This window comes from Rhizobium changzhiense (assembly GCF_013087625.1).
In the GTDB taxonomy this organism is placed as follows: Bacteria; Pseudomonadota; Alphaproteobacteria; order Rhizobiales; family Rhizobiaceae; genus Rhizobium; species Rhizobium sophorae.
On record NZ_JABFCQ010000003.1, the window covers coordinates 804,499 to 916,236 of the forward strand.

Annotated in this window: 107 protein-coding genes and 1 pseudogene (1 of these 108 only partly in view); 49 read left to right on the forward strand and 59 right to left on the reverse strand. The window is 61.3% G+C overall.

Annotation, left to right across the window (positions count from 1 at the left end):
• On the forward strand, positions 1-619 hold the 3' portion of the coding sequence (locus tag G9X68_RS18810; RefSeq protein ID WP_171603668.1) for a beta propeller repeat protein. The gene continues 395 nt to the left of window position 1, outside the view; 619 of the gene's 1,014 nt are visible here — the last part of the coding sequence; its start codon lies beyond the left edge, outside the window; the stop codon is at positions 617-619.
• Positions 620-962: 343 nt separating this feature from the next.
• Here the strand turns inward: G9X68_RS18810 and G9X68_RS18815 are convergent, their stop codons facing one another.
• Positions 963-2,369 carry an adenylate/guanylate cyclase domain-containing protein gene (locus G9X68_RS18815; RefSeq protein ID WP_171603669.1) on the reverse strand — a complete coding sequence of 469 codons (1,407 nt, stop codon included), beginning with the start codon at positions 2,367-2,369 and terminating at the stop codon, positions 963-965.
• Between the two features lie 348 nt (positions 2,370-2,717).
• Complete coding sequence (locus G9X68_RS18820; RefSeq protein ID WP_206679765.1) at positions 2,718-3,827, reverse strand: sulfite oxidase; 1,110 nt, start codon at positions 3,825-3,827, stop codon at positions 2,718-2,720.
• Positions 3,828-4,207: 380 nt separating this feature from the next.
• Between G9X68_RS18820 and G9X68_RS32015 the strand changes: the two genes are divergently transcribed.
• The 3 genes from G9X68_RS32015 (at position 4,208) to G9X68_RS18830 (ending at position 5,736) form a co-directional block, all read left to right on the forward strand.
• Entirely contained in the window at positions 4,208-4,708 is a 501-nt protein-coding gene (locus G9X68_RS32015; protein ID WP_244956194.1) for a class I SAM-dependent methyltransferase, read from the forward strand.
• A gap of 3 nt (positions 4,709-4,711) precedes the next feature.
• A complete protein-coding gene (locus G9X68_RS32020) occupies positions 4,712-5,014 on the forward strand; it encodes a hypothetical protein (RefSeq protein ID WP_244956195.1) in 303 nt (100 codons plus the stop codon).
• Positions 5,015-5,259: 245 nt separating this feature from the next.
• A complete protein-coding gene (locus G9X68_RS18830; protein ID WP_171603671.1) occupies positions 5,260-5,736 on the forward strand; it encodes an NUDIX domain-containing protein in 477 nt (158 codons plus the stop codon).
• A gap of 104 nt (positions 5,737-5,840) precedes the next feature.
• On the opposite strand, the pseudogene G9X68_RS32025 reads toward G9X68_RS18830, so the two are convergent.
• Positions 5,841-6,032: pseudogene (locus G9X68_RS32025) on the reverse strand (MarR family winged helix-turn-helix transcriptional regulator); the annotation flags it as partial.
• Between the two features lie 223 nt (positions 6,033-6,255).
• Between G9X68_RS32025 and G9X68_RS18840 the strand changes: the two are divergent.
• The 3 genes from G9X68_RS18840 to G9X68_RS18850 all read left to right on the forward strand — a co-directional run bounded on the left by G9X68_RS18840 (position 6,256) and on the right by G9X68_RS18850 (position 10,837).
• Positions 6,256-8,184, forward strand: a complete 1,929-nt coding sequence (locus tag G9X68_RS18840; RefSeq protein ID WP_171603672.1) for a diguanylate cyclase — start codon at positions 6,256-6,258, stop codon at positions 8,182-8,184.
• A 77-nt stretch (positions 8,185-8,261) separates the two neighbouring features.
• A complete protein-coding gene (locus G9X68_RS18845; RefSeq protein ID WP_171603673.1) occupies positions 8,262-10,556 on the forward strand; it encodes an FdhF/YdeP family oxidoreductase in 2,295 nt (764 codons plus the stop codon).
• The gene (locus G9X68_RS18850; protein ID WP_171603674.1) at positions 10,553-10,837 is read left to right on the forward strand and encodes a hypothetical protein; all 285 of its coding nucleotides are present in this window, start codon (positions 10,553-10,555) and stop codon (positions 10,835-10,837) included. Before G9X68_RS18845 ends, G9X68_RS18850 begins: the two co-directional genes overlap by 4 nt.
• Before the next feature lie 10 nt (positions 10,838-10,847).
• Here the strand turns inward: G9X68_RS18850 and G9X68_RS18855 are convergent, their stop codons facing one another.
• From G9X68_RS18855 to G9X68_RS18880, 6 genes are all read right to left on the reverse strand, one after another.
• A complete protein-coding gene (locus tag G9X68_RS18855; RefSeq protein WP_171603675.1) occupies positions 10,848-11,846 on the reverse strand; it encodes an AraC family transcriptional regulator in 999 nt (332 codons plus the stop codon).
• A 1,218-nt stretch (positions 11,847-13,064) separates the two neighbouring features.
• The gene (locus G9X68_RS18860; RefSeq protein ID WP_171603676.1) at positions 13,065-14,144 is read right to left on the reverse strand and encodes a quaternary amine ABC transporter ATP-binding protein; all 1,080 of its coding nucleotides are present in this window, start codon (positions 14,142-14,144) and stop codon (positions 13,065-13,067) included.
• On the reverse strand, positions 14,137-15,024 hold the full coding sequence (locus G9X68_RS18865) for an ABC transporter permease (protein WP_130705087.1): 888 nt from the start codon (positions 15,022-15,024) through the stop codon (positions 14,137-14,139). The genes G9X68_RS18860 and G9X68_RS18865 overlap by 8 nt, the downstream gene beginning before the upstream one ends.
• Before the next feature lie 209 nt (positions 15,025-15,233).
• Positions 15,234-16,235 (reverse strand): ABC transporter substrate-binding protein, encoded by a 1,002-nt coding sequence (locus G9X68_RS18870; RefSeq protein ID WP_171603677.1) that lies wholly within the window; start codon positions 16,233-16,235, stop codon positions 15,234-15,236.
• Between the two features lie 67 nt (positions 16,236-16,302).
• Positions 16,303-17,097, reverse strand: coding sequence for a pyrroline-5-carboxylate reductase family protein (locus tag G9X68_RS18875; protein WP_171603678.1), 795 nt, complete (start codon positions 17,095-17,097; stop codon positions 16,303-16,305).
• Between the two features lie 11 nt (positions 17,098-17,108).
• A complete protein-coding gene (locus G9X68_RS18880; protein WP_168315892.1) occupies positions 17,109-17,738 on the reverse strand; it encodes a TetR/AcrR family transcriptional regulator in 630 nt (209 codons plus the stop codon).
• Positions 17,739-17,885: 147 nt separating this feature from the next.
• Between G9X68_RS18880 and G9X68_RS18885 the strand changes: the two genes are divergently transcribed.
• From G9X68_RS18885 to G9X68_RS18930, 9 genes are all read left to right on the forward strand, one after another.
• Positions 17,886-19,922, forward strand: a complete 2,037-nt coding sequence (locus G9X68_RS18885; protein ID WP_171603679.1) for an NADH:flavin oxidoreductase — start codon at positions 17,886-17,888, stop codon at positions 19,920-19,922.
• 48 nt (positions 19,923-19,970) lie between these two features.
• On the forward strand, positions 19,971-20,576 hold the full coding sequence (locus G9X68_RS18890) for a dimethylsulfoniopropionate lyase (RefSeq protein WP_171603680.1): 606 nt from the start codon (positions 19,971-19,973) through the stop codon (positions 20,574-20,576).
• Between the two features lie 19 nt (positions 20,577-20,595).
• The gene (locus tag G9X68_RS18895; RefSeq protein ID WP_171603681.1) at positions 20,596-21,345 is read left to right on the forward strand and encodes an electron transfer flavoprotein subunit beta/FixA family protein; all 750 of its coding nucleotides are present in this window, start codon (positions 20,596-20,598) and stop codon (positions 21,343-21,345) included.
• A gap of 27 nt (positions 21,346-21,372) precedes the next feature.
• Positions 21,373-22,314: an electron transfer flavoprotein subunit alpha/FixB family protein gene (locus G9X68_RS18900; protein WP_171603682.1), complete on the forward strand. Its 942-nt coding sequence runs from the start codon at positions 21,373-21,375 to the stop codon at positions 22,312-22,314.
• Positions 22,315-22,329: 15 nt separating this feature from the next.
• Positions 22,330-23,025 (forward strand): dimethylsulfonioproprionate lyase family protein, encoded by a 696-nt coding sequence (locus G9X68_RS18905; RefSeq protein WP_171603683.1) that lies wholly within the window; start codon positions 22,330-22,332, stop codon positions 23,023-23,025.
• 153 nt (positions 23,026-23,178) lie between these two features.
• On the forward strand, positions 23,179-24,306 hold the full coding sequence (locus G9X68_RS18910) for an S-(hydroxymethyl)glutathione dehydrogenase/class III alcohol dehydrogenase (protein WP_171603684.1): 1,128 nt from the start codon (positions 23,179-23,181) through the stop codon (positions 24,304-24,306).
• A 3-nt stretch (positions 24,307-24,309) separates the two neighbouring features.
• The gene (fghA, locus tag G9X68_RS18915; protein ID WP_171603685.1) at positions 24,310-25,146 is read left to right on the forward strand and encodes an S-formylglutathione hydrolase; all 837 of its coding nucleotides are present in this window, start codon (positions 24,310-24,312) and stop codon (positions 25,144-25,146) included.
• Positions 25,147-25,200: 54 nt separating this feature from the next.
• Positions 25,201-25,773, forward strand: coding sequence for an S-(hydroxymethyl)glutathione synthase (gene gfa, locus G9X68_RS18920; RefSeq protein WP_171603686.1), 573 nt, complete (start codon positions 25,201-25,203; stop codon positions 25,771-25,773).
• Positions 25,774-25,945: 172 nt separating this feature from the next.
• A complete protein-coding gene (locus tag G9X68_RS18930; protein WP_171603927.1) occupies positions 25,946-26,959 on the forward strand; it encodes a GlxA family transcriptional regulator in 1,014 nt (337 codons plus the stop codon).
• A 54-nt stretch (positions 26,960-27,013) separates the two neighbouring features.
• Here G9X68_RS18930 and G9X68_RS18935 read toward each other — a convergent pair whose 3' ends face one another.
• On the reverse strand, positions 27,014-28,084 hold the full coding sequence (locus tag G9X68_RS18935) for an FAD-binding oxidoreductase (RefSeq protein ID WP_171603687.1): 1,071 nt from the start codon (positions 28,082-28,084) through the stop codon (positions 27,014-27,016).
• Between the two features lie 10 nt (positions 28,085-28,094).
• Positions 28,095-29,348 (reverse strand): aromatic ring-hydroxylating oxygenase subunit alpha, encoded by a 1,254-nt coding sequence (locus G9X68_RS18940; protein ID WP_171603688.1) that lies wholly within the window; start codon positions 29,346-29,348, stop codon positions 28,095-28,097.
• A 111-nt stretch (positions 29,349-29,459) separates the two neighbouring features.
• Here G9X68_RS18940 and G9X68_RS18945 point away from each other — a divergent pair, with 111 nt between their 5' ends.
• Positions 29,460-30,347, forward strand: coding sequence for a LysR substrate-binding domain-containing protein (locus tag G9X68_RS18945; RefSeq protein ID WP_171603928.1), 888 nt, complete (start codon positions 29,460-29,462; stop codon positions 30,345-30,347).
• A 10-nt stretch (positions 30,348-30,357) separates the two neighbouring features.
• Here the strand turns inward: G9X68_RS18945 and G9X68_RS18950 are convergent, their stop codons facing one another.
• Positions 30,358-32,010 carry an acyltransferase gene (locus G9X68_RS18950; protein ID WP_171603689.1) on the reverse strand — a complete coding sequence of 551 codons (1,653 nt, stop codon included), beginning with the start codon at positions 32,008-32,010 and terminating at the stop codon, positions 30,358-30,360.
• Between the two features lie 180 nt (positions 32,011-32,190).
• The gene (locus tag G9X68_RS18955) at positions 32,191-34,188 is read right to left on the reverse strand and encodes a putative bifunctional diguanylate cyclase/phosphodiesterase (protein ID WP_171603690.1); all 1,998 of its coding nucleotides are present in this window, start codon (positions 34,186-34,188) and stop codon (positions 32,191-32,193) included.
• A 180-nt stretch (positions 34,189-34,368) separates the two neighbouring features.
• On the opposite strand from G9X68_RS18955, the gene G9X68_RS18960 reads away from it, so the two are divergent.
• The gene (locus G9X68_RS18960; protein WP_171603691.1) at positions 34,369-35,406 is read left to right on the forward strand and encodes a class I SAM-dependent methyltransferase; all 1,038 of its coding nucleotides are present in this window, start codon (positions 34,369-34,371) and stop codon (positions 35,404-35,406) included.
• 202 nt (positions 35,407-35,608) lie between these two features.
• Here the strand turns inward: G9X68_RS18960 and G9X68_RS18965 are convergent, their stop codons facing one another.
• Positions 35,609-36,466 carry an NmrA family NAD(P)-binding protein gene (locus G9X68_RS18965; RefSeq protein ID WP_171603692.1) on the reverse strand — a complete coding sequence of 286 codons (858 nt, stop codon included), beginning with the start codon at positions 36,464-36,466 and terminating at the stop codon, positions 35,609-35,611.
• A gap of 129 nt (positions 36,467-36,595) precedes the next feature.
• Between G9X68_RS18965 and G9X68_RS18970 the strand changes: the two genes are divergently transcribed.
• Positions 36,596-37,492: a LysR family transcriptional regulator gene (locus G9X68_RS18970; protein ID WP_171603693.1), complete on the forward strand. Its 897-nt coding sequence runs from the start codon at positions 36,596-36,598 to the stop codon at positions 37,490-37,492.
• 120 nt (positions 37,493-37,612) lie between these two features.
• Here G9X68_RS18970 and G9X68_RS18975 read toward each other — a convergent pair whose 3' ends face one another.
• The 3 genes from G9X68_RS18975 to G9X68_RS18985 are packed head-to-tail and all read right to left on the reverse strand — an operon-like array spanning position 37,613 to position 40,067.
• Positions 37,613-38,092, reverse strand: coding sequence for a cyclophilin-like fold protein (locus tag G9X68_RS18975; RefSeq protein WP_171603929.1), 480 nt, complete (start codon positions 38,090-38,092; stop codon positions 37,613-37,615).
• Between the two features lie 13 nt (positions 38,093-38,105).
• Positions 38,106-38,852 carry an SDR family oxidoreductase gene (locus G9X68_RS18980; protein WP_171603694.1) on the reverse strand — a complete coding sequence of 249 codons (747 nt, stop codon included), beginning with the start codon at positions 38,850-38,852 and terminating at the stop codon, positions 38,106-38,108.
• Positions 38,853-38,879: 27 nt separating this feature from the next.
• Positions 38,880-40,067, reverse strand: coding sequence for an MFS transporter (locus G9X68_RS18985; protein ID WP_171603695.1), 1,188 nt, complete (start codon positions 40,065-40,067; stop codon positions 38,880-38,882).
• Between the two features lie 94 nt (positions 40,068-40,161).
• On the opposite strand from G9X68_RS18985, the gene G9X68_RS18990 reads away from it, so the two are divergent.
• On the forward strand, positions 40,162-41,058 hold the full coding sequence (locus G9X68_RS18990) for a LysR family transcriptional regulator (RefSeq protein ID WP_171603696.1): 897 nt from the start codon (positions 40,162-40,164) through the stop codon (positions 41,056-41,058).
• 43 nt (positions 41,059-41,101) lie between these two features.
• On the opposite strand, the gene G9X68_RS18995 is transcribed toward G9X68_RS18990, so the two are convergent.
• The gene (locus G9X68_RS18995) at positions 41,102-41,848 is read right to left on the reverse strand and encodes an SDR family NAD(P)-dependent oxidoreductase (protein WP_171603697.1); all 747 of its coding nucleotides are present in this window, start codon (positions 41,846-41,848) and stop codon (positions 41,102-41,104) included.
• A 39-nt stretch (positions 41,849-41,887) separates the two neighbouring features.
• Complete coding sequence (locus G9X68_RS19000; RefSeq protein WP_171603698.1) at positions 41,888-42,280, reverse strand: DoxX family protein; 393 nt, start codon at positions 42,278-42,280, stop codon at positions 41,888-41,890.
• Between the two features lie 155 nt (positions 42,281-42,435).
• Here G9X68_RS19000 and G9X68_RS19005 point away from each other — a divergent pair, with 155 nt between their 5' ends.
• Positions 42,436-42,813 carry a winged helix-turn-helix transcriptional regulator gene (locus G9X68_RS19005; RefSeq protein WP_171603699.1) on the forward strand — a complete coding sequence of 126 codons (378 nt, stop codon included), beginning with the start codon at positions 42,436-42,438 and terminating at the stop codon, positions 42,811-42,813.
• A 48-nt stretch (positions 42,814-42,861) separates the two neighbouring features.
• Here the strand turns inward: G9X68_RS19005 and G9X68_RS19010 are convergent, their stop codons facing one another.
• Positions 42,862-43,356, reverse strand: a complete 495-nt coding sequence (locus G9X68_RS19010) for an Lrp/AsnC family transcriptional regulator (protein WP_138332467.1) — start codon at positions 43,354-43,356, stop codon at positions 42,862-42,864.
• Positions 43,357-43,506: 150 nt separating this feature from the next.
• Here G9X68_RS19010 and G9X68_RS19015 point away from each other — a divergent pair, with 150 nt between their 5' ends.
• Positions 43,507-43,713, forward strand: a complete 207-nt coding sequence (locus G9X68_RS19015; protein ID WP_171603700.1) for a hypothetical protein — start codon at positions 43,507-43,509, stop codon at positions 43,711-43,713.
• A 27-nt stretch (positions 43,714-43,740) separates the two neighbouring features.
• A complete protein-coding gene (gene putA, locus G9X68_RS19020; RefSeq protein WP_171603701.1) occupies positions 43,741-47,448 on the forward strand; it encodes a trifunctional transcriptional regulator/proline dehydrogenase/L-glutamate gamma-semialdehyde dehydrogenase in 3,708 nt (1,235 codons plus the stop codon).
• Positions 47,449-47,673: 225 nt separating this feature from the next.
• Here the strand turns inward: putA and G9X68_RS19025 are convergent, their stop codons facing one another.
• Positions 47,674-48,525: a sugar phosphate isomerase/epimerase family protein gene (locus tag G9X68_RS19025; RefSeq protein ID WP_171603702.1), complete on the reverse strand. Its 852-nt coding sequence runs from the start codon at positions 48,523-48,525 to the stop codon at positions 47,674-47,676.
• 345 nt (positions 48,526-48,870) lie between these two features.
• On the opposite strand from G9X68_RS19025, the gene G9X68_RS19030 reads away from it, so the two are divergent.
• From G9X68_RS19030 to G9X68_RS19045, 4 genes are read left to right on the forward strand one after another with little or no spacing between them, the layout of a single operon-like run.
• On the forward strand, positions 48,871-49,758 hold the full coding sequence (locus tag G9X68_RS19030) for a sugar phosphate isomerase/epimerase family protein (protein ID WP_171603703.1): 888 nt from the start codon (positions 48,871-48,873) through the stop codon (positions 49,756-49,758).
• 59 nt (positions 49,759-49,817) lie between these two features.
• Positions 49,818-50,987 (forward strand): mandelate racemase/muconate lactonizing enzyme family protein, encoded by a 1,170-nt coding sequence (locus G9X68_RS19035; protein WP_171603704.1) that lies wholly within the window; start codon positions 49,818-49,820, stop codon positions 50,985-50,987.
• Between the two features lie 2 nt (positions 50,988-50,989).
• Entirely contained in the window at positions 50,990-51,682 is a 693-nt protein-coding gene (locus tag G9X68_RS19040) for a FadR/GntR family transcriptional regulator (protein WP_131627597.1), read from the forward strand.
• A 21-nt stretch (positions 51,683-51,703) separates the two neighbouring features.
• Positions 51,704-52,678: an NAD(P)-dependent oxidoreductase gene (locus G9X68_RS19045; RefSeq protein ID WP_171603705.1), complete on the forward strand. Its 975-nt coding sequence runs from the start codon at positions 51,704-51,706 to the stop codon at positions 52,676-52,678.
• A 74-nt stretch (positions 52,679-52,752) separates the two neighbouring features.
• On the opposite strand, the gene G9X68_RS19050 is transcribed toward G9X68_RS19045, so the two are convergent.
• The 7 genes from G9X68_RS19050 to G9X68_RS19080 form a co-directional block, all read right to left on the reverse strand.
• On the reverse strand, positions 52,753-53,832 hold the full coding sequence (locus tag G9X68_RS19050; RefSeq protein ID WP_171603706.1) for an ABC transporter ATP-binding protein: 1,080 nt from the start codon (positions 53,830-53,832) through the stop codon (positions 52,753-52,755).
• Positions 53,832-54,941 (reverse strand): ABC transporter ATP-binding protein, encoded by a 1,110-nt coding sequence (locus G9X68_RS19055; protein ID WP_168308394.1) that lies wholly within the window; start codon positions 54,939-54,941, stop codon positions 53,832-53,834. Before G9X68_RS19055 ends, G9X68_RS19050 begins: the two co-directional genes overlap by 1 nt.
• Positions 54,938-55,141: a hypothetical protein gene (locus G9X68_RS19060; protein ID WP_168308393.1), complete on the reverse strand. Its 204-nt coding sequence runs from the start codon at positions 55,139-55,141 to the stop codon at positions 54,938-54,940. Before G9X68_RS19060 ends, G9X68_RS19055 begins: the two co-directional genes overlap by 4 nt.
• The gene (locus G9X68_RS19065; RefSeq protein ID WP_003549729.1) at positions 55,138-56,097 is read right to left on the reverse strand and encodes a carbohydrate ABC transporter permease; all 960 of its coding nucleotides are present in this window, start codon (positions 56,095-56,097) and stop codon (positions 55,138-55,140) included. The genes G9X68_RS19060 and G9X68_RS19065 overlap by 4 nt, the downstream gene beginning before the upstream one ends.
• A gap of 1 nt (position 56,098) precedes the next feature.
• Positions 56,099-57,004, reverse strand: a complete 906-nt coding sequence (locus G9X68_RS19070) for a carbohydrate ABC transporter permease (RefSeq protein WP_171603707.1) — start codon at positions 57,002-57,004, stop codon at positions 56,099-56,101.
• Between the two features lie 156 nt (positions 57,005-57,160).
• The gene (locus tag G9X68_RS19075; RefSeq protein ID WP_168308392.1) at positions 57,161-58,471 is read right to left on the reverse strand and encodes an ABC transporter substrate-binding protein; all 1,311 of its coding nucleotides are present in this window, start codon (positions 58,469-58,471) and stop codon (positions 57,161-57,163) included.
• A 354-nt stretch (positions 58,472-58,825) separates the two neighbouring features.
• Entirely contained in the window at positions 58,826-59,464 is a 639-nt protein-coding gene (locus G9X68_RS19080) for a TetR/AcrR family transcriptional regulator (RefSeq protein ID WP_171603708.1), read from the reverse strand.
• Between the two features lie 100 nt (positions 59,465-59,564).
• On the opposite strand from G9X68_RS19080, the gene G9X68_RS19085 reads away from it, so the two are divergent.
• From G9X68_RS19085 to G9X68_RS19100, 4 genes are read left to right on the forward strand one after another with little or no spacing between them, the layout of a single operon-like run.
• Positions 59,565-60,761 carry a Tm-1-like ATP-binding domain-containing protein gene (locus G9X68_RS19085; protein ID WP_171603709.1) on the forward strand — a complete coding sequence of 399 codons (1,197 nt, stop codon included), beginning with the start codon at positions 59,565-59,567 and terminating at the stop codon, positions 60,759-60,761.
• An 11-nt stretch (positions 60,762-60,772) separates the two neighbouring features.
• On the forward strand, positions 60,773-61,615 hold the full coding sequence (locus tag G9X68_RS19090) for a phosphoenolpyruvate hydrolase family protein (RefSeq protein WP_171603710.1): 843 nt from the start codon (positions 60,773-60,775) through the stop codon (positions 61,613-61,615).
• A 23-nt stretch (positions 61,616-61,638) separates the two neighbouring features.
• Positions 61,639-62,052, forward strand: coding sequence for a cupin domain-containing protein (locus G9X68_RS19095; RefSeq protein ID WP_171603711.1), 414 nt, complete (start codon positions 61,639-61,641; stop codon positions 62,050-62,052).
• A gap of 31 nt (positions 62,053-62,083) precedes the next feature.
• Positions 62,084-63,274 carry a M24 family metallopeptidase gene (locus G9X68_RS19100; protein WP_171603712.1) on the forward strand — a complete coding sequence of 397 codons (1,191 nt, stop codon included), beginning with the start codon at positions 62,084-62,086 and terminating at the stop codon, positions 63,272-63,274.
• A 72-nt stretch (positions 63,275-63,346) separates the two neighbouring features.
• On the opposite strand, the gene G9X68_RS19105 is transcribed toward G9X68_RS19100, so the two are convergent.
• Positions 63,347-63,940, reverse strand: coding sequence for a DJ-1/PfpI family protein (locus tag G9X68_RS19105; protein WP_168308387.1), 594 nt, complete (start codon positions 63,938-63,940; stop codon positions 63,347-63,349).
• A 56-nt stretch (positions 63,941-63,996) separates the two neighbouring features.
• On the reverse strand, positions 63,997-64,695 hold the full coding sequence (locus G9X68_RS19110; protein WP_171603713.1) for a GntR family transcriptional regulator: 699 nt from the start codon (positions 64,693-64,695) through the stop codon (positions 63,997-63,999).
• Positions 64,696-64,791: 96 nt separating this feature from the next.
• Between G9X68_RS19110 and G9X68_RS19115 the strand changes: the two genes are divergently transcribed.
• The 4 genes from G9X68_RS19115 to G9X68_RS19130 are packed head-to-tail and all read left to right on the forward strand — an operon-like array spanning position 64,792 to position 69,416.
• A complete protein-coding gene (locus G9X68_RS19115; protein ID WP_171603714.1) occupies positions 64,792-65,826 on the forward strand; it encodes an Ldh family oxidoreductase in 1,035 nt (344 codons plus the stop codon).
• Positions 65,823-67,052 carry an iron-containing alcohol dehydrogenase gene (locus tag G9X68_RS19120; RefSeq protein WP_171603715.1) on the forward strand — a complete coding sequence of 410 codons (1,230 nt, stop codon included), beginning with the start codon at positions 65,823-65,825 and terminating at the stop codon, positions 67,050-67,052. The genes G9X68_RS19115 and G9X68_RS19120 overlap by 4 nt, the downstream gene beginning before the upstream one ends.
• A gap of 13 nt (positions 67,053-67,065) precedes the next feature.
• Entirely contained in the window at positions 67,066-68,553 is a 1,488-nt protein-coding gene (locus G9X68_RS19125; protein ID WP_171603716.1) for an NAD-dependent succinate-semialdehyde dehydrogenase, read from the forward strand.
• An 11-nt stretch (positions 68,554-68,564) separates the two neighbouring features.
• Entirely contained in the window at positions 68,565-69,416 is an 852-nt protein-coding gene (locus G9X68_RS19130) for an alpha/beta hydrolase (protein WP_171603717.1), read from the forward strand.
• A 107-nt stretch (positions 69,417-69,523) separates the two neighbouring features.
• Here the strand turns inward: G9X68_RS19130 and G9X68_RS19135 are convergent, their stop codons facing one another.
• Positions 69,524-70,849 (reverse strand): NAD(P)/FAD-dependent oxidoreductase, encoded by a 1,326-nt coding sequence (locus G9X68_RS19135; RefSeq protein ID WP_171603718.1) that lies wholly within the window; start codon positions 70,847-70,849, stop codon positions 69,524-69,526.
• A 233-nt stretch (positions 70,850-71,082) separates the two neighbouring features.
• On the opposite strand from G9X68_RS19135, the gene G9X68_RS19140 reads away from it, so the two are divergent.
• Positions 71,083-71,559 carry an Lrp/AsnC family transcriptional regulator gene (locus tag G9X68_RS19140; protein ID WP_003549758.1) on the forward strand — a complete coding sequence of 159 codons (477 nt, stop codon included), beginning with the start codon at positions 71,083-71,085 and terminating at the stop codon, positions 71,557-71,559.
• Between the two features lie 381 nt (positions 71,560-71,940).
• Here the strand turns inward: G9X68_RS19140 and G9X68_RS19145 are convergent, their stop codons facing one another.
• The 10 genes from G9X68_RS19145 to ltnD form a co-directional block, all read right to left on the reverse strand.
• Positions 71,941-73,596: an ABC transporter ATP-binding protein gene (locus G9X68_RS19145; RefSeq protein ID WP_168308380.1), complete on the reverse strand. Its 1,656-nt coding sequence runs from the start codon at positions 73,594-73,596 to the stop codon at positions 71,941-71,943.
• Positions 73,593-74,459, reverse strand: a complete 867-nt coding sequence (locus G9X68_RS19150; protein ID WP_065283214.1) for an ABC transporter permease — start codon at positions 74,457-74,459, stop codon at positions 73,593-73,595. Before G9X68_RS19150 ends, G9X68_RS19145 begins: the two co-directional genes overlap by 4 nt.
• Positions 74,456-75,406 (reverse strand): ABC transporter permease, encoded by a 951-nt coding sequence (locus G9X68_RS19155; RefSeq protein ID WP_171603719.1) that lies wholly within the window; start codon positions 75,404-75,406, stop codon positions 74,456-74,458. The genes G9X68_RS19150 and G9X68_RS19155 overlap by 4 nt, the downstream gene beginning before the upstream one ends.
• A gap of 87 nt (positions 75,407-75,493) precedes the next feature.
• Positions 75,494-77,104 (reverse strand): ABC transporter substrate-binding protein, encoded by a 1,611-nt coding sequence (locus G9X68_RS19160; protein WP_171603720.1) that lies wholly within the window; start codon positions 77,102-77,104, stop codon positions 75,494-75,496.
• Between the two features lie 63 nt (positions 77,105-77,167).
• Positions 77,168-77,881, reverse strand: coding sequence for an HAD-IA family hydrolase (locus G9X68_RS19165; protein ID WP_168308378.1), 714 nt, complete (start codon positions 77,879-77,881; stop codon positions 77,168-77,170).
• 222 nt (positions 77,882-78,103) lie between these two features.
• Positions 78,104-79,480, reverse strand: a complete 1,377-nt coding sequence (locus tag G9X68_RS19170; RefSeq protein WP_171603721.1) for an aspartate aminotransferase family protein — start codon at positions 79,478-79,480, stop codon at positions 78,104-78,106.
• A 13-nt stretch (positions 79,481-79,493) separates the two neighbouring features.
• Positions 79,494-80,330, reverse strand: coding sequence for a GNAT family N-acetyltransferase (locus G9X68_RS19175; RefSeq protein WP_171603722.1), 837 nt, complete (start codon positions 80,328-80,330; stop codon positions 79,494-79,496).
• A gap of 155 nt (positions 80,331-80,485) precedes the next feature.
• Positions 80,486-81,766: a 3-oxo-tetronate kinase gene (otnK, locus tag G9X68_RS19180; protein WP_171603723.1), complete on the reverse strand. Its 1,281-nt coding sequence runs from the start codon at positions 81,764-81,766 to the stop codon at positions 80,486-80,488.
• 3 nt (positions 81,767-81,769) lie between these two features.
• Positions 81,770-82,546 (reverse strand): 2-oxo-tetronate isomerase, encoded by a 777-nt coding sequence (gene otnI, locus G9X68_RS19185; protein ID WP_171603724.1) that lies wholly within the window; start codon positions 82,544-82,546, stop codon positions 81,770-81,772.
• A gap of 14 nt (positions 82,547-82,560) precedes the next feature.
• Positions 82,561-83,505, reverse strand: coding sequence for an L-threonate dehydrogenase (gene ltnD, locus G9X68_RS19190; RefSeq protein WP_171603725.1), 945 nt, complete (start codon positions 83,503-83,505; stop codon positions 82,561-82,563).
• Between the two features lie 260 nt (positions 83,506-83,765).
• Between ltnD and G9X68_RS19195 the strand changes: the two genes are divergently transcribed.
• The 4 genes from G9X68_RS19195 (at position 83,766) to G9X68_RS19210 (ending at position 87,583) form a co-directional block, all read left to right on the forward strand.
• Complete coding sequence (locus G9X68_RS19195; RefSeq protein ID WP_171603930.1) at positions 83,766-84,764, forward strand: LacI family DNA-binding transcriptional regulator; 999 nt, start codon at positions 83,766-83,768, stop codon at positions 84,762-84,764.
• 16 nt (positions 84,765-84,780) lie between these two features.
• On the forward strand, positions 84,781-85,455 hold the full coding sequence (gene otnC / locus G9X68_RS19200) for a 3-oxo-tetronate 4-phosphate decarboxylase (protein ID WP_171603726.1): 675 nt from the start codon (positions 84,781-84,783) through the stop codon (positions 85,453-85,455).
• A 171-nt stretch (positions 85,456-85,626) separates the two neighbouring features.
• On the forward strand, positions 85,627-86,295 hold the full coding sequence (locus G9X68_RS19205; RefSeq protein WP_171603727.1) for a haloacid dehalogenase type II: 669 nt from the start codon (positions 85,627-85,629) through the stop codon (positions 86,293-86,295).
• Positions 86,296-86,308: 13 nt separating this feature from the next.
• Positions 86,309-87,583: an NAD(P)/FAD-dependent oxidoreductase gene (locus tag G9X68_RS19210; RefSeq protein ID WP_171603728.1), complete on the forward strand. Its 1,275-nt coding sequence runs from the start codon at positions 86,309-86,311 to the stop codon at positions 87,581-87,583.
• 77 nt (positions 87,584-87,660) lie between these two features.
• Here the strand turns inward: G9X68_RS19210 and G9X68_RS19215 are convergent, their stop codons facing one another.
• The 13 genes from G9X68_RS19215 to argE all read right to left on the reverse strand — a co-directional run bounded on the left by G9X68_RS19215 (position 87,661) and on the right by argE (position 102,491).
• Complete coding sequence (locus G9X68_RS19215; RefSeq protein ID WP_171603729.1) at positions 87,661-87,966, reverse strand: DUF982 domain-containing protein; 306 nt, start codon at positions 87,964-87,966, stop codon at positions 87,661-87,663.
• Positions 87,967-88,077: 111 nt separating this feature from the next.
• Positions 88,078-88,299, reverse strand: coding sequence for a hypothetical protein (locus tag G9X68_RS19220; RefSeq protein ID WP_171603931.1), 222 nt, complete (start codon positions 88,297-88,299; stop codon positions 88,078-88,080).
• Positions 88,300-88,308: 9 nt separating this feature from the next.
• Positions 88,309-89,256, reverse strand: a complete 948-nt coding sequence (locus tag G9X68_RS19225) for a ThiF family adenylyltransferase (protein ID WP_171603730.1) — start codon at positions 89,254-89,256, stop codon at positions 88,309-88,311.
• On the reverse strand, positions 89,253-90,698 hold the full coding sequence (locus G9X68_RS19230) for an aKG-HExxH-type peptide beta-hydroxylase (protein WP_171603731.1): 1,446 nt from the start codon (positions 90,696-90,698) through the stop codon (positions 89,253-89,255). The genes G9X68_RS19225 and G9X68_RS19230 overlap by 4 nt, the downstream gene beginning before the upstream one ends.
• A 241-nt stretch (positions 90,699-90,939) precedes the next feature.
• On the reverse strand, positions 90,940-92,634 hold the full coding sequence (locus G9X68_RS19235) for a S8 family serine peptidase (protein WP_171603732.1): 1,695 nt from the start codon (positions 92,632-92,634) through the stop codon (positions 90,940-90,942).
• Between the two features lie 33 nt (positions 92,635-92,667).
• Positions 92,668-93,699 (reverse strand): phosphatase PAP2 family protein, encoded by a 1,032-nt coding sequence (locus G9X68_RS19240; RefSeq protein WP_171603733.1) that lies wholly within the window; start codon positions 93,697-93,699, stop codon positions 92,668-92,670.
• Between the two features lie 41 nt (positions 93,700-93,740).
• Complete coding sequence (locus G9X68_RS19245) at positions 93,741-95,696, reverse strand: SARP family transcriptional regulator (RefSeq protein WP_171603734.1); 1,956 nt, start codon at positions 95,694-95,696, stop codon at positions 93,741-93,743.
• A gap of 226 nt (positions 95,697-95,922) precedes the next feature.
• The gene (locus G9X68_RS19250; RefSeq protein WP_171603735.1) at positions 95,923-97,380 is read right to left on the reverse strand and encodes an NAD-dependent succinate-semialdehyde dehydrogenase; all 1,458 of its coding nucleotides are present in this window, start codon (positions 97,378-97,380) and stop codon (positions 95,923-95,925) included.
• Positions 97,381-97,395: 15 nt separating this feature from the next.
• The gene (locus G9X68_RS19255) at positions 97,396-98,439 is read right to left on the reverse strand and encodes a tartrate dehydrogenase (RefSeq protein ID WP_171603736.1); all 1,044 of its coding nucleotides are present in this window, start codon (positions 98,437-98,439) and stop codon (positions 97,396-97,398) included.
• 9 nt (positions 98,440-98,448) lie between these two features.
• Positions 98,449-99,912, reverse strand: coding sequence for an aldehyde dehydrogenase family protein (locus G9X68_RS19260; RefSeq protein ID WP_171603737.1), 1,464 nt, complete (start codon positions 99,910-99,912; stop codon positions 98,449-98,451).
• A gap of 129 nt (positions 99,913-100,041) precedes the next feature.
• Positions 100,042-100,395 carry a cupin domain-containing protein gene (locus G9X68_RS19265; protein WP_020047262.1) on the reverse strand — a complete coding sequence of 118 codons (354 nt, stop codon included), beginning with the start codon at positions 100,393-100,395 and terminating at the stop codon, positions 100,042-100,044.
• Positions 100,396-100,419: 24 nt separating this feature from the next.
• Positions 100,420-101,343: a 2-hydroxyacid dehydrogenase gene (locus tag G9X68_RS19270; protein ID WP_171603738.1), complete on the reverse strand. Its 924-nt coding sequence runs from the start codon at positions 101,341-101,343 to the stop codon at positions 100,420-100,422.
• A gap of 26 nt (positions 101,344-101,369) precedes the next feature.
• Positions 101,370-102,491, reverse strand: a complete 1,122-nt coding sequence (argE, locus tag G9X68_RS19275) for an acetylornithine deacetylase (protein WP_171603739.1) — start codon at positions 102,489-102,491, stop codon at positions 101,370-101,372.
• A gap of 318 nt (positions 102,492-102,809) precedes the next feature.
• Between argE and G9X68_RS19280 the strand changes: the two genes are divergently transcribed.
• Positions 102,810-103,730: a GNAT family N-acetyltransferase gene (locus tag G9X68_RS19280; protein ID WP_171603740.1), complete on the forward strand. Its 921-nt coding sequence runs from the start codon at positions 102,810-102,812 to the stop codon at positions 103,728-103,730.
• Between the two features lie 31 nt (positions 103,731-103,761).
• Here the strand turns inward: G9X68_RS19280 and G9X68_RS19285 are convergent, their stop codons facing one another.
• Positions 103,762-103,986, reverse strand: a complete 225-nt coding sequence (locus tag G9X68_RS19285; protein ID WP_171603741.1) for a hypothetical protein — start codon at positions 103,984-103,986, stop codon at positions 103,762-103,764.
• Positions 103,987-104,279: 293 nt separating this feature from the next.
• A complete protein-coding gene (locus G9X68_RS19290; RefSeq protein ID WP_026160252.1) occupies positions 104,280-104,591 on the reverse strand; it encodes a hypothetical protein in 312 nt (103 codons plus the stop codon).
• Here G9X68_RS19290 and G9X68_RS19295 point away from each other — a divergent pair.
• From G9X68_RS19295 to G9X68_RS19310, 4 genes are read left to right on the forward strand one after another with little or no spacing between them, the layout of a single operon-like run.
• Positions 104,536-104,805: a hypothetical protein gene (locus G9X68_RS19295; protein ID WP_171603082.1), complete on the forward strand. Its 270-nt coding sequence runs from the start codon at positions 104,536-104,538 to the stop codon at positions 104,803-104,805. The two genes, G9X68_RS19290 and G9X68_RS19295, sit on opposite strands and share 56 nt — an antisense overlap.
• Before the next feature lie 53 nt (positions 104,806-104,858).
• Positions 104,859-105,764, forward strand: coding sequence for a LysR substrate-binding domain-containing protein (locus G9X68_RS19300; protein ID WP_171603742.1), 906 nt, complete (start codon positions 104,859-104,861; stop codon positions 105,762-105,764).
• A gap of 56 nt (positions 105,765-105,820) precedes the next feature.
• Positions 105,821-106,951 (forward strand): HPP family protein, encoded by a 1,131-nt coding sequence (locus tag G9X68_RS19305; protein WP_171603743.1) that lies wholly within the window; start codon positions 105,821-105,823, stop codon positions 106,949-106,951.
• A gap of 35 nt (positions 106,952-106,986) precedes the next feature.
• Positions 106,987-107,262 carry a DUF6522 family protein gene (locus G9X68_RS19310; RefSeq protein ID WP_171603744.1) on the forward strand — a complete coding sequence of 92 codons (276 nt, stop codon included), beginning with the start codon at positions 106,987-106,989 and terminating at the stop codon, positions 107,260-107,262.
• Between the two features lie 52 nt (positions 107,263-107,314).
• On the opposite strand, the gene G9X68_RS19315 is transcribed toward G9X68_RS19310, so the two are convergent.
• The 3 genes from G9X68_RS19315 to G9X68_RS19325 form a co-directional block, all read right to left on the reverse strand.
• On the reverse strand, positions 107,315-107,551 hold the full coding sequence (locus G9X68_RS19315; RefSeq protein ID WP_171603745.1) for a hypothetical protein: 237 nt from the start codon (positions 107,549-107,551) through the stop codon (positions 107,315-107,317).
• Positions 107,552-107,604: 53 nt separating this feature from the next.
• Positions 107,605-109,233: a chaperonin GroEL gene (gene groL, locus G9X68_RS19320; protein WP_171603746.1), complete on the reverse strand. Its 1,629-nt coding sequence runs from the start codon at positions 109,231-109,233 to the stop codon at positions 107,605-107,607.
• Positions 109,234-109,384: 151 nt separating this feature from the next.
• On the reverse strand, positions 109,385-109,699 hold the full coding sequence (locus tag G9X68_RS19325; protein WP_171603747.1) for a co-chaperone GroES: 315 nt from the start codon (positions 109,697-109,699) through the stop codon (positions 109,385-109,387).
• A 430-nt stretch (positions 109,700-110,129) separates the two neighbouring features.
• On the opposite strand from G9X68_RS19325, the gene G9X68_RS19330 reads away from it, so the two are divergent.
• The 4 genes from G9X68_RS19330 to G9X68_RS19345 all read left to right on the forward strand — a co-directional run bounded on the left by G9X68_RS19330 (position 110,130) and on the right by G9X68_RS19345 (position 111,685).
• A complete protein-coding gene (locus tag G9X68_RS19330; protein WP_171603748.1) occupies positions 110,130-110,420 on the forward strand; it encodes a hypothetical protein in 291 nt (96 codons plus the stop codon).
• Between the two features lie 106 nt (positions 110,421-110,526).
• A complete protein-coding gene (locus G9X68_RS19335; protein WP_171603749.1) occupies positions 110,527-110,880 on the forward strand; it encodes a hypothetical protein in 354 nt (117 codons plus the stop codon).
• A 53-nt stretch (positions 110,881-110,933) separates the two neighbouring features.
• Positions 110,934-111,260, forward strand: a complete 327-nt coding sequence (locus G9X68_RS19340) for a DUF2934 domain-containing protein (RefSeq protein ID WP_171603750.1) — start codon at positions 110,934-110,936, stop codon at positions 111,258-111,260.
• 5 nt (positions 111,261-111,265) lie between these two features.
• Complete coding sequence (locus G9X68_RS19345) at positions 111,266-111,685, forward strand: HD domain-containing protein (protein ID WP_171603932.1); 420 nt, start codon at positions 111,266-111,268, stop codon at positions 111,683-111,685.
• Positions 111,686-111,738 lie beyond the last annotated feature (53 nt).

Here is a 111,738-nt window from a genome sequence, read left to right on the forward strand (position 1 = left end):
CGAGACCAGTTGGACGCCTATCGATGGAGAACTGACGAAACTTGGCAAAAGCGCCCTCAACTTGACGTTCCCAGATGCGGCGTCGGTTTCCGATGACATGCTGCGCCAGTTTACGCAATCGATGCGGCAGGCGCCTAATTTCAACGATATTGGCGGCATAAGCGAAACAGACATTTATGTTTGCGGCAACGGTGGAAATCTCTTCCATTACGACGGCAAGGCCTGGGCGAAGATCGACATCAAAACCGATGCGATCCTGACCGCCATGCATTGCATCTCAGCAGACGAAGTGTTGGTCGTGGGCGAAGACGGCACCGTTTTGACTGGGAACGCCCGGGCTGGCTTCCGCAGCTTGGGCGAATTTTTCCCCGGCGATTACATCTGGTCGGTCCGCAGCTTCCAGGGGAGGACCTATTTAGGAACCTTGCACGGCCTCTACGTGCTCGAAGGTTCTCGTGTGAGACTGCTCACGAGCGGAAAGTTGGACGGCAAGACACAGGTCATCAGTCTCGACAGTGTGTCTGATAACGCTTTGTGGATAGCGTCCAATCGTCATGCGTTCCGTTACGACGGCAACGCATTTACCTTCTATGAGCATGGCGACAACGTTGCGTACTAACGGCTTTCGTATACCGAACCCGCTGCAATCAAGAAACCAGCTGTCAGTGTAATCAATCTCGGTTTCTGGAGTGTGGTGCTTATCTGCCTGCTCAACAAGGCGACCCGCGGCAGCTCAGGGACATTGAGCTTGCGTGCCGCAACGCTACCGAATCCGTCGCCCGCAGCAGCAACATGAGCAGAAGGTGCAAGATTCGGGAATTGCGCCGCTTCCAATTGGCGCACAGAACCATGCTTGGAGATGGGGCGCGAAGCCGCCTTGCAGTGATGGAAGCCCCCATGTCCGCAATAGGCCGTCATCGGAAACCGCTAAAGTTGGCTCGACGTCGAAGCTCAGACGAAACTCACGACAGCGCAAAAATCCTCACCTCGCGCCCGATACCCTGAAGCTCCGCCATCCGAGAAGCGGATGTGATACCGCTGTCGCGGAGGATCTCTGAAACTTGGGCATCTTCGACGATCGCCTCCGTCGTCATGATCACATTGGGATCGGCAAGGCCCTGGACGCGGGAGGCGATGTTGACGGTCTGGCCGAAATAGTCCTGCCGGTCGTTCAGGTTGACTGCGAGGCATGGTCCCTCATGGATGCCGATCTTCAGGAGAAGGTCGTCGCTGCCGTGTTCGGCATTTAACCGAAGCATCGCCTCCCGCATCCTGAGTGCCGCCGCCACTGCGCGGTCCGGGCTCGGAAAGGTGGCCATCACGGCATCGCCTATGGTCTTGACGACCGCTCCGGCCTCGGTGGCGACGATCTCGTGAAGAACCCGGAAATGCGCGCGCACCAGATCGAAAGCGGCAAGATCTCCGACGCGCTCGTAAAGCGCGGTCGAGCCCCTCAAGTCGGTGAAGAGGAAGGTCAGGCTGGTGATCTTGAGGCGCTGGTCGACGTCGAGCGTGTCGGTCCGATAGATGTCCCGAAAACTCTGGTTGGTCAGCAGACGCTTGGCTGTCAGAAAAGGCCGCCTGCGGCCCAAGAGGTCGTGCAGCTCGTCTCCTGCGATGCAGACATTCGGCACCACCCTGCGATCGGTGTGGTTCTCGAGGGTGAGTCGCAGTGAGCCCGGGCGCAGGGTCAGCGTTTCGTTCAGCGCATGCGTCCGACTGATGATCATCGAGAGGTTTTGACGTTCGTCGGTGGGCTCGCCCTGCACGTCGATGAACTGCGCCGAGTGTGTCACCGCATCGAAGATGATCACGAATTGCGCCGGCAGCTGCAGCGAGACGAAGGCCTTCTCACCCGGAGCCAGCTCGATCATCTCCAGCTGGATGCGCGAAAACCTCGCTTCAAGATCGTCAGGCAGGTCGACCCCGGAGCTGAAGAAGATCTGGCGGTAGTACTCGAGCGGCGGCAACCGATCGGGGTCGTGGGCGGCAATCCTGCGCACGCGCGGGCTGACCGTAAACGTCACCTCGACCATCTCGTCGAGGGTTGGTTCGTATCCGGCCGCGCAGAGCGCGCAATGGTACGTCTCGTGGACGACGGTTTTGAGGGTTGCGCCGCTGTCAAGGACACCGCCGCACCCCGGGCAAAGGACATTCCAGGTCATCTCGAACGCGCCTATGCGCGCTGCATGGAGAAATGCGGCGATGGTTTTCTCTTCATCGAGATGGTGCTTATCGGCGAAAGCGAGCGCGTTGATGCGATTGAGCTCGCGATCCGAGCCATGCATGACGACGTTCTCGATGCACTCAACCGTCTGCGGGTCGGCCGCCTGTCGCAGGGAGGCAAAAAGGACGTCCACTTCGCTCATTAGACAAGTCTCCGTGTGCAGAACCCACGGCGGACGACGCCAGGACCGCGATCATACCACGGGAGTTTCCTAATAGAAATCTATAGGCTCGGAGCTGCCTGCTGCCCAAGCGACTTGGACTGTTCATTTGTAGAGCGCCGCAACCAACGATCCCGCCCGCTTCGTCGCAAAATGGTCAATGACAAATCCATGAGTGCTTTCGAGCCAATGACGGCATCAGTGCTTCCGGTTTGCGCCCTCATAATGGTCATCGAGCACCCGTCGCTGTTGCTGCAAAGCGGACATGACGCAGTGACAACCGCGGGGCGCAGTTGCGCCAAAAGCCGCCATTCCGCCCCATGCGGGTGATTAGATCACGAATTCCTCCTCGTACGTCTGTGGCTCGGGAACGACCGTAACCTCCACCGGAACGATCCAATTGGCTGCGTAGCTCTCGCAGTCGGAACGCTGGAGGTCGGGCTGCACGCACCCCGCCCCATCGATCGCGCGACATCGCAGTATATATCGCCCCACTTCTTCAGGGGCCCACATGTACTCCCACAAGCGCCATGCAAAGGGACGTTCTGTTTCGAGGAGCCTTGCCTCGCGCCAGCCCTTGCCATCTCCGGTGCAGACCTGCACCTGCCGGATAGCAGCCTCTCCGCTCCAGGCGGCGCCGAAAATCCGGTACGGTTGGCCGGCGATGAGACGCGCCCCCTGTACGGGACGCGCGATCTGCGCTTTGACCTCCATCTCCGCAAGGGGGACCAGCCTGGGTTCCCCGAGGTTGCGCTCCCAACGGAAATAGTCGCGCGCCTGCCAGTAGCCAAGGAACGGTTGTTCCACAACCGTGATATCAGTGATCCACTTGACCCAGGCCATGCCGAACCAGCCACCCACGACCGCGCGTAGCGGGTAGCCGTGATCGCGCGTCAACGGCTCCTCGTTCATCGAATAGGCAAGGATCGTGCTGTCGGCGATGGCCTTCTCAAGCGGTAAACTGCGCGCAAAAGCGATGGGGCCTGGCGAAGCCGTTTTCTTGTTCGTGTCGACGACGCCGCTGTCGGCGCCTGCGAGCAGAACTTCACATGCGGTTCGCTTGACGCCTGCCGTTTCCAAAATCTCTCGCAGAAGAACACCTGTCCACGCGGCATTGCCGACGGCTCCGTTCTGCCACTGCAACCCCTCCTTCGGCGGCACATAGTAGACGCGCCCGTTGCCTGCACACTCGACGACCGCGCTGAAAGTCTTGCTTCGCATCGCCTTGATGCTGTCGAGGTCAAGTTCGATCGGCCGCTCCACCGCCCCGTCGACGCGCAATCTCCAGTCTCGCGCATTGAGTTCCGGTGACGGGAAGTGGTTTCGCACGAAGAACTGCTCGGTTGGGATCAGCCAATCGGAGAGCGACGCAAACGGAAACTCGATGTTCGGTGGGGATTTCTGTCGAACTATCAGACTGGGTTGCGGTGGTGTCGGCATCGTCCTCGTCTCCCCTTTCAAGAGCACAGCGTCGGCTCTCGGTCGCGCGAATTCCGGTACGATCACACCGCCCCTCGCAGTGCATCTGTCGCATTCCGCCGTCGGGCCGCATTCTAGCACATACCGCACGTTCCTCGGATCGACCTCGAATGGCAGCAAAAGGTCCGACGGCGGTCGCGCCCCTCAGCAGTCATTCAGCAACGGGATTCTCGTGCTAATAGCGGACGTTGTCCAGCGATCCGCAGTTCCTGGCTGCAATTGATCCTGTTGGCCACGGGTCGGGCTGAAGGATTGCAGTGAATGGGCGAAGCGGGCTTCCACCGTGCGCGACCCGAATGGCCGTGTTACGGTCCATTCTTGATCGAGAGAGGATGGCAACCATGGAAGCCGCAGAACTACGATATAATTGGGCTGATCCCGACGTCTACGAGACATTCATAGGGCGCTGGAGCGAACATCTGGCAAGCCCATTTCTCGCCCGTGCTAATATTGCTCCGGGCAGTCGCGTGCTCGATGTAGCATGTGGGACAGGTGTGTTGTCGAAAGCACTGGCCGAGGCGGGAGCGCATGTGATCGGCGTTGACGCATCGGAGGGATACCTGGAAGGAGCCCGCCGTCGACGATCCCACGCCAATATCGCCTATGAACACGGCGATGTCCGGCACATGCGGTTCGACACTAACTTTTTCGATGCGGCCGTTTCCACGCTGGCCCTGGACGTTATCCCGGAAATTGAACAGGTAGTTGCCGAGATGAAGCGCGTCACCCGTCCAGGTGGCGTGGTCGCGTCCGCCGTTACTCAGTTCTTGGGCGGCATGCCCGCCTTCGATCTCGTCATTAACACCGGCGCCGTGCTTGAGACCGACTTCGCCAGGCTGTGATCCATGCGGGCGGGGCGCCAGCTCTTCTGGCCGAATGGTCAGGCGACGTTGTGGCGGAAGATCGGCCTCGTCGACGTGACGGAGATTCCCGTTGTCGTGGATTGCGAGTATGCGTCCTTCGCGGATTATTGGGCTACGTTCACCGACGGCCCAGGCAGCATCACAAGCATATTGATGGCACTTTCGGACGACGCGCGCGGTTCGATCGAACAGCATGTTCGTGCCGGGTATCTGGTCGGCTTGCCCGATGGACCCCGATCATTTCCCATGATGTTCCGTGTGGTGCGTGGCTTGGTCCCAGCCTGATTCTGGAGAGCATGCAATGGGCGAGGGCTCGGTGTGGGCCGTTCTCAGACCTTAAACCCGCGGGTTGATCATCAGTTGTCGTTCCTAGGCAGCCAAAAGCTGCTAGGCCGCTTTCGGCCCCGGAGCAGACTTTCATTGCGCAATCCGTGCTTCCGGTTTGCGCCGGAAGCGGATGTTATGCGCGTTGCGGAATTTCCTGTTATGCCAACCGACGACGCAAAGGATCATTTTGGAGGAGAGGGCGAGTGGCCGATATTCCAATCCGTTGTTTTGGTGTATCGGTCGTCGTCATCCGCAAAAGAACGGCTGGGTATGAGGTGCTGCTTTTACGCCGAAATCACACGCTGGTTGGTGAGTGGTGCCAAGTGGCCGGCGGCATCGAGGACGGCGAGAAGGCCTGGGAAACCGCGTTGCGAGAGGTCCGTGAAGAGACGGGCCTGATCTGCGACTTTCTCTATTCCGCAGATATCTGCGAGCAATTTTATGAGGCTGATCGCAATGCCATCAGCATGCTGCCCGTCTTCGTCGGCGTTGTGGATGCCGAGCAGACAGTTTTTATCAACGATGAACACAGCGAATTTCAGTGGGTGCCATTTGCAGAGGCCATGGAGATGGTGCCGTTCGCTGGGCAGCGCCATGTTCTAAAACACGTCGAGGCGGAATTCGTGAATCGGGAGCCCATTGGGCATCTTCTCATCCATGAGATGTCGCGGAAAATTTAAGTTTCTTCGAAGCCGATAACCGCGTTGAGCCGGGAGCGCTCATGATGCTTCTCTGCGGCAGGTGGGTCCTGAACCCAGACACGCCGAAAGGCGATAACCGGGTTTCAGTTTCGCTTGTATATCCGCTTCAGCGCAGCCAGCAGCGCATCCATCTCATCGCGCGAAAACAGGTCGATGAAACGCTGCTCGTGCGTGTCGATCAGCTTGCGCGCCTGTGCGAGCATGGCGCGTCCCGACTCGGTCAGATGAAGTTCCTGGCGCCGGCGGTCCGCCTGGGAAGGCCGGCGCTCGATCAGGATGATGTCTCCTGCCGTCCTGGAGCATGACTTTTCAATTCCGGTTTCGCGTATTTCTGATGTCGACAAGTCTGGCAGCAGGTCTTTCTGCCCATACCTCATCGTCGCGGCGGACGCCGCTTTCCTGTCGCCGTATTGCTGCAGACCGACCTGCAGACGCAACTGCTGACGAATATAGGCTGATGGGTCTGCGGCTTAACGAAGCTCAAACCAGTGTTGCCCTATGATTGGTTCGGTAGATGTATTGGAAGGTGGATCCAACGCGGTGAATGGCATCTGGACGCAATTCGGTGGCAACCTGTCATTCGTGTGCCTGGCGATTTCGCTCTGGGCGCATTTCTCGATTCAATTTCAGAGTCGTTCGGTCACACAGGAAAAAATCGCCTTCGGACTCATAGCCGGCGGTGCCTCCATCGGATCGATATTGCTGGCCGTCGAATTCAATCCCGGCATTTATATCGACATCCGCTTTTCGCCGCTTGCATTGGCGGGCATGTTTGGCGGACCGATCGCGGCGGCCTTTGCGGCGTCGCTGGCGATGGTCTTCCGCTTCTGTGTCGGCGGCACGGCCATGATCGATGGTCTGATCGCAATTGCTGTCGCGACCGGTATCGGCCTGGCTGCCAATGTTTGGATCCGGAAGAGATCTCCCGAGCTCATGGACGTTGCGCTGCTGAGCCTCGCGCTCGGCGCCGCACTTATCGTTTTGATGGCGGTGCTTCCCACCCTGGTGCACGCCCGCGTATTGGCCATCATCGGTTTTCCTATGACCGTTTTGAATTGCCTGGCGACGGTGCTGTGTGGCTTCGTTCTGCTGAAGACGCAGCAATGGGAGCTGGAGCGAAGCATCTTGGTGACCGCGTTTTCGCAGTCGCCCGACTACCTCTACGTGAAAGACCGCAACAGCCGGTTCATCACCGTCAATGAAAATATGAGCCGCCTTTTTCGTTTCAGAACCACGGCGGAGATGACCGGATTGTCGGATTTCAATCTTATATCGCGGCCGCGCGCCGAAGAATTTTATTATCTCGAACAGCAGGTCATGGACACCGGGGTGCCCCTGATCGACTCCGTCGAGCGTATCGAAGACAGATACCTGCTCGCCTCCAAGGTGCCGCTGAAGGATAGGCAGGGACGGGTGATCGGCCTTGCCGGCGTCACGCGTGACGTGACGGAGCGGACTGCCCTGGAGCGGGAATTGCGCAAGAGCAAGAACCTGCTGTCACATGCGATGGCCGGCATGTCCGATGGCATCGCCATGTACGACAGCAAGGGTTTCCTCGTTTTTTGCAACGACCAGTACCGCACTGCCTTTCCGCTATCCGGGGACGCCCGCGTGGTTGGCGCGCATATCAGTGACATCCTTCGCCGCATTGCAGAAACCGGCGAGCGTACCGGCATTCCGGACAATGACCGCGAAGAGTGGATCAAGGCCGCCAGCGCCACGTTGCATAGCAACAAGGACGAAGAGGTTCAGCTTTATAACGGCGACTGGCGCAGCATCCGGACAAGGCTTGCGGAAGACGGCACGGCAATGGCCGTCGTCTCGGACATCACCGCGACGAAGCAGGCGGAAATCGCGCTGCGGCTGTCGGCGGAGCAGCTGAAGTCCCTTGCCGAGACCGACGGGCTCACCGGCATGGTCAATCGCCGGGCCTTCGACGAAGCTTTCGCGCGCGAGACCGCAGGCAGCGCCAGGAAAAACACGTCGTTCAGCCTTCTGATGGTCGATATCGACCGCTTCAAGGCCTATAACGACACTTATGGTCATCCCGCCGGAGACCAATGCCTGCGGGTCGTCAGCAAGTGTCTGCGCCAGTCCGTAAGCCGTCCGGCAGATATCGTCGCACGCTACGGCGGAGAGGAATTCGTGGTTCTGCTCCCCGCTACCAGTGCGAAAGGGGCAATGATCGTTGCCGAGCAATTCGCCCGTCTCCTAAGCCAGGAGAATATCGTTCATTCCGGCAGCGAATTCGGACGGGTGACCGCCAGCATCGGCATATCCTGCGCGACGGGAGCCACCCTGAGGATCGACCCGAGCCGCCTCCTGACCGAGGCCGATGCCGCGCTCTACGATGCCAAGACCCAAGGCCGGAATCGCATCCTGGCACATTCGCCTGAGGAACGGCATACCATGAAGGACGTCGGCTAGACCTTTGATAGGTTTTTCCTATCGAGCCATCGCCAGCGCGGCCTTGATGTTTTCCTCGCTTCGGCAATACAGGGCGCATGGACACAAAATTCATTGGTAAAAAATCGGCGGCAGCCGGCGGCTGGGGCGCTTTGAAGAGCTGCGGGAAGCGGTTGCTTCAAAGCGGTATGCCGATATCCGGGGCGCGGACGATGCTGAAGGCGAACCAGCCGGATGGTTTCGATTGCCCTGGCTGCGCCTGGGGCGATCCGGAGCACGGATCCTCGTTCGAGTTCTGCGAGAACGGCGTGAAGGCCGTCGCCTGGGAGGCGACGGAGAAGCGGGCAACGCCTGCCTTCTTCGCGGAAAACACGCTGTCGCAGCTTCGCCAGCTGACGGACTACGAACTGGAACTCAATGGCCGCCTCACGCATCCGATGCGCTACGATGCGGCGAGCGACCGTTACCTGCCGGTCGCATGGGAGGATGCTTTTGCCGAGATCGGCAGCATTCTGAGGAGTCTCGATAGTCCCAACCGGGCGGAATTCTACACGTCGGGCCGGGCGAGCAACGAGGCGGCCTTCCTCTACCAGCTGTTCGTGCGCGTCTACGGCACCAACAATTTTCCCGACTGCTCCAACATGTGCCACGAGGCGAGCGGCATTGCCATGCGCCAGGCGGTCGGTGTGGGCAAGGGTACCGTGTTGCTGGAGGATTTCGAAGAGGCCGACGCGATCTTCGTGATCGGGCAGAACCCGGGCACCAACCATCCGAGGATGCTCGGCGACTTGCGCCGGGCGGCGATCCGCGGCGCGCGTGTCGTCGTCTTCAATCCCATCCGCGAACGCGGCCTGGAGCGCTTCTCCGACCCGCAGGACAAGATCGAGATGCTGCGCGGCGGTTCGACTGATATCGCCAGCCTTTATCTGCAGCCGCAGCTCGGGGGCGACATGGCCGCGGTGCGCGGGATGGCGAAGGCCGTGCTGGCTGCGGAAGATGCAGCCGTCGCTGCCGGTCTGCCCTCCGTTCTCGACCATACATTTCTCGCCGAACACTGCGCGGGTTTTGCGGAATACCGGGCAGCGGTCGAGGCGACCAACTGGGCCGAGATCGAGGACCAGTCGGGACTGAGCCGGCAGGAGATCGAACGGGCGGCCGATGTCTATATCAACGCCGAGCGGGTGATCTGCACCTGGGCGATGGGCGTGACCCAGCATCTGCATTCCGTGGCGACGATCCGCGAGATCGCCAATTTCATATTCCTGCGCGGCAATATCGGCAAGCCCGGTGCCGGCCTTTGCCCGGTGCGCGGCCATTCCAACGTGCAGGGTGATCGCACCGTCGGCATCAATGAAAAGCCGTCGGACGATTTCCTCGATGCGCTGGAGAAGCACTTCAACTTCACCGTTCCCCGCGAACATGGCCACAATGTCCTTGCCGCGATCGGAGCGATGCTCGATGGCTCGGCTGAGGCTTTCATCGGGCTTGGCGGCAATTTCGCCCGCGCCACCCCCGACAGCGCACTTGTTGAAAAGGCGCTGCGGCGGCTGAAGCTGACGGTGCACATCGCGACCAAACCCAACCATTCGCATCTCATGCCCGGCGAGACGGCCTTCATCCTGCCGTGCCTCGGGCGCACCGAGATGGATCTGAACACGGCGGGCAACTCCCAGCTCATAAGCGTCGAGGATTCGATGAGCATGGTGCATGGGTCTGCCGGCATCAATCGCCCGGCTTCGCCGCATCTCCTCTCGGAAGTCGCCATCATTGCCGGCATTGCGCAGGCGACGGTCGGCTCCGCCGTGATCGACTGGTCAGGGCTTGCCGACGACCACGACCGAATCCGCGATCATATCGAGGCGACCATTCCAGGCTTCGAAAATTATAACGCGCGCCTGCGCAAGCCGCGCGGTTTCCACCTGCGCAACACAGCCGCCCACAGGCAGTGGGATACGCCGGCAGGCAAAGCGTCATTCTCTTCCGAGCCGCTTCCGGAAGAGACGGTGCATCAGCGGGCGCGAAAGGGTGAGGGGCGCTTTGCCCTGCAGACCTTCCGATCGCACGATCAATACAATACGACGGTCTACGGCCTCGATGACCGATATCGCGGCGTTTACGGTGAGCGCCAGGTCATCTTCATTCATCCAGCCGACCTGAAGGCGATGAATGCCGAAGCCGGTGACCGGGTCGACGTGGTCGGCGAGCATGATGACGGTATCGAGCGCATCGCCGAGAATTTCCGCTTTGTGCCCTATGACATTCCGCGAGGAAGCATCGCGGGCTACTATCCCGAACTGAACGTGCTCGTGCCGCTTGGCAGCGCAGGTAGGGAAAGCGATACGCCCACCTCGAAATCGATCATGGTGTCCTTCCGCCGGCGAAAAGCCGTGTGAGCGAAGAGGCGTCCGACGTCGATCGCTTTCTTGCCCTTGTCGCTGCGGCGCAAGGCAGGGATATCAGGCTGACATCCATACAGGCCGGTCTTCTGGTCGCCGCGGAATTGGGGATTGCGCGTGACAGCCGCACCTTTGCGCGCATGCTCGGGATCGCGCATTCTCTCGTGCTGAGGGAACTCAACGCCCTGGCGGAACGCGAGGGCGTGCTGCAGATCGTCAAGCGGGATTTGAGGACGATGAGAGTGTATTACACATTGCCGCCGGGTGACGAGACCTAAACCCCTTGCATTATCGCCGGATCACGCGCTTCCTGGTGTCGGAAGGGTATTCTCCGTATGTGTTTTTATAGACTGCGGAAAACCGGCCGAAATGAAAGAAGCCCCATTTGAGGCAGATGGCCTTCATGGTCTCCTTGCTCTCGGGATCGAGCAGATCCTGGCGCGCCGCACGCAGACGAAGGGTCAGTAGATAGGCGGCGGGAGAGGTTCCCCTGAAGGCACGAAAACCGGTTTCGAGCGCCCGGCTGGAGACGCCGGCGGCTTCCGCCACCTTCGTCATGGTGATCGGTTGATCGATATGGGCGTGCATGAATTCGATCGCCCTGCGGACATGCCGGGGCGCGATCAGGGCGGGGCCGTTCTCCAGGAAATGCGACAGCCGGTGCGGTACCAGGCGCACGACCAGATCGGCCAACGCCTGCGTCATATGCGCCATGGCGATCGGCGACTGCAGCAAGGGGCCATCGTCGCGCATGCCTGAGATGATTGTCTCTGTAAGATTACTGATCAGCCGGCCTTCCGGCTTGGACAGATCCAGTTCGGGCAACAGGTCGAGGGAGCCGCTGAACGGCATTTCGAACGTCTGGCCGATCGTCTGCAGGATGACGGGCCAGTTGATCAGCAACTCGTCGATGACGTTCGATTGCCCATGCATGATGACGCTGTCGGGCTCGAAATTGTTATAAAGAAGCAATTTTCCTTGCCCGGCCTCGGCGATGCGGGATCCATAGGTGACCCCCATGCCGCCGCTGCGCGGCACGACGATCGACAGATACTCCGACGTATCGACGGTCGGCTCGATATTGAACTGAAACTCCGCCTCATGATAGCCGGTGAGCAGGACGGCCTTGTCACAGACGGAGAAATCCAGCCCCCAATGGAAGTCCTTGGCGCGGCCGACGGGCTCGGCATCAAATGCGCCAAAAGCGCCGCCCAGCGTTTCGACCATGTTGTCGAAGGACGAACCACTAAATCGAAATGAAAATGGGGGAGGGCTATTTTCAGTCATGCTGCTCCCATTGTTCGATCTGGCTGTTTCGGTGTGCTCTTTTCCACTGCTCGCTGGTGCCAGCGCGACGCGCGGCCGACCCGAATGTCGGATTTGTGCGCGTACCTCTGCCAGCCTTGCCGGTCGTCATGGATGGTCGTCCCCTGCCGCGGCGCTTCATCAGAGACCGCAGACGGACTGGATGAGCGGAGCATGCCAGTATATTAGATGATTATAATTTATAGTGAAGCGGCTTGCCGCCGAGCCGGTGGATTTCCGGGCGGCATCGGCATCGACACCAGCGGCTTTCGGCAGCCGATGCAGTCCGAATTCGGGCGTGGCGGGCGTCAAAAAGACCAACCCGTTGAATGCATTATCGATCGTATCCATCCAGCGCAGATTTGTCGCCCAGACGACAGGAGCTGACAGAACCCGCTGGAATAGGCAAGACGTCAAGCTGCCGGTTATGATGACAACCCGCTGATAAAACGATTACGCTAAAGGAATGAATCTACAGCTGTATCCGCCACGACACAGAATTAACGGCGGCGATCTTGCCGAGATGCACTTCATTCTGAAGTCCATGGAGAACGCCCCATTCGAAGCCGCGCAGTCGCCCGCCGAAGGTTCTTAGTGGACCGCTTAAAGAGGGCCTTCGGCAGGCGACAGGCATGCAGGCATACGCACGGGATGGAGCGCGTATGTACGATCCCTTCCATCCTGTTGGGGGGTGATGGGATGGACGGGCTTGGCTTTGGGACCGCAAACCATCATGGCCTTGGTCGAGTTTCATCTTACTGTTCCTTAGCTATGGAGCAATTGTCGGGTCCCGATTTTGTCGGCCAATCGGCTTTTCGTGACGCAGTCTGGACTGATCTTGCGCAAAATGTATATGAACCAGCGCCGCTGAAGCCGCCTGTTCCGCGCAATGAACTGCGCAAAGTGGATAGAGATCTTTAGTTTCTCATTTGGCACGAAAGATGGAACGCCGGCATGATGCCGCCGGGCGCGATGCGTTCGTTTCTTTGAACTGAGCAATGATTTCTCAACACGCCTATGTCGACGTCAAGACTCTCTGTTTCCGCGATGCTCGCCGCGCCCGCGCAGGCCGATCAGCGAAAAACAGACGCGGTAAGAGTTTTGACATCGTGATCCCCGGCGTCGGGCGGCCGACATCCCAGTTCCGGAGATGGCGACGTGCCTCGCCAACGAAACGGAAAGGCGGCCGCATTTGGAGCGTCAAAGTGCGACCGAGAGGGCGCTGTCGCGTCGGGGAGCCACCTCCTGCGAGTTTACCATTGCGCCCGCGAGCTGGCGGAAGGTGACAAGCCCCAAGGCTTCCCCGGATGGTGAAACCACCCTGGCATCGTCGTGCGCCGCCGATGCCAGGATCCGGACGGCGTCTTCGACGGTCGTGCCTGATGCGATCGTCAATCCGCCTGGCACCGCACTGGAATGCAAGGATGTCATGACGGCATCGACCTGGATGACCCGGCCTCGATTGACCTCCTTGACGAAGTTGGCGATGTAGGCGTCGGCCGGACGCAGAACGATGTCCTGGCTGGTGCCTTGCTGGATGACTTCGCCATCGCGCAGGATCGCAATCTGGTCGCCCAGCCGAAGGGCTTCGTCGAGATCGTGGGTGATGAAGACGATGGTCTTCTTGATCTCCTTCTGAATGTCGAGAAGGACCGTCTGCATATCCGTGCGGATCAAAGGGTCGAGCGCCGAATAGGCCTCGTCCATCAGCAGAACGGGCGCATCGTTCGAGAGCGCTCGCGCCAGCCCGACGCGCTGCTGCATGCCGCCCGATAGCTGGTTGGGATATTTGCTCTCGAAGCCCTTCAGGCCGACCCGCTCCAGCCAGCCCATGGCGACGTCGACGGCTTTCGAGCGCTCCATGCCCTGCACTTCGCGGCCGAAGATAGTATTGTCGAGAACGTTCCGGTGCGGCAGAAGCGCAAACTTCTGAAACACCATTGCCGTCTGGTGCCGGCGAAACGTCCGCAATTCGGTCTCGTTCATTTTCACCACATCGACGCCGTCGACAAGCACTTCGCCGGCGGTCGGATCGATCAGACGGTTGATGTGGCGGATGAGCGTCGATTTGCCCGACCCCGAAAGGCCCATGATGACCTGGATGCGGCCCGAGGGTATCTCGACATTGATATCTTTCAGGCCGAGCACGTGGCCGTGCTTTTCGTTGAGCTCGGTCTTCGACAATCCCTTTTTGACGGCATCGACATGAGCGCCAGGATTGGGACCGAAGATCTTGTAGAGGTGGCGGATCTTGATGCCGCCGAAACGTTGATCAGCCATGGACGATCTCCCGATGCTTCTGGAGCCGTTTGCCATACGCCTGGCTGACCCGGTCGAAGATGATGGCGATGCCGACGATGGCAAGGCCGTTGAAAATACCCAGGGTGAAGTACTGGTTGGCGATGGCCTTCAGAACCGGCTGGCCAAGGCCCTGGACGCCGATCATCGAAGCGACGACCACCATGGCGAGCGCCATCATGATGGTCTGGTTGATGCCGGCCATGATGGTGGGAAGCGCCAGCGGCAGCTGGACCTTGAACAGCTTCTGCGAGCTCGACGTGCCGAACGCATCGGCCGCTTCGAGCACGTCCTTGTCGACCAGGCGGATGCCGAGGTCGGTTAGCCTTATCATCGGCGGGATGGCGTAGATGACCACGGCAATCAGTCCCGGCACCTTGCCGATGCCGAGCAGCATGACGACAGGGATCAGATAGACGAAGCTCGGCATGGTCTGCATGACGTCGAGGATCGGATTGATAACACGCTGCAGCCGGTCGGAACGCGCCATCAATATCCCCATCGGAATGCCGATGGCGATGGAGAGCACGGTACAGACGAAGATCATCGAGACCGTCCGCATCGTATCGTCCCACATGTCGAAATAGCCGATCAGCAGCAGTGTGACGAGACAGCCGAAGACGATCTTCAGGCTGCGGCTCGCAAACCATGCGATGACGAGGATGATTGCCGTAATGATCGGCCACGGCGTCTGCGTCATGAAGCGGTCGGCGGCGATCAGGAAATGCTGCAGCGGGGAGAAGAGGCTTTCGATCGCGTCGCCATAGCTGCGGGTAAATGCGCGAAAACCGTCATCGATCGCCTTCTTCAGATTGCGAAGGGCATCGTCATCCATATGCGGGAATTTATAAAACCATTCCATTCGGTTCCCCTTTTTTCTTCAAAGAGCCGTGGCAGTCTTTTTGATTTTATCGGCAGCGAGAGGCGGTGCGCATTAAGCGCACCGCGGTAGTCGGTGTTAGAGCATGATGCCGAAAAGTGTGAGCGGTTTTCGGACGACATCATGCTCCAACTATTTAGCTTAGAACAGGATTCAGATTTTAGGCCGAACAGGCCTAAAATCATCCTGTTCTAGAGAGCAGCTTCGATCTTCGCGGCTGCCTCAGGCGAGACCCATTTGGTCCAGAGGTCCTTGTTTTCTTTGAGGAAGTGCTTGGCACCGTCCTCGCCGGTCGCCTGGTTGTCGGTCATCCACGCCATGAGCTTGTTGACCGTGTCGTTGCTCCAGGAGCGCTTCGTCAGGTAGTCCATGACATCAGGGCCGACCTTTTCCGAGAAAGGCTTTGCAACGAGGGTGACGATCTTGTCGACCGGCCATGCATTCGGCTTCGGGTCGGGGCAATCGGCGACGGTATTGCAGCGCTTCCATTCGGCGGCATCGTTCGGCACGCCGGCTTCGAGCTTGACCATCTCATATTTGCCGAGCAGCGCGGTCGGCGCCCAGTAATAGCCGGCCCAGCCTTCCTTGCGTTCGTAGGCCTTGGAGATCGAACCATCGAGGCCGGCAGCCGAGCCGGTATCGACGAGGGTGAAGCCGGCCTTCTCGGCTTCGAAGGCCTTGTAGAGCTGCGTGGTCACCACGGTGCCGCCCCAGCCTTGCGGCCCGTTGTAGATGGCGCCCTTCTTCGGATCCTCGGGATCAGGGAAGAGTTCCGGATGCTTCAGCACGTCGCCGATGGTCTTGATGTCGGGATGGGCATCGGCCAGATATTTGGGAATCCACCAGCCTTGGACGCCGCCATCTGGCAGCGGAGAGCCGACCTGGACGATCCGGCCTTCTTCCGTTCCTTTCTTGACGACATCGGGCAGCAGGTCGATCCAGGCTTCCGGTGCGATGTCCGGCTGGCCCTTTTCGGCCATCGAGGTAATCGTCGGGACCGTATCGCCGACGGTGATTTCGGCCTCACAGCCATAACCTTCGTTCAGGATGAACTTGTCGAGGTTGGAGAGAACCTCCGCACTCTGCCAGTTCATGCTGGCAATGGTGACAGTGCCGCATTCGGCGGCGCTGGCGAAAGATGCCCCGCCGATCAGGCCGAACGTCAGACATGTCGATGCAAGTAGTTTTTTCATTCTCGTTCCCTCTGTTTAGCGGCCGATTTTGCCGAGCGGGGCGCCGCAGGACCCGCTCCAACGGTTGTCAGGAAACGTCTCCCATACTCACCGATTTCTTGAATGCCGCCGATAGTCCCTCCGCAACCGAAGCGTCGAACCCGGCCGCGCGCATGCCTTCGATGGCCGCCGCAGTGGTTCCGCGATAGCCGACAAAGGTTTGAACAACGTCATCGGGACATTCGTCGCGGCGCTCCAGCAAGCGGCCGGCGCCCGTGATCACCGTGTTGACGGCGCGGCGCGCAATCTCCGCCGGCAGGCCATTTGCGATGGCGTCGCTCATCATGGCGGCCGCGAGCAGTGCCGGCAATGCCGGTCCGGACCCGGAAAGGCCGGTGAGGTAATCGATGTCGCTTTCCCTTGCGACCTCGTCCTCAGATCCACATGCCTGAAAAATCGCGCGGACGAGCGCCCGGTCGTCTTCGGTGACATCGCTCGCGCCAATCCACGGCGTATAGGACCTGGCCACGTCGGCGGCGGCGTTCGGCAAAGCGCGGACGACGCGACCGGTCTTGTGGCGCTCGGAAAGTGCGCCCAGGCGGATGCCCGCCATGACCGAGATGACGAGCTTGCCGCCGGCATCGACATCAAGAGCATGCCAGTCATCAGGGCGGACGGAGAGAAGGATCACGTCCGAGCGGTCGGCAAGCGCCTGATTGTCGGTGGTCAAAAAAGAATTCGGGAAACGGCGCGGCTGCTCGCTGCGATAGGAGAGGGAGAGATTTCGAGGTTCGACCAAGCCGGCATCAAGGATCGAGCCGGCGATCGCGCCGCCAAGCCAACCGCTGCCGCCAATGATGCCGATCCTCAAGGAAACGCTCATCCCGGCCTTCCCTAACCCGGCCTGTAGCCATGCCGAGAGAAGAAGCGATCGAGCTCCCTCTGCTGCGGCACTTCGCCGGTGTAGATCGCGATATATTCGGGAATCCGTTTCATGCGGACGGCGAGTTCCTCCTTGGACTGCATGGAGATGTATCCGATCTGCACGAGGTAAGTTGTTCGCGCTCGGACATCTGATGTCGCTTCTGGTAGCCCGAACCGGATAAACATCCGCTTGAGGGCTTCCAGCCGAAGCTGATCGGCTTGCCGGACTTCGGCGAGAATCTCGTCGGACTGCAGCGCCCAGCTGCGCACGGCGAATTCGAACCTGGCGTCGAACAGATCGTTGTTGAGCCAGCAGTCGAAGACGTTGAGCATCGCCTCGGCAAGCGATTCCGCGTAGGCTTCGGACTGCTTGACGATGTTGCCGGTGTTTTTGTCGCGCCAGCGCGCCACGAGCGCGGCCAGCAGCTCTTCCCGATCCTTGAAAAACCAGTAGAAACTCGTGCGCGAGAGGTTGAGCTTCTTCGCCAGCGGTAGAATTTTCACCGAATCCACGCCGGAATCCAGCAGCGAGTGGTAAGCTGCCTCCAGCCATCCCTCCTGTGAGCCGCGCCAGCCAGTGTCGTTCAAAGCCTGATCCATGGGCTATCTCCTATCAAATTATCAAGCCGCGCACAACAAAAATGTACATAAGTGTCGAAAACGACGACCCAAATGTTTTCAATATTGACACATATGTACATTGTGCTTAGCGTCTCCTCTGACGTTTTTAATCCGGAACCACGGCCCATGTCGAACGATCCCCTTCTTCAGCCCTATCAGCTCAAGCATTTGACGCTACGCAACCGTATCATCGTGACCTCCCACGAGCCGGCTTATCCGGAAGACGGCATGCCGAAGGAGAGGTATCGCGCCTATACGGTGGAGCGGGCAAAGGGCGGCGTGGCCTTGACGATGACGGCAGGCTCGGCCGCGGTTTCCAGGGACAGCCCGCCGGTCTTCAACAACCTGCTCGCCTACAAGGACGAGATCGTGCCCTGGATCCGGGAAATGACAGACGCCGTGCATGAAGAGGGTGCGGCGATCATGATCCAGCTCACCCATCTCGGCCGGCGCACGCGCTGGGACAAGGGCGACTGGCTGCCTGTCGTGGCGCCGTCGCATCATCGCGAGGCGTCCCACCGCTCCTTCCCGAAGAAGATGGAAGATTGGGACATCGAGCGCATCATCAAGGATTTCGCCGACGCTGCCGAGCGCATGAAGGCGGGCGGCATGGACGGTGTCGAACTAGAAGCCTACGGCCACCTGATCGACCAGTTCACGTCTCCGCTCACCAACGAGCTCGACGGCCCCTATGGCGGCTCGCTCGATAACCGTTTGCGCTTCTGCCTCGATGTCTTCAAAGCGATCCGGCAAAGGGTGGGGAACGAGTTCATTCTGGGCGTGCGTTATACTGCCGACGAATGTCTTCCCGGTGGCACCGGTAAAGGTGACGGCATCGAAATCTCCAGGCGCCTGAAGGAAAGCGGCCTGATCGATTACCTGAACGTGATCCGCGGTCACATCGATACCGATGCGGGTCTCACCGACGTGATCCCGATCCAGGGCATGGCGAATTCACCGCATCTCGATTTCGCCGGCGAAATTCGCGCCGCAACCAACTTTCCGACCTTCCACGCCGCGAAAATCCCTGACGTCGCCACCGCGCGCCACGCGATCGCCTCCGGCAAGGTCGACATGGTCGGCATGACCCGCGCCCACATGACCGACCCGCATATCGTCCGAAAGATCATCGAACAGCGGGAAGACGATATTCGCCCCTGTGTCGGCGCCAATTACTGTCTCGATCGCATCTACCAGGGCGGGGCGGCCTTCTGCATCCACAATGCCGCCACTGGCCGCGAACTGACCATGCCGCATATCGTGGCGAAGGCCGACGCCAAGAAAAAGGTCGTCATCGTCGGCGCTGGCCCGGCCGGTTTGGAAGCGGCGCGCGTCGCCGGAGAACGCGGCCACCAGGTCGTCGTTTTCGAAGCAGCGAACCATCCCGGCGGTCAGATCCGGCTCACCGCTCAAAGCGAGCGCCGCAGGGAAATGATCAGCATCATCGACTGGCGCGTGAGCCAGTGCGAGAAATACGACGTCACCTTCCACTTCAACACCTGGGCGGAAGCCGACACCATCGAGGCCGAGAATCCCGATGTCGTCATCATCGCGACCGGCGGCCTGCCGCATACCGAGGTCCTTGCCAGCGGCAACGACCTGGTGGTCTCGTCATGGGACATCATCTCCGGCGACGTGAAGCCTGGAACCAACGTGTTGATCTTCGACGACGCCGGCGATCATGCCGGCTTGCAGGCGGCAGAGTTTCTCGCCAAGGCAGGCGCCAAGGTCGAGATCATGACGCCGGACCGGTCCTTCGCGCCCGAGGTCATGGCCATGAACCTGGTGCCCTATATGCGCTCTCTGCAGAAGCATGACGTGACCTTCACAGTCACCTATCGTCTCGAAGCCGTCGAGAAGAGCGGCAACCAGCTCGTCGCGCATGTCGGCAGCGATTACGGCGGGATTGCCAGGCAGCACAGCTTCGACCAGATCGTCGTCAATCATGGGACCATTCCGCTCGATGAGCTCTATTTCGAACTGAAGCCCAGCTCGAGCAATCTCGGCGAGATATCGCACGACCAGCTTCTTTCCGGAGAACCCCAGTCCGTCATTCGCAATCCTGATGGCAAGTTCCAGCTATTCCGGATCGGCGATGCGGTCGCCGCACGCAACACGCATGCCGCCGTCTATGACGGGCTGCGCATTGCGAAAGATATCTGATCGCAAGAGCGGACCGCTTGCCGGCCGATCGTCTCGGGAGGTGATGACATGAGTTTACGCAATGAAGGCCTGCAGATTTTCGTGGATGCGGCTTTCATGGCTTTTGACCAGTTCGCCAAGGCCCCGGAAGCCCGCCGCTCGGTCCGTCAGATTTTTGCGGCGCTCGAGCGCCCGGGAGCCGCGCGGGCGGGAGAGGGAAGCCGATTGCCCGTGTGCGCTCAGCTTGATGTGGCGCTCTCGATCGATACGTCCTATCCTTCGCTGACGCGATTGATCGACGGCTTCAAAGGCATCGAGCCAATGCTTGAATGGCGTCGGCGCACCAAGTATGACCACACGGCCAGCGACAATTTTGTCGATGGACATGCCAATGCGATGATCATCGGCCCGGGAGGATTGGAGGAGCGGAGCGACCTGTGGATCGGCGTGACGTTGATGGCGCCGCAGGTGCGCTATCCCGACCACGTTCATGCGCCAGAGGAGGTCTACCTCGTATTGTCCGAAGGAGAGTTCCAGCAGGGGGAGGGAGACTGGTTCTCGCCAGGTATCGGCGGATCCTTCTACAATGTCCCTGGCATCAGACATGCCATGAGGTCGCTCGACACGCCGCTCTTCGCCTTCTGGGCATTACTTGCCGAACGGCCAGCAGTTTAGAAATAAAGGGGGGTTGCCCATGAAGATACTCGTCCCAGTCAAACGGGTTGTCGACTACAACGTGAAGATCCGGGTAAAGTCGGATGGCACCGGTGTCGAGCTTGCCAATGTGAAGATGTCGATGAACCCGTTCGACGAGATCTCGGTGGAAGAGGCGTTGCGGCTGAAGGAAGCCGGCAAGGCCGAGGAAGTGGTGGTGGTGTCGATCGGTCCGGCCAAGGCCGAAGAGACGCTGCGCACCGCCCTTGCCATGGGTGCCGACCGGGCGATCCTGGTCGAGACGGACGATCAGATCGAGCCGCTCACCGTCGCCAAAATCTTGAAGGCTGTGGCCGATGCCGAACAGCCGGGGCTGATCATCGTCGGCAAGCAGGCGATCGACGACGACAGCAACCAGACCGGCCAGATGCTGGCAGCACTGCTTGGCATGCCCCAAGCGACCTTCGCCTCGAAGATCGAGATCGGGGATGGCAAGGCAACCGTGACCCGTGAAGTCGATGGCGGCCTGCAGACGATCGAGATCAAGCTGCCGGCGGTCGTCACCACCGATCTGCGCTTGAACGAACCGCGCTATGCCTCGCTGCCGAACATCATGAAGGCGAAGAAAAAGCCGCTCGACAAGAAGACGCCGAGCGACTTCGGTATCTCCACCACGCCGCGGTTGAAGGTGTTGAAGACCGAGGAGCCGTCGGGCCGCAAGGCCGGCGTCAAGGTCAAGTCGGTCACCGAACTGATCGACAAGCTCAAAAACGAAGCCGGCGTGCTGTAATCAGCTGGGAACAGGAGCAATCAAATCATGACCATTCTTCTTCTGGCTGACCACGACAATGCAAGCCTTTCCGATCAGACCGCCAAGGCGCTGACGGCAGCCGCAAAGATCGCCAAGGAACAGGCAAGCGACATCCACATTCTCGTTGCCGGCAAGGGCGCCAAGCCCGCCGCCGATGCCGCCGCCAAGCTTGCCGGCGTCTCCAAGGTGCTGCTGGCCGAAAGCGACGAACTCGCCAACAATCTGGCCGAACCGCTGGCCGACCTGATCGTCTCGCTGGCTGGTAGCTATGACACGATCCTGTCTGCCGCCACCTCGGTCGGCAAGAACGTGCTGCCGCGGGTCGCTGCCCTTCTCGACGTCGCCCAGGTCTCGGAGATCATCGAGGTGATCTCGTCCGATACCTTCAAGCGGCCGATCTATGCCGGCAATGCCATCCAGACGGTGCAGGCGAGCGATGCCAAGAAGGTGATCACCGTGCGCACCGCCTCCTTCGCCTCTGCACCGGAAGGCGGCTCAGCAACGATCGAGGCGATCCCGGCGGTTTCCGATCCGGGGCTTTCGACCTTCGTCGGCGATGCGCTGTCGGCCTCCGATCGTCCGGAACTGACCTCGGCCAAGATCATCATCTCCGGCGGCCGGGCACTCGGCTCGGCCGAGAAGTTCAGGGAAGTCATCCTGCCGCTCGCCGACAAGCTGGGGGCTGCCGTCGGCGCATCCAGAGCCGCCGTCGATGCCGGCTATGCGCCGAACGACTGGCAGGTCGGCCAGACCGGTAAGGTGGTGGCGCCGCAGCTCTACATTGCCTGCGGCATTTCAGGTGCCATCCAGCATCTGGCCGGCATGAAGGATTCGAAGGTGATCGTCGCCATCAACAAGGACGAGGAGGCGCCGATCTTCCAGGTCGCCGACTACGGATTGGTCGCCGATCTCTTCGAGGTCCTGCCGGAATTGCAAAAGGCGCTCTAGCGGGGGAGACCGAACGTGGCGCGCGTCGTGGGACGTCCAATCAAACCTGGTGCCGACCTTCTTCTCAACGATGACGAGAAGCCGGCATACATACGGCTGCACGACATCGGGAGGGAAAGACGTTCTCGGCCGCTGCAGGAATTCCTCAATGATGTCGGCGGCCTGATGCTGTCGGCGGAGGCTCCTGCCGTCGCCAGTTTCGTCGCGGGCAAAGTTCTCCAGAGGCTGCTCAAGACCGGGAAGGTGCGTCCGGAGGGCGGGCCTCTTCCCGGCGCGCCCGAGGGGCTGGATGACGCCATCGGCCATCTTGCAAAATCGGGACGGAAATACGAGGCGATCGCCGGCCAGTTCCAGAGTCTCGCCGATAAGCTGCTCTGGAGACGCGGCCGCTCCGGTCCATTCGCAAGCCTGAATTTTGGCAATACGCACTCCCATGCGGTCTTGGTCGGTCCCGGCGGTATGGAGGAACGCGCCGATCTCAGGGTCGGCGTGATCTATATGGATCGCTACACAAGATTTCCCGATCATGTTCAGACGCAGCCCCGCGCCTTCATTCTGCTTTCGCCGGGCGAAATCCGCCTTGGCGATTCCGAGTGGTTCTCCGCCGATGTCGGCACGGTCTTTGCGAACGACGCCGGGCAATCCTTCGCGATAAGATGCACAGCTCGGCCGCTGCTGGCGGTCTGGTGCCAGATTGAGCGGGAGACGTGATGGGGTCCTTGGCGACAATGGGTCCGAGATGAACGAAAAGCGCGAACGCCAGAGCTTGAAGTCTCGGCGATAACGCAGCGAAGCAGATCGGCGAGAAGCCGGTCGATCCGAATATGCAGCATCAGAATTCAATTTAAGAGGAAGGATATCAAAATGGACGTTCGCGCCGCCGTTGCCGTTCAGGCAGGAAAACCGCTCGAAGTGATGACCGTTCAGCTGGAGGGCCCGCGGGCCGGCGAAGTGCTGGTGGAGGTCAAGGCGACGGGCATCTGCCACACCGATGATTTCACCCTGTCGGGCGCCGATCCGGAAGGCCTCTTCCCGGCCATTCTCGGCCATGAGGGTGCTGGCATCGTCGTCGATGTGGGCCCTGGCGTCACTTCGGTGAAGAAGGGCGACCACGTCATTCCGCTCTACACCCCGGAATGCCGCGAATGCTATTCCTGCACCTCGCGCAAGACCAATCTCTGCACGTCGATCCGCGCGACCCAGGGCCAGGGCGTGATGCCGGACGGCACCTCGCGTTTCTCGATCGGCAAGGACAAGATCCATCACTATATGGGCTGCTCGACCTTTTCGAACTTCACCGTGCTGCCGGAGATCGCCCTTGCCAAGGTCAATCCCGACGCGCCGTTCGATAAGATCTGCTATATCGGCTGCGGTGTCACGACCGGCATCGGCGCCGTCATCAACACCGCCAAGGTCGAGATGGGCGCAACGGCCATCGTCTTCGGGCTCGGCGGTATCGGCCTCAACGTGCTTCAGGGTCTGAAGCTTGCCGGTGCCGACATGATCATCGGCGTCGATATCAACCCTGACCGCAAGGCATGGGGCGAGAAGTTCGGCATGACGCACTTCGTCAATCCGAAGGAGGTCGGCGACGACATCGTGCCCTATCTCGTCAACCTGACGAAGCGCCACGGCGACCTGATCGGCGGCGCCGACTATACGTTCGACTGCACCGGCAACACCAAGGTGATGCGCCAGGCGCTGGAAGCGAGCCACCGCGGCTGGGGCAAGTCCATTATCATCGGCGTTGCCGGCGCCGGCCAGGAAATCTCCACCCGTCCGTTCCAGCTGGTCACCGGCCGCAACTGGATGGGCACCGCCTTCGGCGGCGCGCGCGGGCGCACCGATGTGCCGAAGATCGTCGATTGGTACATGCAAGGCAAGATCCAGATCGATCCGATGATCACCCACACCATGCCGCTCGAAGACATCAACAAGGGCTTCGAGCTGATGCATGCGGGCGAGAGCATCCGCGGCGTGGTCGTGTACTGAGCCATGAAGACGATCTCGACCGAAAATTCTCATGGCGGCACTCAGGGCGTTTACGTCAAACGCTCAGATGCTTGCGACTGCGACATGACCTTTGCGGTATTCCTGCCGCCGCAGGCCAAAGCGCGGAAGCTGCCGGTTCTATGGTACCTTTCCGGTCTGACCTGCACCCATGCGAACGTCATGGAAAAGGGAGAGTATCGGCGTCTTGCCGCAGAACTCGGCATGATCGTCGTCTGCCCCGACACCAGTCCGCGGGGCGATGCCGTCCCGGACGAACCGGATAACTGGCAGTTCGGCAAGGGCGCCGGCTTTTATGTCGATGCCACCGAGCCGCCATTCGCAAAGAACTATCGGATGTACAGCTACGTCGTCGATGAATTGCCGAAGCTTATCGCCGCAGAGTTTCCGGTCGACATGACGCGACAGGGGATCTTCGGTCACTCGATGGGCGGACACGGCGCGATCACGATTGCGCTCAAGAATCCCGAACGCTTCGGCAGCTGCTCGGCCTTCGCGCCGATCAGTCATCCCTCGGTTTCCGGCTGGTCAAAGCCGGCTTTCCGGAAATACCTCGGATCGGATGAGACGGCCTGGCGGGCATATGATGCCTGCTCGCTGATCGAAGACGGGCACCGGTTCCCGGAATTCCTCGTGGACCAGGGGACGGCGGATAGCTTCCTGGAGGATGGATTGCGCCCCGAGGAGCTTAGGCAAGCCTGCGAGACGGCCGGCATCAGCCTGCGGCTTCGCATGCAGGAAGGCTACGGCCACTCCTACTTCTTCATTTCGACATTCATGGAAGACCATCTGCGCTGGCACGCGCGGAGACTGGGAGACTGATTGCAGAGCTTGGCCGGGCATATCGCAAACGGCCCAGAAGGGGAGGAGAAACCCATGACCAGCATAGCCATACATCCGGCAGTGGATTCAGGCTTTCGGGCGACTGACGCTGCTTTCGCAGGCGGGACGCTCGTCTGCAAGTGCGCAAGCAACCCCGTGAAGGTCAGGATCAAGAGCGACATTGCCCACAATCATGTCTGCGGCTGCACGAAGTGCTGGAAGCCCGAGGGCGCTGTCTTTTCGGTCGTGGCGGTCGCGCCGACCGAAAGCGTCGAAGTGCTGGAGAACAGCAACAAGCTCGCCGTCGTCGATTCCGCCGCCCTGATCCAGCGCCATGCCTGCAAGGAATGCGGCGTGCATATGTATGGTCCGGTCGAGCGCGAACATGCGTTCCAGGGATTGTCCTTCGTCCATCCGGAGCGCTTCCAGGAAGGCGGCTGGGCGAAGCCGGGCTTTGCGGCCTTCGTGTCGTCGATCATCGAAAGCGGCTTCGACCCCGCGAAGATGGATGCCGTCAGGGCGCAGTTGAGGACGTCCGGCCTCGAGCCTTACGATTGCCTAAACCCTGGCCTTATGGATTACATCGCAACCTGGGTCGCCAAGAAGAGCGGCGTCCTGGCCGCGTGATCGATGTCGGGGAGCGCCGAGCCGGCGCTCCCCGACAAAACCGCCGCTATCCAAGCATCGGAGCCTGGGCGCGCGTCATCGGCCACAACACCATTTTCGTTGACGATCGTGATCCGCTGGCGCACGGTTTTCAGATTCGTTGAATGCATTCAGAAACGGTGATGAGATGACTATGCGACCCGGGCAGCATCGACAGGCAGACGGCGCCGCGAAGCCCGCTGCCCGGCTCAAGGTGGGTTTCGTTCTGGCGCGATCGTTCACGCTGTCGGCTTTCGCGCTCTTCGTGGACACGCTGCGGCTTGCCAGCGATGAACAGGATCGTTCCGGCAGGGTGCTTGCCGACTGGCAGGTGATCGGCAGCACGCGTCACCTGATCACGGCGAGTTGCGGCGTCCAGGTCGCGCCGACGTCGGATTTCGTCGACCCGTCGCGCTTCGATTACATCGTCGTCGTCGGCGGCCTGCTGACGGTGGAAAATCCCGTCGACCAGCAGACCATCGCTTTCCTCAAGCAGGCGGATGCCAAGAAGGTGCCGCTGATCGGCGTGTGCACCGGTACGTTCATTCTTGCCGCGGCGGGCCTGATGAAGCGGCATGAATCCTGTGTGAGCTGGCTGCACTACAAGGAGTTCCGGGAGCGTTTCCCCGATCTCAACGTGCGTTCCGACCGGCTCTTCAATCTCGACCGCCAGCGTGGGTCCTGCGCCGGCGGCAGCAGCGCCGCCGACATGGCCGCGCTGTTGGTCAGGAAATACATCAGCCGCGATGCCGAACGAAACGCACTTGAGGTGCTGCAGATCGAGAGAGCCCGCGCAGCAGCGGACGTCCAACCCCGGCGCCCGCTCTATGACGATTATGACGATGCCCGCGTCAAGGCGGCGATGATCACGATGGAGCAGTTCGTCGACGGCAGCATGTCGATCGAGAAGCTTGCCTCTACGGTTGGACTCTCGCGACGGCAGCTGGAGAGAATCTTCATCGACAAGACAGGAATGTCTCCAGCCAAGGCCTATAGTCGCGTCCGAATGGAGCGGGCGAAGTCGATCCTTGCCCAGTCGAAGGCGCCGCTGATCGAGATCGCACTGGATGTCGGCTTCGAAAACGCCTCGCAGTTTACGAGAACGTTCAAGCGCACATTCGGGCAAACGCCTTCGCAGCATCGCGCGGCCGCTTCGAGAGCGCACTGAACGCGCAATCCCGCAACGTCTAAGTAGGTTCCTCGGGTGGTGCGTACCCAGCGCTCAGCGCTCGATGACCAGATCGCTGAGCGGCTTGGAGCAGCAGGGCAGGAAGAAGCCGGCGTCGATTTCCCTCTGACGAATTCCGCCATTGTGGTTCATGTCGACCGTGCCCGACGTAAGCTTCGACTTGCAGGTGCCGCAGACGCCATTCGCGCAGGACGACGGGATCCTGACGCCTGACTTCTTTGCACAAGAGAGCACGCTCTGGTCGCCGGAGACGTCGATGCTGCGGGCCTGCTTCGAGAAGGTGACCTGAAAGACCTTGGCAGCCGCCTCCTGAAACGCGGGGATCTCGGGTTCGTCGATGACCGCGGCGTCGAAGCTTTCCTCCAGGTAGTTCGAGCCGGGCACGCCGAGTTCGGCGGCAATGCCGCGCGCGGCGGCCATGAACGGGGCGGGGCCGCAGCACATCACGGTTCGCTCAGTGATATCGGGAACCGCAAGCCGCATGTAGTCCTTCGAAATACGGCCGGTCAGACCGGGCCAGGACGGCTCGCCGGCCACGGTCTCCGGGAGGAAATGGAGACGAAGGCCTTTCAGCCTGCGGGCGATGCAGGCCAGTTCGTCGCGAAAGATCAGGTCCTGCGGCGTCCGGCCGGCATGCATGAAGACGACGTCGGCGGGTTCGCAACCGTCGACGAGTTCCCGCAGAATCGACATGACGGGAGTAATCCCGGAGCCGCCCGACAACAGCAGAAGCTTACGTCCCGACGTCTCGGGCCTGACGAAGTGGCCGAGCGGCCCGTTCGCCTTGAGGGTCGCCCCGGGAACTAGGGTGTCATGAAGCCAGTTGGAGATCTTGCCGCCGGGAACGCGCTTCACCGTCACGGAGAAGGCGTTCGTCCGATGCGGCGAAGACGAGATGCTGTAGCACCTGTTTTCAGCCGCTCCATTGTGTTCCAGGTCGAAGAGAAAGTATTGCCCTGCCTTGAACGCGAACCGCTTGCCCTCGCGCGATGCGAAGGTGAAGGTCTTGACGTCATGGGTCTCCTGCTGGACATCAAGGCAGACGAGCGCGTCGTCTTCTTCAGGGTTCCATAGGTCGTGAAGGGCGGCCCTGGCTGCGGGCATCTGCGGGCTCCTAGTATCCATGGGCGCGCATCCGATCGATGTACCAGCTGGCGAACTTGTCGAGGTTCGTCTCGGAAAAGCGGGAGTAGGGGCCTGGCTGATAGGCCGGGTCGAGAGCGCCTGCATGGGAGCGCGCGACAAGATCGGCGTCCTGGTCCGTCGTCGCCACCCAGACATCCGTCAGCTTGTGGAGATCGTAATCCACGCCTTCGACGGCGTCCTTGTGGACCAGCCACTTGGTTCGGACCAGCGTCTTGCCCGCCGAGAGCGGAATGACGGTTGCCACCACGGCATGGTCGCCCATGAAGTGGTTCCAGCTGTTGTGGCCCCAAAGATGCGTGTCCCCGAGATCCTTGCGGGTCATGTGCCCAAGAAGCTTGGAGGATGCGGCGGTGGCATCGTGGGTCTGGGATTCGCCAGCGCCGGCGATGATCAGCCGCTGGGTGCGGAAGTTGGTGGCGCAGTCGGCGAGCCGCTCGACCGCCGCCGAGGGGAAGCCGTCGGACTCCCACGCCTTCGTCCGCTCCTCATACAGCCTGAAATGCTCCTCGGCCTGTTCGCGATCCTCCGGGCTCAGCGTCTCGGGGTCGAAGCCGAAGTCGAGATCGACGAAGGAGACGCAGAGCTCCGGATGGTTCGCGGAGCAATGGTAGCATTCGCGATTGTTTTCCATCGTGAGCTTCCAGTTGCCATCCTCGATGACATCCGTTTGGAAGGCGATCTTTGCGTTCCGGATGTCGTAGGGGGCGAGGCGCTCGATCATGGCCTGTTCGAGGAGAGTAATGTCCTCGGGTGGATTGTCGGAGAGGCAGACATAAATCAGTCCGCCGATCGACTTGAAAGTGACGGGCTTGAGGCTCCGACACTCCTTGTCGAAGTCCTTGCCCATGTGAGGCGCGTAGCTGAGCTCACCCGTCAGTTCGTATGTCCAGGTGTGATAGGGACAGACGAGTTTTGAGACGATCGTCTTGCCCGGATCGAGAAGGCGGGAGCCGCGATGGCGGCAGACATTGTGCAGGACGCGAATGTCTCCGTCGTCGTCGCGCAGAAGGATCAGGCTCGTCTTGCCGATATCGATCACCGTGGCGTCACCGGGTTCGGGGACATCGCAGTCGAGACCGACACAAATCCAGTGATTGTGGAAGAAGACGTCGATGTCTGCTTCGAACACGTCTTCTCTGACGTAAAGGCCGGCCGGCAGAGAGTGACCGTTGGCACGAGCGTCGAGAAGGGCAGAAATGGAAGATGGGAGCTTGTTTAGCATCAGAACCCCTTATGCGAGAGTTTCCCGAGATTGCCCTTGCAGTCCCGATGTTTCAACGGCATAAAAAATTAGCGTCGCATAAGTTTTTGTCATGCGATGAGGGGTTCTATGATGCATTTTAGAAGACGGATCCCGTCGTTGACGGCACTGGTGACCCTGGAGGCGGCGCTCAGAAAGAAGAGCTTCACCGCGGCTGCGACCGAATTGGGTGTCACCCAGGCGGCGGTCAGCAGGCAGATTGCATTGCTGGAGGAAGAATTCGGCCAGCCTCTATTCGTGCGCAAGCATCGAGCGATCGAGCCGACGGCGGCATGCATCAACCTCGGAGCCACGCTGGCCAAGAGCTTTGCCGATATTGCCGAGAGCGTGGAAGCGCTCCAGTCGCGCAGCCAGGACGTGTTGACCATAGGGGCGACCGTTGCATTCTCGTCTTTCTGGCTGCTGCCGCGGCTGGCCGAGTTTCGCCGTGCGAACCCCGGCATCCTGGTGCGGGTGATATCCCAGGACAGCCCGATCGCTCTCGACGACGGAGAAGTCGATGTGGCAATTCGATATGGTGTGCCTCCCTTCAGCGATAGCACCGTCATCGCCTCGCGCGGCGACGTCATCTGCCCCGTCTGCTCTCCCGACTATCTCAGGCGTCGCGGAGATGGCGCGCTCGGCTCCGCCGACGAATTCATCGAAACGGACGTTCTCGATCGTTCCTGGTATAGCTGGGCGCAGTGGTTTTCGCTGACCGGCGCCAACCTCGAGGTAAAGCCGTCGCTTCGGTTCAACCACTATACCGAAACCATCGCAGCCGCGCGCGCCGGGCAAGGGATTGCGTTGGGATGGCGTATGCTGGTGGGCACCTTTCTGGAGGATGGAACCCTGGTGCAGGTCGACGGCGGCGAGCTTGCCGCGGAGGATCGTTACAACGTGATCGTGCCCGTCAAAGCCAAGCGAAGCAACGCACGCGACCTTGCCGCCGCCTGGCTGACGGCATCATTGCACGGTTGATCAAGCCGTATCACAAACCCAGCCCCACGGTTGCCGTTCGGTGAACGCCTCTAGGGACGAAGGCGAAGCGATCTGCCAGTCCCAGGAAATCGGCCGCCAGGTGGATGACGGAAAGCCACATTTCCGTCCCCTGCAGGCTCGGTTCAGCACCATCGGCAAAGGGGAATCCTTCGCAATCTCGCCATCTGTCCAACGCCCTCGATATGACCTTGCGGGCGATCGCCTCCCCGTCGGCCCGCCTGTAGTCGGTCTGCCGGGCAATTAGGAGCAGCGGATGAATCGTATCGAGCAGGTTGCACGCATTGTATTTTGCAGCACCGAAGCCCTTGTGGTTGCGGTAGTTGAGATGAACCGTTTCGAGCGAGGCGTGCGGGTGGGGAAGTGCCACGCCGAACTGGGCGTAGGTGCCGCGCGTCAGGCGGTAAAAGCCGTTCACCGGTTGAAGCCATCCTTCCGCCGCGGTCGGTTCACCCCATAGCCCAGAAACGCTGTTGGCATTGCGGCTCAGCCACTCGAAAAGTGTCTGCCGTGAATGCCCGATGCCGAAATACTTCGCATTGAAGTACATGGCGGTTCCGATCGCATCGACCACGCTTCCGGCGTGCCATGCCCGGGTCGACCAGGGCAGGGTGCTCAGCCATTCATCCAGCTCCCCGGCGCCGAGCTCGACCGCATGGACAGGTTGGCGTGGACCGGAACCAAGCAGTTCAAGCGCATAGCCAACCGCAAGGATATTATAAAGCGCCTTTGAATCATCCTTCAGCGCCTTGCCATGCATTCGCGCATGCTCTTCCGGGAAAAGGCCGGTCTCTTGGTCCTGTAGACCTTGGAGACGCTCGACGGTCTCCGCCGCATCGAGATCGGGCGGCAGGTGACCGAAGCCGGCAGCGATCTCGATGGCATCGCAGAGATGCCGGATCGCCGGTCTGCGGAAGCCGTCTGCTTCCATCGATTCATAGGATCCTTGCGTTTTCCAGCGTGCGAGGATCTCCGGCCATTGGTCTTGCGCTTTCTGACCGAGCCTCACCAATTGATCTTCGATGTCGCCAGTGCCGGTTTTTCGGGGCGCCGAGCCTCGGCTCCGCAGCACCCGGGCGGGCACGCCACCGGCAATCGACATGGCGGGGATATCTCCCGTGACCACCGCTCCGGCGGCGATCACTGCACCATTTCCAATTGTTGCGCCATCGAGGATTACGCAATTGGCGCCGATCCAGACATCGTCGCCGATCACGATGCCGATGCTGACGACGCCCTGGCGGTGTATAGGAATGGTCGGATCATCGAAGCCGTGATTGAAGCCGACGATCGAGGCATGCGAAGCGATCCGCACGCCATGACCGCACGTCACCGTACCGGAAACACAGGCATAGGGATTGATGGTGCAATCGTCGCCGAGTGTCACATGGCCGCGAACGAGCGCGTGCCCGGCGATCCAGGACCGCTCACCCATCGTCAGGCTTTCGGTGAAGATCGCGGCGTCCTCGGCGATGTAGGACGTTTCGGCCAGCTCCGCACCGCATGATCGCCTGAGTTCCACCTTGCGGGCAAGGTGAGCCGGATGACGGAGGTCCGACGCAATGTGTTCCCAGGTCAGGTATTGAAGCCTGCGCGCTTCCCACTCTTCGCTCGCCGATGTTTGCTGGCTGCTGACGTGATCCATCCTGCTCCTCATTCCCAGGCTCAACCGCCGAATATTCGTCTGTCTTCAGCGACCCGTTGCCCCGCTGCATCAGACGGCCTGATCCGTTTAAAAGCAAGACTTCCGATAATGGTGGTGCAGCCCTCGTCGAAATGGCTCCAATTGCTTTCGTGCTGAGCCAACTGGAAACCTTGAGGCGCGTTATGCGGCGCTCAGAAGTTCAGCGCTAACCGGCATTCCCATATGAAAGCCCTGGACGCGGTCGATGCGAAGATCCTTGAGAAGGGTAAATTGTGCCGCGGTTTCGACGCCTTCCACCAGGATCGTATTCCCACGATTGCGGATGAGAGCAATCATGTCCTGAAGCATCGTCAGGCCGCGTGGGTTCGAGCAGTCGTGCAGGAAGGTTCTATCGACCTTAACCGTCTGAAACTCGATTGCCCTCAGCCAGGAGAGGCCAGCGAAGCCGCAGCCGAAGTCGTCAAGCCAGATCTCGACGCCGAGTGCCCGCAGATCGGCAATGCATTTAAGCACCTCCGACTGCATATCCATGTCCAGGCCCTCGGTGACTTCCAGGGCTAGTCGCGACCCGCAGACCCCGCACCGAGCAAGGATATCAGCGACACTGGCAGCAAAGCCGGTGGAACGTAGTTGTATCGGCGACACGTTGACGCTGACGATAGCCATGCGATCGGTCATCAGTATGTCCCGGCATGCCGTCTCGATCGCCCACCTGCCCAGTTCGAGGATAGCGCCACTTCGTTCTGCAATGGGGATGAATGTCTTCGGCGAAACCGCCGTGCCGTCCGGCATCCTGAGGCGCATCAAAGCCTCGACAGCTCTTGCTTTCCCGTTCGTCACGTCGAAGATCGGTTGGTACACGAGCGAGACAAGTTTGCGATCGATGGCGGCCGCCAGCAGCGGGACGAGTTTACCAGCATGGTCGTCGGGGCGAGGCAATAGCGGATCAAAACTACGAATGCAGTTTCGGCCACTTGCTTTGGCATTGTAGAGAGCGAGGTCGGCTTCACGTACTATTCGTTCAACTTTCTCTCCAACTTTCTCGCGGGTTAAGGCGACGCCGATGCTGACGGTTACGATCGACATATCATCTGGTCGCTCGTCATGAGCAATCGCAAGAGACTCGACTTCCATTCTGATCTTCTCGGCGAGAGTCATCGCGACCCTGGGGAGGGCAGCCGGCATGACCACGATAAACTCCTCGCCACCATACCTGCCGATCATGCCATCGGACGACTCTACAACCGCCTTCAGCGCATTGGCGATGACAGTCAGGCATCGGTCTCCTTCCTGATGTCCGTAGCGATCATTGAAGCATTTGAAAAAGTCGACGTCGATGAGGAACACGGAGAAGTCGCGGCGTTCGTCTTTCCAGGCGGCCCAGCATTCGTCGAGCCGCCGATCCAGCGCGCGTCTGTTGCCTATGCCTGTCAGGTAGTCAGTATGTGAAAGCTCGAGCAGTGACCGTCCGCGCTCGGACGCTTCCCAGTGCTGGTGGCGAGCCTCGGCCGCGTTCAGCAACACGTTTCGACGCTCCACGTTCAATCGCCAATTGACGAAAGACGTGAAGAGAAAGCACGAAATGTAGAACAGCCCAAAGGCGAGCTTGTAGGTTTGACTTGAAGGAAATAATGCCTCGATCGTAATAAAAAATGCGCATAGAACGAGGCCCGAGGTGATCACCGACAGCCGAAACGGGAAACTGAAAAAGAGGTTGGCGCCCATCATGAAGATGGCGCCGAATATCATGTAGTATGACATGGCCGTGACGTCGCGGGTGGCAATCGCCGGGTAAAGCCAGCCAACGTAGCCCACAAGCAGTGCGGCGGCGCATGTGACGTCAAGCCAGACGGTTTTCGCTTTTGCCAGTCGCAAGATTTCGAACGCCAGCAGAGCGATCGTTGCAATGACGAATCGCGCGGCGATCGTCACAGGGGCAACATCGGGGATCAGCCATCGGTCGGGAAGTGCGAAGGCCACATAAACGGCGACCGCGATCCAAAGGCCATGCCGTGAGCTCCGCCTTCGGACAGCATCATTTTCAGTTTTCAGAGAATTGAGGGCGTCGGCGAATGAAAAGCTGGCGGTTGATTCGTCACGCGGGACATTAGCGTAAGCCGCGATCGTGCAAAAACACCGGGCTGACAACCATTTAAAGTATGTTGAAAAGTAAGCCATACTTCGGCGCCCTCCAAAATCGCGTTCGGCAACCTGCAACCGGTTTGTCTTATTGCTTAGCTTTGTTAGAGGGGCAGCATCCGACCCGCAAGAGTAGAATTACCCTTATCCCGTGTAGATTCTAGTCGCATCCTATTTCGAGGTTGATTATGCTTAACGCTATGTCAAAGGGGTCTCGAAATGGAACAAAGCCTGGTCTTGGACGGTGAAAGTCTTGTTGGGCCCGGCGAAATTCGTCGGATAGCAAGGAGGGTTGCTGCGCCAGATCCCGGCCACCTGATCGTTGCCAGAGCCGAGCTTGCCCTCAGCCTTGACGTGTCGATCCGTCAGTTCAAATCCGGCGTCGAGCCTGATGCGATCATCGAGCGTCTTACCGACGCCTTGCATCAGATACGGCGGCGCTTTCATCCGGAGGTGTGGGACGTCATCGTACCGATCGCGCAATCTCATCCGGTTGCTCACTATCTTCATCAAGATCCATTGACCCGCTGGTCGTTCGAAAAGCCGCGCGGCTATTCCGGCGACGCACGTCTTCTCGACTTCATCTATGGCCGACCTGAAATCGAGAACGCCGTCGCATCATCGAGCAACTTGGGACGCTCGATCTACGCCTACACTCGAAATGCTTCGTCATCCGTCGCGGTAAGGGAGCGTCGAGACATTCTGGCTCGCCGCGTAGACGAAATCGCTTCGGCCCGGCCTGGTTCGACCGAAGTCCTCGCCATCGCCGCCGGGCATCTTCGTGAGGGGCCTTTGTCGCGCGCTCTGAGCGCCGGCGCGATCAGACGCTGGGTAGCTTTGGATCAAGACCCGATGAGCGTTGGAACCGTCGCCCGGGATTTCGCCGGCACGTCCGTCGAGGCGGTGAACGGGTCGGTCAAATCCCTGCTCGGTGGGAGGCATGCGCTGGGAATGTTCGATTTCGTCTATGCCGCGGGTCTTTATGACTATTTGCCGGACGCAGTGGCCGTAAAGCTGACCAGGAAGTGCGTCGGCATGCTTAAGCCTGGCGGCACCTTCCTATTTGCCAACTTCTCCCCGGAGACGGAAGTCGATGGCTATATGGAGACATTTATGAACTGGGCGCTGCTGTTGCGGTCAGAACGAGAGATGGGCTTGATCGCCAGTCAAAGCGTGACCGGGGCGGATGTGAAGGTGTCTGTTTGGCCCGGCTCAAACCGCAGCATTGTCTATTGTGAAATTCAAAAACCGCAGTAGCGGCACGTTGGCTCGAAGGGCTTACCGTCAGCGTCTACTCGGCCACCAAGGTCTGCTGCGCCAGGTTCCACTGGACAACGGGGCGCAACATGCTGCGCCCCTTGCTCTTCGACGGTTACCGAAAGCTGTTCAGGCAGAGGCTCGAAGTTTCGTCGCCATCGTCCAAGGGCGTGGCTGCTCTCCGCCACGGCCTTTCAGCTGTTTAACGGCCGGGGCTAATCAGGCGGCCGATTGCTGTGTCCAGTGTGGTCGTGCCCTTCACCGGCTCGCCCTCGAACCGGATCCAGCCTTCGTTGAAGCCATCGATCATGCGCATCCGCGGGAGGGGGTTTTGCATGCCCTGGTCGGTGAAAATCTGCTCCCAGGTATCGCGGGCGACCGGCTCCGCCCGGACGGGTCTGCCGAGGATGGACGAGAGGACAGCGGCGATATCGTTGGGCGTGACGCCCTCCGGCCCCATCAACTCGATGACCTGCTTGCCCACCCACTCGTGCTGCAGCAGTTCTGCCGCTTTGGCTCCGACGTCGAAGACAGAAACCATCGGATAGGGTTGATCGAGCGGCTGCAGGAAACTCGAGAGGACACAGGTCTCGCGCGCCGGCGCGATGTCCCAGGCCGTGTTCTCCATGAACCAGCCGGCACGCAAAAAGGCGATCGGCATTGGCAAAGCAGATAACTTCTGTTCAACGAGACCGAGCTGGCTCAAGAGGTTAGGTTCTCTGGCCTGCGCGCCGATGGTGGAGAGGCAAACGACCTTGGCAGGACGAGACGAAAGAAGCGCGGTCTTGAGGGCCGCAATGACAGCACGCACTTCCGCAAAGTCGGGGGTTGGATCGAAGGTCGGCGGGATCAACAGAAAGACACCGTCGGCGCCGGCAAAAGCCTTGGTGAGCGCATCGGCGTCGGTCATCTCGGCCAAGGCCAGTTCCGCGCCTTTGTTTTTCCATTCCGCTGCTTTCTCCGCATTGCGCGCGACGGCGCGTATCGGCACCCCCGCCTTCAGCAGACGCGCGGCGACAATGCCTCCGACTTGGCCTGTTACTCCGGTGATCACAAACATGGCTAGACTCCTTTGCTTCCTGCACCGCCAGCAGGTTGGCGGTTTGTTATGCTGATCATGTCCTTTGGCAGCATTTGACTGAAGCGCGCTTCTGTCACATGATTGGTGACTAAAAATCACGGATGCCCGATGTTTGACGGACGATTATTGAATGGCGTGGGCGTACTGGCCGCCGTTATCGAGAGCGGAAGTTTCGCGCGGGCGGCGGAGCTAATGGGACTATCGGCGTCGGGTGTCAGCCGCGCCATTTCCCGACTGGAGGGGCGGATCGGTCTGCGGCTTCTCGACCGGACAACACGCACGATGCGGCTCACCGATGACGGCGCGCGGTTCTACGAACAGGTGGCCCCACTCTTGAGCGGCATCGAAGAGGCTGCGCAGACAGCTGTTGGCGCCAGACAGGCGGTGCGTGGCCGACTGCGAGTCAATGTCGACCCATATTTCTCACGCCTTGTGCTCGGCCCGCGGCTCGGCGCCTTCCTCGACCGTTATCCGGATATCCAGGTCGAGGTCATCACCCGCAACGAGATCGGCGATCTTGTTGCTGATGGCATGGACGTCGCTGTGCGCTTTGGCGAGCCTGCACAGCGGTCGCTTATTTCGCGCCTGTTGATGCAGACGCGCGTGATCACGATTGCGGCTCCCGCTTATATCGAGCGACATGGTCGGCCGGGCCGTCCACAGGATTTGAGTGAGCATACCTGTATCCAGTTCCAGGACCCGCTGACTGCAAGGCCTTTCGAATGGGAGCTTCGGCGGGGTGAAGAGGTCGTCTCCATCGAGACCCGCAGCCGCATTTTAGTCAACGATGCCGGCACGACCTTGGCGACCTGCCTTGCCGGGATAGGCATCGCGCAGGTCTTCTCACTCGGGATGGCGGATTATCTGAATAATGGGCAGCTCGTGAACCTCTTTCCCGACTGGTCGGACGAGACATTCCCGCTCTACGCCTTCTATCCCTCGCGTCAGCATGTTCCGGCTAAGGTCAGGGCCTTTATAGATTTCTGCGTCGAGATCATCGAATAGACGGAGGCGCCTCGTCGAGCGCCTCTGCTGGCTTAAGCCGGCCGCGGCTTTCTGGTTCCGATATGGGCCATTGCGGAAATTCGTCCTATTGGGTTCTTTCATGCTTGGGAGGAAGCGATTTCAGATTTCCGGGCATGGAACCATGCGGACCGGATACTCGCCGCGCACCAGCAGCGGCTCGAAGCCATTGTCGAAGCGGCCGAGCCGGATCAGCCCGTCCCAGCGGTAATCCGCGTAGAACAGGGCCAGGTTGCCCCACGGTTTGAAGTAACAAAGGTCGCCCGGCTGCTCGTTTCCGAAAGGACCGCTGCCTTCTTCCGTGAGTTTGCGTGGCAGATGGACGATCTTCTCGTTCCTGCCATAATCCTCGATCTTGAGGTCTAGGGGCAGCAGGGAAGCGAGATCGCGCGCCGTAGGATTGTCATAGAGCGTCGCGGTCAGGGTCAGCTTGTTGAAGCCTATCCTGATCCTGACGTCGGTCGGCTCCTGATTGGCCGGATCGCGTCCTTCCTGCCCCCAAGCCGTCAAAGGTATGGCAGCGGCTGCCAAGGCTCCGCCCAGCAGCGCGCGACGACTCATGAACTTAAATCTCATCGACATAGCACGCCTCGCGTCAGACAGGTTGAGCCGTGGGCCGGAACAGGATTTCGTTGATGTCGACATCGTCCGGTTCGTTCACTGCAAAGGCGACCGTTCGCGCGAAGGTGTCCGCGCCGATTGCGATTTTGCTGACGAACTCCTTGGTGCCCGCCTGGATGTCCTTTTCGCTGATGTGTTCGAGGAGTTCGGTGCTCACTGCGCCGGGTGAAATGATCGTGGTGCGGATGTTGTATGGCTTTACTTCCTTCCGCAGCCCCTCCGAAAGGGCGCGCACGGCAAATTTCGTGGCGCAATAGACGGCCGCACCAGGATCGACCACGTGGCCGTAGACGGAGGACACGTTGATGATGTGCCCCGACTTTTGTGCCTTCATATGGGGAAGCGCTGCTGCGATGCCGTAGAGCACACCTTTGATGTTCACGTCGATCATGCGATCCCACTCGTCGACTTTGAGCCGTTCGAGCGGCGCAAGCGGCATCAGGCCGGCATTGTTCAACATCACGTCGATACGGCCGAAGGCGTCGACAGCCGTGTCGACGAGGTTTTTGACTTGATGTCGGTCCGTGACGTCGGTTTGGACTGCCTTGGCCTTATGGCCCTTGGCGGACAATTCCTCGGCCAGCGCAGCGATCCGGTCGGCTCTGCGCGCACCAAGAACCACCGAAGCGCCGCGCTCGGCCAGGTGGCGCGCCGTGGCTTCGCCAAGTCCGCTGCTTGCGCCGGTGATGACGACGACTTTGTTTTCGATTCCTTGAGACATGATGATCTCCTTTGAGCTTCGGAAGGTTCAGGAATGGCGGCCGGCCAGGGCAGCGAGGGCAGCCGAACCTGCGAGAAGGCAGGCGGCCAGCAGGAAGGTGCTCCACCATCCCGCAGTATCGAACAGCATGCCGCCGGCCAAAGCGCCGCCGGCAATGGCGAGCTGGATCAGCGCCACCTGCAGTCCGCCTGCCGCTTCCAGTTCGCCGGGGACGATGGCGGCCATCCAGGTGTTCCAGGCGACCGGAATCGGCGTCGAGAAAAATCCCCACAGCACGAGCAGAGAAGCGGTCGCCGCCGCGAACGGCCCGAGCGCGATCAGCAGCAGGGCGAGGACCGCAAGAGCCGCCGGCAATCCGACGAGAACGAGGAGGAGGTGCCGGCGGGCGACGAAGCCGATGACGGAGGTTCCGGCCAGCCCGCCGACGCCAAGGCCGAGAAGCACCATGGACAGGACATTCAATTCCAGTCCCGTCACGCCTTCGAGGAATGGGCGAAGGTAAATGGACAATGCGTTCTGGCCGATAAAGGCCAGACCGGTCGCCGCCATTCCGATCGCCAATCTACGATTGCGCAGCAAGCCGAATATTCTAGCGACCGAGACGGTTGATGTCGCGGGCATGCTCGGCAGGACGGCCAGTTGCCAGATGAGCCCCGCAATTGCGATCGGCACCGTGATCAGGAAGGTGCCGCGCCATCCGATCAGCCCGCCAAGAAAACTGCCGAGCGGCGCAGCAAGGACGAGCGCGAATGCGGTGCCGCCCTGAAGCAGGGCAATGGCCTTGGGCAAGTCGCGGCTCGACGCCAGGCGTGCCAGAATGGCCGTCGACAGTGACCAGAAGCCGCCGATCGAAACACCGACCAGGACCCGTCCAACGAGAAAGACAAGGAAGTTGGGCGCCAGCGCAACCGCCAGGCTCGAAGCAGCGAGAACCGCCGTATAAAGCAAGACGACCGTCCTCCGGTCGATCTTCGTCAGGATTGCATTGCCGAAAAGACTAGTGGCAACCGCAAAAACACCGGACACGGTGATTGCCAATCCGGCTTGCCCCTCTGACACCGAGAGATCCCCGGCGATCGGGGTCAGAAGGCTCACCGGGAGAAATTCCAGCCCCACCAGAAGAAACGTCAGAAGCGAGAGACAGGTGACCGCGCTCCACCGGGTCGCCGCGCTTTCTCCCAGCAAGGTCTCATTCAATGTCAGCTCGATGCTCATGCATGGTCTCCTGTCCGGTGCCAGAGAGATAGCCGGACTGGTTTAGCGCGACTAGGAGTTATAATGTGAACGTCGTGATGAAGGAGATTCAACAATGCGGCGCGACGAGTTCACGGAAATGCGTGCGTTTCTGGAGGTGGCTCGGGAGCGGAGTTTCACGCGCGCCGCATCCAAGCTGGGGGTCACGCGCTCGGCGCTGAGCCATACGATCAGCGCACTCGAAGCCCGGCTCGGCGTCCGGCTTCTCTCCCGCACGACGCGTGATGTGGCGCCCACGGCGGCCGGCGCGCGCCTCGTGGAAAGCATTCAACCGCATTTCGAAGGTATCGCAGCGGAGGTCAGTGCCATCAGCGCACTGCGCGACAGGCCCTCGGGTCATATCAGGCTCGTGTGTCCCGACGATGCCGTCGACCTCGTGTTCCGTCCGAGGCTGCCGGCATTTTTGCGCGACTATCCTGATATCAGCGTGGAACTCATCGTCGACAACGGTTTCACGAATATCGTCGAACGCCAGTTCGATGCGGGCGTGCGGCTCGGCGAAGCGATTGCGCGCGACATGGTGGCCGTTCGCATTGGACCCGACGTCTCTTACGCCGTGGTCGGATCACCCGAATATTTTGCGGCCCACACTGTGCCTTCGACCCCGCATGACTTGACAGACCACAATTGCGTCAACCTGCGGCTTCCGACGTCAGGCGCGCTCTATGCCTGGGAGTTCGAAAAGGATGGTCGCGAATTCAGCGTTCGCGTGGAGGGCCAGCTCGTGATGAGCAACATAGGACCGGCGATCAATGCCGCTCTCGATGGCGCGGGACTGTCCTATGTGCCGAGAGACCTCGTCCGGCAATATTTGGACAACGGTCAACTGACGGAAGTGCTCGCGGACTGGGCGCCGACGTTTCAAGGCTATCATCTCTATTACCCGAACCGGCGCCATCCATCCCCCGCTTTCTCCGCCTTCGTCGAAGCCTTTCGCTACCGGCAGAGGTAGCCTCAAGGGGCGCAGTCCGCTGCGCCCCTTTGCTCGCTCGTGGTTATCGAGCGCTGTCGATGATTGCGCCGCCGTCGGGAGCGAGGCTGTAGCCGGTGATGAACTGCGAATCCTTGCTGGCTAGGAACAGGACCACCGGGGCAATGTCCTCTTCCGGCGAACCGAAACGAGCGAGCGCATTCGTCGGCGGAGGAACCTCCTTTTCCGCAGCGCCCCAGGTGTCGGCGATCGGCAGGACGTTGTTCACGGTGATCTTGTCGGCTCCCCATTCGCGTGCCGTCGTGCGGGTCAGCGCGCGCACTGCCTCCTTGGCCATGTTGTAAGGGCCATAACCAGCCAGTCCGCTGGTGGCGGCCATCGAGGCGAAGTTGATGATCCGGCCTTCTCCGCTTTCCCTCAGGTGAGGATAGCAGGCCTGCATGAAGAGCAGATAGGCGATCGGCCCGGTGTCGAAGTTCCGTTGCAATTGCTCGACCGAAAGGTCGATGACCGAAGACGAGACCGCAGAACCATCGAAAGCATTGTTCACGAGAATGTCGATGCGGCCATATGTTGCGAGAACCTTGTCCACCGCGGCCGTGATCTGATCGGCTTCACCGACGTCGCAGACGACGGCGAGTGCCGTGCCGCCCGCTTCGACGATGTCAGCGACGACACGCTCGACGCTTTCTGATGTGCGCGATAGAATTGCGACCTTCGCACCTTCGGCGGCAAAGAGCTTTGCGGTGGCGCGGCCAATGCCGCGGCTTGCGCCTGTGACGATGGCAACTTTTCCATTGAGTCGACCCATGTGTATCTCCATTTGGTGGGGCTTGGGATCATCGAGACGTCAGAGCGCAGCGGCCTGGACGTGAGGGGAGGGCATGTCGCGGGCGTCGTTCTGCGTCACGAACGAGGTGACCAGCAGCGCGAGGCCGATCGCCGCGGGCAGGGTGCGGGCAGGTTTTCGAATGCCGATATGCGCCAGGCCCGACAGCAGCAGGTGAAAGAAGATGCCGGCATAGGCGAGATCGCTGAGCGGCACGCTGACACGTAAAAGGATCGCGACCGGGCCGAGAATCTTGATGACGATCATGAATGGAATAAGAAAGGGAGCCGTATATCCGAGTTCCGCCAGAACCTGGCGAACCCAGTCCCGCTTGGTGACATAGATGGCGGCTGAGGCGAGGTAGAGCACGGATAGAAGTGCCGTGCTGATCCAGTACACGTAAAATTCAGGCATGAGTTCATCCCTGTCGCTGCCCACGCAGCAACATTCCTCTCGTCGGGTCTGTCTGTTTGTTTTGAGAGGCGCTTTTCCTGCGCTCCCTTTGTGCATGCAGAGAAATGTCGCCTAAGGTTTATATTTGCAAGTAGGATGAATTACTTGCTGCTAGTATGGAAAACCAGACTATGGCCGATGGAATCAATATGCATGAGGAGATGCGGCGCGCATCCGCGCTGCTCTCCGGCAAATGGAAGCTGGAAATCATGTGGCTGCTCAATCAGCGCATCTACCGTTTTGGCGAGTTGAGAAAAGCTATTCCCGGCATCACCCAGCACATGCTGACGGCGCAGTTGCGCGAGCTCGAAGCGGACGGTTTGATATCCCGCACCGTCTTTGCCGAGGTTCCCCCGCGCGTCGAATATGAGATCACGCAAAAAGCGCGGGGCCTCGGCCCCACGATGGAGGCATTGACGGCGTGGTGGAACGAGTACGGCAAAAGCGTGCCGGTGAGGCCGAGTACACGCGGACGGAAGGCGAGGGACGTCTGAACTGCTTGGGAGACAATTGCCGCTTTTGAACGGCTTATCCGTTCACGGTCACGAAAGGCTCGAACCGAACTTGTCCCAGCCTTCCTTGATCGTCTCCATCGCGACGTTGGTCGAGGTGTTGGCAACGTGGGGCAGTGTCGAGATGCGCTCGCCGAGGACGCGCCGGTAGCGGCCGATGTCGCGGGTGCGGATTTTCAGCAGATAATCGAACCTGCCGGCGATCATGTGGCACTCCTCGACTTCGCTGATCTTCTTGATGGCCTCGTTGAAGCTTTTCAACGCATGCTCGCGGGTATCGGAGAGCTTCACCTCGACGAAAGCGATGTGGTCGAGCTGCATTTTCGACGGATTGAGAACGGCCTTGAAGCCTTCGATATATCCTTCGCTGATCAACCTTTTGAAGCGGATCTGGCATGGCGTCTTCGACAATCCGACACGCGCGGCGAGATCTGTGATCGACAGTCTCCCGTCCTCGGCGAGCGCGGCGAGGATCTTTCTGTCGAACTGGTCCAATTCACTAAAGATGTCGGTTTCAGTAGCCATTTGAACTCTCGCGGGCGGATTAATAAGTTCATACAGCCTGGAAACTGTTGAAATCAAGTGAGATTGCGATTTGTGATTATGATAGATTATCTGCCGGGCAGAAGAGTGCTGAAATCGGTATCGGCGCCGCGCTCAACACGGGGATCGTACATGCACAACAAAGAAGCGGATGAAGACCGGGCGCCGGATCTGCTCGCGCACTACCGCCCGCTTGCGATCAGGGCCGTGGCCGCGGCGCTCACCCTCAAGCGCGCCAGACCGGATGCGCGCCCGCTGCGCGAAACGGAATATTCCGGCCCCGCCTTCACGGATGATGCACAATGGGACGACGAGCCCGGCATCTCATTCATCCGTTAAACCAGACATCGATTGATAGGTACTTTCATGTTGAACGCAGCGATCGACCCCGCCCCCTCCCGTGATCCCGCCGACGGCGCGCCGTTTTCCGGCTTTGCGCCGCCGATCCGGCCGCAATCCGAACTTCGCCAGGCCATTACGGCGGCCTATCGCCGCCCGGAAGCCGAATGCCTGCCGCCGCTCGTGGCAGCCGCGCGTGTCTCAGAGGCGAAGCGCTATGACATCCGCAGCACGGCCCGCAGCCTGATCGAGGCGTTGCGCGCCAAGCACAAGGGAACCGGTGTCGAAGGGCTGGTACAGGAATATTCGCTCTCCAGCCAGGAAGGCGTGGCGCTCATGTGCCTAGCCGAAGCGCTGCTGCGCATTCCCGATACCGAAACCCGGGACGCGCTGATCCGCGACAAGATCGCCGAAGGCAACTGGACCTCCCACATCGGCGGCGGAAAATCCATGTTCGTCAACGCCGCCACGTGGGGGCTTGTCGTCACCGGCAAGCTCACCTCGACGGTCAACGACCGCAGCCTCTCGGCAGCGCTGACGCGGCTGATCGCACGCGCCGGCGAGCCGGTCATCCGTCGCGGCGTCGATATGGCGATGCGCATGATGGGCGAGCAGTTTGTCACCGGTGAAACGATCGCAGAGGCGCTGAAGCGCGCCCGGCCGCTGGAAGCGCGGGGCTTCCGCTATTCCTACGACATGCTGGGCGAGGCTGCCACGACTGCCGCCGACGCGGAGCGCTATTACCGGGATTACGAAAAGGCGATCCATGCCATCGGCAAGGCGTCGGACGGGCGCGGCATTTATGACGGCCCGGGCATATCGATCAAGCTTTCGGCCCTGCATCCCCGTTACGCGAGGTCGCAGGCCGGCCGGGTGATGAGCGAGTTGCTGCCGAAGGTCAAGGCGCTGGCCGTTCTCGCCAAGACCTATGATATCGGCCTCAATATCGACGCCGAGGAGGCCGATCGGCTGGAACTTTCACTCGATCTCCTCGAGGAGCTTTGCTTTGCCCCGGAACTGACAGGATGGAACGGGCTGGGCTTTGTCGTGCAGGCCTATGGCAAACGCTGCCCCTTCGTCCTCGATTACATCATCGATCTCGCACGCCGCTCCGGGCGCCGGGTCATGGTCCGTCTCGTCAAGGGCGCCTATTGGGATGCGGAGATCAAGCGCGCCCAGCTGGACGGTCTCGACGACTATCCGGTCTATACCCGCAAGATCTACACCGATGTCGCCTACGTCGCCTGCGCGCGCAAGCTGCTCGATGCTCCGGATGCGGTCTTCCCGCAATTTGCCACCCATAATGCGCAGACGCTCGCCACGATCTATCGTCTGGCGGGTCCCGATTTCGCCGTCGGCAAATACGAATTTCAATGCCTGCATGGCATGGGCGAACCTCTCTACGACGAGGTTGTCGGAAAGGAAAAGCTGGACCGGCCCTGCCGCATTTATGCGCCTGTGGGAACACATGAGACCCTGCTTGCCTATTTGGTTCGACGCCTTCTGGAAAATGGTGCCAATTCCTCCTTCGTGCACCGCATCTCCGATCCGAACGTCTCAGTCGAGGCGCTAATCGCCGATCCCGCCGAAATCGTCGCAGCCATGCCTGTCGTTGGCGCGCCCCACGCGCAGATCGCCTCGCCGAAGGCTCTTTACGGCAACGCCCGGGCCAATTCCGATGGTCTCGATCTCTCGAACGAGGCCACCCTTTCGGATTTGGCTGAGGCGCTCGCCTCCACGGCTGCTGCCCCGTGGCATGCGCTTCCCCTCCTTGCCGACGGCTCTACGGATGGGGTGACGCGCGATGTTCTCAATCCTGCCGATCACCGGGATGTCGTCGGTACGGTGACCGAAGTGAAGGTCGAGGAGGCAGCGCGCATCGTTCGCATGGCTGCGGAGCATGCGCCACAATGGGCCGCCGTGCCGCCGGCCGAGCGTGCCGCCTGCCTGGAGCGGGCCGCCGACATCATGCAGGCCCGCATCAAGGTGCTGATGGGCATCGTCATGCGTGAGGCCGGCAAATCCGCGGCCAATGCCGTCGGCGAGGTGCGTGAGGCCATCGACTTCCTGCGCTACTATGCCGAACAGGCACGCAAGACCCTCGGCCCCTCGCATGCGCCGCTCGGCCCGGTCGTCTGCATCAGCCCCTGGAATTTCCCGCTGGCGATTTTCACCGGGCAGGTTGCCGCGGCACTGGTGGCCGGCAATCCCGTGCTTGCGAAACCTGCCGGCGTCACGCCGATCATCGCTTCGGAGAGTGTGAAGATCCTTCACGAGGCGGGCGTGCCTGTCGGTGCCCTGCAGTTCGTGCCCGGCAGCGGCCGTCTCGGCGCCGGCATGGTCGGGGCGGAGGAGACTGCAGGCGTGATGTTTACCGGGTCGACCGAAGTTGCCCGCATGATCCAGGCGCAGCTGGCCGAACGGCTGTCAGCAAGCGGCAAGCCGATTCCGCTGATTGCCGAAACCGGCGGCCAGAACGGCATGATCGTCGACTCCTCGGCATTGGCCGAGCAGGTGGTGGCCGACGTCATTGCCTCTGCTTTCGACAGCGCCGGTCAGCGCTGCTCGGCGCTCAGGGTTCTCTGCCTTCAGGACGATGTCGCCGACAGGACCCTCAACATGCTGAAGGGCGCCTTCCGCGAACTGACGATCGGCCGGACCGATCGGCTGAGCATCGATGTCGGCCCGGTCATCAACGACAGCGCCAAAACGGAGATCGACCAGCATATCGAGCATATGCGCGGCTTGGGCCGCAAGGTGGATCAGCTGCCGCTGCCCGAAAGTGCGGCGGCGGGGACCTTCGTTCCGCCGACGATCATCGAGATCAAGTCGCTGTCTGACCTGACGAGAGAGGTCTTCGGACCGGTCCTGCATGTCGTCCGTTTCAAGCGAAACGGCCTTGACCGGCTGATCGACGACATCAACGCATCGGGTTACGGCCTCACATTCGGGCTTCACACCCGGCTTGATGAAACGATCGCGCATGTGACCAGCCGCATCAAGGCTGGAAACCTCTATGTCAACCGCAACATCATCGGCGCCGTGGTCGGCGTGCAGCCGTTCGGCGGCCGCGGCTTGTCGGGAACAGGCCCCAAGGCAGGCGGTCCGCTCTATATCGGCCGGCTGGTGCAGCGCGCGCCCGTGCCGCCGCAGCAGGATTCCGTTCATACGGACCTCGCCCTTCGTGACTACATCGTCTGGCTCGACAAGAAGGGCCTGTCGGGCGAGGGGGAAGTGGCGCGTGGGTATGCGAGCCGCTCGGCGCTCGGGCTCGAACGCGAACTCACCGGTCCGGTGGGCGAGCTCAATCTCTACGCGCTCCATCCTCGCGGCCGTATTCTCCTCGTGCCGCAGACGGAAGGCGGGCTTCATCGCCAGATCGCCGCAGCCCTGTCGACCGGCAATCACATCGTCGTGGACGCCGGTTCCGTATCGAAATCAGTCCTGGCGGACCTTCCGGCGGCTGTCGCCAGCCGGATTTCCTGGACATCCGATTGGGAAAAGGACGGGCCGTTCTCAGGCGCGCTCGTCGAAGGGGATCGCGACAGGATTCTGGCCGTCAATCAGAAGATTGCTCACCTGCCGGGTCCGCTGCTGCTGGTCCAGGCCGCGACGAGCGAGGAATTGGCGAGCGATCCCGAGGCCTATTGCCTGAATTGGCTGCTGGAGGAGGTGTCGACCTCGATCAACACCGCGGCTGCCGGCGGCAATGCAAGCCTTATGGCCATCGGCTGAGTGATAAGACGAGGGCGCAGAAAATATTCTCTCGTTGGCATGCATGTGACTTTGATCGTCGGAAAGGGTCGGCCGAAAGCCGGCCCATCCAATGGGTTTGCCCAAGCCTGAGAAAACGGCGGTCTTTCATGAGCAGCATAACCGTCCCCGGCAGCTCGTCCGCCTCCACGGTCTCCCGTGCGGTGCAGCCCTGTCCGGGGCCAAATCAGGCAGGTCGGTTGATGGTCATGCCGCCGCCTGCCATCCATCGCGGATATGGCGGTAGCCTTCGCGATAGACCGATTCCGGCGTCTCGGAAAAGTCGCGCCAGACCTTTGTCGCGGCGGCGAGCTCCTTGAGTGCCCGGCCGAAGGCCTCGATTGTCAGCCACCCGTCGTAGCCGCTCGCGCGTAGCGCCTTGAACGTCTCCGCCCAGGGAATGTTGCCGCGCCCGGGAACGCCGCGGTCATTCTCCGAAATATGGACATGCACGATGCGGTCACTGTTTCGCGTGAAGGCGCCGATGGGATCGGCCTCTTCGATATTGCTGTGGAAGGTGTCGTACATGGCGCGGATATTCGGATGTCCGATCGCGTCGATATGGGCCGCAAGGTCGTCCATCGTGTTGAACAGGTAACATTCGAAGCGGTTTAGCGCCTCAAGCCCGATCGTGACGCCGTGCTTTGCTGCATAGTCGCCGATCGCCAGTTGCGAGGAAACTGAACGCTTGAGTTCCGCCGTGCTCGGGCCACTCCCGGAAAATTTGCCGAGCGTCGAATGCAGCGGCCCGCTCAGCATCGTTGCGCCCAGCGCCTCGCTGCAGTCGATGGCCCATTTAACGTAATCGATGCCGCGCCTGCGGGTCGCAGCGTCGGGGGCGATCAGGTTCATCTGGGGGTCGCCCATGGCGGAAACGGCGGTCCGTTCCAGGCCGATCCGGTCGAGTAGCGCCCCCAGCCGCCGGTAGTCGTCGGGTGTGCCGGAAAAGATCGGTATCTCGACGCCGTCAAACCCCGTGTCCTTGATATCGCGTAACAGTGCCTCGTGTTTCCGGCCGACACTTGTCGTCCAGAGGAACATGCACATGCCGATCTTCATCTCCCCTCCCCTTGGCCCTGCGGCCACTGCGCGGCAGTTTCAACCGCCTTATCACTTTCCAGATCTGGTCATACCAAATCTTGGAATCTGGTCAAGCCAGTTCATGGCGCGCTTGAGGTGCCGGATTCGCGCCTTAGCAGCAAATTCAGCATTAAATATCGATCTGCAAAAGAAATATCGACGTTTTGGCCCGTCTTGCAGAGGGTGAAGAATTACGTTAGAGCTTTCAAATAACAAGAATTGGCCAAACCAGATCGTCGAAAGTCGCGAGGCTGGCCAAGGATAAGGTGACATCTTGCCGGCCAATTGGCGGTCGAGCGCGCCGCAACAGTCTAGGAGGACCTCATGCATCTTTCGACACACAACTGGATGCGGGCCGAACCGCTCGCCGTCACGCTGAAGCGCATCAAGAAATATGGCTATGAAAGCATCGAGATATCCGGCGAGCCGGCGCAGTACGACGTCAACGAGACGCGTACGTTGCTGAAAGAGCATGGCATCCGCTGCTGGGGCGCCGTTACGCTGACGCTCGGCGAGCGCAATCTTGCCGCCAGGGATGAAGGTCAGCGCGCCAGGTCAGTGGACTACGTCAAGAGCGTCATCACCATGGTCAGCGAACTCGACGGCGAGATCGTCACCCTCGTGCCGGCGACCGTCGGCAAGGTGGTGCCGGATGGGACCGAGGAGGAAGAGTGGACATGGGTGGTGGACGCCACCAGGGAGTGTTTTGCCCATGCGCAGAAGAGGGGCGTGCGCATTGCCGTCGAGCCGCTCAATCGTTTCGAGACCTATTTCTTCAACCGTGCCGCCCAAGCGCTGGCGCTCGCCGATGCCGTCAGCCCCGAATGTGGGGTGTGCCTGGATGCCTTCCACCTGAACATCGAGGAGGAAGACATGTATGAGGCGATCCGGCTCGCTGGAAAACGCCTGTTCGATTTCCACGTCGCCGATAACAATCGTTTTGCCGCCGGCCTCGGCCAGCTCGACTGGCCGAAGATCATCGGCACGCTGAAGGAGATCGGTTACGACGGCGCCGTCACCAACGAATTCGTCGCTCCGGTCGACCGCACGCCGGCCACAAAATATCCGGACATGGTCGAGCGCAACCCCGTCGATATTCCCCCGGAGCAACTGAAGTTTATCCAGGACCACGGCTCGAGCATTCTCACTGAGAAGTTCTACGACGATCAGATGCGGATCACCGCCGAGACGATCCTGCCGCTGATCAAGTAACGAACGGAAAGACATATGCCATGCGGCTCGCGGGCCGTGCGGGGCAGGGGATCCGAGACATGCGCATCAAGACCGTAGAGGCCTGGTGGATTAAAATTCCCATCGAGGCGAGCCGTCAGCACCGCAGCGACTTCGGCCGACTGACGACCTTCGATAGTGCGATCCTGCGGATCGAAACGGACGACGGCATCGTCGGGTGGGGAGAGGGCAAGAATGCCGCGGGCAGCGCGGGCACCTACGGCACGCTGGTACACATGCTCAATCACGAGGTGGGGCCGAAGCTCATCGGCCGCGATCCCGCGGACATCTCCACCATATGGGAGATGCTCTACAATGGCGTACGCCACGAGACGGCGGCGCGTTCGGGTCACACCATGCCCGAGATCGCGCGGCGCGGCCTTTCCGTCGCGGCGATCAGCGCGGTCGACATAGCGCTCTGGGACATTCTCGGCAAGTCGCTCGGCGTTCCCGTCTGGAAGCTGCTGGGTGGCCGCAAGGCGGACAGGTTGCCCGCCTATGCCTCGGGCGGTTGGGAGAGTGCGGAGCGGATCGGCGATCAACTCCGGTCCTATATCGCGGCCGGTGGTTTCAAGTCAGTCAAGATGCGCGTCGGTGCGATGGATCGTGCGCCGCATGTCTCGGCATCGCGCGTGCGGGCGGCGCGCAAAGCGGTCGGGCCCAACGTCGACCTGATGGTCGATGCACACGGCACGTATACTGTTGCCGATGCGAAGCGCTTCATCCAGATGGTTGCCGATTGCGACCTCGCCTGGTTCGAGGAGCCGGTGATTGCCGATGACAAGCCGGGCATGGCGGAGGTGCGCGCGGCCGGCAACGTGCCGATCGCTGCCGGCGAGAGCGAGGCGACGCGTTTTGCCTTCCGAGATCTTGCCATGCTTCGGGCCGCCGACATATTCCAACCGGACCCTGCCTTCTGCGGCGGCATTACGGAGGCGATGCGCATCAGTTCGCTCGCCAGCGCCTTCAATCTCCGTTTCGCGCCGCATCTCTGGGCCGGTGCGCCCTGCTTCTTTTCCGGCCTGCATGTGTGCGCGGCTTCCCCGGCAAGCTTCATCATCGAATATTCGCTCGGCGCCAATCCGATGATCCATGATCTTGTCGAGGACGCTGTGTCGGTGAAAGACGGTATGATAGAGATCCCGGACAGGCCTGGGCTGGGCTTCACGATCAATCAGCGGGTCCTGGAGACTCACGCGCAAAGACAGTGACGATGAAAGAAAATTCCCTCCTCTCCGATCTCGCGGCCCATCTTTTCTCGAACTCGAGCGGCAACGGCCGTACGCCTTCGGAGCGAGAGCTTGCGGAGCATTTCGGCGTCAGCCGGGGCCAGGTTCGCGAGGCACTGGCCATTCTGGAGGCAATGCGCATCGTCGAGCGCCGGGCCAAGTCGGGCATCTATCTGACGACCACGGAGGCGAGCGTGGAGGCAATGGCGCTTTTTGCCCGCGCCGGCGTGCCGCTTGATCCCATCCTGATCTACGAGACCGTGGAGCTTCGCAAGATCCATGAGATCAAGGCCGCGGAGCTCGCCTGCGATCGGGCGACGGAGGAGAATTACCAGCACTTGCGCGATATCCTCGCCGCATCGGAGGCGAAGCTTGCCGCCGGCGAGGGGCTGGCGCGCGAGGACCGGGATTTTCATTTGGAGATCGTCCGCGCCACCAAGAATAGCGTCTTCCATCGGGTGTGCAGCGTCTACTACGTCATGGGCGAACACCGCCTGCCGATCTATTTTGCCGACGCCGCCCGCAGCCGGCGCTCGCATGAGGAACATATCCGCATCTACGAGGCGCTGCTTGCCCGAGACGGCAATCTCGCCCAGGCGCTGATGAGCGCGCATCTTCAAGGTGCGGAAAGCTATTGGAAGGGTCTCATCGGCGGTCCAGCGACGGCAGCCGGATAGGCGCAACCGGCGGGAGGGCCGATGAGCTTCATCTTTTCCACACATCCCTTGCATCCCGCGGCCAAGGCCATGCTTGAGGCTGCGGGTGATCTGCGTGTCGCTTCCGCGCCCGATCCTGAAACGTTGCTGCGAGAAGGCCGTGGCGCGGGCATCGTCGTCATACGCGCGCCGATCCCTCCGGCCTTCTTCGAGGATGCGCCGGCGCTTCGCGCGGCGATCCGCCATGGCGCAGGGCTCGACATGGTGCCGATGGATGCGGCGACCCGCGCCGGCGTGCTTGTCGCCAACGTCCCGGGCGCCAATGCGTCGACTGTCGCCGAGCACGTCTTCCTCGTGACACTGGCCCTGCTTCGGCGCTTCCGCCTTATGGACCGCGAACTGCGTCAGAACGGCTGGGTGGCGGGCCGCGCCCAGTCGGATACGGCCGTCGACCTCGCCGGCCGCGCCATGGGCATCGTCGGTATGGGTAATGTCGGCAAGGCGATCTTCAAGATCGCGAAGTTCGGTTTCGGCCTGGAGGTGGTGGCCACGAGCCGGTCGCCGGAAAGCGTGCCGGACGGCGTGCGTTTCATGGCGATCGATGAGCTTGTTGCGACGGCCGACATCGTGGTGCTCTGCTGCCCGCTGACTCCGGAGACGACCGGCTTGCTCAATGCCGGTCGCATCGGGCGCATGAAGCCCGCGGCCATTTTGGTCAACGTCTCGCGCGGCCCGGTGATCGATGACGCGGCATTGATCGAGGCGCTGCGCGATGGCAGCATCGGCGGAGCCGCGCTCGACGTCTTCGCAACGCAGCCGCTGCCGCTCGACCATCCCTATTTCGGCTTTGACAACGTCATCGTCACGCCGCATCTGGCTGGTCTGACGGAAGAGAGCATGATGCGCATGGGAACAGGCGCGGCGAGCGAAGTCCTGCGCGTCATCAAGGGCGAATTGCCCGTCAACTTGCGCAATCCCGAAGTGGTAGAGCACTACCGCCGGCGCTTTCCCGCATAACGCCCCGTCGCGACAACTCGAAACGCTGGCCGCCCCTGCCGTGCCGCCGAGACCGGTTCCATTGTTTGGACCAATCAGGAACCCGCGTGCCGCAGGCTTACACCGCTTCCGGCGTCAAACAGCACGACCTTTTCCGGATTCCACGAAAAGCGAACCTCATCCTCGATCCGAAGCGCGGTCTGTGTCGGCACGGTCGCGTGGATGAACTTCTCGCCGGTGCGTAGCGTCACGATCTTTTCGACACCATGGTTTTCCACGTCGTGGACCCGTGCTTCGCCGGGGGCGCCGCTGTCGAGAAGAATGTCCTCGGGGCGGATGCCGAAGGTGAGCGGGCGACCGTCTGTCGCGATCCCGTGTCCGTTGCCGAGGGGGAGCCGGTAGCCCTCGCTGGCCACTGCCTCACCGCCGGCGAGCGTGCCGGCAATCAGGTTCATCGGCGGCGAACCGACCGCGCGCGCGACGAAGGTGTTGACCGGGTTTTGGTAGATCTCCTGCGGCGTACCCGTCTGCACCAGTTGACCATTGTTCAGGACGCCGATCTTGTCGCCCATCGACATGGCCTCTATCTGATCGTGAGTGACGAAGAGGAAGGTCGCGCCGAGGTTCATCTGCAGGTTTTTCAGCTCGGTGCGAAGTGCTTCGCGAAGCTTCGCGTCGAGCGCCGAAAGCGGTTCGTCCATCAAGAAGACCCGCGGTTTGCGCACGATGGCCCGGCCGATCGATACGCGCTGCATCTCGCCTCCCGACAGCCGGTCCGTCTTGCGGTCGAGCAGATGCTCGATGCGCAGTGTCTTCGCAACGCGGTCGACGCGCTCCTTGATTTCCCCAGGTTCAACGCGACGGATACGGGACTTCAATGGAAATTCCAGGTTCTCCCGCACCGTATAGCGCGGGTAGAGCGAATATTGCTGGAGCACCAGGGCCACGTCGCGCTCGGCGGCACCCCAGTCGGCGACGTCCTGCCCGTCGATGAAGATTTGGCCTGCGGTCGGCTTCTCGAGACCGGCGATCAGGCGCAACGTCGTCGTCTTGCCGGCGCCGGTCTGCCCGAGCAGCACGAAGAACTCGCCGTCAGCAATGTCGATGTTTAAGTTTTTCAGCGCCGTGTGGTTGCCGAAGGTCTTGGTGATGCCCTTGAGTTCGATATGCGCCATCAGAGTCTGATCCCCAGCGACGAGCCGGTCGCGGTGTTGAAGAAATGTGCCTGGGCGGGGTCGATACGTGCCCAGACGGCTTCGCCGGGACCAGGCACGAAACCGCTCTTGGTGCGTGCCCTGATCATCTGGTGACCGACCTTCAGGTCCACGATGTCGTGCGAGCCGAGAGGCTCGATGATATGTGCCTCGACCGGCATGAAGCCCTCGCGGGCCTCCCGTGAAACAAGAACGCCCTCAGGCCGGACCCCGAGTGTCAGCTTGCCGTTCTCGGCCCTTGCGTCGGAGAGGCGGTCGGCCAGCACGGCGGGGAACTCGAAGCCCGTCGTCTCGTCGCCGACCTGCACGCTGGTATGGCTGCCCGTCGCGCTGATGATCGCCGGCGCCATGTTCATGACCGGGCTTCCGACGAACTGGGCGACGAACGTGTTGGCGGGTTGCGCATAAACCTCTTCCGGCGTGCCGACCTGCTGGAGGATACCCTCGTGCATGATAACGATGCGGTCGGCGAGCGACATGGCCTCCACCTGGTCGTGCGTCACGTAGATGGTGGTTGAACCCTGCTTGATATGCAAACGCTTGATTTCCGCCCGCATCTCTTCGCGCAGCTTCGCGTCGAGCGCACCGATCGGCTCGTCCATCAGCATGGCCTTTGGCCGTCGCACCAGCGCGCGGCCGATCGCGACCCGCTGCATGTCGCCGCCTGACAGCGCCGAAGGCTTGCGGGTCAGCAGACCGGTGATACGCAGCACACCGGCGATCTCGCGGACCGACGCATCGACATCGGCACGGCTCATCCGGGTCGCGCGGAGCGGGAAGGCGATGTTCTCGTAGACCGTCATGTGCGGATAGAGCGAGAAGGATTGGAATACCATGGCGATATCCCTGTCGGATGCCTTGATATGCTGCACCGGCTGCCCGTCGATCAGAATGTCGCCTTCATCGATCGTCTCCAGCCCCGCGATGGCGCGCAATGTCGTCGTCTTTCCGCAGCCCGATTGTCCAAGCAGCACGATGAATTCATTGTCGGCGATGGCGAGATTAAGGTCTTTGATGACCTGGACGGCACCGAAATATTTCTGAATCCCGCGAAGTTCGATTTGCGTCATGAAGGGCTGCTTTCGTCTGGTTGCGCGTCCCGCGGGATTTTGGTCGCCACCATGAAGGCGATCAGTCCGACGAGCGTCATCGTCATGCCGTAGCGGTGCAGAAAGAGGTTCCACGGCTGGCAGAGCGCGACGATGCCCAAGATCATGAGATACTGCGAACCGGGTTCCAGATATTTCTGGTTGAAGGCGCGAAAGGTCATTTGCGGATCGCTCCGAAGCTCATGCCGCGCAGGAGATGGTTCCTGAGCAGGAAGGTGAAGATGGCGACCGGTAGCAGGAACAGGAATGTGCCGGCAGCAATCACCGTCCAATCCGGCAGGCCTGAGCCGACCTGGCTCGGAATGAAGGGTGGAGCCGTTTGCGCGCGCCGGTTCGTCATGATCAGCGCAAATGCGTATTCGTTCCAGGCCGTGATGAAGCAGAAGACTGCGGTTGCGGCAATGCCGGTGGCCGCTTCCGGGATGACGATCTTGAAAAAGGCCTCCATCCGGGTGTAGCCGTCGACGAGTGCGGCCTCCTCGTATTCCTTCGGGATCTCGTCGATGAAGCCCTTCATCAGCCAAACGGAGAAGGAAAGGTTGAAGGCAGTGTAGAGGATGATGAGGCCCCAATGCGTGTCGTTGAGGCCGACGACGCGGTACATGAGGAACATGGGGATCGCCACGACGACGGGCGGCAGCATGCGCGTCGACAGGATGAAGAAGAGAAGGTCTGCCTCCCCCTTCACTTTAAAGCGCGAGAAGCCGTAGGCCGTGAATGTCCCCATGCCCACGGCCAGCACCGTGGACGTGATGGCGACGATCAGCGAGTTCATGAAGCGGTTCGGATAGCCGGAGGGCTGCACCTCGCCGCGGCCGGAGCGAACGATCTTCTCGCCGCCGTCGAACACCATCCGCTCCCACCAGGGGGCGGCGGCATATTCTTCAGGGGTAGGTGCCCCGCGCAATTGCGAGCGCTTGGTGAAGAGCTTCACGAAGGGCGAGAGTTCCGGCTCGAAGAGCACCGTCGGCGGAATGGTGGTAGCGAGGTTGCGCGGCTTGAAGGCCGTCGAGGTGATCCAGTAGATCGGCGCCAGGAAGATCAGCGTGATGACCAATACGGCGGCAATCGCCACCCGGTTCAGCGCGCGTTCGGAGCGGGTTTGGACGGCAGCCATCTCAGCGCTCCTTCACTTTGTTGAGGTACTTGACGTAGATGTTGGTGATCGCAAGAACCATGATGAGCACGATGTAGGCGAGTGCGCAGGAGCGTCCTGTCTGCCATTCCTGGAAGGCCATCTTGTAGAGCCGGATGGAGATCACCTCGGTCGTCGGTTGGCTGGTCAGGATGTAGGCGAGGTCGAAGGTCTTGAAGGCTTCCATCGTACGGAAGATGATTGCGATCATCAGGATCGGCGCCACCAGCGGCAGCGTGATGCGGAAGAAGGTATAGAACGGTCCCGCCCGGTCGATCGCCGCTGCCTCGTAGAGATGTTTTGGCACGGCCGAAAGGCCGGCAAGCGACAGCAGCATCACGAAGGGCGACCACATCCAGATGTCCGTGATTGCGACCGCATAGAGCGCCATGTCCGGATTCGACAGCCACTCGAAGGAGCCGAGGCCGAGCGCGTAGTTGATGATGCCGAAGGACGGGTCGTAGAGCAGCTTCCAGAAGAGGCCGACCACGGCCATCGACAGCATCATCGGCAGCAGCAGCAGCGTCGTCAGAAGACCCTTCAGCGGGATATCGCGGTTGAGCAGCATCGCGGTGCCGAAGCCGACGATCACCTGACCCGTCACGGAGACGATCACATATTTCGCGGTGATGGCGAAATTCGACCAGATGAAAGGATCGTTCAGCAATTCGCGGTAGTTCTGCAGGCCGACAAAGTTCGCCGGCGCGTTCGTCGAGGCGCGAAAATCCGTGAAGGAATAGCCGAGCGAATAGATCAGCGGAAAGATGTTGAAGATGATCAGAAACAGGATCGTCGGGATAATGAAGAGATTGCGAATGCGGATGTCACTCGTGCCGCGGGATGCGGCACGTGATTTCGTGTCCAGCGATGTCATGACTGCGGTTGCCAATCCTCTCCTCCTTCGAGAGTCGGCGCCGGATGCCGGAAAAGGCATCACGATGCGCGAAGTGAATTCCGGGCGCCGCGCCCTCTCGAACCGCGCCTTTGGGCGCGAGATGCAGAATGCAAGGGAGGGGCGACGGAGCCCCTCCGCTGATCACGTTTGCTATTTATTGCGTCCGTATTTCTTGAACGTCGCGTTCCAGTCCGCTGCCAGAGAGTCGAGCGCTTCCTTCGCGGTGCCTTGCCCGGCGGTGACGAAGGGGTAGATGCGCTGGTTCATCTGGATCAGCAGTTCGGCATATTCAGGCGTTGCCCAGAAGTCCTTCACCTTGAACATCGTCTCGTAGAAGGCCTTGTTATAGGGTGTCGCGTTCTGAAATTCCGGCGATTCAAGCACCTTGGCGCTTGCCGTGTAGCCGCCGAGTTCGGCCCAGCGCTTCTGGGTCTCATCCTTGATGAACCATTCGAGGAATTTCATCGCCTCTTCCTGGTTTTTTGAGTAGGAGATGACCGATATGCCCTGGCCGCCGAGCGCTGCGAATTGCTCGCCGTTCGGCCCCGCCGGATTGGCAAAGAAGCCGGTAACCTTGGCGTTCGGGTTGGACGCCTCGTTCACCAGGGCCGGGAAGAAGGCGAAGTAGTTCATGCTCATCGCCGCCAGGTTCTCGGTGATCGCCTGGTTGTTCTCGACGAAGAAGGACTTGGCCCAGCCCGGAGGCGTAAAGCCGTAGAGCTCGCGATACAATTCGAGCGCCTTGACGTTCTTCTCGGAATTGATGATGCCGTCGACCTTGTAACTCTGGTAGTCGCCGAGTTCACCGCCAAAGGAGAAGATCGCGTTCTCGACACCCATGACGAGACCGTCATAAGAGTTGTCGGTGTAGATGGCGATTCCGTATCGCTTCTGGTCCGGACGGTGGAAGAATTCGGCGATGTCGCGCATCTCGGCCCATGTCTTGGGCGGGGCAAGGTCGTAACCGTATTTGGCCTTGAACGCCTCCATCTCCTTGGGATCTTCGAACCAGTCCTTGCGGTAGGACCAGCCGACGGCGTCGCCTTCGGCCGGAACTGACCAGTACTTTTTCGAGTTCGCCGGATACTCGGCGTAGTATTTCACTGTTGCCGGGGCCATCACCTGGGTCAGATTGTGCTTGGTGAAGAATTCGGTCAGATCCACGTAATGTCCGGCTTCTGACGCTGCCCCGATCCACTGGCTGTCGCCGACGACCATGTCATAGGCTGACCCCTTGGCGTTGAACTCGGTGAAGGCCTTGGTCTGGAAGTCGGCCCATGGTGTGGTCTCGACCGTGACTTTGACGCCGGTTTCAGCCTCGTATTCGTTGGCGAGTTCCTGAAGGTAGTTTGCCGGGTCCCACTCGGCCCAGAAGATCGTCAGTTCCTGGGCCTGCGCGGACGTTCCGCAGGCCCACATCAATCCGACACCGGCCAACAGACCGGTCATAGTTTTGCGCATAACGTTTCCTCCCATTTATGCACGCTTCCCGCGTCATCGCGGGCCTCCCGATCCGGCTTCCCGATCCTCCTGGGTGATTTTCGTGCTGGGGTCCTCCCCGACCCTGGCGCGTTTCAGATCTCAAGCCTGAATGTTATTCCCTAATCTGGTAGTACCAAACTCCATTATCGTCAAGAGTGAGCCTCGGAGAGCATTTAGCAAAGGTTCGTCTTCCATACTTCTAGATCTCTTCCCACAATTGCGACTCCGCTCATGCAGTCTTGTCAGGCGAAGTCACGTCTTGCTCGCCAATCCCGACCATATTTGCTTCATCTGGTCCAACCAATTGTGGGATTAATTTGAAGGTTCCCCACGTCATGCTTTGCTCTCCGCCTGCCGTAACGCCGTATCAACAAGCGCCTTGGCGGCCCACTCGGCAACAGACTGCGCGCTTTCGGAGGTCAGGCCCCAGATATCCTTCAATACGATCAGCACCTCGACACCGAAGACAAGCGAAAGCGCCTGCGCAAGGCGTTCCCGGGATTCGGGCGGCACGGTGCCCTGCAGGGGAGCCGTCACGCACTTGAGCAAGTCGACCCGGTGGCCGCGCGTGAATAGCGGCTCGTTGCCGAGCGTGCCGGCCTGACGCTGCGCCCACTGGTCCAGCGAAAGTTTCAGCGCCGCCTTGAAGGTGGCTTCGAACTCGTCGATGCGCGGCATTGCGGTCGCCAAGAGGTCGGCAACGCGGGTGCGTGCATCCGGACTGTCCGACGACCAACTGAGTATCGGCCCCAGAGCCTCATCCACCACGGCATGCACGAGCGCGGCCTGGCTCGGAAAGTAGCGGTAGGCCGTCGCGCGCGAGACTTCGGCAGCCTCGGCGACTTCACTTACCGAGGGAGTGATGCCGGACTGCATGAGCCGCGTTGCCGTTTCAAGCATCAGTTTTCGCGTACGGGCACGGGGGCCTCGCTCGCTCCTGGCTGTTTCGTTCTGTTGACGTGAGACATCCATATCTTTATGATACGCGCGTCTCACAAATTTGCAAGGGCTCAATCGCTTTGCCCGGACGTGGGATATGCTGGGAGAAAACCCAACCGGTCTCGGAGGGGAAATGAAGCAGATCTACGTGGTCGGCACGGCCGACACGAAGGGCGAGGAGCTTGCTTATCTGGCCGCTTGCATCGAAGTGGCGGGCGGGGCTGTCGTCCGTGTCGACGTCGGCATCCGCGAGCCTCAAACCTCCGTCGATGTGAGGGCCGACGCAGTGGCGGCGTGCCATCCGGACGGGGCTGGAGCCGTTCTTGCCAGCGGCGACCGCGGAACGGCGGTCGAGGCGATGGGCACTGCCTTCGCGCGCTTCCTCGTCGAGCGCCAGGACATTGCCGGCGTCATCGGTATCGGTGGAGGCGGGGGCACTTCGATCATTACCGCAGGCATGCGCCAATTGCCGCTCGGTCTGCCAAAGATCATGGTCTCGACGCTCGCATCCGGCGATGTGGCTCCCTATGTCGATGTTTCCGACATCGTGATGATGCCCTCGGTCACCGACATGGCGGGCCTGAACCGGCTGAGCCGCGTCATCCTTCACAACGCCGCCCAGGCGATCACCGCCATGGCCCGCCGGCCGGCTGAGGTGACAGCATCGAAACCGGCCCTCGGGCTTACCATGTTCGGCGTTACGACACCTGCCGTATCCGCCATGGTCGAGCGCCTCCGAGCAGACTATGATTGCCTGGTCTTCCACGCGACAGGCACGGGCGGGCGGGCAATGGAGAAGCTTGCCGACAGCGAACTCGTCTCAGGCGTACTCGACATCACGACGACCGAGGTCTGCGACCTGCTTTTCGGCGGCGTCCTGCCCGCCACCTCGGACCGTTTTGGCGCCATTGCTCGCAAAGGCTTGCCCTATGTCGGCTCGGTCGGTGCGCTTGACATGGTGAACTTCTGGGCGCCGGAGACCGTCCCCGAGCGTTATGCCGGCCGGCTGTTTTACCGGCACAACCCGAACGTCACCTTGATGCGCACGACCTCGGCGGAATGCGCGCAGATTGGCCGCTGGATCGGCGACAAGCTCAACCTCTGCCACGGCCCCGTGCGTTTCCTCATTCCCGAAAAGGGCGTCTCAGCCCTCGACATTGAAGGCGGTCCGTTCTTCGATCCGCAAGCCGACGCCGCGCTTTTTGCGTCGCTCGAGGCGACGGTGAAGCCGACGGCGTCGCGACGTATCATTCGCCTGCCGCTCCATATCAACGATCCGCATTTCGCCGAGGCCGCCGTCGCGGCCTATCGTGATATCGCCAACCCCTGAGAGACAAATCGATGCCAGTCATACCGCGTAGCACCATCCTCGAAAAATTTCACGGCATGATCGCAGCCGGCGTGCCGATCGTCGGCGGCGGTGCCGGCACAGGCATCTCCGCCAAGGCCGAGGAGGCAGGCGGTATCGACCTCATCATTATCTACAATTCCGGGCGATACCGCATGGCGGGCCGCGGTTCGGCGGCCGGACTGCTCGCCTATGGCAATGCCAACGAAATCGTCAAGGACATGGCGCTTGAAGTGTTGCCGGTCGTGAAAAAGACGCCGGTGCTTGCCGGCGTCAACGGCACGGACCCTTTCGTGCTGATGCCGCGCTTCCTCGCCGACCTCAAGGCAATGGGCTTTTCAGGCGTACAGAACTTCCCCACAATAGGCCTCTTCGACGGCCGGATGCGGCAGAGTTTCGAGGAAACGGGCATGAGCTACAATCTGGAGGTCGAGATGATCGCCACCGCCCACGGGCTCGACCTGCTGACGACGCCCTATGTCTTCAACGAGAGCGAGGCTATCGCCATGACGACCGCTGGCGCCGACATCGTCGTGGCGCATATGGGGGTGACGACCGGCGGCACGATCGGCGCCACATCCGGCAAGTCCCTCGATGCCTGCGTCGACGAGATCGCCGCGATCGCCAAGGCGGCACGTTCCGTGCGCGACGACGTCATCGTGCTCTGCCACGGCGGCCCGATCTCCCTGCCGGAGGATGCGCGCTACATTCTCGAGCGTTGCGCTGGCTGCCACGGCTTTTATGGCGCAAGCTCGATGGAGCGCCTGCCGGCAGAGGCGGCAATCCGCAAGCAGACGGAAGATTTCAAGGCGCTCGCCATCGGCGCGGTCGTCTGAGGAAGGGTGTGGAGGAGGGTTTCATGGTAAAGGACAAGTACTTCATCTATCCTGAGGAGGTGAGCGCCTTCGGCTTCGACTGGGGCAAGCTGTCGCTGACTGTGGCGCCCGAGGTCAACGGCGCCAGCCGCTTTTCCGGCGGCGTCGTCGAGCTGCCAAGCGGCGAGGGCCATTCCCGCCACAATCACCCTGGCGCGGAGGAAATCATTTTTGTGATTTCCGGCGAGGGCGAGCAGATGGTCGAGGACGAGAATGGTAATCCGATCACGCAGAAGGTCGCCAGCGGCTGCACGATCTATATTCCGGAAAGTCGCTTTCATTCGACGAAGAACACTGGTGGCGGGAAGATGCTCCTCTTCGTGGTCTACTCACCGGCCGGGCCGGAGCTTGCGCTACGCGATTTGCCGGACTTCCGCCTGCTGCCGCCGGGCTTCTGAGGCGGCGCATCCATTTCTGGGAGGAAAGACAATGAACGACAATGCAGGGCAAACAAGGCAGGCCGCCGTGACGCCGTTCGATACGGCCAAGCTCGACCGTCTCATGGAGGAAGCCGGTATCGACGTCATCGTCGCCACTTCCAAACATAACACGCAATATCTCATGGGCGGCTATAAGTTCATCTTCTTCGCCGCCATGGATGCGATCGGGCATAGCCGGTACCTGCCGATGGTGATTTATGAGAAAGGCGCGCCCGATCACTCCGCCTATGTGGGCAACCGCATGGAGGGCGCGGAGCACCAGAACAATCCATTCTGGACGCCCGCCGTGCATACGGCGAGCTGGGGCACGCAGGACGCCGCCGGGCTCGCCGCCGAGCACCTGAAGAAAATCGGCAAGGCCGGTGGGCGCATCGGCATCGAGCCGGCCTTCATGCCATCCGATGCCCGCGACCTTCTTGCCTCTCGGCTGGATGGCGCTCGATTTGTCGATGCCACGCATGTGTTGGAGCGGCTAAGGGCGGTCAAGACGCCAGATGAACTGGCAAGGCTGAGACGCGCCTCCGAACTGATTACCGACTCGATGCTGGCGACGATCGCGGCGGCGCGCGCCGGCTCTACAAAGATGGAGATCATCGAGCAGTTGCGCCGGGAGGAAACGAACCGCGGCCTGCACTTCGAATATTGCCTGCTGACGCTCGGCTCCAGCCACAATCGCGCGGGCTCGCCGCAGGCCTGGGCCGAGGGCGAGATCCTGTCGATCGATTCCGGCGGCAACTATCACGGATATATCGGTGACCTCTGCCGCATGGGTGTGCTCGGCGAGCCGGATGCGGAGCTGGAGGACCTTCTGGCCGAAGTCGAATGCGTCCAGCAAGCGGCCTTCGCCAAGGTCAGGGCAGGGGCTGCGGGCAGGGAGATGATCGTGGCAGCGGAGGCCGAGCTCAAGGCCTCGCCGTCGGCGGCCTTCACCGACTTTTTCTGCCATGGCATGGGCATCATCGCCCACGAAGCGCCATTCCTCATGACGAACCACCCCGTCACCTATGATGGCATCGATGCCGACAAACCGCTGGAAGCCGGGAGTGTGATCTCGGTCGAGACGACGATGCTTCACCCGAAGCGCGGATTCATCAAGCTGGAGGATACGCTCGCAATCACCGATGGCGGCTATGAAATGTTCGGCGACCGTGGCCGCGGCTGGAACCGCGGCGGAGCGTGATTGCAGGCCCATTGCAAAAAGGTCCCCGGCAAATATCACCTGCCGGGCCTTTCGTTGCTTGGTGCCGTCGTCTCAGCTGTGGTGGATCTCTGTTCCCAGTACCTTCAGGCATTCGCGGATAAAGGCAGCGAGCGCCGTCCAGCCCTTGGCCGAAACCATCGTGCCATCGACATAGGCTTCGGTTGGCGACAGGTCGATATAGGTTCCGCCCGCCAGGGTGACCTCCGGTTCGCATGCCCCAAGTGCACCCACCTTCTTGCCGCGAACGACACCGTCGACCGCGATCAGAATCTGGACGCCGTGACAGATGGTGAAGATCGGCTTCTTCTGTTCGTGGAAATGACGCACCATCGCCTGCACCCGCTTGTCGGTGCGGATATATTCCGGTCCCCGCCCGCCGGCGCAGTAGACGGCATGATACTGGTCGAGCTGGTCCTCGGCCTCGGAAAACGTCTTGTTGATGGTGACGTTGTGCCCGAGTTTTTCGGTGTAGGTCTGGTCGCCCTCGAAATCGTGCAGCGACGTCCTGAGGATGTCGCCGGCCTTCTTGTCAGGGCACACGACATGCACCGTGTGACCGACCGCCTCCATCGCCTGCTGAAAGACGAAGATTTCGTACTCCTCGGTGAAATCGCCGGTGAGCATCAGGATTTTCTTGCCTGGCATGGGTTCTCCTCCTCGTTGTCAGGCCGGGCAGGCTCGTCCTTGCCCGGCGCGGTTGCTCAGATTTCGTCGAAGGCCGGCAACAGCCGGTCGCGCGATTGTTCGATATGGATGCGCATTGCCTTCGCAGCGGCGCAGGGGTCGCGCGCCGCGAAGGCATCGAGCAGCGTCTGATGCTCGGCGAGCGCCTCCTCGGTGACGCGGCGATGGAACATCAGGCGGAAGATATGGAAATGCGTGTGCTGGAATGTCAGCATCTCGCGGATCAACTCGTTGCCGGCAAATTCCATGATGCGGTCGTGGAAAATAGCGTCCTTGCGGGCGAAGGCCGAATAGTTGGCTCGTTCGTCCCTGTTGTCGCTGCGTGTCATCACGCCGGCGGCCTCCGTCAGGATGGCCAGCTTTTCGTCGTTCATCGCCTCGGCGGCCTTCGCAGCGCCGGCAGGTTCCAGCAGCAGGCGCAGTTCATAGAGCTCGTCGAAGCGGTGGCGCGTGATCTGCGGCGCGGCACGATAGCCGACGAGATGCTGCTTGACGACGAGGCCTTCGCCTTCAAGCCGGCCGAGGGCTTCGCGGATAGGGGTGTGTGAGACGTTGAATTCCCTGACCAGGTTGTCGACGGTGATGCGAGCCCCCGGGGCAATCTTCAATGACATGAGCTGGTTGAAGATTGCCTCGTAGACGTCGCCCGCCAGGCTGTTGGCGCGTGGTATCTGGGTTGTGCCCGTTGAGGGTTCCTTCGGTCTCGTCGAAATCATCTGCTGCCTTGCCTCTTGACAGGTTCAATCGCTAGCACGATGCTGCGGCCAAGACAATCCTATATCCTATACGATTTAATATAGGGAGGAAAAATCATGCGCATATCCGAAACGGCAGCGCTTGCGCTTGCCACCCGGCTGCTGGAAGAGCATGACGCACCGCGTGACCATGCGGCCCTGCAGGCTCGCGTCTTGGTAACGGCCGAGATGAAGGGGCACCCCTCGCATGGCCTGTACCGGCTTCCGCGGCTGGTCGAACGGATCGAGCGCGGGGTCATTGACCCGCAGACGAAGGGCACGCAGCGCTGGCGCGCGGATGCAGTGCTGGAGGTGGAGGGTTCGTCGGGATTTGGCCCCGTCGTCGCGATGGCCGCGATCGAGCGGCTGGCGCCTAACATTCCGGATCTTGGCATCGGCCTTGTCGCCGTGCGCAATGCCAACCATCTCGGCATGCTCGCGCATTATGTGGAGGCCATCGCCGCAATGGGTTTCGTCGGCATCGCGCTCTCGTCGAGCGAGGCGCTGGTCCATCCCTTCGGCGGTACACGGGCCATGCTCGGCACCAACCCCATCGCCATCGCCGTGCCGACCGCCGAAGAACCGCTCGTGCTCGATCTTGCCACCAGCCTCGTGCCGATGGGCAGGATCCACCACCACGCGGCGACCGGCAGGCCCATTCCCGAGGGATGGGCGCGCGATGCCGCCGGTAACCCGACGACCGATCCCGGGCGTGCGAAGGCCGGCGCGATTGCGCCCTTTGGCGACGCGAAGGGCTACGGCCTCGGCATTGCTTTGGAGCTGCTGGTGGCAGCTCTTGCCGGCTCGGCGCTCGCGCCGGATGCGCGCGGCACGCTCGACAGCCAGTCGCCGTGCAACAAGGGCGACGTCTTCATCTTGATCGAGCCCAGTTTGGCGCCGGGACTGCCGGAGCGGCTGTCGACCTATCTCGATGCCGTGCGCGCTTCACCACCCGCCAGCGCCGGCGAACCGGTTCTCGTCCCGGGCGATCGTGCCCGCGGGCGGCGAGCGGCGGCAAGCCGCAACGGGTTCGAGATCGACCAGAGCCTCTGGGAAGACCTCAACGCGCTTTCGCGCCCACGCATTCTGGCCTTCGAGGGACAAAGATCATGAGCCTGTTTGCTGCCTTGAGGCTGCCGCGGGAAATCCTGTTCGGCGTCGGCCAGCGCCATGCGCTCGCGAGCGTCGCCAGCAGAACCGGCCGGCGCGCACTCGTCTGCACGGATGCGCGTTTTGCCGCAACGCCGGTCTTTGCGGAAATGATCGCCGCGCTTGAAGCAGCCGGCATTGTCGTCCTGGTGCATGACCGCACGCTGCCGGACGTGCCGCAAGATACGGTCGCTGTTTGCGTTGAGGCCGCGCGCGGTTTTGAGCCCGATATGGTGATCGGCATCGGTGGCGGCAGCTGTCTCGACATGGCCAAATGCGCTTCGCTCCTGCTCGCTCACGGAGGCGCGCTCGCCGATTATTACGGTGAGTTCAAGGTGCCGGCGCCCGTCCTGCCGGTCATCGCCGTGCCGACGACGGCAGGGACCGGGTCCGAGGTGACGCCGGTTGCGGTTGTTTCCGATCCCGATCGTATCCTGAAGGTTGGCATTTCCAGCCCATATCTCATCGCCGCAGCGGCGATCTGCGACCCGGAACTGACCTTATCCTGCCCGCCCGGGCTCACGGCGATTGCCGGTGCGGATGCGTTGACGCATGCCATCGAAGCCTTCACGGCCATGCGCCGCCCCGGCGATCCCGACCTCGCACAGCAGCATGTCTTCATCGGAAAGAGCGATCTCTCTGACCAGTTCGCGCTGCATGCCATCCGGCTCCTCAGTCGGAGCCTGGAAAAGGCATTCGTCGACGGCGCCGACATCGATGCGCGCGCCGATGTGATGATGGGCGCGCTCGCAGCCGGCTGCGCCTTCGGAACGGCGGGCACCGCGGCGGCCCATGCCGTGCAATATCCGGTCGGTGCCTTGACCCATACGCCGCACGGCCTCGGGGTTGCGACCATGCTGCCCTATGTGATGACATATAATCGCCGCGTCGCGAGCGCGGACATCGCCATTGTCGGTAGGGCGCTCGGCCTTGATGCCACCGGAGTGGAGGACGATGAAACGATTGCCGATGCCGCGATCGGCGAGGTCTGCCGCCTCTTCGCCGCGATCGGCATCGCTCCGACGCTCGCCGGGCTTGGCCTGCCGGAAGACCGGATCGACTGGGCCGCAGAGCAGGCGCTCGGCATCGGCCGGCTGATCAAGAACAATCCCCGCTCCTTCGATGCCGCTACCATGCGCGGCCTGGTGCGGGCCGCCTATGACGGCGACCTGGCCGCTTCCGCCCTCTGACCTGGAAATCATCATGAACGTCAACCAGCATTCTTCGCAACCAGACCACGATCGCTTCGGGCTTAACTCGTTCTCCCGCGGCCTCTATATTGGCGGCGCCTGGCGGCCTGCGGCGGGCGAGGGTCGGATCGAGGTGATCGACCCCTCGACCGAGGCGGTCGTTGCCGCCGTGCCGGATGCGACCCTTGCGGATGCGGCAGCGGCCGTGGAGGCTGCCGCAAGCGTTGCGGAAAGCTGGCGCGAGACTCCGCCGAGAAAGCGTTCCGAGATCCTGCGCCGCTGCTTCGAACTTATGGTGGAGCGCTCCGAAACGCTTGCCAGGCTCATTTCGCTCGAGAACGGCAAGGCGTTGCGCGACGCGCGCGGCGAGGTGGCCTATGCGGCGGAGTTCTTTCGGTGGAATGCCGAGGAGGCGGTGCGCATCTCTGGTGAGTTCGGCCTTGCCCCGGCCGGCGGAAACCGGATCGTGGTCGATTACCAGCCTATCGGCATCTGCGTTCTCATCACACCGTGGAATTTCCCGGCCGCGATGGCGACCCGCAAGATCGCGCCTGCCCTTGCCGCGGGCTGCACCGTCATCCTGAAGCCGGCGAGCGAGACGCCGCTGACGGCCTACGCGCTTGCGGCTCTCTACGAGGAAGCGGGCGTGCCGCCGGGTGTCGTGAACGTGATGACAACATCGACGCCAGGCCCCGTCATCGCCGCGATGCTGGGCGACCCGCGCGTGCGAAAACTTTCCTTCACCGGCTCGACGGGCGTCGGCCGCACGCTTCTGGCGGAAGCGTCGAAAAATGTCATCTCCTGTTCCATGGAACTCGGCGGCAACGCGCCATTCATCGTTTTCGACGATGCGGACATCGACGCGGCGATCGAGGGTCTGATGGTCGCGAAAATGCGCAATGCGGGTGAGGCCTGCACGGCTGCAAACCGCATTTACGTCCAGTCCGGTATTCACGATGCCTTCGCGGAAAAATTCACCCGACTCATGGCCGCCCTCAGGGTCGGCCCGGGTGTGGATCCGGATACCGAGTGCGGTCCGATGATCACGCGCAAGGCGGTGGAGAAGATCGAGCGCCTGGTTGCTGACGCCATTTCGCGCGGCGCGCGCGCGCTCTGCGGCGGACGAACGTTGGCAGGGCGCGGATTTTTTTATCCGCCGACGGTGCTTGTCGATGTTTCCCGGGACTCCGACATGGGCTGCGAGGAGATTTTCGGTCCCGTCGCGCCGCTCTATCGTTTCGAGACCGAGGCCGAGGTCATCGCTGCCGCCAACGATACGGAATATGGCCTCGCCGCCTACATCTATACCCGCGACATTGGCCGCGGCATGCGGGTCGCCTCCAAGGTCGAGGCTGGAATGATCGCGCTCAATCGTGGACTGGTCTCCGATCCCGCGGCCCCCTTTGGCGGTGTGAAACAGAGCGGCCTTGGACGTGAAGGAGGGCAGCATCACGGTATCGCGGAGTTCATGGAAGCCAAGTACATTGCGACAAGTTTCTGAGGGAGGAACTTGTGGCCGCCGATCCGTTCCGCATTCGTGACCATGTCGCAGATTTCGACGCGATCGTTGGCGATATCCGTGCTCGCAGCCTTGCGACGCGGCGCACTGTCGCCATGGAGGCCAACATCGCCTACGGGACCGAACCGGGCGAGACGCTCGACATCTTCCTGCCAGATAGCGCCGGCTCGGACTTGCCGATCCACATGTTCATCCATGGCGGCTATTGGCGGATGTTTTCCAAGGAGGACTATTCCTGCGTCGCCGAGACCATTACCGGCGCCGGCGCGGTCGCAGCTATCGTCGATTACTCCTTGATGCCCACGGTGAGAATGGACGTCCTGATTGATCAGGTCCTGAAAGCCAAGGCATTCCTGCTGGCGCATGCCGATCGTTTTGGCGCCACGTCAAAGCGGTTCTCCGTCAGCGGCCACTCCGCCGGTGCACATCTTGCAACCTTTCTCTTCCATCGCTCGCCAGCGCCTTCGGGCGTCGTCGCTGCTTTCCTGCTTGGCGGGTTATACGATCTCGAACCCCTGCAGAGGTCTTTCCTGCGCGACGAAATTGCATTGAGCGACGAGGAGGTGCGACGGTTTACGCCCATGCGTCACCAGCACGATCCTGCAACGCGTGTCGATATCATGACCGGCGAACGGGAAACCGGTCCATTCAAAATCCAGGCGAATGCTTTCAGGGACATTCTTGCCGCCCAGGGGCTCGACGTGCGGGCATCGCAGGTCGCAGACGGCAATCACATGAGCACAGTACGCGATCTCGCCGTCCTCGGCACACCTGTGGCGGCAGCATTGCACGCCTTGATTGCCAATGATCCCGGTGAGGAACCGAAGCGATCAACCTTCCCTTGACCGCCGGTTTTTCGTGATCGTGGCAATCGAAGCGTGATGCATCAGCTCCTGTGACACCAAGCCGTGCCGATCCGCGTTGCCGACATCGCGCAAATGCCGACTGCTCCCTAGAAATCAGCCACTTTGCCCCAGGCGGATGTCCCGAAGCGCTCGGGATGGTATGGCCTGGGATCAACGATCGGCTCATCGCCCGTGACGATATCGGCGATCAAATGGCCGGCGCCCGGCCCGATGCCGAAGCCGTGTCCGCTGAAGCCGGCAGCGACGATGAAACCCGGGAGGGTAGGGATTTCGCCGATCCCGGGCACCCCGTCAGGTGTGCTGTCGATGTACCCTGCCCAGGCCGCGCTGATATCGGTTTTTTTCAACGCGGGAAGAAGTTCGAGCGCCCGCGAATGCGTGAGGGCAATGGTGGCCTCGTTTACCGCCGGGTCGAGGATGCGCATGCGCTCCATCGGTGTCGGCCTGTCGAGCCGCCAGCGTGCCAGAGATTCATGCCCTGAGCGAAAACCTTCCAACCCGCCGGGTGCGAGACTGCGCCAGCGCCGGGCAAACATCGGCAGGAACTGCCGCGCGAAGCGAAGCTGCTGCGGCGTCGGATCGACGCGGCCGCGGCCGCTGATCGCCAGCGTGTAGCCGCCATCGCGACGTCGCGTCACCGACACTGCGGATGTATGCAATGCATCCGGCAGGCCCTCGGCCCCCGCGGAAACCGAGAGGATTGACGAGCGGATCGAGGCTTGCGGAAATCGAATGCCGAGTTGGCGGCAGAAGGAGGAGGCCCAGGCGCCGCCGGCGAGGATGGCGATTTTCGTGCGGATCGTGCCATGCTCGGTGACGACGCCGGAGAGCCTTCCGCCTTCGACGTCAAGGCCGCGGGCCGCACAGGATTGATGCACCGTTCCGCCGAGCTTCAGGATCGCACGCGCGACGGCCGGCGCAGCGCTTGCCGGATCGGCGGTGCCGTCGGTCGGCGAAAACACCCCGCCTTTCCATGAGGTGCCGGTGGCACGCCCGCGTTCGGTTGCCTCTTCGCTGCTCAGCATATGCGTCGTGACGCCGACCGAGCGGGCGAAATCGCGCCAGCGTGCCCAGCCGGACAGTTCCTCCTCGCTATTGCTGAGATAGAAGAGGCCGCAGCGACGGAAGCCGGTATCCTCGCCGGTCTCAGTGGCGAAGCGCTCCCACAGATCGAGGCTCTTGGTCGACATCGGCAGTTCGCGGGCGTCGCGGTTCTGCTGTCGGCACCAGCCCCAGTTGCGGCTCGATTGCTCGGCGCCGATCAGGCCCTTCTCGACGAGGGCGACCTTCAATCCGCGCCGGGTGAGATAGTAGGCCGCAAAAACCCCGACGATGCCGCCGCCGATGACCACGGCATCAGCGGTGGAAGGCAGTTCCGGCGTGGTGTCGACGCGATTGAGCGGTGCAGTCATGGGAGAGTCTCCGTTTTAACGCTAGTGTAGCGGATCCGACGCCACGGCTTTGCCGGAGATCGGTTCGTGGCAGCAGAAGATTCCGTGTGGGGAGGATGCCAGTAGCCGTTTGTGCTTCGGCCTGTCTCGCAACGCGATCGACAGGCCAACGTCATGTGCTAAGGTTGGTGTCGGGAACAAGCAGCATAATCTGCTGCGTCATTGGCGATCTCCAGCAAGTGAGGGCGTGTGAGATGAAACTCGACCGGATCGACGTAAAAATCCTTTACGAACTGCAGAAGAATGGCCGAGTCACCAATGTGGAACTCGCCGAACTGGTCAATCTGTCGCCGAGCCCCTGCCTGATGCGGGTAAAGAAGCTGCAGTCCGAAGGCTACATCGAAGGCTATTCGGCCCAGATCAACGTCAGCAAGCTGGGGCAGACGCTGACTGTCTTCACCGAGATCACCCTGAAGAACCACCGGCAAATCGACTTCGCCCGCTTCCTGGCGGCGATCGAGAAGGTCGACCAGGTGATCGAATGCCATCTGGTCTCCGGCGGCTACGATTATCTGCTGAAGTTCGTCACCGCCGGGATCGACGAATACCAGACGATCATGGAGCGCCTCACCGATATGGACGTCGGCATCGACAAATATTTCAGCTTCGTCGTGCTGAAATCGCCAATCATCAAAGCCCACATGCCGCTAACCACCTTGTTTCCGCATTAGTTGGCGAGAAGGACCGCACCGGGGCCGCTCCTGATATCACGGCTGGATGTTCTTTCATCCGCCCCTGTGGCCGAATGTCCCAACGCACTCTGTCCGGGGGTCAAATCGACCTTACCCAACTGCATCTCCTCGACCCAATTGAGAGGCCGATTATCTCTGTCGCAGGTTGTTCTCCCCATAATTAAGAGTCTCATACTGGTTGGAAGGACTTGCGACAGAATTTCGGGCCGTCTTTCCAAAGCCATGATCGCCGCCACTTGCAGATCTCTTGCCGTGAAGCCTAGCCTTTTCAGCATGACCTGACCGGGTGCGCGCTGAGTCCGGCAAGTATCTCGCTTTTGGCTCCGAGGAGGGCAGCGCGGCAACGCCTTGAATCGGCGCTCAGTGCCGGCAATAAGCCCGCACCAGTTCCGGATCCTGCTGGAGCCCGTCGAGCCAGGCCGGATCGAGTGTCGGCACCGATGAGAAGAGCAGTTGCGAATAGGGGTGTTGCGGCGCCCTCACTGTTGAGGAGGTGATTTCCTCGACCTTCCTGCCTCCATACATCACGACGATCTCGTCGCAGATCGCCTCCACCACTGAGAGGTCGTGGCTGATGAAGATGTAGGAGAGGCCGAGTTCCCGCTGCAATTCCTTGAGCAGGTCGATGACGGCGGCGGCAACCACGGTGTCGAGCGCCGAGGTAATTTCGTCGCAGAGGATCAGCTTCGGATCGGCGGCGAGCGCCCTGGCGAAGTTGACACGCTGCTTCTGGCCGCCCGAGAGTTCGCCCGGCCGGCGATGCCGCAGGTTGCGGGGCAGGCGTACCATATCGAGCAGTTGATCGATCCGGGCGTTCCGCGCTTTTCTATCCATAGCGTGGTAAAACACCAAAGGTCTGTCGAGTATGTCCTCGACCGATTTTGCGGGATTGAGTGCGGTATCGGCATATTGGAAGACGATCTGCATCTCGCGCAACTCATCACGTGAACGCTTGCGCGCGTTGCGATGCAGTTCCGTGCCGTCGAAGGTGATCTTGCCGATCGCGGCCGGCAGGATGCCGGCGATGGTACGGGCGAGTGTCGACTTGCCGCAACCGGATTCGCCGATGATGCCGAGATTGCGGCCTTTTTCCACCTTCAGGCTCACGTGCTCGACCGCGCGAACGAGCGGCAGCCCGTCAGCCTGGCGCTGTCCATAGCCAGCGACGAGATCTTCGATCTTCAGAAGTGGAGCCGCCGCTTTCTCGACAGGGGCTGCTGCTGCGCGCAGTTTCGGCTCGAAGGCTGCAAGCAGCTCCCTGGTATAGGGGTGCTTGGCGTTGTTGAGGATATCTTCGGTGGTGCCCGTTTCCTGGGTCTCTCCGCCTTTCAAGACAACGATACGGTCGGCGATCTGGGCGACGACGGCAAGGTCGTGCGAGACATAAACACCTGCTATGCCGCCCTTCTTCATGACCGACTTGAAAGCCCGCAGCACTTCGATCTGGGTCGTGACGTCGAGCGCCGTCGTCGGCTCGTCAAAGATGACGAGGGTCGGGTCGCCGATCAGCGCCATGGCGGCCGCCAGACGCTGCAGCTGGCCGCCGGAAACCTGGTGCGGATAACGGCTGCCGATCGTCTCGGGGTTCGGCAGCGACAGTGCCCGGAAGAGCTCGACTGCCCGAGCACGCGCATCGTCCGGCGACATCAGGTGATGGATACGCGTGACTTCGATCACCTGATCCATGATCGATGTGGCCGGGTTGAAGGCGGCGGCGGCCGATTGCGGGACATAGGCGACTTCGGTGCCGCGCACCTTGGCGCGCTGCTTTTCGCTGAGCGTGACCATGTCCTTACCGCCGACCAAAACGCTGCCGCCGGAGATACGACAGCCCGCACGGGTGTGGCCCATCAGGGTCAGGGCGATGGTAGTCTTGCCCGAGCCGCTCTCGCCGATCAGCGCGACGATCTCGCCCTCGGCAACATCGAGGCTGACGCCCTTGATGATTTCGACACGACGGCCGGAATCGGTGGTGGCCTCGACCTTCAGGTCACGGATTTCGATGAGATTGCTCATGACACACTCCGGTCGCGGATTTTCTGCGGCAGGTTGTCGATCAGCAGGTTGACGCTGATCGTGAGGCTGGCGATGGCAAACGAGGGAAACATTACCGCCGGCGCACCGAATGGCAGGCCGCCGATGTTCTCACGCACGAGCGCACCCCAATCGGCATAGGGCGGCTGGACGCCAAGGCCGAGGAAGGAAAGCCCGGAGAGCAGCAGAACGATGAAGACGAAGCGGATGCCGAGATCGGCAAGCACCGGTCCGACGATGTTGGGCAGGATTTCCGAGCGAATAAGATAGAGAGTGCTTTCCCCGCGGATGCGCGCGACCGTGATGAAATCCATCGCATTGATGTTGACGGCGAGCGCCCGGGCGAAACGGTAAGCGCCGGGGATGTAGATCACCGACAGCGTCATGATCAGCACCGGGACCGAGGAGCCGACGGCAGCGACGACCACCAGGCCGAACAGTTTGCTCGGGATGGAGTTGAGGGCGTCGAGGAAGCGGCTGAGGATCGTGTCCAGCCAGCCGCCGGCCACCGCTGCGATCATGCCGAGCACGACGCCGCTGAAGCATGCGATCGTTACCGCCGCCAGCGAGATACCGACCGTGTAGCGCGCCCCCATCAGAATCCGCGAGAGCATGTCGCGGCCGAGATAATCGGAGCCGAGCCAGAGCTCCCGGCTCATCGGGCCGAAATAGTCGAGATCGATAATCTCGCCGACGGGGTAGGGAATAATCCATGGGGCGAAGATCGCGACGAGCGCCCATAAGAAGATGACCGTGAAGCCGATCGCGCCGACGATGTTGAAGCGATAGCCAAACCGGGTTCCGGACAGCCGGCCGGAGGTGGTTTCGGAACTGGTCATGGTCATCGGAGCCTCGGATTGGAAAGGATGGCGATGATATCCGCGATGGTGATCAGCAGCAGGTAGCCCAGGCAGAAGATCATCGCGCAGCTCTGGATTAGCGGCAGATCGCGGGTGGCGACGGCATCCAGCATCAGCTTGGCGATACCGGGATAGTTGAAAATGGTCTCGACGATGATGACGCCTCCGAGAAGATAGGACAGGGAAAGCGCGACGGCATTGACGATCGGACCCAGCGCATTGGGCAGCGCATGGCGAAAGACGATGCGCGGCCGGGAGGCGCCCTTGAGCAATGCCATTTCAACATAAGGTGTGTTGAGCGTCTCGATGACAGCCGCGCGCGTCATGCGGATCATCTGGGCCGAGACGACGAAGGTGAGGGTGATCACCGGCATGGCATAGACACGCAACAGGTCGGCCAGACTGTGGACTTCATTGGCGAAGGACAGCGCCGGCAGCCATTTCAGATAGACGGCGAAGATGAGCGCCGCGGAGGTCGCGACCATGAACTCCGGCACGGAGATGACGCCGATGGTGATCACGGTGACGATCCGGTCGTAAAGCGTGCCGCGCAGCATTGCCGCAGTGATCCCGAGCGTCAGCGCGATCGGTACGGAGAAAAGCGCGGTGACGCCGGCAAGTTTCAGCGTGTTGACGAAGCGGCCGGCGATGAGAGCGGCGATCGGCATTTCGTTGGCATAGGACGTGCCGAGGTCGCCTTGGAGCAGCCCGACTAACCAGCGCATGAAACGAAAGAGCGCCGGTTCGTCGAGATGCATGGCCTTGCGCAGGCCTTCGACGGCTTCCGGCGTGGCGGCTTGGCCGAGCAGGATCGTCGCCGTATCTCCAGGCAACAGCGTTGTCGCAAAGAAGACGGCAAACGAGACGATCACCAGGGTGATCACGGCGACGAACAATCTGCTCAGTACAAGGGATAAGACCTGGCGGTTCACGGGCGTCTTCCCTTTGCGTTCGAGTTAAGTTCCATCAATGCAGATGGAGGAACTGGGGCGCGGCTGCAGCCCCAGTCTCCTGCCTAATCAGGCTTCAAGCCAGACATACTCCGCAAAAGCGTATCCCATCTGGCCGCCGAGCGGGTTGGCTTCCAGGCCCTTGAGCTTGGCGGTCGTCGCATCGACGTTCGAGATATAGGCCGGAATGATAGTGCCGGCTTCCTGGGCGACCATGCCCTGCATCTCGTTATAGATCGCCTTGCGCTTGTCTTGATCGAGAGAGCCGCGCGCCTCGATCAGCATCTTGTCGAACTTCTCCGACTTGTAGTGGCTTTCGTTCCACGGAGCGTCCGAGGTGTAGAGCAGGGAGAAGAGGATATCAGGGGTCGGCCGCGGGTTGATATTGCCGAAGTGGATCGGCGCCTTGAGCCAGTAATTGTCCCAATAGCCATCAGATGGCACTCGCTGGACATCGAGCTTCATGCCGATTTCTGCGCCGGCCGCCTGGATGATCATGGCCATGTCGATCGACGAGCTCGCCGCGTCGGAAGCGATGATCGGGATGGATTGGCCAAGCACGCCGGCCTTGTCGAAGTGGAACTTCGCCTTCTCAGGATCAAAGGCTCGCGCTTTCAGCTCTGCGTCATGATAGAAGTTCGCCGGCGAAACGGGTTGATCGTTGCCGACTTCACCGAGACCGCGCAGCGCCGATTTGACGATCTGTTCGCGGTTGACGAGATACTTCATGCCCTCGATGAAATCGCGCTTGTTGCCGGGCTCCATATCCAGTCGCATGTTGAGATTGGTATAGTTGCCGGACGTCGTCTTCGACAAGGTGAAGCCGTCGCCCTGGGCCTCGACGAGGCGCATAGAGCGCGGATTAATCGTGGCTGCGAGATGGATGTCGCCCGCAAGCAGTGCATTTACACGGGCATTGTCGTCGCTGATCGCGAAATATTCGAAGGAATCGACGTTCGGGCCGGATTTCCAATAGTTCTTGTTCTTGATCCCGACCGATCGAACGCCCGGCTCGAAGACTTCCTTGACGAAAGCGCCGGTGCCGTTGGCCTTGGTGAAATCGGTCGTGCCGTCGGCGACGATCATGAAATGATGCATCGACAGGATGGTCGGCAGGTCGGCATTCGGGCTGGCGAGCGTGATCTCGACGGTCTGTTTGTCGACCGCCTTGAAGCCGGTCATCTGCGCGGCGATCTTGGCGACCTTCGAGCCGACGGATGGGTCGAGATGGCGCTTCAGCGAGAAAACCACGTCATCGGCGGTCAGCGGCTTGCCGTCATGGAAGGTAACGCCGTTCTTCAGCTTGACCGTCCAGGTCTTCGCATCCTTGGACTCGATCGCTTCGGCAAGCTCCATCTGCGGCGTGCCTGATTTGTCGAGGAAGGTGAGGCGGTTATAGAAGGAGCAGCACCGGACATAGTCGGTGGAGAGCGACGCCTTGGCGGGGTCGAGCGTATCGGCCGTGGAGGACGACCAGCCGGCCGCTTTGAGCGCGCCGCCGGAAACGGGCGTGGCGGCGAGCGCCTCGCCGGCGCGGCCAAGCACGAGCCCGCCGGCAGACAGGGCCACGCCGCCTGCAAGCATCATATGCAGCAACTCACGACGGGTGGCGCCACGACGGATGGCGGTTTCGATCCTGGCATCGTCGGACCTAGTCCAATTGGTGATTTTGTCGTTCATCTCATTCCCCTTTTCTTCTGTGGCGGGCTGCCCGTTGCGGGCAGGCCCGATCTGCTTTCAAAGTCAGGCGCGCGCGGCGGCCACGGCATCGGCAAGGCCTGCCATGGAGGTGAAATGGTAGTCGGGTTTGGTGAACTCGGCCGGTTCGATCGTGCCGCCGTAACCCTTCTCGGCATGGCGCCGCTCAATCCAGCAATTGGTCAGCCCGAGTTTTCTGGAAATCCCGATATCGTGGTACTGGCTCTGGGCGACATGCAGGACGTCGTCCTTCGAATGTCCTGCGGCGGCGACGTAGTCGAATACCGTCTCGAAGAATGCGGGATCGGGTTTCTCGGTCCCCGTATCATCCGCGGTGAAGGCTGCATAAAAGGGATTGCCGAGTTCCTTCTCGAAGAAATCGAATGCCCAACGGCGGGCATTGGTCATCGCCACGAGGCGGTAATTCTTCGCAAGACTGGCCAGCGCTGCGGCGCTGTCTGCAAAACCCTTCCAGCTCTTGGCCGAATCCCGCAACCGTTGGCCATATTCTTGGTCAGTGGGCAGGCCGAGCTTCGGCGCGATCGCGAGATAAACGCGCACGAGATCGTCGGGAAAGAGGTCGGCATCCTTGGAGTAGCGGGCTGCGCGGTAGAGGCCAAGCGCCTGCTCGCCGTCGATTTCAGTCCCTGCCTCGGCCGCGATCTCGGCGAGGCAGGTCTTGAGACCGCCTTCGAAGTCGATGAGCGTGCCGACGACATCGAAGGTCATGTATTTGAATTCCGAAAGGCTCTTGCTCACGTGAATTCCCCAGTGTTCGGCTCCGATGGGAGCTCGGCTTCTCGAAGAAGAAAATTCTGTTCCGCTGGCGGGATCAGTGTCCCGCTCTTGTATGGAAGGCCCGCATTGCCGGGATCCAGGCCTTTTCGTTGACTTCAGTTTGTCACCTGCACTGCGCCGGATTCGCCGAATAGGCATCACGACGCGGCACAAAATACCGAATCTGGCCGTTTCGCGATATTCTCAGGACTGCAGCGCCCGACGCACATCCGGGTCCTCCAGCGTCTCGTCCAGCGTGATGCGGGTGCGCTCGACGATCGCGTCAATCTCCGTTTCTGTGCAGCAAAGCGGCGGAGCATAGCCAATTGCACCATTGCCGAAGGCGCGGATGACGAGGCCGTTCTCCCAGGCGCGATCGAAGATGCGGCGGGCGGGTTCGGCGGATGCCGGCAACGGCGTCTTGTTGACCTTGTCGACCACGAGCTCGACGGCGGCGAGCATGCCGCGGCCACGGACATCGCCGACGAGCGGATGATCCCTCAGCGATTCCAGGCCCCGCATCAGCCGTGCGCCGGCCCTGACGCCGTTTTCGAGAAGGCCGTTTTCGTAAAGCTTCAGGACTTCGAGGCCGACCGCGGCGCTGACGGGATGGGCCGAATAGGTATAGCCATGGCCGACGGCGGCAGCACCCGCGCCCTCGGCAATCGTTTGATAGATGTGATCCGCCATCAAGACGGCGCCCATGGGGACGTAGCCGGAGGTGAGGCCCTTGGCGGTGGTCATGAAATCGGGCACGACGTCATCCTCGGTGCAGGCAAAAAGCGGGCCGGTGCGGCCAAAGCCGGTGATCACCTCGTCCGCGACGAAAAGGATGTCGTGCGCGCGGCAGAATTCCCGCATGGCTTTCATCCAGCCTTTCGGCGGCACCAGAACGCCGCCCGAGCCCTGGATCGGCTCGACGTAGAAAGCGGCAACGCGCTCCGGCCCGATCGCCTCGACCTTGCCTTTCAGCGCCGCAAGCGAGGCTTCGATGATCGCCTGCGGATTGTCGCCCACCGGGTTGCGATAGGCATAGTGAGACGGAATCTTATGCTGCCAATCGAAGGGAACGCCGAAGCCGGCATGGAAGGCCGGCAGCGCTGTCAAACCCGCACCGACCGTCGAGGAGCCATGATAGCCCTGTTCGACCGAGATGAACTGATCGCGCTCAGGCTGCCCACGGGCATTCCAATAGTAGCGGATGAAGCGGATCGTGCTGTCTATCGCATCGGAGCCGCTGAGCGTGAAATAGACATGGTTGAGATCGCCCGGTGCGCGGTCGGCGAGTTCGCTTGCAAGCCGGATCGCGGGCTCGGAGCCGAGGCCGAAATAGGCCGTCGCATAGGGAAGCTCGCGCATCTGCCGGGCCGCTGCCTCGACGATGCTTTCGTGGCCGTAACCGGCATTGACGCACCAGAGGCCGGCGAAGCCGTCGATCAGCTGCTTGCCGGAGGCGTCGGTGACCGTCGCGCCCTTGGCCGAGGCCAGCACGCGCACGCCGAGCTTTTCATGGCCGCGGTAGGAGGCGACCGGATGGATGAGATGGGCGCGATCGAGTTCGATGAGGGAATTGCTGTACATGGGGATCTCCGGATCAGCCGAGTGCCTGGCTGGCGAGGGCAAAGGTGGTGACGGCCGGGTCGGCAGCCTGGCGAACCAACGGCTTTTTCATCGTGATTCCGCCGCCGACATGGGCGAGCCCCTGTTCGGTGAGCCATGGGGAAAGCCCGGTCTCGGCCGTGGTATCGACCCTGAGGAACCGTCCGGGCCGCCTGGCGATGAAATGTTCAATGAGTTTCCTGGCCTCGCCGAGGTCGGCGGCCACCACGGGTCCGATCACTTCGCCGCGGCCGAAGGGACGCAGGCAAGCGAAGCCGGAAACGTGGCCGTCGCGGCGAAGGACGGCGAATTCGCCGATCCTGGCGAGATAGGAGAGCAGCTCTTCGCGGTCGGCGCCGAAGGCAAGTCGGTCAAGCTCCGCGATGCCAGCGAGGTCGGCATCGGTGGCGGCTTCCGTTTCCGCCGGCGCGGCAATTTCTCCCGCGAGGCCCTGATGCTGCAGCACGGTTCCCGTCTCGTGGAAGCCAAGCTTTTGGTAGAGCGGCAGACCTGCCGTCGTCGCCACCAGCCTCAACGGCCGGTCACCCGCGGTCAGCAATGCGGCGTCCATGAGCTTGCGGCCGAGGCCCCTGCCGCGCATCGTCTCGTCGACAATGACCATGTTGATGGTTGCACAATCGCCCTTGTATGGCGTGACTAGCACGGTGCCGACGACCCTGCCGTCCTCGACCGCAACCATCCCTTCGCTCAAGGCGAGCGCCAGCTGCCAGTCTTCCGTCCGATGCGGCCAGCCCGCCTGTCTTGAGAGCGCGACGGCGGCTTCCAGATGGTCGGGGCCGAACGGGACGATTTCGATCTGACTTGCTTGCATGGGGGCGTCCTTCATATCGTGCCCGCCAGTCTGCCGGAGCGCCGGCGGGCAGATCGTCTGAAGGCCATGGTTCAAGCAGTATCTTATGGCTTTGCTGTCATGGGCCACCGCATCTTATGCTAGAACCGATCGATATCCATCGGATCCAGGCCCTGTCAGTGCATCATCGCCAGCGCTGCCGTAAAGAAATCCTCGCCTCCGAAGTTTCCTGATTTCAACGCCAGAAGCATGTCGCCCTGCGCATTGCCGACCGTGCGCAGCACCGGCACGCCGGGCGCAATCTCCGGGCCGATCAGAAATGCCGGAATGGCGAGCCTGTCGACGGCAGCGCCCGAGGTTTCGCCGCCCGCGACCACAAGCCGCCGCACGCCCCTCTCCACCAGTTCTGCTGTTATGATCGACGTCGCGGTCTCGATCGCGTGGCCGGAGGCCTCTCGTCCGTATAGCGATTGCAGTCGGGACACGGTTTCAGGTGCAGCGCTCGCAGCGACCACGACGGGGCCGGCGGAGATGCGGTCCCCGGCCCAGGAAATCGCAGCGGCGATCTCATCTGGACCGGCAAGCAGCCGCTCCGGGTCGAGCCGCAGGACGGGCATCGACCGTTCGGCGATGTCGAGCTGGTGTAGCGTTGCCTTCGAGCAACTGCCGGCAACGATCGCGGAAAGCCCGCCCACGGGGCGAATGGCGTCCGTCGTCGGTGCTCCGGCGGAGGATATCCGGCCGGAGCGGACGAGCGCGCGGGCCAGGCCGAGGCCGAGGCCGGACGCACCAGTGGACACCGGTGTTTTCAACGCGACTTCGCCGAGCGTTTCAAGATCGCGTTCGAAAATCGCATCGGCGATAGCAGTGGTGATGCCTGCCGTGCGCAGGCCGTCAAGCCTCGCCTTGACGGCATCAGGTCCGGCCGCGATGGCTGTGAGATCGATCAGTCCGACGGCGTTGCGCGATTGTCGGGTGAGAACCCGCACGAGGTTGGCGTCATGCATCGGATTGAGGGGGTGGTCCTTGAGGGGGCTTTCGTTCAGCGGCTGGCCGCCGACAAAGAGATGACCGAGATAGACGGTGCGTCCGGTTTCCGGGAAGGCGGGTGTCACCAGCACGGAGCCGCCGCCGGCCGCCTCGCTCAATGCCTCGGTGACCGGACCGATATTGCCGGCATCGGTGGAATCGAAGGTCGAGCAGATCTTGTAAAGCACATGGCCGGCGCCCCGCTGGCGCAGCCATCGCTCGGCGCTCGCCGCCGCCGTCACGGCGTCCGAGGCCGGGACGGAGCGGATCTTCAGGGAAACGACGACGGCGTCGACATCCGGTAGGGCGAGCGACGGATCAGGGATGCCGACCGTCTGCACCGTACGCAGGCCGTTCTTCGTCAAGGTGTTGGCGAGGTCCGAGGCGCCCGTATAGTCGTCAGCGATTGATCCGAGCAAAATAGCCATCGTCTAGCTCCGTGCAAAAGGTTTGAACCAGCCAAGACCGTCCAGTGTGTGGCCGCGCGGGACGTATTCGCAGCCGACGAAACCGTCATAAGCTAGGCGGTCGATTTCACCGAACAGATAGGGATAGTTCAATTCCTCCCCATCCGGCTCGTTGCGGGACGGCACACTGGCGATCTGGATATGGCCGGTAATCGGCAGCAGACGTCGTAACGCCATAGTGACGTCGCCATGGATGATCTGACGGTGGTAGATGTCGAACTGCAGCTTCAGGTTCGGCAGACCGCATTCGGCGATCAGCCGCTCGGCGGCGCCGAAGTCGTTGAGGAAATACCCTGGCATGTTTCGCCCGTTGATCGGCTCGAGCAGCAGATCGATGCCCTTTTCCGCAAGGCGCCCGGCGGCATAGGTGACGGAGCGCCGATAAGTGGAGGAGGCGTCTTCGTCTTGAGGGTCGGCGATGCCTGCCATCAAGTGCAACCGTTTGACGCCGGTTGCTTCAGCATAGTCCAGTGCCCGCTCGACATCCGCTTTCAGCGCATCGAACCGTCCAGGGAGGGCAGCGATGCCACGCTCGCCTGCTGCCCAGTCGCCCGGCGGCAGGTTGAACAGGGCCTGCTGCAGATTGTTGCGGGCAAGCCGTTCGGCGATTGCCTCCGGCGCGGCTTCATAGGGAAAGAGGTATTCGACGGTGGCAAAGCCGGCATCGGCTGCGGCGTCGAAGCGGTCGAGGAACGCCCATTCGTTGAACATCATCGTCAGGTTGGCGGCGAAAACCGGCATGTCTAGCGTTCCTTTTACAGGCTCTGCGGCTCTTTGGTGGAACTGGGCAATTCAGCGCCGGAAAGCTTGGCATAGAGCCGCGCCAGCGAGGAATCGTCGTCACGGCCCATGCCGGCGCCTGCGGCGGCCAGATACATCTGCAAGGCTGCTGCCGCGAGCGGTACGGGATAACGCTCGGAGCGGGCCATGTCCTGGACGATACCGAGATCCTTGACGAAAATCTCGATGCTGCTGAGCGGCGTATAGTCTCCGGCCAATACATGCGGCACGCGGTTTTCGAACATCCACGAATTGCCGGCCGAAGCCGTGATCACCTCATAGACTTTGTCGAGGTCGAGGCCCTGCTTGGCGGCGAACGTTATGGCCTCACAGGCGGCCGCGATGTGCACGCCGGCGAGAAGCTGGTTGATCATCTTGAAGGCAGCACCTTTTCCGGCCTCGTCGCCGAGCTCGTAGACTTTTGCGGCCATGGCGTCGAGACCCGGGCGTGCCGTGTCGAAGGCCTGTCTGGAGCCGGAGGCCATGACAGTCAGTTCGCCACGCGCCGCCTTGGCCGCGCCGCCCGAAATCGGCGCGTCGAGGTAATGCAGGCCGAGAGCCTCCACCCGCCCGGCCAGATCGCGCGCGACGGCGGGATCCATGGTGGCCGACGAGATGAAGACGGCGCCGGGCTTCATCGCATTTGCGACGCCTTGAGGCCCGAACAGCACGGCCTCGGTCTGCGCGCCGTTGACGACCACGGAGACGACGATGTCGGCATCCTTTGCCGCAGCGGCAGGGGTCGCCGCGCCACGTCCGCCCCCGGCGACGAAGCGGTCCACTGCCTCCGGCGTGATGTCATACCCAACGACATCGAGACCTGCGCGCTTCATCGACTGCGCCATTCCCAAACCCATGGAGCCAAGACCAATGACAGCCGCGATGACGGCACGGCCCGGATTTTCAGCAAGCGATGTCATAGGGCGTTTCTCCGGTCTGGTGAGAAAATATCCATACCCCTGCGGACGTCATCCGAAGAGGGTCGTGGTGGCTGCCACGTTGTTTGGCAGCGCTGCCATTTTCCTACTCTGTTTTAGCGGCGCCGCCAACCGTAAATTGGCAGCGCTGCCAAAAATACCTTGCTTCTCGCCGAAACTGGTGAAACATGATGAGGCAGCGGCGGCGTTCCAAGGACTCTTCGCGCGCCTGAAGCTTCCAGATGCCGGGTTCAACATTGACTATGGAATTCAAACATCAGGCAACGGTGACCCTTGCGGAGGTGGCGCAAGCGGCCGGTGTCGGCGAGAGCACGGTGTCGCGCGTGCTGCGCAACCACGGTTCGTTTTCCGGCAAGACGCGCGAGCGGGTGATGGCTGCCGTCGAGCGGCTGGGCTATGTGCCGAACCGGATTGCGGGAACGCTCGCCTCCACCGGTTCGCGTCTCGTTGCCTTCGTCATTCCCTCTTTGTCCAACATCGTCTTTCCCGATGTGCTGCGCGGCGCCAGTGCTGTTCTGGAGGAAAACCGGTATCAGGCGGTATTCTCGGTGACCGATTATGATCCGGGCAAGGAGGAAGCGCTCGCTGCTGCGATGCTTGCCTGGCGGCCTGCGGCGGTCATGCTGGCTGGGTACGAGCATACCGAGGGTACGGTGAAGATGCTGCGCGCCAGCGGGTGCCGGATCGTCGAATTGCTCGATCTGGACGGTGATGCTCTCGATATCGCGGTCGGCTTCTCGAACCGTGCGGCCGGACGGGAGAGCGCTGCCTTCCTGCTGAAGCGGGGGTATCGCCGGATCGGCTATGTCGGTCACGACCTGAACCGCGATACCCGTGCCGGCAAGCGGTTTTCCAGCTTTTGCGAAACGCTCGATGCGCATGACGCCCCCCTCATCGCCCGCGAAATTCTCGCCGGCGCTTCGTCCGTGGAAAACGGCAGGCTGGGGCTGGAGCGGCTGCTTGCCCGGACGACCGATCTCGATGCGGTTTATTTTTCCAACGACGACATGGCGCTGGGCGGCTATTTTCATTGTCTGGCCGAAAGGATCGCGATCCCCTCGAAGCTCGCCATTTTCGGCTATAACGGCCTCGATATCGGCCAGGCAACACCGCAACCACTGTCGACCATCCGAACGCCGCGCGTGGCGACGGGGCAGATAGCCGCCCAGCTTGTCGTCGGCAACGCGCCGCCGCAGGCAGTCGATCTCGGCTTTGAACTGATCGAAGGGGCAACCGCGTAATATTGGAGGAACTGTCATGTCCGACGCGCGCCTGCGTGAGGAAATCTGCCGATACGGCCGCTCGCTGTTCGAGCGCGGGCTGACGCCCGGTTCGTCGGGCAACATATCGTTGCGGCTGGAGGATGGCGGCTGGCTGGTCACGCCGACCAACGCGTCGCTCGGCTTTCTCGACCCGGTACGGATCTCCAGGCTCGATGCCGAAGGCCGGCTCCTGTCCGGCGACAAGCCGACCAAGGAAATTCCGCTGCACACGGCCCTCTACGATACGCGCGGCAGCGCCCGCGCCATCGTCCATCTTCACTCCACCCACGCGGTGGCACTGACCATGCTGCCGGAGATCGATCCGCGCGCCGCCCTGCCGCCGATGACGCCATATTATCTGATGCGCGCCGGTGAAACCGCACTGGTGCCATATTATCGTCCCGGCGATCCGGCGGTGGCCGACGCCATCCGCGGGCTGGCGGGCAAGTATTCGTCGGTGCTGCTGGCCAATCACGGACCGGTTGTCGCCGGCGACAGCCTGGAGGCGGCGGTTTTTGCGACCGAGGAGTTGGAGGAAACGGCGAAGCTCTATCTGCTGTTGCGCAACCTCAATCCCCGTTTCCTCAGCCCGGCGCAGGTGGCTGATCTCGTCAATACCTTCGGCCTCGACCTTCCGTCGAATCACGATCACGATCACGACGGCGATTGAAGGCGTAACTCCGCCGGACGTTGACCGCGGGCAAGCGCGCAACCTTCTGCCAAACCCCGCTTTCGATACGATAGATTCTGCTTCCGATGGCGGCAATTCAGGCGAGCTGTGGGTGAAGCGGTGCCTATGATTGTGACACGTCCCCAGTTCCGATCGCTCAAGGATACGCAGATGACGACGTTCCGTCCGAAATACATCACCTTCGACTGCTACGGCACGCTGACCAATTTTCAGATGGCGGAAGCGGCGCGCGACCTCTACGGCGAAGAGCTCGACGAGCCACGCATGGCGGAGTTCATCAAGAATTTCGCCGCCTATCGGCTCGACGAGATCCTGGGCGACTGGAAACCCTATGCCGAGGTCGTACACAATTCGCTCGAGCGGACATGCAAGCGCAACGGCGTGACATTTCGCGACGAAGCCGCCCGGATGATCTATGAGCGTGTGCCGACCTGGGGGCCGCATTCGGATGTTCCGGCCGGTCTCGCCAAGGTCGCCAGGGAAATCCCTTTGGTCATCCTCTCCAACGCCATGAATTCGCAGATCATGTCGAACGTCGAAAAACTGGGCGCGCCCTTCCATGCGGTCTATACCGCCGAGCAGGCGCAGTCCTATAAACCACGCTTCAAGGGCTTTGAATACATGCTCGATATGCTGGGCTGCGGGCCGGAAGACGTGCTGCATTGTTCGTCCTCGTTCCGCTACGACCTGATGTCGGCGCACGATCTCGGCATCAAGAACAAGGTCTGGGTCAATCGTGGCCACGAGCCGGCCAACCCCTATTACGGCTATGTCGAAATTCCTGACATCTCGGGCCTGCCTGGCGTCGTCGGGCTCTGACGGAGACGCGCAGATGCAGTTCGAATCCTACTGGCACAACACGGCACCAGCCTTTGCCGGGGGCGCTCAGGGTCCCGTCGAGGGACATTATGACGTCGCCGTCATCGGCGCCGGCTTCACCGGGCTTGCCGCTGCGCGCCAGCTTGCGAAAACGGGCGTCAAGGTTGTCGTGCTGGAAGCCGAAAGGGTCGGCTGGGGGGCATCGGGGCGCAATGGCGGCCACCTCAACAACGGGCTCGCCCACAGTTTCCTGTCCGCCAAATCAGCACTCGGCTTGGAGCGAGCCGTCGCCCTCTACAAGGCGTTCGACGATTCCATCGACACGATCGAGGCGATTATCGCCGAAGAGGGGATCGACTGCAATTTCCGCCGCGCCGGAAAGCTGAAGCTTGCCTCCAAGCCGCAGCATTTCGATGCCCTTGCCCGCAATTTCGAGGCTGTTCACAGAGAGGTCGATCCGGACACCGCACTTCTGACGGCGAGTGACCTGAAAAGCGAGGTTGGGTCGCCCTTCCATGGCGCCATGCTCTCGAAGAAGAGCGCGATGATGCATATGGGCCGCTATGTCGCGGGGCTCGCCACTGCGGCCACCCGTCACGGTGCCGCCATCTTCGAAAAGGCCTCCGTGACTGCGCACCGGCAGGGCAACGGTCGCCACAGCCTTCACACCGCACGCGGCACCGTCACCGCAGACCATGTGCTGGTCGCGACAGGCGCCTATACGCCGTCGCTGTTTAATTATTTCCGCCGCCGGATCATTTCCGTCGGCAGCTTTCTGATCGCGACCCGTCCGCTGACCGACGCCGAAATCGCGGCTACGATGCCGGGTAACCGCACCTGCGTCACGTCGATGAACATCGGCAACTATTTCCGGCTGTCGCCGGACAAGCGGCTGATCTTCGGCGGTCGCGCCCGGTTTTCCGCCACATCGGATCAGCGCTCGGACGCAAGGAGCGGCGACATTCTGCGCGCCAGCCTGGCTGAAATCTTCCCGCAGCTTGCCGGCGTCGAAATCGACTACTGCTGGGGCGGGCTCGTCGATATGACCAAGGACCGCTATCCGCGCGCCGGCCACGTCGATGGTGTCTGGTATGCCATGGGTTATTCCGGCCACGGCGCCCAGCTCTCCACCCACCTCGGCATGATCATGGCCGACGCCATCCTCGGCAAAGCCGACCGTAACCCGATCAAGGGGCTCGACTGGCCGGCCGTCCCCGGCCATTTCGGAAAGCCGTGGTTCCTGCCGCTCGTCGGGCTTTATTACAAGACCCTCGACCGCTTCCAGTAACGGACCGGATCAGTCCGATTGCAGCCGAAGCGGCTCGATGGGGGCGGGATTGCGATGAGCGCCTGCGCGGCGCTCAACTATCTGGCCTCGCTGACTGGATAGATCCTGAGAATCCCAAGGCGGTTATCAGTCGTGATCACTGCAATACCTGCTTCATATGCCGCGCGGACGATTGCCTCATGCAATTGCTCGGGTTCGCTCTCTCCGGTAAGGACCTCCAAACAGATTCTCACCGCTGTGAGGAATTCCTCACCATCGTCGGTGGGCCATTCCTTCAGCAACAGTTGGGCAGCCTCGTGAGCGGTACGGATCACCTTGCGATCTTTCCCTTCGGCAAAAACAAGAATTATCGTTGGGAACTTTCTCAGCATATCGAATCTCATGGCCCCTGAACTCCGCGGGACGGCCAGTGCCAATGCCGGGCCATGGTTCGGACCGAGATTGGCCGCACATGCTCGTCAACCATCTTCCGCGTCATCTCGACAATCACGTGCCTATCCTCCGGTTGGTGGGAAGGAGGAGTTCGCTAGATTGGCTTTTAGCTCGCGGGCTGCCGCCTCAAGGAGTCGCTTGAAATCTTCGGAGGTCACGCCATCCGCGCGCATCACCATGGCGATCAGTGGATCACGAAGAGCTTCGGTTATCGTCAGCTCATCGTTCTTTCCGGCAGTTGCGCCAACGGAGCAACAATATTCCGAGGAAAATAGCGCGATCATGGACATACCTTACATTCGGGGTGTTTTAAGAGAGTGCAGCTCGGCTTGATCGCCTTTGAGGTCCAATATCCATTGGCGTCCCCGGGCGACCGAGTGTCTCGAAAGGCAGTTTTGGGCGATTTGCGACACGGCAAGGCCGGCGACCAATGGGTTGTCGACGGTGGCCGGCGGGGCGCGAAAGCTGTCGTCGCTTGCGACTTGGGTGGCGCAATGGCAGACGGAACATGTGTCCTCATGCACCAAGACCAAAGGACCTGCCATGCAATAGTTTGCAGAGCGGCCCACATGCAGATGCGGCGGCAGGCCGGCTTTCAATGCTCGGCAGGCCGACAGGAGATCTTGGGCTGGAAGAGAATCGTCGCCGGCGAAAATGAAGAACGGGCTATTGGTGTAGTCTGCGATTAACCGCAGCGCCGAGGCGCCATCCGCAAATTCGGGCAGTGCGAAGACATTGGCCGAGAAACCCGCGGCCAGATGGGTCGCCAGCCTATCCGTCTTCAACCAGCCGAGATAAGCCTTGCCCGCCCATGGGAGACGGTTCAAATCATTCTCGTCGATACGATCCGCATCCACAAGAAGGAAACGGCGCGCGCCGAGGGCCGCAAGCTGGATGGCGATCTGTGAACCCAAGTCGCCGCATCCGATGATGACGAAGTCGATATCGCCAAACCGTGCGACGTCGCGTTGCTGATGGCAAAGAGGCGTCAGGATGGCGTCGTGGTGATCGATTGCGGTGGAGTCATATTCGTCCTCCGCCGGCATATCGGAAGCCTTCAACGAGACGACGAATGCAGACCTGGTAACATTGGGGCTCTGTTCTTCGACAGAATCGGAACTATTGCCGGTGAACAGAGCCCCCCGGCCGCCCCGCCCGAGGCTGTGGGTGACGAGGTACGGGAAGTCGACGGACGCGGTGGCGGTCGCTGACAATCGTTTGGACCGATCATTGACCATCACATCGCCTCCATCTCGCTGGGCGCATATCCGCGGATCGTCTCGGCGTAGCGACCGTAGTCCTTGCCCATCGCATGGTCGGCGGCCTTCGGGATCACGTGGAATTTGCCGTCGTACCAGAGGCTGACATTGGCGCCGCTGTCATCGATCTCTCGCCGGCCCATCCGAGGATCGACCGGCTCTTTGCCGCGTAGCAGCATCTGTCCGATATCCCAGGCTTGGCGATCGAGAATTCGCTGGCGCTCGGCAAGGTGCGCCTGGCGGTGCGCAATGGGCTCTTCGGCAAGCAACTGGCCCACGAGGAACAGGATCCGGCTACTCCAGGAAGGAATGGCGGCGATGTCTGGGAGGTCGAGGAGGACATCGCCGCCGAGATGCTCGATTCCTTTCCGAGCGATATCGATGAGCGGGATTTGCCGCGCGGCATAGGTAATTATGAATGCCGTCTTCAAGGCGCGGCGCTCAGGATCCGCCTCGTTGGATAGACATGCCATGCCGAAGGCGCACTCCCAGGGAATGGTGTACACCACGTGCAGGATGCTCTCGAGCGTCTGTAGATCCCCCTTGTATGGGGAAACATATTGGAACTCGCCGGGCAGGGATGCCGCCGCCGAGGTCGTATAAAACCCGAGCAGGACATGCCCCGCTTGGTGAAGCAGTTGGGCCGCGGTCGCGGCATGATCGCCGTCGCGCAATCTTTCTCTGGAAAGCACGATGATCGCGCTGCCCGGCAATTCGTTCGAACTCGAGAACGAACACGTGGGTTCGCGTCGCACGCCAACGTGAAGCGTATGCAGGCCGGCGATCAGGCGCTGATAGCCGTACACGTCCAATTCCGCGACTAGTGCGAAGGCGCTCTCCAGATGATCGGCGATGCGATCCAATTCCGCGTCGTCAGGGATGGGGTAGTCGAAACCGTGATAGTTCGGCATGCATTGGCGGAAGAGGGCTTGCATGACACGGCTCCGCGCCAGGCTTTCGATGCGGACGAGGCCGATGCCGCAAGAGAGCCGGCGCGCCGGCTGACGTTCGAGTTCAAGATCCGATGCGATCAGATGCGGGTTCAGATAGCCGCTGACGATGTGCGCATCGGGGACCCCCGCCTGCCATTCCAGGCTCCGCGCGAGCCCACCCATCCAGGCCGCAAGCACGGACGAACGATAAGGGTCGGCACTGACCGGCTCGGCAACCGCTGGGGGAAGTTCCAGCAGACGAGTGTATCCGCCATCTGCAAGGCCGGGGAAATAGCCTGACAGCGCCTCGACCCCGGCCGAACAATCGGCAAGCTTCGAAGCCGCTGCGAGCGTGGACCCATATTGGAAGCGTCGCTTTAAAAGGTTGCGAGTTGCGACGCGCTGCAGGGAGGCGGTGCTAGCCATCAGGGGATTGCCCCTGAGCAGGTGGCACGCCTCATCTGCCAATTGTTGAATGCGAGACGCGGACATCGACAGCCTCCGTGGGTTTGTCTTCCGGTGGATCAAGGTTGCATGTCGGGCGAAGATGCCCCGGTTCGGGCCGGCTTCGTCGGCATCGGAACGGTATGCGCCGTCCGTTGAGAGGCACTATTGCCCAAGGGCGTCATTCGCCCGCCAGTACCGCGTTAAAAATCCGTAAAAAGGGCGTAAACAAAGAAAAAGCCCCCTCGATAGAGGAGGCTTGGAATCTTTCGAAAAGCATCCCCGGGATTCAGATGGCCAGAGCTGCCTGTACCGCCGCCCGCGCATTCGGCAGGCCCGATCCAAAGAAATAGGCCATCTCGACGGCGTCCTCGCTTTCGGCGTTCATGCAATCCGCCGTCAATTTCCTGGTGCCGGGCGCGACAATGGCGTCCAGACGGGATGCGGTCTTCAGAATTGATTTCACTTGATGCCCCGAGAGGCGGTCGCCGGGATTGTGGCGACTTTTGTAGGCCCGCTGTATCAGGGCACATAGCCCGCCCACCTGCGCCGCCGCGCCTGATGTGCCCCCGAAGGTGGTGTAGTATCCGCCCCCGATGCCGGGATTGGTTCCGAACGGCACGATGGCCGACCACGGATCGGAGCCATGATCATAGCCGAAAATCCCCGATAGGTCGGTCGTCAGCAGCGAGAAGTGCGAATAGCAGTATTCCCGCGTTCGAAAAACGCTGTAGTCGTGCTGCGCGGCAAATGGAGAAAGCCGGTCGAGGCGCAACTGATGCCTGTTGAAGACTTCCCCGTCGTCAGAGGGAGAGACAACCGTCAATCCTTCGCCGTAATTGCTGTAGCCCGAACGGAAACCTTCGACGGTAACGGCTCCAACTGCAATAATGCCGTTGTTGTCGGCGGCTAGACTTGCTGGATAGATCAGCTGGCTCTCGCCACTGTTTCCTGCGGCGCAGACAATCGGGATGTGTCGGCTGATGGCGAGGATGAGTTGTTTGAGGACATGCCACGGGCGATCCGGATTGGAGCCTTTCTGCGCAGCCTTCGGCTCCAGTTCAGGCCCACCTTGATCAGCAAGGGCAATGCGCGTGAACAGATTGGCGGCATCCTGGTTTTTCCACAATTCCAGGTCGGCCTTGAGCTCGTTCTTCGGATCAACGATGCTGCGTTTCGGGTCAGGCAGACCACGCGGCAAGACGATTACGTCTGCCTTCTGAAGGTAGGCATAAAGAAAGGCCGCAATGAACTGCCTGACATCGTCTTCAAAGGAGGTTCTGATCGAGATGAGCCTTGAGAAAGGATCAACGCCGAAATAGGGGATAACATTGCGATTGCCGCTCGTCCGCAGCTCGTCGCCATTCCCGTAGAAGGCTCCTTCCGGCGGAAGGCTTGGCGTGCCTTCTTCCGCAACAACGGCGGGTTCGCCGACGATCAGCCCTGCGCAGCAGGTACCATGCGACGCAAACAGCGATTCCGGATTATAGAGCCGCCGGAGGACACCCTCCGACGCGGCGTATTCGGCAACCAGATCACCAAGATAGTCCCGATCGTCGTTCGAAAGGCCCATATTGCCGAGCGGAGCAATGTCGAGCCCGGCAAAGAAGGCATGTCTTTCCTCGCGGTCAAAGGACGTGGTCGCATCGAGAATTTCGAGCACGCGGGCGCCGTAACGATGGGTCGTCAAATCGATTGACGCCTCCCGGTCAAGCCGGGTTGCCAGATTGGGATGATCCGGAGATACGCCGACATCGATCAGCGCGACCCGTGCCGGCCGCAACGGGCCGGCGGAAACGATAGCATCCCAGACCGTGCCGGTGATGAGGGGATCGGGGAGCGCGCGTGCGGCGCTCGCATCGGGCGCTGGAGGCATCGGCGGAGCCGATCCGTATTCCGCGTCGACTACGCCAAGAGCAGTCAGGTGCCAGAGATAGTAGTAGTTGATCGGCGCGGGCTCAGGCATTTGTGTTTGATCCGTCATGGTTGTAACCCTATTGAGCAGCGGTTGGAGAATTCAGACCCATTCGTCGTGTACGGCCTGGAACAGAGGACCGAACGCGTCGTGGAGGTAGGGAGCGAAGCGTCGGGCGAGATCTCGCCCTGCCTGCGTGTCGCTCGGATAGTGCAGGCCGGCCCATTCGCGATTTTCGGCGACGTTCTGGGCGATGCGGGCAAGCTCGTCGGTGGCCGGATGTTCCGGCAGGATCGTCGAGAACGCAAAGGCGATCGAAAAGCACTGGAACGAATGGTTACTGGGATAGGACTCGTGGACCGGCACGGCCAGCAACGGCCGCAGCATGGGCTCGAACTGGTTTGGCCGCAGCCGATTGAACTGGCTCTTGTAGATCAGTCCGACATATTCGCAGGCCGTCAGGATCGCCTGGAAAAGCCCTTCTGTCTGCTCGAAACCGCCGAGATCCTCGATATGTAATGCGCGGGTGAACTCCCCGACGGAGATCGTCGACTCGATTTGGATGTCGGGCAGGCGCCGCACGCGTTCGCGGTCGCGGCGCTGCATGGAGAGCAGCACCGTCGTTTCGAGGCGGGTATAATCCGGGCCGGGCGGCGGAAGTATATCCAGCATTTCCCAGGTGAAGCGCCGCGCCGCTGTATAGGCGTTGCGTGACGGCTGCTGGTGCAGCCTGCGCAGCTCGAAGGAGGGGATAAGCTGCGACACGCCGAGGCTGGCGCCGTCCATCGTCGACTTGTTCTTGTTCTTGTTCTTATTCTTATTTTTGTTCTTGTTTTTGTTCAGCGATGCCTTGTTGAGCACCGACTTGTTCGCCACGCTCGTGAGGACCGAGGCTACGGCCATCGTCGCCATCATGGGCCCTGCCAGATGCGATGCATCTTCACCCGTGCCGGGGAAAAGCGAAGGTTCGGAGGCTGCATCAAGTGCTGCCGGCGACGCACCGGCGAGAGGATCAGCACCGGCGTCGTCCCTCGGTTCGCATGGAAGGACCGTATCCGGCTCAATCCTGAATTTATAACTGTTTAGAAATAAGACAATTTTTGATTGCGATTCGTGGGCAGTGTCCGCTTCCATTGCAGCCTCCTTGCGCGATGATGTGAAAAATTGTCCGGGGTTCAGCGCAGCTTGGCGCCGGCCTTGAGCAGGCCGTCGATCAAGATCTGGCCGCCGCCTGTGTCGAGCAGCGGATAGCCGCTGCCGCGGAAGTCGTTGATGGAGAAGCCGCCCTCGACTGCCTCAAGACGCTGCAGGTAATGCCGCGCGCCGCCCAGATCGTTGGAATGGGCGTGACTGGAGGCAAGATAGCGCAGCAGGCTGTTGAAGTTCGGCCGTGCCCGCAGGGCTTCTTCGCCTGCAGCTATGGCTGCGGCATGATCGCCTGCAAGCGCTGCCGCAATGCATTTGGTCGTATCGAAGTAATATTTATGCGGGCTGTAGACGCCGAGCTCTTGTACCCAACGCGCCATCGCCACTGCCTTGTCGGGCTGGCCTGCATAGCAGTGCAGCATCGCGTAGAGGTCCCAACCGAGCGGCAGGGCCGGATTCAGGCGGATCGATTTTTCGAACAGGTTGGCCGCATAGTCGTATTCACCGAACAGGAACGAATGGACGTGGCCGACGAGCGCGAGCGACACGGAATTCTGCGGATCGAGTTCCAGCGCCTTGCGTGCATAGGCCTGGGCTTCCTCGATCAAATGCGCGTCCAGCGCGTTGAAACGTTGGCCGACCTGGAAAGTCCGAATGAATGACAGCCAGGCAAAAGTCGATGATCGCGGCTGATGCTGGATCTGTTCTTCCAGGCGCCGTTCCGCGTTATCGAGGTCGTCGCGCGACAGCCGAAAGATCGCATTGACGGCGTCGATCAGGAGACCGTCTTGCGACAATCGGCCGTCGGTTGCCTGGATCTCCTGGAAATAGGCCAGTTGATCGACGGCCTGGCTGATCAGCGCAGCGGCGATGCCGAACTCGCCCCGCTCGAACTGCGTGCGGTTGATTGCCTGACTGCCCAGCCAATGAATGCGGTTGTTGATCAGGTGCTTCATCACCAGCTCGATCAGCACCATGTCACCATCAAACGTCAGGCGAAGCTGTAGGCATATGGGAAGGCTGATCTGCTGTTCGTTCTCTTCAATATGCGGCAAGGTGAAGGAGAGGTCAGTGACTCCAAAGCCCAGCCCATCGATGATGGCTTTTGAAATGAGGTTCTGGAACCGTGTCGCAGCAATTTGTCCGCCCTCTCCGGCACCCACCACGATGGGGGACAGAAGAGCCATCATCCATTGCCAGCCACCGCCGCCCCGCCGCCCATCTGGGCCGCTGCTGGCGCTGTCCACGGGTTTGCCTGTTCTCGACGTATCCGGGGCGCCTGTTAAAGGCAGCAGGGCGGAATGTTTGGCGATATCGCGGCTCGGTTGCTGTCGCGGCTCGAAGACGTCGTGGACTTGTCCTTCATCGAGGCGGCGATACCAGTTTTGCCGTTCCAGCGCCAACCAGTCCTCGAATTCGGGATCGCGGATGTCGATGCCTTCGAGCAATTCGTCGGTAATTTGATCCGGAGATCGCTCCGTCCGAAGCACCAGGTCGGTATCGAGCACGAGTCGGTCCGTATCCAGCCACACGGTATTCTTATCCGCAATCAGGAGATCACGTGCCGGCCCCAGACTCTTATGAATGTCCAAAAGCGCTTGGCGTAGACTGGCTGCCGCCTGGTCGTCGGAGCGATCGCTCCATAACTTGTCCCTAAGCCAGATTCTCGAGCGCGAGCCCCGGGCGGACAATGCAAGCATTGCCAGAAGAGCCTGTGCCTTTTTGGATTTCGGAGTAATTGACCGCCCCCCGGCGTCCACAAGGGCAAAAGGCCCGAGCAGGAACATCCGAAACGGATAGTGCTCCTTGTTCATGCGATCCACCGGCCCCGCCCCCGCTGCCTCCGATACGCTCGTTTGGCGGCCGGAAGACCTAGCATCCAGGGGCCAGTCTGCCACAACTTCGGCTCCTGGCAAGCAACCGGGAAGGGAAACCGGGATTGCGAAATGTAAATCTATGCTGTGACGATGATCGAACTGAAGCATAACCGGTTGAAATCCCTCTGCGTAACTTCGCAAACCGGCCGTAGCATCCTGCCGTCAAAGCAGCGTCAAAGAAATGTTGTTTGGGCACCGTAATTTTGCAGGCATCCGCCAAAGGCTGCGAAGTACTCAAGCCCACGTGTCGGAGTTGCTCCAGCAGGAGCATCGACCGTCGCTCCGATCATCCAGCGCCGGGATGATGTCCCGGCGCTCTTTTGTTTTCCTGTAGTTAGGCGAGCCCGCCGATGTGGAAGCTCTTTATTTCGAGATATTCCTCGATGCCGCATTGCGCGCCCTCGCGGCCAAGACCGGATTGTTTGATGCCGCCGAAGGGGGCGACCTCGGTCGAGATCGCCCCTGTGTTGAGGCCAACCATCCCGAATTCGAGCGCTTCGGCGACACGCCAGGAGCGTTTCAGGCTCTCTGTGTAGAAATAGGCGGCAAGGCCGAAGGGCGTGGCGTTGGCGATGCGAATCGCCTCTTCCTCGTTATCGAAACGGAAAAGCGGGGCAACCGGTCCGAAGGTCTCTTCGCTGGCAAGCTGCATCTCGGTCGTCGCACCGCCGAGCACCATCGGCACTGCATATTGGTCGCCTTCAGGCACGGAACCCGCAGTGGCGAGGATCCTTGCTCCCTTTTCCACCGCATCGTCGACGTGACGCTTGATCTTCTCGATCGCCGCCCTGTTGATCATCGGTCCGATATCCGTGCCTGCATCCACGCCGGCTCCGACCTTCATGGCCGATACGCGTGCGGAAAGTTTGGCGGCAAAGGCCTCGTAGACGCCGGACTGGACGAGTAGGCGATTGGCGCAGACGCAGGTCTGCCCGCCATTACGGAATTTCGAGGCGATCGCGCCTTCCACGGCAAGATCAAGATCGGCGTCGTCGAAGACGATGAACGGCGCGTTGCCGCCGAGTTCGAGGCTGAGCCGCTTGACGCTGTCGGCCGCGCCGCGCATCAGCAGCGAGCCGACGCGGGTCGAGCCGGTGAAGGAGATCTTGCGGACGGTCTGGTTCGCCATCAGTTCGTCACCGATCCGGGTGGGCAAGCCGGTGACGATATTGATCACGCCTTTCGGGATGCCGGCACGCTCCGCCAGGACGCCGAGCGCCAGCGCCGAATAGGGGGTCAGGTCGGATGGCTTGACGACGATCGTGCAGCCTGCAGCGAGCGCCGGCCCGACCTTGCGGGTGATCATCGCGTTCGGAAAATTCCACGGCGTGATGATCGCCGACACGCCGACCGGCTCCTTCAGAACGACGATCCGCCGGTCCGCCGTCGGCGAGGGAATAGTCGTCCCGCCGATGCGGCGCGCCTCCTCGGAAAACCATTTGATGAACGAGGCGCCGTAACGGATTTCACCGCGCGCTTCCGTCAGCGGCTTGCCCTGCTCACGGGTGAGAATCAGCGCCAGATCCTCGATATTGTCGAGCATCAGATCATGCCAGGCTTCCAGCAATGCGCCGCGCTCGGCATTGGTCTTTGCGCGCCATGGACCAAAGGCTTTTTCCGCCGCCGCGATTGCCGCGCTCGTATCGGCTCCGTCCATGTCGGGCACCGTGCCCAGCACATGCTGCGTCGCCGGGTCGATCACCTCGATCGTGCGCCCGGTTTCAGCCCCGCGCCATTCTCCGCCGATTAGCCCTTGCTGACGCAGCAGGCTGGCATCCCTTAATCCGTACATTCTGTTCTCCATTGATCAGCCAAGTGCCGAAAGTACCGATGCCGTGATCGCGTCGGTCCTGTCCTTGCCGGGAATTGCGCCGATGCCGCGTGCCGTCGTCGCTTCGATGGCCGCCATCACCTTTCCGGCCGCTGCGGTTTCTCCCAAATGCTCCAGCATCATCGCGCCCGACCAGATGGCGGCGATCGGATTGGCGATGCCGAGATGAGCGATATCGGGCGCGGAGCCATGAACCGGTTCGAACATCGATGGCGCCGAGCGATCGGGATTGATATTGGCGGAGGCGGCAAAGCCGAGCCCGCCCTGGATGGCGGCGCCGAGGTCGGTCAAGATGTCGCCGAACAGGTTGGAGGCGACCACGACGTCGAGACTATCCGGCGCCATGACCATGCGGGCGGCCATGGCGTCGATATGGTAGCTGGTCACCTCGACATCGGGATATTCCGCGGAAAGCCTCTGGGTGATCTCGTCCCAGAAGACCATCGAATATTTCTGGGCATTGGACTTCGTCACCGAGGCAAGCTTGCCGCTGCGCGCACGCGCTTGCTCAAAGCCGAAGCGCAGAATGCGCTCAACCCCCTTGCGGGTGAAAATCGAGGTCTCGACCGCCACCTCATTGTCGGTGCCCTGGTGGACGCGGCCACCGGCGCCGGAATATTCGCCCTCGGTATTTTCACGAATACAGAGGATGTCGAAGCCATCGGACCGCAACGGCCCCTGCACACCCGGCAGCAGCCGGTGCGGGCGGATATTGGCATATTGCACGAAGGCCTTGCGGATCGGCAGCAGAAACCCGTGCAGCGACACGGAATCCAGCACCTTGCTGGGCCAGCCGACGGCGCCGAGCAGGATGGCATCGAAGGGCCTCAGCGTTTCGATGCCGTCGACGGGCATCATGCTGCCGTTCACCAGATAGTAGTCGCAGGACCAGGGATAGCTGGTTGCATCAAGAGAAAATCCGTTCAGGCTCGCTGCCTTTTCGAGCACGGCCCAGGCTGCTGCCGTCACGTCGCGGCCGATCCCGTCTCCGGGCAGAAGGGCGATCTTGTAGGTTTTCATCGCAGGTCCTCACAGGCTGATGAGCACACTCTTGCTCTTGCGGTTGGCGAGATAGGCGTCGCGCCCGAGATCCTTGCCGATGCCGGACTGCTTGTAGCCGCCGGTCGGCAGGATATGGTCGCGCGAGCGGCCGTAGCGGTTGACCCAGACGGTGCCGGCCTGCAGGCGACGGGTCACGCGGATGGCACGCGAGAGATCGCGGGTGAAGAGGCCTGCGGCGAGCCCATAGGCCGGATGGTCGGCGAGGCTCAGCGCCTCCTCCTCGTCCTCGAAGGTCTGAATGGTCAGCACCGGTCCGAAGATTTCTTCCAGAACCGCCGGCGACGTTGCCGTCACGCCTGATATCAGGGTCGGTGCGTAGAAATAACCTTCGCGGTCGAGCCGGCGGCCACCGGTGAGGCACTCGGCGCCGTCGTCGATCGCGGCGCGGATGATGCCGTCCATGCGAGCGATCTGGCGTTCGGAGATGACGGGCGAATAATCGGTCGTTTCCTCCCAGGTGGGGCCGGGGCGGATGGCCGCCAGCCTCTCGACGAGGGCGGCTGCGAGCACGTCCGCCACCTTCGCCTCGACGATCAACCGGGATCCGCAAACGCAGGCCTGACCGGCGTTGGAGAGAATGCTGCCGGCGATTGCGCCGGCTGCAAGCTCGAGATCGGCATCGGCGAAGACCAGTTGCGGGCTTTTGCCGCCGAGTTCCAGCGTCATCGGCTTGACGCCGGTGCGGGCGATGTTGGTCATGATTGCCGCGCCGGCCGCCGTCGAGCCGGTGAAGCTGACCTTGGAGATGCCAGAATGGCCGGTGATCGCATTTCCGGTGGTCGGGCCGTCGCCGAGCACGATGTTGACGAGACCCGCCGGCAGGCCGGCCCGCACCGAAAGTTCGGCGAGATAGAGCGTCGAAAACGGCGTCATTTCCGACGGCTTCAGCACCACCGCATTGCCTGCAGCCAGCGCCGGGCCGAGCTTCCAGCCGGCCATGGACAAGGGGAAATTCCAGGGCGTGATGGCGCCGACGACGCCATAGGGTTCCGTCATGATCATGCCGAAGTTCGCATCGTCGGTCGGGACGAGGTCGCCGCCTTCCTTGTCGGCGAATTCGGCAAAGAAGCGGATTTGCTCAGCGGTGACGGCGATATCGCCGGCGACGAGATGACCGACGGGTCGTGTCGAGGAGAGCGCCTCGAGCCTGGCGAGGGTCTCAGCCTCGGCTTCGATCAGGTCCGCCCAGCGCTGCAGCGCCACGGTGCGCTCGCGCGGCCGCATGCCGCCCCAATTGCTCGTCTTCAATGCGGTCCTGGCGGTTTCGACGGCGTGGTCGACAAGCGCCTCGTCGGCCAGCGGGCAGCCGGCATAAGCCTTGCCGTCGGATGGGCGATGCATGTCGATGACAGCTTCGGCCGGAACCAGCCGGCCGCCGATGAAATGTCCGACGGGCAGGGAAATCGTGTTCGGATCGAAGCTGAGTGTCATCGCATGTCCTCGGGATGGGCTGAGACAAGCCTAACTGGGGAAGGCGAGCAGCATGCGTCGACCGGCGATGCCGCGGCGGCGAAAAATTGCGTTTTCGCCGCCGCCGCAGTCAAATCTACGGCGTCGACATCACGACACGGTGACGTAGATCTTGCGCACCGTCTCGATCGTCTTCCAGACACCAACGAAGCCCGGCTTCATGACGAAGCTGTCGCCGGCCTTGTAGACCACCGGTTCGCCGCCTTCCGGCGTGAGTTCGACCAGGCCGGAAAGGATATGGCAGAACTCGAACGTCTCACCCTTGATCGAGCGCGTCTCGCCGGGTGTCGCTTCCCAGACGCCGCTATGAACCGTCTCGCCGCGGGCGACATCCTGCGCCCAGGTCTTGAAGGCCGGATTGCCCGAGATCAGCCGTTCGGGGAGGGGGCCGGACTCGCGCGGCGCGAAGGATGGGTTGGTGTCGATCGTCTTGAGGAGGGACATGATTTGCTTTCCTAGGTTGAGAACTCAGTAGCCACGGTTGCGATCGACCAGACCGATCGGATCGACGCCCGCCTGGTGCCGTTTGATGTTGCCGATCACCGCCGCCGCGGCGGTTTCAGGCTGGGTGACGCTCGCAACGTGGGGCGTCAACAGGATCTTCGGATGGTTCCAGAAGGCGTGGTCCGCAGGCAGCGGTTCCGGATCGGTGACATCGACGACGGCGCCGGAGAGATGCCCGGCGTCGAGCGCGTCGACGAGCGCCTGATGGTCGAGCTGAGGGCCGCGGCCGACATGGACGAGTGCTGCGCCGGCCGGCAGTCCGGCGAAGAGCTCGGCATTCAGGAAACCGCGCGTCTCATCCGTCAGCGGCAGCAGGCAGACGAGAATGTCGGTGGTTGCAAGCAGAGTATCGAGACCGTCGCGGCCGCTCAGGCATTGGATGCCCTCGATCTCGCGCGGGCTGCGGCTCCAGCCCGAAAGCGGAAAGCCGAAGGGCTGCAACCGTTCGAGCACGGCGCTCCCAAGCATGCCGAGGCCGAGCACGCCAATGCGGCGCTCCGAGGCCTGCCTAGAAGCGATCGTCTGCCAGGTCCGGCGCCGCTGCTGGTCGAGATAGGCCGGCATGTCGCGATGCAGCGCAAGCACGGCCAGCGTCACATATTCCTGCATCATCCTGATGATGCCGTCCTCGACCATGCGCACCACCTTCACCGACGCCGGCACCGCATCGATGCGGAACTGGTCGATACCCGCGCCGATCGAAAACAGGATTTCGAGATTGCGATAGCGGGCGAGATCCTGCGGTACGGTCCAGGTGATCAGGTAGCGCACGGCGTCCGGTTCGACCGACTGGGGATCCATGGAAAAAGCAATGTCGGGCAGTTCGCGCGCGAAGGCTTTGGCGAATATGGCGCCGCGCTTCGCATCGGAATTGAAGAGAAAGGTCATGGCGTCGGCTCCTCGATCGGATGTCATCAGGCGCAGCGGCGGCCAAGCGCCTCGACCATCGCCTGGCAGGCCAGCAGTTCGCCGGCGAGGATGAATTCGTCCGGCTTGTGGGCACGGCCGATGTCGCCCGGTCCGCAGATGATCGCATCGATGCCGGCGCGCTGGAAAAGGCCGGCCTCGGTGCCGTAGCTGACGGCGGCGAGCGGCTCGATGCCGGTCAGTTCGCCAAGCAGCGCAGCAAGCGGCGCATCGGCGGCCAGCGAAAGCGCCGGATAGGCGCTGAGTTCGCGCCATTCCACCTGAAAGCCGAGCGGCGACAGCGCCTCGGCCGATGCTCGCAGCGGCGCCAGTAGCGTGACCGGATCGACGCCGGAAATGGCCCGCGCTTCGAACTCGGCCTCGCAGGTGTCGGGAATGATGTTAACCGCCTGGCCGCCCTTCAGCGTGCCGATCTGAAGCGAGGAGTAGGGTGGTTCGAAGACAGGCTCGAACGGGCCGCGTGTGAGTCGTTCGGCTTCGGCGGTGGCGCAGGCCAGGACGTCGGTCATGGCATGGATTGCGTTCAGTCCCTGGTCAGGGCGCGAAGAATGGCCGGACCGGCCCCTGACCGTCAGCCGGGCGGCGGCCTTGCCCTTGTGGGCGCGGATCGCCCGCATGCCGCTCGGCTCGCCGATGATCGCGCCAAGCGGAGTTGCGCAGAGCTCCGGAATGTGCGCGATCATGTGCGGCACGCCGCGGCAGCCGGCCTCCTCGTCATAGGAAAAGGCAAGGTGGACCGGCTGGCGAAGCGGCATGACGGCGAGAGCCGGGACGGCGGCGAGAACGGCGGCCAGGAAACCCTTCATGTCGGTGGCGCCGCGACCGTAGAGGCGATCCGCTTCGGTGCGCAGGCGGAACGGATCGCTGGTCCAGCCGCTTTCGGCGGCGGGCACCACGTCCACATGGCCCGAAAGGATATAGCCCGGCGTTTCCTTCGGGCCGATCGTGGCGAAGAGGTTCGACCGATCGCCCTCCGGGCCGGGAAGCTCCGTGACCACAGCGCCGTGGCTTTGCAGGTAGTGCCGGATCCACGCCACGATCTCGCCGTTCGGCGTGCCGACGACGGAGGGGAAGCCGACAAGCGTTTCGAGAATCTCAATCGCCTGCATCGGCGGCCTCACAAGCATGCCCTGCCTGCCGAGGCGGCGCCCATGCCGCCGACGGAAACGACAATTCGGCCCAGCGAGATGTTAGAGGTGTTTGCAACTGGGCCGAGGGAGGTGACATTTCCGGGCTCTCACAGTGAAAAGCGACTCCGGCCGCTGGATCTGTCAATGAGTCTAGAGGGAGGCGCAGGCGTTACTTGCCGAAAGCGCATCGAGATTTGGTCGATTGTTGTGTTTGCGCCAGCTTCACCAGTGAATTGTATCGAACGATCTGTTCTAGTCTGGGCGGAGAAGTTTCCGGAGCACAGGCTTGGCCAGAAAATGCGGCAGGGGGTGGGAGTGAGTGAACTGACATCCGAATCCAGATTCGTCGATAGTTTCGAGACGCACATTGCCGGGATCGACAGCGTTGCCCTCGACAAGTTGCATGCGCTTTCGATGACCGTCGCCTGGCCGCATCGCGGTGAGGACTGGCAGTTCCTGCGGGAGTTCGGCCAGGGCATCGTGGCGATCGATGAAATCGGGCGCATCCTGGGCTCTGCGATGTGGTTTCCCTATGACGCGCAATTTGCCACGATCGGTATGGTCATCACCTCGCCGCGTCTTCAAACCAATGGCGCCGGGCAATGGCTGATGGGCCACGCGCTGAATCAGGTCGCCGGGCGAAACCTCGGGCTGAATGCGACGCGCGCGGCGCGCCGTCTTTATCGGTCCCTGAACTTTGTTCGGGAGGCGCTGGTCTTTCAATGCCATGGCGAAGCGATATTGCCGCCGGATGTGGAGCCGCCGTCCGGTGCCGTGATACGGGCCGTGGAGGCTGGCGATCTGGAAGCGATCGCCGAATTGGATTGTGTGGCCTTCGGCACGGATCGCAAACTGCTCCTGGCCCGGCTCATGGCAAATTCCAAGGGCATCGTGTTGAGCCGCGCCGGCCGGATCGAGGCATTCTCCCTTTGCCGACGGTTCGGGCGCGGCCATGTTATCGGTCCCGTTGTGGCACGCAGTGACGCGGACGCGATCGCCGTCGTCCGCCCGCACGCAGCCGAGCACGCAGGAGCGTTCCTGCGCCTCGACACACGCGAGCAGGGCGGGGCCTTTTCCGATTTCCTCTCCCGCTGCGGTCTTCCTGTCTACGACATCGTGACGACCATGTCGCTCGGTGGCCCTTGGCTTCCAGTTGCGGGACGCGCAGTGGCGCCCGAGCCGAGGACCTATGCACTCGTCAGCCAGGCACTCGGTTGACGCACGCCTACCTGGCGATCGTTGTCGGGTTTTAAGCGCCCGGACAGACCGGTATGTTCGCCAGAGCCTGCCGGCGTTCAAATTCGGGCCGGAACGAACGATATTGCCACAGACCTTCCGGGCTTTCCCGGCGGTATACGGTCTCGAGCCAGAACACTGAGTCATCGATCGGCAAGACAGGGTGCCACGCATACCACTCCGACCAGATTTTTCCTGCCGGGTCGCTGTCCATGATCGCCACTCGCCTCCTCTTCATCGGCGCAACTCGAACATCCGTGCGGCACGGGAGCTGTTGCGATCCCGGCGTGCCTCGGCAAATGTTCTATTATGGAGAATAACAGCGATGGAATATTCTTCAATGGAGATCATTTTCCCGTATTGCGCGAAGTCTTTCTTGTCCGCCGTCGGGGGATGTTTCAGGTTGTAAGATGCGGCTCTGTTGACGAATAATTTCGTCGGCGGATGCAACGCCTCGATTGGGCTTCGGCACCGGGTGATGAGCTGCGGTGTTCAATCACCACTCATCTGTTTGCGTGATGGTTGGATGGCTTAGCTAATCGAACGCAGCCCGAGATAGGCCGCCAAACTGACGGCGGAGAGGGCGATCGTCAGCCTGGGTCTCGCATCGTCGAACATCGCTGCCAGCGAAAGGCCGAGCATCAGGATGACGGATTTTGCCCAAAGCTCCTGATCCGAGACGGTGAAAGCGATTGCCGCCAGAAAGACGGCGCTTGCGACGATGGTCACAGGGGCAGATTTCTCGGCGAGATCGCCGCCTGGGAAATACGGCAAGAGAAAACGCCGCATGCTCAAGCCTGAAGCGACGCTCAGAAGAAGACAGGTCAAGACAAGTTGCAACATTAAGGTCGTCGCCGATCGATCTGCAGATGGCTTTGCGGATGCAAGCCTCATGCCAGCCCCAAACCGTGAAATCCGCATCCGACAGAGGCAATGTCGCCGCCTGCATGGCTATTTCCTCGGCGTCGCGATCCTTTTTTCGGCAATCGCTTGCCTGTTCGGTCCGCGGATGGCGTTTTTTCGCCAATGCCGAAACCGGCTTGAGCTGATACAATGATTTTTATATAGAGAATTATCTATCGTCTTAATTCCGGAAACGAGATCTTTTCATTGGACCTTTCATCGATCGAGATCTTCCTCGCTGTCGCCAGCGACCGCAGCGTTACGAAGGCTGCCAAGGCCGTCGGGCGGGTGCCGTCGAATGTGACGACGCGCATCCAGCAATTGGAGGAGGACCTCGGCGTTTCGCTCTTCAGCCGTGACGGCAAGAAGATGACGTTGACACGCGAGGGCGAGACGTTTCTCACCTATGCCAACCGGCTTATGGCGCTTGCGCTCGAAGCGCGCCAGGCCGTGCGGCCTCTCGCCCCATCGGGGACATTGCGGGTCGGCACCATGGAGAGCACGGCGGCAAGCAGGCTGCCGGCGGCGCTGACGCAATTCAATCAGATGTGGCCTGGTGTGTCGCTTCATCTGACGATGGGGGCGTCCCGCGATCTGACCCGCGACGTTCTCTCCGATGCGCTGGATTGTGCGCTGATTGCCCGTCCACCGAAGACGATGCGCGAGGAAGACTCGAGCTTCGATGCCGAACTTAAGGCGCTCGAAATGGAGCCGGTCTTCGTCGAAGACCTGTTGATCGTGTTGCCTGCCGGGCATCCCGCCATCAAATCCGCCGCCGATCTGCGTGTCGGGTCGCTCGCCGCTTTGGAACCCGGCTGCACCTATCGCAGGATCGCCGAAAACTGGGCGCGCAAATCGAGTGCCCTGCCGACGAGCGAACTCGGCTCCTACCACGCGATCCTGGCGAGCGTCGCGACCGGGAATACGGCGGGTGTCATGCCGCGATCCGTCCTTGACCTGATGCACTGGCCGACGCCTGTCCAGACCCATCAGTTGGGGCCTGTCGAGACGTTGCTCGTCTATCGCAGGAAAGATCGTCCCAGCGCGTTCGACGCATTCCACGAAGTCCTCAGTGCGACAAAAGGCAGAGATGTCAGGCTGGCGACAAACTAGCCTGAACGTCTTCCTCCTTCGCCGCCAGAAAATCCTCGCTTAAAATTGGTCTTGTCATGAAGTATCCCGTTTCCCCAAAGGTGGGACCGAGCCGCCTCCGCCGCTTCCGTTTGTTTTCACCCATTCTGGCCGGTGCGACCTTACGAGAGCGATTGATTGCATGTCTCGGCGCCTTGCTGGCCATTGGTCTCACCGGCGTCATCAGCGGCTATCTGTTCGGCCAGGGGCCGCATCTTCCCCTGATCGTCGCGCCGATGGGCGCGTCCGCGGTACTTCTTTTCGCGGTGCCGGCAAGCCCGCTGGCGCAGCCTTGGTCGATCATCGGCGGCAATACCATTTCCGCCCTGATGGGGATTATTGCCGCCTATTTCATTCGTGATCCGATCATCGCGACCGGCGTCGGCGTTTCGCTTGCCATTGGCGCGATGTCCTTCACGCGGTGCCTTCATCCACCCGGAGGAGCCGCCGCACTGACCGCCGTGCTCGGCGGCCCTGTCGTTGCCGGCTGGGGATTCCTCTTTCCCTTCGTGCCCGTCGCTTTGAACTCCTGCATTCTCGTCGCCCTTGGCCTGCTGTTCCACAGGCTTTCCAAGCGGAATTATCCGCACGTCGTTCCGAAACCCGTGGAGAACACCCATCAGACGATCGACCTGCCATCGGCCGTGCGGGTGGGTTTTCGCGAAGAGGATGTCGATGCGGCCCTTGAGGCGTTCGACGAAACCTTCGATATCGACCGGGCAGACCTTGGCCGGCTGTTGCAGCAGGTCGAGCTGCAAGCGGCCATCCGCTCAAACGGCAAGATCAGCTGTGCCGATATCATGTCGCGCGACGTGATCGCCATTGGCGAAGCTTCGGAACCGGATGCCGCACGGCATCTTCTGCTCAAGCATAATATCCGTACGCTGCCGGTGAAGGATCCGGAGGGTCGTCTCGTCGGCGCTGTCGGCTTGCGGGAGTTGTCGATGAGCACCGAGACCATCGCGCATGCGATCTCGAGGCCGGCGGTGGCCAGACCTTCGGATGCTGCTCTGTCGCTGTTGCCCGTCCTGACTGACGGGCGCACGCATGCCGTCATCATCGTCGACGACGATTACCGCATCCTTGGCCTTATATCGCAGACGGATCTGCTGAGCGCAGTAGCGCGGCTGCTGCCAAAGGAAGACAATGCGATTCCGGCGGTGGCCTGAGCCGTGAGCGTGGAACTTAGCTGGAGAAAAAATCGGTGCTGATCGAGCGTGATTCAAATGGCGATTTTATCCTTGAATCATCGGAGCTGGCGAAACGGTTCGGATTGTCGCTGGCCGATCTCCGCCGCCACATGCGCCATGGCTCCGTCGTCAGCTCCGTGGAAATCGGCACTGCTGAACACGAGGGGACGAAACGGGTATCGCTTCGGCTCGGCAACAGGGTCTGGCAAGCGGTTTTGAACGATGAAAATGAAGTGCAGCAGGAGCAGATGACCGTTCTGGGTAAATCCTCCGGACGACATCCGCGCTGACATCATCGTCATGCAAGGTCCCGCGCCATGCTAATTGCACGTGCGGGACAGATTACCGGTCCCTCGTTTCGAAGAGGCCGCGGGCCGCCTCGACCATTGACTGCAGGTGATCGGGGTCGCGCACGCCCTGCCGGTAAAGCTCGATGATTATGCTTGCCGTTCGTTCGGCTTCGTCGCTGTCCTTTTCCACCTGGTATTCGGATCTGATCTTGTCGAAGATCCGCTGGCATATTTCAAGATCGCGGGAGTCCAGCGGTACTTGCGATCGGTTTTTGATCGTTTGAACCATCTCTATTCCCTCCGAAAAGGCCCGCCGGCGAAGCCGGCGGGCCGGTAGCCGTCTCAGAAGTCCATGCCGGCGCCGGTGGGCAATGGCGGAGGAGCGTCCTTCTTGGGCTTCTCGGCGATCATGGCTTCCGTCGTGACGAGAAGCCCGGCGATGGAGGACGCATCCTGCAGCGCGGTGCGAACCACCTTGGCCGGATCGATGACGCCCTGCGCATAGAGGTCGCCATATTCGCCTGTCTGAGCGTTCCAGCCGTAGGAGAACTCGCTTTTCTCGCGCAGCTTGCCGACGATAACCGAGCCTTCCGCTCCGGCGTTTTCGGCGATCTGGCGAGCCGGTGCCTCGACCGCGCGGCGAACGATGTCGACGCCGACGCGCTGGTCGCCATTGGCGGTCTTGACATTGTCGAGCGCCTTGACGGCGCGCAGCAGCGCCACGCCGCCGCCCGGCAGAATGCCTTCCTCGACCGCCGCGCGGGTTGCATGAAGCGCGTCGTCGACGCGGTCCTTCTTTTCCTTCACTTCGACTTCCGTCGAGCCACCGACGCGGATGACGGCAACGCCGCCGGCCAGCTTGGCAAGGCGTTCCTGCAGCTTCTCGCGGTCGTAATCGGAAGTGGTTTCTTCGATCTGGGCCTTGATCTGGGCAATACGGCCTTCAATGTCGGTCTTGGCGCCTGCCCCATCGACGATGGTGGTGTTTTCCTTCTCGATCGACACCTTCTTGGCACGGCCGAGCATGTCGAGCGTGACGTTCTCGAGCTTGATGCCGAGATCTTCGGAGATGACGGTGCCGGCGGTCAGGATGGCGATGTCTTCGAGCATGGCCTTGCGGCGGTCGCCGAAGCCAGGAGCCTTGACGGCAGCAATCTTCAGACCGCCGCGCAGCTTGTTGACGACGAGCGTTGCGAGGGCCTCGCCTTCGACATCTTCAGCGATGATGAGCAGCGGCTTGCTGGATTGGACGACGGCTTCGAGGACCGGCAGCATCGACTGCAGGTTCGAGAGCTTCTTCTCGTGGATGAGAATATAGGGGTCTTCGAACTCCACCCGCATCTTGTCGGCATTGGTCACGAAGTAGGGGCTGAGATAGCCGCGATCGAACTGCATGCCTTCGACGACTTCGAGCTCGGTCTCCGCAGTTTTTGCTTCTTCGACGGTGATGACGCCATCATTGCCGACCTTTTCCATGGCTTCCGCCAAAAAGCGGCCGATTTCGGCATCGCCATTGGCGGAGATCGTGCCGACCTGGGCAATTTCGGAATTGTTGGAGATCTTGCGGGCGTTGGCCTTCAGTTCCGCGACGATGGCGCCGACCGCAAGATCGATGCCGCGTTTCAGGTCCATCGGGTTCATGCCTGAGGTAACCGCCTTGGCGCCCTCTTTGACGATCGCCTGGGCAAGCACCGTTGCGGTGGTGGTGCCGTCGCCGGCGACGTCGCTGGTCTTCGAAGCAACTTCGCGGACCATCTGGGCGCCCATGTTTTCGAACTTGTCTTCGAGCTCGATTTCCTTGGCGACCGAAACGCCGTCCTTGGTGATGCGCGGCGCGCCGAACGACTTTTCGATCACGACGTTACGGCCCTTCGGGCCGAGGGTCGCCTTCACGGCGTTGGCCAGGATGTCGACGCCACGTAGCATCTTCTCGCGGGCTTCGGTGCTGAATTTGATTTCTTTAGCAGCCATGTCCTCACTCCTTCATAGGCAGCCAGAGCAATTCCAGGAAAAGTGCAATGCGGTTTTCCGTTTGGAATTGCGTCAGAAATGAAAGGTTGGAGCGGTTCTGCGTTTCCATGAAAAGCTACGCGCTCCAGCATTGACTGATGTCCGCAGGATCTCACGCGGCCTGCTTTTTCTCGCCCCGGGCCTCGAGGATGCCCATGACATCGCTTTCCTTCATGATCAGCAGATCTTCACCGTTGATCTTGATCTCGGTGCCGGACCATTTGCCGAACAGAATGCGATCGCCGGGCTTGACGTCGAGCGCCTGGATCTGGCCGGCGTCGTTGCGTGCGCCGGGGCCGACGGCGATAACCTCGCCTTCCTGCGGCTTCTCCTTGGCGGTATCAGGAATGATGATCCCGCCCTTGGTCTTTTCCTCTGAATCGACCCGGCGGACGAGAATGCGGTCATGAAGCGGTCGGAACGACATGTCTTCCTCCATCGAACAGTGATGACGTTGTTCCCTTAGAGCATGATGCCGAAAAGTGTGCGCGGTTTTCGGACGACATCATGCTCTAACTCTATAATGTAGAACAGGATTCAGATTTTAGGCCAGCAGGCCTAAAATCATCCTGTTCTAGCCGGACCGGATGACCAATCCGGGCGGGTGCAGGTTCGCGCGCGCCTTGCGCGAATGATCTGGTTCGACGATTCGGCAATTTCAAGAGGGCACGAAAGAAAAATTGGCACTCTCTGCCGGTGACTGCTAATGCCCGACAGGGAACAGACAATCGGCTCCAGCGTTCGAATAAAAAGCGAATAGCATTGAGGCTTGAATCCGGATTTCAGCATTCCCAGTTCTTTGGTGGCCGAGGCTTCATGAGCTCGGTCACCGTCCCACGTCTTTAGGAGTGAGTGACATGGAAGAGAACACAAAACTAATCAAAGACCTCAGTATCGCGGAACGCGAGGAAATCTTCGTCGATATTGCGCGGACGCTGGAGGATACGGCGCGTGAGGCGCTTGTCGAAGGCAATACGCATTTTGCGGCAATTTCCAACAACATGGCTGAAGCGATCCGCGTTAACGCCGACGAACTCGCCCGTGACGACCCCGAAAATGCCGAGCGCGTGCTGCTACAGGCAACGGCGATGATTTCACAATTCGAGGCCGTGCATCCTTATCGCATGGTGAGTATGGCCGTTCATTGATCGCGCCCTGGGCGACGCGGCTCGTCACCCGCTCAAATCATTCTCTACGCGCGCGGAACTCTCCTTGTTTGCAGAGGTTATTGGATCACAACATCGAAGGTGATCCATGACGACTTCCAAATCCAGCGTGCCGCAGAGCGGTACCGACGACGCGCGGTCCGCCGATACAGAACGGGCCGAGACCGATCGCAAAAGGGCATTGGAAGCTGCCCGACGCAACGCGAGCTCGGCATCAGATCGCGATAGCGGCACCGAAACCCCAAGCCTGAAGCTTGCCAAGGAATATCTCAGCCTCGGCGGTCACCGCCGATCGATGATCGACGACAATAGCACCGATGTTCGCCAATGGGACGAGGATCCGCCGGAGGCCGAACAGTTCTGGAAGGAACGGGTGGAGACGCTTCCAAAGGATCAACGCAAACAGGTGGAGGATTTCCTTCCAACTATCAACACGCCCTGATAGGCGGCCGGCCGCTCTTCGGACGGCTCATTCAAATGCGCTTGGAGGAGATCATGGCTATAGACAAGCACGAGCAGATACGCCAGCGCGCCTACGAAATCTGGGAGGCCGAGGGTCGCCCGGACGGCGCTGACCATCGCCATTGGCTGCAAGCCTGCGACGAACTGGCAGGCGCGGATGAGCATGAGACGCTGCAGAACCTGCTTGATGAAGACGACAGGGATGATGCCGCACTGCTTCAAGGCGCCGGTGAGAGCGGCGATCTCGATCGGCGACGGGCGAGGCCTGTCCAGGCCGCCGTGGCTCCCGTCCCTGACATCGAGATGACGACGGGGGAAAAACCTTCCAGGCGGAAGATCAGGAAGACCGAGGGACCGTGATCGCCATGCAGCATCTCGACCATGCCATCCAGATTGCTCTTGCGGCCCATGAAGGTAAGGCGGACAAAACCGGCCGGCCGTTCTTCGAGCACTGCCAGCGGGTAGCACTCCTGGTCTCCGGCGACGAGACGCGAACGGTCGCTTACCTTCATGACGTCGTCGAGAAGGGCAGCGGCTGGACGCTCGACAGGCTGAGGGAAGAAGGCTTTCCGCCGGCGATCATCTCGGCGGTGAATGCTCTGACACGGCGGCCGGACGAGCCGGATGACGACTTCGTCAGACGTGCGGCGTCAAACCCGCTGGCCTTGCCCGTCAAACGGGCCGATCTCGAAGATAATCTCCGGCAGGCCGAACAGACCGGCAAGAAAACGGAAAAATACCAGCGCGGCCTGGATCTCCTGCATGACATCAGGAACGGACAATAGAGCCTCGGGCGGATTTGCCAATTCGGTGACAACTGCCTGCCCCGTCGGCTGTC

What these genes read in the sequence shown, in the direction of transcription:
- G9X68_RS19195 (WP_171603930.1), top strand. Translation starts at nt 83,766, where the DNA reads ATGGAATTCAAACATCAGGCAACGGTGACCCTTGCGGAGGTGGCGCAA.
- G9X68_RS19085 (WP_171603709.1), top strand. Translation starts at nt 59,565, where the DNA reads ATGAAGCAGATCTACGTGGTCGGCACGGCCGACACGAAGGGCGAGGAG.
- G9X68_RS19030 (WP_171603703.1), top strand. Translation starts at nt 48,871, where the DNA reads ATGCATCTTTCGACACACAACTGGATGCGGGCCGAACCGCTCGCCGTC.
- G9X68_RS19050 (WP_171603706.1), bottom strand. Translation starts at nt 53,832, where the DNA reads ATGGCGCATATCGAACTCAAGGGCATCACCAAGACCTTCGGCAACCAC.
- G9X68_RS18970 (WP_171603693.1), top strand. Translation starts at nt 36,596, where the DNA reads ATGTTTGACGGACGATTATTGAATGGCGTGGGCGTACTGGCCGCCGTT.
- G9X68_RS18820 (WP_206679765.1), bottom strand. Translation starts at nt 3,827, where the DNA reads ATGCCGACACCACCGCAACCCAGTCTGATAGTTCGACAGAAATCCCCA.
- G9X68_RS19270 (WP_171603738.1), bottom strand. Translation starts at nt 101,343, where the DNA reads ATGACCTTTCTCTTCAATTCCGATGCGAAGCGCGGCGCCATATTCGCC.
- G9X68_RS18930 (WP_171603927.1), top strand. Translation starts at nt 25,946, where the DNA reads ATGCGACCCGGGCAGCATCGACAGGCAGACGGCGCCGCGAAGCCCGCT.
- G9X68_RS18845 (WP_171603673.1), top strand. Translation starts at nt 8,262, where the DNA reads ATGGACACAAAATTCATTGGTAAAAAATCGGCGGCAGCCGGCGGCTGG.
- putA (WP_171603701.1), top strand. Translation starts at nt 43,741, where the DNA reads ATGTTGAACGCAGCGATCGACCCCGCCCCCTCCCGTGATCCCGCCGAC.
- G9X68_RS19255 (WP_171603736.1), bottom strand. Translation starts at nt 98,439, where the DNA reads ATGAAAACCTACAAGATCGCCCTTCTGCCCGGAGACGGGATCGGCCGC.
- G9X68_RS19260 (WP_171603737.1), bottom strand. Translation starts at nt 99,912, where the DNA reads ATGACACTCAGCTTCGATCCGAACACGATTTCCCTGCCCGTCGGACAT.
- G9X68_RS19295 (WP_171603082.1), top strand. Translation starts at nt 104,536, where the DNA reads ATGCTCAAGCCTGAAGCGACGCTCAGAAGAAGACAGGTCAAGACAAGT.
- G9X68_RS19150 (WP_065283214.1), bottom strand. Translation starts at nt 74,459, where the DNA reads ATGACCATGACCAGTTCCGAAACCACCTCCGGCCGGCTGTCCGGAACC.
- G9X68_RS18895 (WP_171603681.1), top strand. Translation starts at nt 20,596, where the DNA reads ATGAAGATACTCGTCCCAGTCAAACGGGTTGTCGACTACAACGTGAAG.
- G9X68_RS19280 (WP_171603740.1), top strand. Translation starts at nt 102,810, where the DNA reads ATGCGGCAGGGGGTGGGAGTGAGTGAACTGACATCCGAATCCAGATTC.
- G9X68_RS19290 (WP_026160252.1), bottom strand. Translation starts at nt 104,591, where the DNA reads ATGTTGCAACTTGTCTTGACCTGTCTTCTTCTGAGCGTCGCTTCAGGC.
- G9X68_RS18860 (WP_171603676.1), bottom strand. Translation starts at nt 14,144, where the DNA reads ATGGCTGATCAACGTTTCGGCGGCATCAAGATCCGCCACCTCTACAAG.
- G9X68_RS19015 (WP_171603700.1), top strand. Translation starts at nt 43,507, where the DNA reads ATGCACAACAAAGAAGCGGATGAAGACCGGGCGCCGGATCTGCTCGCG.
- G9X68_RS18865 (WP_130705087.1), bottom strand. Translation starts at nt 15,024, where the DNA reads ATGGAATGGTTTTATAAATTCCCGCATATGGATGACGATGCCCTTCGC.
- G9X68_RS19125 (WP_171603716.1), top strand. Translation starts at nt 67,066, where the DNA reads ATGAACGTCAACCAGCATTCTTCGCAACCAGACCACGATCGCTTCGGG.
- G9X68_RS19090 (WP_171603710.1), top strand. Translation starts at nt 60,773, where the DNA reads ATGCCAGTCATACCGCGTAGCACCATCCTCGAAAAATTTCACGGCATG.
- argE (WP_171603739.1), bottom strand. Translation starts at nt 102,491, where the DNA reads ATGCAGGCGATTGAGATTCTCGAAACGCTTGTCGGCTTCCCCTCCGTC.
- G9X68_RS19105 (WP_168308387.1), bottom strand. Translation starts at nt 63,940, where the DNA reads ATGCCAGGCAAGAAAATCCTGATGCTCACCGGCGATTTCACCGAGGAG.
- otnI (WP_171603724.1), bottom strand. Translation starts at nt 82,546, where the DNA reads ATGCCGGTTTTCGCCGCCAACCTGACGATGATGTTCAACGAATGGGCG.
- otnK (WP_171603723.1), bottom strand. Translation starts at nt 81,766, where the DNA reads ATGGCTATTTTGCTCGGATCAATCGCTGACGACTATACGGGCGCCTCG.
- G9X68_RS18885 (WP_171603679.1), top strand. Translation starts at nt 17,886, where the DNA reads ATGTCGAACGATCCCCTTCTTCAGCCCTATCAGCTCAAGCATTTGACG.
- G9X68_RS19170 (WP_171603721.1), bottom strand. Translation starts at nt 79,480, where the DNA reads ATGTACAGCAATTCCCTCATCGAACTCGATCGCGCCCATCTCATCCAT.
- G9X68_RS19040 (WP_131627597.1), top strand. Translation starts at nt 50,990, where the DNA reads ATGAAAGAAAATTCCCTCCTCTCCGATCTCGCGGCCCATCTTTTCTCG.
- G9X68_RS18990 (WP_171603696.1), top strand. Translation starts at nt 40,162, where the DNA reads ATGCGGCGCGACGAGTTCACGGAAATGCGTGCGTTTCTGGAGGTGGCT.
- G9X68_RS18840 (WP_171603672.1), top strand. Translation starts at nt 6,256, where the DNA reads ATGATTGGTTCGGTAGATGTATTGGAAGGTGGATCCAACGCGGTGAAT.
- G9X68_RS18815 (WP_171603669.1), bottom strand. Translation starts at nt 2,369, where the DNA reads ATGAGCGAAGTGGACGTCCTTTTTGCCTCCCTGCGACAGGCGGCCGAC.
- G9X68_RS18870 (WP_171603677.1), bottom strand. Translation starts at nt 16,235, where the DNA reads ATGAAAAAACTACTTGCATCGACATGTCTGACGTTCGGCCTGATCGGC.
- fghA (WP_171603685.1), top strand. Translation starts at nt 24,310, where the DNA reads ATGAAGACGATCTCGACCGAAAATTCTCATGGCGGCACTCAGGGCGTT.
- G9X68_RS18950 (WP_171603689.1), bottom strand. Translation starts at nt 32,010, where the DNA reads ATGGATCACGTCAGCAGCCAGCAAACATCGGCGAGCGAAGAGTGGGAA.
- gfa (WP_171603686.1), top strand. Translation starts at nt 25,201, where the DNA reads ATGACCAGCATAGCCATACATCCGGCAGTGGATTCAGGCTTTCGGGCG.
- G9X68_RS18940 (WP_171603688.1), bottom strand. Translation starts at nt 29,348, where the DNA reads ATGCTAAACAAGCTCCCATCTTCCATTTCTGCCCTTCTCGACGCTCGT.
- G9X68_RS19230 (WP_171603731.1), bottom strand. Translation starts at nt 90,698, where the DNA reads ATGTCCGCGTCTCGCATTCAACAATTGGCAGATGAGGCGTGCCACCTG.
- G9X68_RS18890 (WP_171603680.1), top strand. Translation starts at nt 19,971, where the DNA reads ATGAGTTTACGCAATGAAGGCCTGCAGATTTTCGTGGATGCGGCTTTC.
- G9X68_RS19325 (WP_171603747.1), bottom strand. Translation starts at nt 109,699, where the DNA reads ATGTCGTTCCGACCGCTTCATGACCGCATTCTCGTCCGCCGGGTCGAT.
- G9X68_RS19245 (WP_171603734.1), bottom strand. Translation starts at nt 95,696, where the DNA reads ATGCTTCAGTTCGATCATCGTCACAGCATAGATTTACATTTCGCAATC.
- G9X68_RS19100 (WP_171603712.1), top strand. Translation starts at nt 62,084, where the DNA reads ATGAACGACAATGCAGGGCAAACAAGGCAGGCCGCCGTGACGCCGTTC.
- G9X68_RS19140 (WP_003549758.1), top strand. Translation starts at nt 71,083, where the DNA reads ATGAAACTCGACCGGATCGACGTAAAAATCCTTTACGAACTGCAGAAG.
- G9X68_RS19330 (WP_171603748.1), top strand. Translation starts at nt 110,130, where the DNA reads ATGGAAGAGAACACAAAACTAATCAAAGACCTCAGTATCGCGGAACGC.
- G9X68_RS18995 (WP_171603697.1), bottom strand. Translation starts at nt 41,848, where the DNA reads ATGGGTCGACTCAATGGAAAAGTTGCCATCGTCACAGGCGCAAGCCGC.
- G9X68_RS19055 (WP_168308394.1), bottom strand. Translation starts at nt 54,941, where the DNA reads ATGACGCAAATCGAACTTCGCGGGATTCAGAAATATTTCGGTGCCGTC.
- G9X68_RS19305 (WP_171603743.1), top strand. Translation starts at nt 105,821, where the DNA reads ATGAAGTATCCCGTTTCCCCAAAGGTGGGACCGAGCCGCCTCCGCCGC.
- G9X68_RS18975 (WP_171603929.1), bottom strand. Translation starts at nt 38,092, where the DNA reads ATGTCGATGAGATTTAAGTTCATGAGTCGTCGCGCGCTGCTGGGCGGA.
- G9X68_RS19065 (WP_003549729.1), bottom strand. Translation starts at nt 56,097, where the DNA reads ATGGCTGCCGTCCAAACCCGCTCCGAACGCGCGCTGAACCGGGTGGCG.
- G9X68_RS18945 (WP_171603928.1), top strand. Translation starts at nt 29,460, where the DNA reads ATGCATTTTAGAAGACGGATCCCGTCGTTGACGGCACTGGTGACCCTG.
- G9X68_RS19135 (WP_171603718.1), bottom strand. Translation starts at nt 70,849, where the DNA reads ATGACTGCACCGCTCAATCGCGTCGACACCACGCCGGAACTGCCTTCC.
- G9X68_RS19220 (WP_171603931.1), bottom strand. Translation starts at nt 88,299, where the DNA reads ATGATCGCGCTATTTTCCTCGGAATATTGTTGCTCCGTTGGCGCAACT.
- G9X68_RS19250 (WP_171603735.1), bottom strand. Translation starts at nt 97,380, where the DNA reads ATGTACGGATTAAGGGATGCCAGCCTGCTGCGTCAGCAAGGGCTAATC.
- G9X68_RS18875 (WP_171603678.1), bottom strand. Translation starts at nt 17,097, where the DNA reads ATGAGCGTTTCCTTGAGGATCGGCATCATTGGCGGCAGCGGTTGGCTT.
- G9X68_RS19175 (WP_171603722.1), bottom strand. Translation starts at nt 80,330, where the DNA reads ATGCAAGCAAGTCAGATCGAAATCGTCCCGTTCGGCCCCGACCATCTG.
- G9X68_RS19205 (WP_171603727.1), top strand. Translation starts at nt 85,627, where the DNA reads ATGACGACGTTCCGTCCGAAATACATCACCTTCGACTGCTACGGCACG.
- G9X68_RS18985 (WP_171603695.1), bottom strand. Translation starts at nt 40,067, where the DNA reads ATGAGCATCGAGCTGACATTGAATGAGACCTTGCTGGGAGAAAGCGCG.
- otnC (WP_171603726.1), top strand. Translation starts at nt 84,781, where the DNA reads ATGTCCGACGCGCGCCTGCGTGAGGAAATCTGCCGATACGGCCGCTCG.
- G9X68_RS19240 (WP_171603733.1), bottom strand. Translation starts at nt 93,699, where the DNA reads ATGGAAGCGGACACTGCCCACGAATCGCAATCAAAAATTGTCTTATTT.
- G9X68_RS19095 (WP_171603711.1), top strand. Translation starts at nt 61,639, where the DNA reads ATGGTAAAGGACAAGTACTTCATCTATCCTGAGGAGGTGAGCGCCTTC.
- G9X68_RS19235 (WP_171603732.1), bottom strand. Translation starts at nt 92,634, where the DNA reads ATGACGGATCAAACACAAATGCCTGAGCCCGCGCCGATCAACTACTAC.
- G9X68_RS19120 (WP_171603715.1), top strand. Translation starts at nt 65,823, where the DNA reads ATGAGCCTGTTTGCTGCCTTGAGGCTGCCGCGGGAAATCCTGTTCGGC.
- G9X68_RS18955 (WP_171603690.1), bottom strand. Translation starts at nt 34,188, where the DNA reads ATGGCTTACTTTTCAACATACTTTAAATGGTTGTCAGCCCGGTGTTTT.
- ltnD (WP_171603725.1), bottom strand. Translation starts at nt 83,505, where the DNA reads ATGACATCGCTTGCTGAAAATCCGGGCCGTGCCGTCATCGCGGCTGTC.
- G9X68_RS19345 (WP_171603932.1), top strand. Translation starts at nt 111,266, where the DNA reads ATGCAGCATCTCGACCATGCCATCCAGATTGCTCTTGCGGCCCATGAA.
- G9X68_RS19010 (WP_138332467.1), bottom strand. Translation starts at nt 43,356, where the DNA reads ATGGCTACTGAAACCGACATCTTTAGTGAATTGGACCAGTTCGACAGA.
- G9X68_RS19075 (WP_168308392.1), bottom strand. Translation starts at nt 58,471, where the DNA reads ATGCGCAAAACTATGACCGGTCTGTTGGCCGGTGTCGGATTGATGTGG.
- G9X68_RS19160 (WP_171603720.1), bottom strand. Translation starts at nt 77,104, where the DNA reads ATGAACGACAAAATCACCAATTGGACTAGGTCCGACGATGCCAGGATC.
- G9X68_RS19285 (WP_171603741.1), bottom strand. Translation starts at nt 103,986, where the DNA reads ATGAAGAGGAGGCGAGTGGCGATCATGGACAGCGACCCGGCAGGAAAA.
- G9X68_RS18880 (WP_168315892.1), bottom strand. Translation starts at nt 17,738, where the DNA reads ATGGATCAGGCTTTGAACGACACTGGCTGGCGCGGCTCACAGGAGGGA.
- G9X68_RS19035 (WP_171603704.1), top strand. Translation starts at nt 49,818, where the DNA reads ATGCGCATCAAGACCGTAGAGGCCTGGTGGATTAAAATTCCCATCGAG.
- G9X68_RS19315 (WP_171603745.1), bottom strand. Translation starts at nt 107,551, where the DNA reads ATGGTTCAAACGATCAAAAACCGATCGCAAGTACCGCTGGACTCCCGC.
- G9X68_RS19080 (WP_171603708.1), bottom strand. Translation starts at nt 59,464, where the DNA reads ATGGATGTCTCACGTCAACAGAACGAAACAGCCAGGAGCGAGCGAGGC.
- G9X68_RS18855 (WP_171603675.1), bottom strand. Translation starts at nt 11,846, where the DNA reads ATGACTGAAAATAGCCCTCCCCCATTTTCATTTCGATTTAGTGGTTCG.
- G9X68_RS19265 (WP_020047262.1), bottom strand. Translation starts at nt 100,395, where the DNA reads ATGTCCCTCCTCAAGACGATCGACACCAACCCATCCTTCGCGCCGCGC.
- G9X68_RS19060 (WP_168308393.1), bottom strand. Translation starts at nt 55,141, where the DNA reads ATGACCTTTCGCGCCTTCAACCAGAAATATCTGGAACCCGGTTCGCAG.
- G9X68_RS19335 (WP_171603749.1), top strand. Translation starts at nt 110,527, where the DNA reads ATGACGACTTCCAAATCCAGCGTGCCGCAGAGCGGTACCGACGACGCG.
- G9X68_RS32015 (WP_244956194.1), top strand. Translation starts at nt 4,208, where the DNA reads ATGGAAGCCGCAGAACTACGATATAATTGGGCTGATCCCGACGTCTAC.
- groL (WP_171603746.1), bottom strand. Translation starts at nt 109,233, where the DNA reads ATGGCTGCTAAAGAAATCAAATTCAGCACCGAAGCCCGCGAGAAGATG.
- G9X68_RS19000 (WP_171603698.1), bottom strand. Translation starts at nt 42,280, where the DNA reads ATGCCTGAATTTTACGTGTACTGGATCAGCACGGCACTTCTATCCGTG.
- G9X68_RS18910 (WP_171603684.1), top strand. Translation starts at nt 23,179, where the DNA reads ATGGACGTTCGCGCCGCCGTTGCCGTTCAGGCAGGAAAACCGCTCGAA.
- G9X68_RS19210 (WP_171603728.1), top strand. Translation starts at nt 86,309, where the DNA reads ATGCAGTTCGAATCCTACTGGCACAACACGGCACCAGCCTTTGCCGGG.
- G9X68_RS18980 (WP_171603694.1), bottom strand. Translation starts at nt 38,852, where the DNA reads ATGTCTCAAGGAATCGAAAACAAAGTCGTCGTCATCACCGGCGCAAGC.
- G9X68_RS32020 (WP_244956195.1), top strand. Translation starts at nt 4,712, where the DNA reads ATGCGGGCGGGGCGCCAGCTCTTCTGGCCGAATGGTCAGGCGACGTTG.
- G9X68_RS19045 (WP_171603705.1), top strand. Translation starts at nt 51,704, where the DNA reads ATGAGCTTCATCTTTTCCACACATCCCTTGCATCCCGCGGCCAAGGCC.
- G9X68_RS19115 (WP_171603714.1), top strand. Translation starts at nt 64,792, where the DNA reads ATGCGCATATCCGAAACGGCAGCGCTTGCGCTTGCCACCCGGCTGCTG.
- G9X68_RS19340 (WP_171603750.1), top strand. Translation starts at nt 110,934, where the DNA reads ATGGCTATAGACAAGCACGAGCAGATACGCCAGCGCGCCTACGAAATC.
- G9X68_RS18965 (WP_171603692.1), bottom strand. Translation starts at nt 36,466, where the DNA reads ATGTTTGTGATCACCGGAGTAACAGGCCAAGTCGGAGGCATTGTCGCC.
- G9X68_RS18960 (WP_171603691.1), top strand. Translation starts at nt 34,369, where the DNA reads ATGGAACAAAGCCTGGTCTTGGACGGTGAAAGTCTTGTTGGGCCCGGC.
- G9X68_RS18900 (WP_171603682.1), top strand. Translation starts at nt 21,373, where the DNA reads ATGACCATTCTTCTTCTGGCTGACCACGACAATGCAAGCCTTTCCGAT.
- G9X68_RS19145 (WP_168308380.1), bottom strand. Translation starts at nt 73,596, where the DNA reads ATGAGCAATCTCATCGAAATCCGTGACCTGAAGGTCGAGGCCACCACC.
- G9X68_RS19110 (WP_171603713.1), bottom strand. Translation starts at nt 64,695, where the DNA reads ATGATTTCGACGAGACCGAAGGAACCCTCAACGGGCACAACCCAGATA.
- G9X68_RS19005 (WP_171603699.1), top strand. Translation starts at nt 42,436, where the DNA reads ATGGAAAACCAGACTATGGCCGATGGAATCAATATGCATGAGGAGATG.
- G9X68_RS18935 (WP_171603687.1), bottom strand. Translation starts at nt 28,084, where the DNA reads ATGCCCGCAGCCAGGGCCGCCCTTCACGACCTATGGAACCCTGAAGAA.
- G9X68_RS19215 (WP_171603729.1), bottom strand. Translation starts at nt 87,966, where the DNA reads ATGAGATTCGATATGCTGAGAAAGTTCCCAACGATAATTCTTGTTTTT.
- G9X68_RS19025 (WP_171603702.1), bottom strand. Translation starts at nt 48,525, where the DNA reads ATGAAGATCGGCATGTGCATGTTCCTCTGGACGACAAGTGTCGGCCGG.